This window comes from Flavobacterium sp. HJSW_4, assembly GCF_042436695.1.
Classification (GTDB): domain Bacteria; phylum Bacteroidota; class Bacteroidia; order Flavobacteriales; family Flavobacteriaceae; genus Flavobacterium.
This window is the reverse complement of the sequence record NZ_JBHNPP010000020.1, coordinates 1-100,451: the sequence shown is the minus strand read 5'-3', so window position 1 is coordinate 100,451 and position 100,451 is coordinate 1. Positions and strand designations below refer to the sequence as shown.

At 34.3% G+C, this 100,451-nt stretch carries 88 protein-coding genes; 36 read left to right on the top strand and 52 right to left on the bottom strand.

Annotation, left to right across the window (positions count from 1 at the left end; genetic code table 11):
• On the bottom strand, nucleotides 1-908 hold a 908-nt coding region (locus tag ACE01P_RS17710; RefSeq protein ID WP_379700215.1), incomplete at its 3' end, for a hypothetical protein.
• Nucleotides 909-1,077: 169 nt separating this feature from the next.
• Here ACE01P_RS17710 and ACE01P_RS17705 point away from each other — a divergent pair.
• Nucleotides 1,078-1,632: an NAD(P)-binding domain-containing protein gene (locus ACE01P_RS17705; RefSeq protein WP_379700214.1), complete on the top strand. Its 555-nt coding sequence runs from the start codon at nucleotides 1,078-1,080 to the stop codon at nucleotides 1,630-1,632.
• 108 nt (nucleotides 1,633-1,740) lie between these two features.
• On the opposite strand, the gene ACE01P_RS17700 is transcribed toward ACE01P_RS17705, so the two are convergent.
• Nucleotides 1,741-2,655, bottom strand: coding sequence for a DMT family transporter (locus ACE01P_RS17700; RefSeq protein WP_379700213.1), 915 nt, complete (start codon nucleotides 2,653-2,655; stop codon nucleotides 1,741-1,743).
• Nucleotides 2,656-2,753: 98 nt separating this feature from the next.
• Here ACE01P_RS17700 and ACE01P_RS17695 point away from each other — a divergent pair, with 98 nt between their 5' ends.
• The 3 genes from ACE01P_RS17695 to ACE01P_RS17685 all read left to right on the top strand — a co-directional run bounded on the left by ACE01P_RS17695 (nucleotide 2,754) and on the right by ACE01P_RS17685 (nucleotide 4,769).
• Entirely contained in the window at nucleotides 2,754-3,212 is a 459-nt protein-coding gene (locus ACE01P_RS17695; RefSeq protein ID WP_379700212.1) for an Lrp/AsnC family transcriptional regulator, read from the top strand.
• A 53-nt stretch (nucleotides 3,213-3,265) separates the two neighbouring features.
• Nucleotides 3,266-4,078 carry a helix-turn-helix domain-containing protein gene (locus ACE01P_RS17690; RefSeq protein WP_379700211.1) on the top strand — a complete coding sequence of 271 codons (813 nt, stop codon included), beginning with the start codon at nucleotides 3,266-3,268 and terminating at the stop codon, nucleotides 4,076-4,078.
• Between the two features lie 79 nt (nucleotides 4,079-4,157).
• Entirely contained in the window at nucleotides 4,158-4,769 is a 612-nt protein-coding gene (locus ACE01P_RS17685; protein ID WP_379700210.1) for a DUF417 family protein, read from the top strand.
• A 260-nt stretch (nucleotides 4,770-5,029) separates the two neighbouring features.
• On the opposite strand, the gene ACE01P_RS17680 is transcribed toward ACE01P_RS17685, so the two are convergent.
• Genes ACE01P_RS17680 through ACE01P_RS17660 form a run of 5 tightly spaced genes read right to left on the bottom strand, consistent with a single transcriptional unit; the run spans nucleotide 5,030 to nucleotide 14,142 of the window.
• Entirely contained in the window at nucleotides 5,030-7,453 is a 2,424-nt protein-coding gene (locus ACE01P_RS17680) for an ABC transporter permease (RefSeq protein WP_379700209.1), read from the bottom strand.
• 1 nt (nucleotide 7,454) lies between these two features.
• Nucleotides 7,455-9,866, bottom strand: a complete 2,412-nt coding sequence (locus tag ACE01P_RS17675) for an ABC transporter permease (protein ID WP_379700208.1) — start codon at nucleotides 9,864-9,866, stop codon at nucleotides 7,455-7,457.
• Nucleotide 9,867: 1 nt separating this feature from the next.
• Nucleotides 9,868-12,279, bottom strand: coding sequence for an ABC transporter permease (locus ACE01P_RS17670; RefSeq protein WP_379700207.1), 2,412 nt, complete (start codon nucleotides 12,277-12,279; stop codon nucleotides 9,868-9,870).
• Between the two features lie 3 nt (nucleotides 12,280-12,282).
• Nucleotides 12,283-12,993 (bottom strand): ABC transporter ATP-binding protein, encoded by a 711-nt coding sequence (locus ACE01P_RS17665; RefSeq protein ID WP_379700206.1) that lies wholly within the window; start codon nucleotides 12,991-12,993, stop codon nucleotides 12,283-12,285.
• A gap of 27 nt (nucleotides 12,994-13,020) precedes the next feature.
• The gene (locus ACE01P_RS17660; RefSeq protein ID WP_379700205.1) at nucleotides 13,021-14,142 is read right to left on the bottom strand and encodes a hypothetical protein; all 1,122 of its coding nucleotides are present in this window, start codon (nucleotides 14,140-14,142) and stop codon (nucleotides 13,021-13,023) included.
• Nucleotides 14,143-14,383: 241 nt separating this feature from the next.
• Between ACE01P_RS17660 and ACE01P_RS17655 the strand changes: the two genes are divergently transcribed.
• From ACE01P_RS17655 to ACE01P_RS17640, 4 genes are all read left to right on the top strand, one after another.
• A complete protein-coding gene (locus tag ACE01P_RS17655; protein ID WP_379700204.1) occupies nucleotides 14,384-15,733 on the top strand; it encodes a sigma-54-dependent transcriptional regulator in 1,350 nt (449 codons plus the stop codon).
• A gap of 2 nt (nucleotides 15,734-15,735) precedes the next feature.
• Nucleotides 15,736-17,070, top strand: a complete 1,335-nt coding sequence (locus ACE01P_RS17650; protein WP_379700203.1) for a sensor histidine kinase — start codon at nucleotides 15,736-15,738, stop codon at nucleotides 17,068-17,070.
• A gap of 105 nt (nucleotides 17,071-17,175) precedes the next feature.
• Nucleotides 17,176-17,772, top strand: a complete 597-nt coding sequence (locus ACE01P_RS17645) for a biliverdin-producing heme oxygenase (protein WP_379700202.1) — start codon at nucleotides 17,176-17,178, stop codon at nucleotides 17,770-17,772.
• Between the two features lie 3 nt (nucleotides 17,773-17,775).
• Entirely contained in the window at nucleotides 17,776-20,052 is a 2,277-nt protein-coding gene (locus ACE01P_RS17640; RefSeq protein ID WP_379700201.1) for an ATP-binding protein, read from the top strand.
• A gap of 241 nt (nucleotides 20,053-20,293) precedes the next feature.
• Here the strand turns inward: ACE01P_RS17640 and ACE01P_RS17635 are convergent, their stop codons facing one another.
• A complete protein-coding gene (locus ACE01P_RS17635) occupies nucleotides 20,294-21,181 on the bottom strand; it encodes a DMT family transporter (RefSeq protein WP_379700200.1) in 888 nt (295 codons plus the stop codon).
• 1 nt (nucleotide 21,182) lies between these two features.
• The gene (locus ACE01P_RS17630) at nucleotides 21,183-21,704 is read right to left on the bottom strand and encodes a GNAT family N-acetyltransferase (RefSeq protein ID WP_379700199.1); all 522 of its coding nucleotides are present in this window, start codon (nucleotides 21,702-21,704) and stop codon (nucleotides 21,183-21,185) included.
• A 63-nt stretch (nucleotides 21,705-21,767) separates the two neighbouring features.
• Here ACE01P_RS17630 and ACE01P_RS17625 point away from each other — a divergent pair, with 63 nt between their 5' ends.
• A complete protein-coding gene (locus ACE01P_RS17625; protein WP_379700198.1) occupies nucleotides 21,768-22,631 on the top strand; it encodes a LysR family transcriptional regulator in 864 nt (287 codons plus the stop codon).
• A 3-nt stretch (nucleotides 22,632-22,634) separates the two neighbouring features.
• Here ACE01P_RS17625 and ACE01P_RS17620 read toward each other — a convergent pair whose 3' ends face one another.
• The 3 genes from ACE01P_RS17620 to ACE01P_RS17610 form a co-directional block, all read right to left on the bottom strand.
• On the bottom strand, nucleotides 22,635-23,081 hold the full coding sequence (locus ACE01P_RS17620) for a GNAT family N-acetyltransferase (RefSeq protein ID WP_379700197.1): 447 nt from the start codon (nucleotides 23,079-23,081) through the stop codon (nucleotides 22,635-22,637).
• A gap of 404 nt (nucleotides 23,082-23,485) precedes the next feature.
• Nucleotides 23,486-23,812 carry a multidrug efflux SMR transporter gene (locus ACE01P_RS17615; protein ID WP_026728926.1) on the bottom strand — a complete coding sequence of 109 codons (327 nt, stop codon included), beginning with the start codon at nucleotides 23,810-23,812 and terminating at the stop codon, nucleotides 23,486-23,488.
• A gap of 252 nt (nucleotides 23,813-24,064) precedes the next feature.
• Complete coding sequence (locus tag ACE01P_RS17610; protein ID WP_379700196.1) at nucleotides 24,065-24,625, bottom strand: Crp/Fnr family transcriptional regulator; 561 nt, start codon at nucleotides 24,623-24,625, stop codon at nucleotides 24,065-24,067.
• A gap of 184 nt (nucleotides 24,626-24,809) precedes the next feature.
• Here ACE01P_RS17610 and ACE01P_RS17605 point away from each other — a divergent pair, with 184 nt between their 5' ends.
• The 3 genes from ACE01P_RS17605 (at nucleotide 24,810) to ACE01P_RS17595 (ending at nucleotide 28,444) form a co-directional block, all read left to right on the top strand.
• Nucleotides 24,810-25,874, top strand: a complete 1,065-nt coding sequence (locus ACE01P_RS17605) for a sensor histidine kinase (RefSeq protein ID WP_379700195.1) — start codon at nucleotides 24,810-24,812, stop codon at nucleotides 25,872-25,874.
• Nucleotides 25,871-26,590, top strand: a complete 720-nt coding sequence (locus tag ACE01P_RS17600) for a LytR/AlgR family response regulator transcription factor (protein WP_379700194.1) — start codon at nucleotides 25,871-25,873, stop codon at nucleotides 26,588-26,590. The genes ACE01P_RS17605 and ACE01P_RS17600 overlap by 4 nt, the downstream gene beginning before the upstream one ends.
• A 117-nt stretch (nucleotides 26,591-26,707) precedes the next feature.
• On the top strand, nucleotides 26,708-28,444 hold the full coding sequence (locus tag ACE01P_RS17595; RefSeq protein WP_379700193.1) for a CocE/NonD family hydrolase: 1,737 nt from the start codon (nucleotides 26,708-26,710) through the stop codon (nucleotides 28,442-28,444).
• Nucleotides 28,445-28,544: 100 nt separating this feature from the next.
• On the opposite strand, the gene ACE01P_RS17590 is transcribed toward ACE01P_RS17595, so the two are convergent.
• From ACE01P_RS17590 to ACE01P_RS17575, 4 genes are all read right to left on the bottom strand, one after another.
• A complete protein-coding gene (locus tag ACE01P_RS17590) occupies nucleotides 28,545-30,035 on the bottom strand; it encodes a TolC family protein (RefSeq protein WP_379700192.1) in 1,491 nt (496 codons plus the stop codon).
• Between the two features lie 224 nt (nucleotides 30,036-30,259).
• Entirely contained in the window at nucleotides 30,260-33,376 is a 3,117-nt protein-coding gene (locus tag ACE01P_RS17585; protein WP_379700191.1) for an efflux RND transporter permease subunit, read from the bottom strand.
• A gap of 50 nt (nucleotides 33,377-33,426) precedes the next feature.
• Entirely contained in the window at nucleotides 33,427-34,521 is a 1,095-nt protein-coding gene (locus ACE01P_RS17580) for an efflux RND transporter periplasmic adaptor subunit (protein ID WP_379700190.1), read from the bottom strand.
• A 237-nt stretch (nucleotides 34,522-34,758) separates the two neighbouring features.
• Complete coding sequence (locus ACE01P_RS17575) at nucleotides 34,759-35,118, bottom strand: hypothetical protein (RefSeq protein WP_379700189.1); 360 nt, start codon at nucleotides 35,116-35,118, stop codon at nucleotides 34,759-34,761.
• 242 nt (nucleotides 35,119-35,360) lie between these two features.
• Here ACE01P_RS17575 and ACE01P_RS17570 point away from each other — a divergent pair, with 242 nt between their 5' ends.
• The 3 genes from ACE01P_RS17570 (at nucleotide 35,361) to ACE01P_RS17560 (ending at nucleotide 37,114) form a co-directional block, all read left to right on the top strand.
• Nucleotides 35,361-35,720 (top strand): nuclear transport factor 2 family protein, encoded by a 360-nt coding sequence (locus tag ACE01P_RS17570; protein ID WP_379700188.1) that lies wholly within the window; start codon nucleotides 35,361-35,363, stop codon nucleotides 35,718-35,720.
• A gap of 110 nt (nucleotides 35,721-35,830) precedes the next feature.
• Complete coding sequence (locus tag ACE01P_RS17565) at nucleotides 35,831-36,868, top strand: succinylglutamate desuccinylase/aspartoacylase family protein (RefSeq protein ID WP_379700187.1); 1,038 nt, start codon at nucleotides 35,831-35,833, stop codon at nucleotides 36,866-36,868.
• An 18-nt stretch (nucleotides 36,869-36,886) separates the two neighbouring features.
• Complete coding sequence (locus ACE01P_RS17560; protein WP_379700186.1) at nucleotides 36,887-37,114, top strand: hypothetical protein; 228 nt, start codon at nucleotides 36,887-36,889, stop codon at nucleotides 37,112-37,114.
• A 92-nt stretch (nucleotides 37,115-37,206) separates the two neighbouring features.
• On the opposite strand, the gene pgl is transcribed toward ACE01P_RS17560, so the two are convergent.
• From pgl to gndA, 3 genes are read right to left on the bottom strand one after another with little or no spacing between them, the layout of a single operon-like run.
• The gene (gene pgl / locus ACE01P_RS17555) at nucleotides 37,207-37,923 is read right to left on the bottom strand and encodes a 6-phosphogluconolactonase (protein WP_379700185.1); all 717 of its coding nucleotides are present in this window, start codon (nucleotides 37,921-37,923) and stop codon (nucleotides 37,207-37,209) included.
• Nucleotides 37,907-39,436: a glucose-6-phosphate dehydrogenase gene (gene zwf, locus ACE01P_RS17550; RefSeq protein WP_379700184.1), complete on the bottom strand. Its 1,530-nt coding sequence runs from the start codon at nucleotides 39,434-39,436 to the stop codon at nucleotides 37,907-37,909. Before zwf ends, pgl begins: the two co-directional genes overlap by 17 nt.
• A 30-nt stretch (nucleotides 39,437-39,466) precedes the next feature.
• A complete protein-coding gene (gene gndA / locus ACE01P_RS17545; protein WP_379700183.1) occupies nucleotides 39,467-40,876 on the bottom strand; it encodes an NADP-dependent phosphogluconate dehydrogenase in 1,410 nt (469 codons plus the stop codon).
• A gap of 468 nt (nucleotides 40,877-41,344) precedes the next feature.
• Here gndA and ACE01P_RS17540 point away from each other — a divergent pair, with 468 nt between their 5' ends.
• Complete coding sequence (locus ACE01P_RS17540) at nucleotides 41,345-43,108, top strand: hypothetical protein (RefSeq protein WP_379700182.1); 1,764 nt, start codon at nucleotides 41,345-41,347, stop codon at nucleotides 43,106-43,108.
• A gap of 77 nt (nucleotides 43,109-43,185) precedes the next feature.
• Here ACE01P_RS17540 and ACE01P_RS17535 read toward each other — a convergent pair whose 3' ends face one another.
• Nucleotides 43,186-44,259, bottom strand: coding sequence for a calcium:proton antiporter (locus ACE01P_RS17535; RefSeq protein ID WP_379700181.1), 1,074 nt, complete (start codon nucleotides 44,257-44,259; stop codon nucleotides 43,186-43,188).
• A 143-nt stretch (nucleotides 44,260-44,402) separates the two neighbouring features.
• Nucleotides 44,403-44,738 (bottom strand): winged helix-turn-helix transcriptional regulator, encoded by a 336-nt coding sequence (locus tag ACE01P_RS17530; RefSeq protein ID WP_379700180.1) that lies wholly within the window; start codon nucleotides 44,736-44,738, stop codon nucleotides 44,403-44,405.
• Between the two features lie 321 nt (nucleotides 44,739-45,059).
• Here ACE01P_RS17530 and ACE01P_RS17525 point away from each other — a divergent pair, with 321 nt between their 5' ends.
• Both ACE01P_RS17525 and ACE01P_RS17520 read left to right on the top strand, forming a co-directional pair.
• Nucleotides 45,060-45,803, top strand: a complete 744-nt coding sequence (locus ACE01P_RS17525) for an SDR family oxidoreductase (RefSeq protein WP_379700179.1) — start codon at nucleotides 45,060-45,062, stop codon at nucleotides 45,801-45,803.
• A gap of 400 nt (nucleotides 45,804-46,203) precedes the next feature.
• Entirely contained in the window at nucleotides 46,204-47,172 is a 969-nt protein-coding gene (locus ACE01P_RS17520; RefSeq protein WP_379700178.1) for a LysR substrate-binding domain-containing protein, read from the top strand.
• A gap of 428 nt (nucleotides 47,173-47,600) precedes the next feature.
• Here ACE01P_RS17520 and ACE01P_RS17515 read toward each other — a convergent pair whose 3' ends face one another.
• Together ACE01P_RS17515 and ACE01P_RS17510 are read right to left on the bottom strand one after the other, a co-directional pair.
• Nucleotides 47,601-48,392, bottom strand: coding sequence for an alpha/beta hydrolase (locus ACE01P_RS17515; protein ID WP_379700177.1), 792 nt, complete (start codon nucleotides 48,390-48,392; stop codon nucleotides 47,601-47,603).
• Between the two features lie 210 nt (nucleotides 48,393-48,602).
• Complete coding sequence (locus ACE01P_RS17510) at nucleotides 48,603-49,019, bottom strand: OsmC family protein (protein WP_379700176.1); 417 nt, start codon at nucleotides 49,017-49,019, stop codon at nucleotides 48,603-48,605.
• Between the two features lie 304 nt (nucleotides 49,020-49,323).
• On the opposite strand from ACE01P_RS17510, the gene ACE01P_RS17505 reads away from it, so the two are divergent.
• Nucleotides 49,324-49,464, top strand: coding sequence for a hypothetical protein (locus ACE01P_RS17505; protein ID WP_308854771.1), 141 nt, complete (start codon nucleotides 49,324-49,326; stop codon nucleotides 49,462-49,464).
• 171 nt (nucleotides 49,465-49,635) lie between these two features.
• Here the strand turns inward: ACE01P_RS17505 and ACE01P_RS17500 are convergent, their stop codons facing one another.
• The 5 genes from ACE01P_RS17500 to ACE01P_RS17480 form a co-directional block, all read right to left on the bottom strand.
• Nucleotides 49,636-50,403, bottom strand: a complete 768-nt coding sequence (locus tag ACE01P_RS17500) for a hypothetical protein (protein ID WP_379700175.1) — start codon at nucleotides 50,401-50,403, stop codon at nucleotides 49,636-49,638.
• Nucleotides 50,404-50,410: 7 nt separating this feature from the next.
• Nucleotides 50,411-50,812, bottom strand: a complete 402-nt coding sequence (locus ACE01P_RS17495; RefSeq protein ID WP_379700174.1) for a hypothetical protein — start codon at nucleotides 50,810-50,812, stop codon at nucleotides 50,411-50,413.
• A 422-nt stretch (nucleotides 50,813-51,234) separates the two neighbouring features.
• Nucleotides 51,235-51,885: a hypothetical protein gene (locus tag ACE01P_RS17490; protein WP_379700173.1), complete on the bottom strand. Its 651-nt coding sequence runs from the start codon at nucleotides 51,883-51,885 to the stop codon at nucleotides 51,235-51,237.
• A gap of 304 nt (nucleotides 51,886-52,189) precedes the next feature.
• A complete protein-coding gene (locus ACE01P_RS17485; RefSeq protein WP_379700172.1) occupies nucleotides 52,190-53,245 on the bottom strand; it encodes a hypothetical protein in 1,056 nt (351 codons plus the stop codon).
• Between the two features lie 5 nt (nucleotides 53,246-53,250).
• The gene (locus ACE01P_RS17480; RefSeq protein ID WP_379700171.1) at nucleotides 53,251-55,059 is read right to left on the bottom strand and encodes a type VI secretion system Vgr family protein; all 1,809 of its coding nucleotides are present in this window, start codon (nucleotides 55,057-55,059) and stop codon (nucleotides 53,251-53,253) included.
• A gap of 622 nt (nucleotides 55,060-55,681) precedes the next feature.
• Between ACE01P_RS17480 and ACE01P_RS17475 the strand changes: the two genes are divergently transcribed.
• The 8 genes from ACE01P_RS17475 (at nucleotide 55,682) to ACE01P_RS17440 (ending at nucleotide 65,248) form a co-directional block, all read left to right on the top strand.
• On the top strand, nucleotides 55,682-58,210 hold the full coding sequence (locus tag ACE01P_RS17475; protein WP_379700170.1) for a hypothetical protein: 2,529 nt from the start codon (nucleotides 55,682-55,684) through the stop codon (nucleotides 58,208-58,210).
• A gap of 400 nt (nucleotides 58,211-58,610) precedes the next feature.
• Complete coding sequence (locus ACE01P_RS17470; protein WP_379700169.1) at nucleotides 58,611-59,918, top strand: epoxide hydrolase family protein; 1,308 nt, start codon at nucleotides 58,611-58,613, stop codon at nucleotides 59,916-59,918.
• A 136-nt stretch (nucleotides 59,919-60,054) separates the two neighbouring features.
• Nucleotides 60,055-60,468 carry a cupin domain-containing protein gene (locus tag ACE01P_RS17465; RefSeq protein ID WP_379700168.1) on the top strand — a complete coding sequence of 138 codons (414 nt, stop codon included), beginning with the start codon at nucleotides 60,055-60,057 and terminating at the stop codon, nucleotides 60,466-60,468.
• Nucleotides 60,469-60,821: 353 nt separating this feature from the next.
• Nucleotides 60,822-61,835 (top strand): alpha/beta fold hydrolase, encoded by a 1,014-nt coding sequence (locus ACE01P_RS17460; RefSeq protein ID WP_379700167.1) that lies wholly within the window; start codon nucleotides 60,822-60,824, stop codon nucleotides 61,833-61,835.
• An 80-nt stretch (nucleotides 61,836-61,915) separates the two neighbouring features.
• A complete protein-coding gene (locus ACE01P_RS17455) occupies nucleotides 61,916-62,326 on the top strand; it encodes an organic hydroperoxide resistance protein (RefSeq protein WP_379700166.1) in 411 nt (136 codons plus the stop codon).
• Between the two features lie 89 nt (nucleotides 62,327-62,415).
• Nucleotides 62,416-63,141, top strand: a complete 726-nt coding sequence (locus tag ACE01P_RS17450) for a DUF1223 domain-containing protein (protein ID WP_379700165.1) — start codon at nucleotides 62,416-62,418, stop codon at nucleotides 63,139-63,141.
• Nucleotides 63,142-63,483: 342 nt separating this feature from the next.
• Nucleotides 63,484-64,500: a sensor histidine kinase gene (locus ACE01P_RS17445; RefSeq protein ID WP_379700164.1), complete on the top strand. Its 1,017-nt coding sequence runs from the start codon at nucleotides 63,484-63,486 to the stop codon at nucleotides 64,498-64,500.
• Entirely contained in the window at nucleotides 64,481-65,248 is a 768-nt protein-coding gene (locus tag ACE01P_RS17440) for a LytR/AlgR family response regulator transcription factor (protein WP_379700163.1), read from the top strand. The genes ACE01P_RS17445 and ACE01P_RS17440 overlap by 20 nt, the downstream gene beginning before the upstream one ends.
• A gap of 219 nt (nucleotides 65,249-65,467) precedes the next feature.
• Here the strand turns inward: ACE01P_RS17440 and ACE01P_RS17435 are convergent, their stop codons facing one another.
• From ACE01P_RS17435 to ACE01P_RS17405, 7 genes are all read right to left on the bottom strand, one after another.
• Nucleotides 65,468-65,863, bottom strand: a complete 396-nt coding sequence (locus ACE01P_RS17435) for a DoxX family protein (protein WP_379700162.1) — start codon at nucleotides 65,861-65,863, stop codon at nucleotides 65,468-65,470.
• A 480-nt stretch (nucleotides 65,864-66,343) separates the two neighbouring features.
• Entirely contained in the window at nucleotides 66,344-67,411 is a 1,068-nt protein-coding gene (locus ACE01P_RS17430) for an NAD(P)H-dependent flavin oxidoreductase (protein WP_379700161.1), read from the bottom strand.
• A gap of 5 nt (nucleotides 67,412-67,416) precedes the next feature.
• The gene (locus ACE01P_RS17425) at nucleotides 67,417-67,791 is read right to left on the bottom strand and encodes a nuclear transport factor 2 family protein (RefSeq protein WP_379700160.1); all 375 of its coding nucleotides are present in this window, start codon (nucleotides 67,789-67,791) and stop codon (nucleotides 67,417-67,419) included.
• A 20-nt stretch (nucleotides 67,792-67,811) separates the two neighbouring features.
• Nucleotides 67,812-68,549 (bottom strand): SDR family NAD(P)-dependent oxidoreductase, encoded by a 738-nt coding sequence (locus tag ACE01P_RS17420; RefSeq protein WP_379700159.1) that lies wholly within the window; start codon nucleotides 68,547-68,549, stop codon nucleotides 67,812-67,814.
• Between the two features lie 18 nt (nucleotides 68,550-68,567).
• Nucleotides 68,568-68,786: a 4-oxalocrotonate tautomerase family protein gene (locus tag ACE01P_RS17415; protein WP_379700158.1), complete on the bottom strand. Its 219-nt coding sequence runs from the start codon at nucleotides 68,784-68,786 to the stop codon at nucleotides 68,568-68,570.
• Between the two features lie 12 nt (nucleotides 68,787-68,798).
• The gene (locus tag ACE01P_RS17410) at nucleotides 68,799-69,332 is read right to left on the bottom strand and encodes a YceI family protein (protein ID WP_379700157.1); all 534 of its coding nucleotides are present in this window, start codon (nucleotides 69,330-69,332) and stop codon (nucleotides 68,799-68,801) included.
• Nucleotides 69,333-69,417: 85 nt separating this feature from the next.
• Nucleotides 69,418-70,002 carry a Crp/Fnr family transcriptional regulator gene (locus ACE01P_RS17405; protein WP_379700156.1) on the bottom strand — a complete coding sequence of 195 codons (585 nt, stop codon included), beginning with the start codon at nucleotides 70,000-70,002 and terminating at the stop codon, nucleotides 69,418-69,420.
• A 215-nt stretch (nucleotides 70,003-70,217) separates the two neighbouring features.
• Here ACE01P_RS17405 and ACE01P_RS17400 point away from each other — a divergent pair, with 215 nt between their 5' ends.
• From ACE01P_RS17400 to ACE01P_RS17365, 8 genes are all read left to right on the top strand, one after another.
• Entirely contained in the window at nucleotides 70,218-71,051 is an 834-nt protein-coding gene (locus tag ACE01P_RS17400; protein ID WP_379700155.1) for a universal stress protein, read from the top strand.
• 589 nt (nucleotides 71,052-71,640) lie between these two features.
• A complete protein-coding gene (locus ACE01P_RS17395) occupies nucleotides 71,641-72,687 on the top strand; it encodes a beta-ketoacyl-ACP synthase III (protein ID WP_379700154.1) in 1,047 nt (348 codons plus the stop codon).
• A gap of 39 nt (nucleotides 72,688-72,726) precedes the next feature.
• Nucleotides 72,727-73,821: a sensor histidine kinase gene (locus ACE01P_RS17390; protein WP_379700153.1), complete on the top strand. Its 1,095-nt coding sequence runs from the start codon at nucleotides 72,727-72,729 to the stop codon at nucleotides 73,819-73,821.
• A gap of 5 nt (nucleotides 73,822-73,826) precedes the next feature.
• On the top strand, nucleotides 73,827-74,582 hold the full coding sequence (locus ACE01P_RS17385; RefSeq protein WP_379700152.1) for a LytR/AlgR family response regulator transcription factor: 756 nt from the start codon (nucleotides 73,827-73,829) through the stop codon (nucleotides 74,580-74,582).
• Nucleotides 74,583-75,033: 451 nt separating this feature from the next.
• Nucleotides 75,034-76,167: an efflux RND transporter periplasmic adaptor subunit gene (locus ACE01P_RS17380; RefSeq protein ID WP_379700151.1), complete on the top strand. Its 1,134-nt coding sequence runs from the start codon at nucleotides 75,034-75,036 to the stop codon at nucleotides 76,165-76,167.
• A gap of 27 nt (nucleotides 76,168-76,194) precedes the next feature.
• Entirely contained in the window at nucleotides 76,195-79,350 is a 3,156-nt protein-coding gene (locus tag ACE01P_RS17375; RefSeq protein WP_379700150.1) for an efflux RND transporter permease subunit, read from the top strand.
• A 2-nt stretch (nucleotides 79,351-79,352) separates the two neighbouring features.
• Nucleotides 79,353-80,762 carry an efflux transporter outer membrane subunit gene (locus ACE01P_RS17370; RefSeq protein WP_379700149.1) on the top strand — a complete coding sequence of 470 codons (1,410 nt, stop codon included), beginning with the start codon at nucleotides 79,353-79,355 and terminating at the stop codon, nucleotides 80,760-80,762.
• Nucleotides 80,763-80,833: 71 nt separating this feature from the next.
• Nucleotides 80,834-81,616: a hypothetical protein gene (locus tag ACE01P_RS17365; RefSeq protein ID WP_379700148.1), complete on the top strand. Its 783-nt coding sequence runs from the start codon at nucleotides 80,834-80,836 to the stop codon at nucleotides 81,614-81,616.
• Between the two features lie 5 nt (nucleotides 81,617-81,621).
• On the opposite strand, the gene ACE01P_RS17360 is transcribed toward ACE01P_RS17365, so the two are convergent.
• The 7 genes from ACE01P_RS17360 to ACE01P_RS17330 form a co-directional block, all read right to left on the bottom strand.
• Nucleotides 81,622-84,027, bottom strand: coding sequence for a histidine kinase dimerization/phosphoacceptor domain -containing protein (locus tag ACE01P_RS17360; protein WP_379700147.1), 2,406 nt, complete (start codon nucleotides 84,025-84,027; stop codon nucleotides 81,622-81,624).
• Between the two features lie 175 nt (nucleotides 84,028-84,202).
• Nucleotides 84,203-84,661 (bottom strand): SRPBCC domain-containing protein, encoded by a 459-nt coding sequence (locus ACE01P_RS17355; protein WP_379700146.1) that lies wholly within the window; start codon nucleotides 84,659-84,661, stop codon nucleotides 84,203-84,205.
• 43 nt (nucleotides 84,662-84,704) lie between these two features.
• Nucleotides 84,705-85,859, bottom strand: coding sequence for a DUF4291 domain-containing protein (locus tag ACE01P_RS17350; RefSeq protein WP_379700145.1), 1,155 nt, complete (start codon nucleotides 85,857-85,859; stop codon nucleotides 84,705-84,707).
• 156 nt (nucleotides 85,860-86,015) lie between these two features.
• Nucleotides 86,016-86,813: a PhzF family phenazine biosynthesis protein gene (locus ACE01P_RS17345; RefSeq protein ID WP_379700144.1), complete on the bottom strand. Its 798-nt coding sequence runs from the start codon at nucleotides 86,811-86,813 to the stop codon at nucleotides 86,016-86,018.
• Between the two features lie 126 nt (nucleotides 86,814-86,939).
• Nucleotides 86,940-87,809 carry an HNH endonuclease gene (locus tag ACE01P_RS17340; RefSeq protein ID WP_379700143.1) on the bottom strand — a complete coding sequence of 290 codons (870 nt, stop codon included), beginning with the start codon at nucleotides 87,807-87,809 and terminating at the stop codon, nucleotides 86,940-86,942.
• Between the two features lie 195 nt (nucleotides 87,810-88,004).
• Nucleotides 88,005-88,769, bottom strand: coding sequence for a T9SS type A sorting domain-containing protein (locus ACE01P_RS17335; protein WP_379700142.1), 765 nt, complete (start codon nucleotides 88,767-88,769; stop codon nucleotides 88,005-88,007).
• Between the two features lie 342 nt (nucleotides 88,770-89,111).
• On the bottom strand, nucleotides 89,112-90,050 hold the full coding sequence (locus ACE01P_RS17330) for a ring-cleaving dioxygenase (protein ID WP_379700141.1): 939 nt from the start codon (nucleotides 90,048-90,050) through the stop codon (nucleotides 89,112-89,114).
• A gap of 317 nt (nucleotides 90,051-90,367) precedes the next feature.
• Between ACE01P_RS17330 and ACE01P_RS17325 the strand changes: the two genes are divergently transcribed.
• Nucleotides 90,368-91,942, top strand: a complete 1,575-nt coding sequence (locus tag ACE01P_RS17325) for a sigma-54 interaction domain-containing protein (protein WP_379700140.1) — start codon at nucleotides 90,368-90,370, stop codon at nucleotides 91,940-91,942.
• Between the two features lie 266 nt (nucleotides 91,943-92,208).
• On the opposite strand, the gene ACE01P_RS17320 is transcribed toward ACE01P_RS17325, so the two are convergent.
• From ACE01P_RS17320 to ACE01P_RS17275, 10 genes are all read right to left on the bottom strand, one after another.
• Nucleotides 92,209-92,562 (bottom strand): hypothetical protein, encoded by a 354-nt coding sequence (locus ACE01P_RS17320; RefSeq protein ID WP_379700139.1) that lies wholly within the window; start codon nucleotides 92,560-92,562, stop codon nucleotides 92,209-92,211.
• Nucleotides 92,562-93,182: an alpha/beta hydrolase gene (locus tag ACE01P_RS17315; RefSeq protein WP_379700138.1), complete on the bottom strand. Its 621-nt coding sequence runs from the start codon at nucleotides 93,180-93,182 to the stop codon at nucleotides 92,562-92,564. The genes ACE01P_RS17320 and ACE01P_RS17315 overlap by 1 nt, the downstream gene beginning before the upstream one ends.
• A 54-nt stretch (nucleotides 93,183-93,236) precedes the next feature.
• The gene (locus tag ACE01P_RS17310; protein ID WP_379700137.1) at nucleotides 93,237-93,527 is read right to left on the bottom strand and encodes a GNAT family N-acetyltransferase; all 291 of its coding nucleotides are present in this window, start codon (nucleotides 93,525-93,527) and stop codon (nucleotides 93,237-93,239) included.
• Between the two features lie 73 nt (nucleotides 93,528-93,600).
• Complete coding sequence (locus ACE01P_RS17305; RefSeq protein ID WP_379700136.1) at nucleotides 93,601-94,962, bottom strand: sigma-54-dependent transcriptional regulator; 1,362 nt, start codon at nucleotides 94,960-94,962, stop codon at nucleotides 93,601-93,603.
• A 162-nt stretch (nucleotides 94,963-95,124) separates the two neighbouring features.
• Entirely contained in the window at nucleotides 95,125-95,793 is a 669-nt protein-coding gene (locus ACE01P_RS17300; RefSeq protein ID WP_379700135.1) for a YoaK family protein, read from the bottom strand.
• A gap of 9 nt (nucleotides 95,794-95,802) precedes the next feature.
• Nucleotides 95,803-96,276 (bottom strand): Dps family protein, encoded by a 474-nt coding sequence (locus tag ACE01P_RS17295; RefSeq protein ID WP_379700134.1) that lies wholly within the window; start codon nucleotides 96,274-96,276, stop codon nucleotides 95,803-95,805.
• A gap of 152 nt (nucleotides 96,277-96,428) precedes the next feature.
• Nucleotides 96,429-96,863, bottom strand: coding sequence for a DoxX family protein (locus ACE01P_RS17290; RefSeq protein WP_379700133.1), 435 nt, complete (start codon nucleotides 96,861-96,863; stop codon nucleotides 96,429-96,431).
• A gap of 11 nt (nucleotides 96,864-96,874) precedes the next feature.
• The gene (locus ACE01P_RS17285; protein WP_379700132.1) at nucleotides 96,875-98,761 is read right to left on the bottom strand and encodes an amidohydrolase; all 1,887 of its coding nucleotides are present in this window, start codon (nucleotides 98,759-98,761) and stop codon (nucleotides 96,875-96,877) included.
• 8 nt (nucleotides 98,762-98,769) lie between these two features.
• Entirely contained in the window at nucleotides 98,770-99,504 is a 735-nt protein-coding gene (locus ACE01P_RS17280; protein ID WP_379700131.1) for a M17 family peptidase N-terminal domain-containing protein, read from the bottom strand.
• 118 nt (nucleotides 99,505-99,622) lie between these two features.
• The coding region (locus ACE01P_RS17275; RefSeq protein ID WP_379700130.1) for an alginate export family protein at nucleotides 99,623-100,451 on the bottom strand (829 nt) is incomplete at its 5' end.

Below are 100,451 nucleotides of genomic sequence, written 5' to 3'. Positions count from 1 at the left end.
AAAGAAATAACGCACAAGCCATTTGTGCCACTTCCTAAATAGAGTTTATTATTATTTTGATCATAATAGATCGCGATAATAGTATTGGCTTCTAGTTCTTTATATTCTACAATGAATTCAGCGGTTAATTTTCCATTTAGATTTTTTAGCTTGTATATTTTATTTTTTACGCTAAGAAAAACCTGTCCAGTAGTGATATTCCAATAAAGTTTATGATTAGCATTGAATGCATTCAGTTTTCCAGAAGAGGTGCCTTTTTTTGAAAAACATTGGTAGTTTCCGTCACTAGACAAATAAAAAAGAGTGTTGTCTAAGGCAAAGAAATTAAAGATATTATCGTTTTTAAAAGCAATTTTTGAAATGCTTTTCATTTTAGAATCGCATAATTCTATTTTTTCCGAATCAAGAAAATAGATGTCTCCTGATGACAATCTAATAAAGAAGCGTTCGCGTTTATCAATAGTAAAATTGGAAGGAAGACCATCGTGAAAAAAGAAATGTTTGCCGTTTCGAGTTAAACTATATTTGGGACGATTCTTTTTTAGTATCTGAACTTTTGCATTTTTGATGAAAACAAGTTCTTTTTTGCTTTCGTTAAAACTGGTGAGACTATCCTTTTCAGTGCTTCCAAAAATATCTTTAAAACGATTATGCTCTAAAGTCGTATTTGATGAATTAAAGACTATAAAATTATTTCCGTCAAAGCGAACAATTCCATTTTCGGTCGTCATCCAAATAAAATGATGTTTGTCCTGAATGATGGCGTTTATGCTATTCTGATACAGTTCGTCATTATCCGCAGTGTACCATCTCGCCGTGTAGTTTTCTTGGCAGATGATTTTTGTTGTAGTAAGCAGCAGCAAAAAACAACAATAGCGAAAAGAAACAAAAGCTGTTATTTTGGACATCTAACTCATTTTATACAACACAAACTTAGCAAACATAAATTAGAAATTGCGGTTTGTAGTTTTAAATCTACAAGGCTGTAGGTTTATTGGGACAGCTAAAACAAGTTTTGTAATAGTCAGTACGACTATATTTGTCTTATTAAGGTTAAAGGCAAAGTTTTAAAAAAGTATGAAAATAGGAGTAATCGGTCTGTGTAGTTTTACAATGAATTTTGTAGATCGAGCAGCCCAGGCAGGACACGAAGTATTATTGAGTAATACCCGCGAAAATCGCCAATATAAAGATCTAGCTCTAGCAATGGGAGAGAATGTAAAACTGGTAAGCAGAAATGAAGCAGTAAGTGCAGCTATTTTGATTTTATTTATTCCGCGTGAAGATGTAGCGCTTTTTTTAACCGATCTGCCAGATATGGACGAAAAAATATTGATACATGCCAGTAATCCTATTTTTAGTTTAGAATGCCTTAAACCAAATTCAAAATCATCAAGTGAAATTATAGCTTCTCTTTTGCCAGAAGCTCATGTAATAAAGGTTCTTAATATCGTTAATCCGAGCGTACTTTCATTATTAAATCAAAGACCAAAGGGAAACGAAATATTTTATACAGGTACAGATAAAGAAGCAAAGAATAAAGTAAAGACATTTTTTAAAAGCCTTAACCTTGCTGGAGTAGATTTTGAAGATTTCTGTTTGCCCCCAAGAACGGCTTATTCGATGAATTAACTCGAGTAATTTTGTTACGAAACCAGCTTTGAATATAATCCATTATTCAACCCCCGAAATGTTCCCAGAAAAGCTAACTTTCTGGGACATTTTTTTTAAGGGTGTTTTTTAATCTGTCTTCAAAACAGCTTTTTTTTCAGCGCTTTTACTCAATAAAAAGACTGTGGAGATTATCAATAAACTTCCAATCCAATCGATAATAGAAAAAGGTGTTTTAAGCCAATAAACTGCCAAAACAGTGGCCGCAAGTGGTTCGGCAGATGCTAATAAACTGGCTTTTTGACCTCCAATTATTTTTACGGAATTTAGATAGAATGTAAACGCAATTAAAGTGCCGAATACAATGATTAAAGCAGTGTAAAGAAAGGTAAGCATGTCCCATTGTCCTTCTATTTGCCAAGGAGCTTTTACAAAACTAAAAGCAAAACCACCGCAAAACATTCCCCATCCAATAACTACTGAGGGTTTGTATTTATGGAGCAGTTTAGCAGGTTGTAAGGTATAAACAGCTAAAGCAATTGCCGAACTAAGTCCGAAAAATAAAGCAGTTTCAGAAATAGCCAATTTATTAAAATTTCCATGTGTAACTAGTAATATGGTTCCGGTTACGGCAAGTACGATGGCTAATGTTTCTTTTACTTTTGGCAGTTTTTTAAATTTTAAAGCCAAGAAAATGGCAATAATTATTGGTCCGCAGAATTGCAAAATGGTAGCAGTTGCAGCATTAGAATGTTTTATAGCTGCAAAATAGGTGTATTGTACCGAAAGCATTCCAGCGATGCTAAATACCAATAACTGAAAGGCATCTTTTTTTGATTTCCAGATTTCAAATACTGCTGTTTTTTCATTTAATTTCGAATAAAATAAAAGAATTATTCCTGAAACTAACATTCTTACGGTGATTAGCCATTCTACATTTAGTCCTCTTTCTTGAAATAAGAACTGTCCAAATGTTCCCGAAATTCCCCAAAATATAGCCGCTATAATGGCTAAAAGAAATCCCTTAAATATTGATTTACTCATTCTTGTGTTATTTGTTAATTTATAAAGTGCAAAATTGCATCATTATTGAAGGTTATTTTACTTAAATTTGAGGGTAAATTTGCAATTTTGTTTCATTTATGGATAGTTTTGATAGACAAATACTAGAAATTCTTCAAAAAAATAATTTAACTCCACAACGAGATATTGGAGAAATAATAGGATTATCTCCCGCCGCGGTACAGCGCAGAATAAAAAGAATGCGTGAAGAAGGAATTATCAAACATGATATTTCAATTTTAGAAAGGGAAGCTCTAGGAAATCCTGTAACTTTAATAGTGGAAGTATTTCTAGAAAGCGAACAAATCGATCTTATTGATGAAACCAAAAAGTCTTTCGTATCTTGTTCTGCAGTGCAGCAGTGCTATTATGTAACGGGAGAATCTGATTTTGTTTTAATAATTGTAGCAAAATCAATGGCAGAATATGAAAAGCTTACCAGAGAATTGTTTTTTGCCAATAAAAATGTCAAAAGATTCAGAACTGTAGTCGCAATGGGAGTTGAAAAATTGGGTTTAAATATTCCGATTACATTATAGTTTACATCTTTTTAAATCTGCGTGAAACAAAAAACAATCTGTACTTTAGTACTATGAAAATCCAGCTGAAACAATCTTCTTTTCTTGAAAAGGAAATCAACGAACCGTATTATAACATTTTGATGTTTGATGGAGAAGCTGTTTTTTCTGTTGATTTAACCGATTACGAATGCAAAGGAAAATGTCTTTTGTTTTTAACGCCGTATCAATTGTTGCAATGGAAGAGTTCTTCAGCGCCTTTCATTAACATTTTAAGCTTTCACGGAGATTTTTATTGCATCGAATATCATAAAAAAGAAGTCGCTTGCAACGGAATTTTATTCAATGATATTTACAGTGAACCTTTTGTAATTGTTTCTGATTTTATTTACGAAGAAATTGCAAGCATTATTGAAAGAATGAAAAGGGTAGAAGACTCTGAACTCGATTATGATAATTCGATTCTAAAATCGTATCTGCAAGTTGTTTTGGCATTAAGCAGCAAAGAAAAACAGCTCAAAATGTCACCGCAGATTCAGGAATCTATTGGGAATGCAGATATCTTGAAGTTTCAACATTTGCTTGATAATCATTTTCTAGAAGCTAAAGAAGTCGCTTTTTATGCTTCTAAATACAATTTGAGTGTCAATACTTTCAGTAAAAGAATCAAAAAACATTTCGGAAAATCGCCTTCACAATTGATTCAAGATCGCATTGTTTTGGAAGCGAAGAAACTATTGCATTTAACTACGAAAACCATAAAAGAAATTGCAGACGATCTTAATTTTGAAGACGAATTTTATTTCAGCCGTTATTTCAAGAAAAGCGTTGGTATTTCGCCTAAAGAATTTAGAAAAGAAGTCGGTATTTCTATCGTGGCAAAATAGTCCATGAAAACTCCTTTACGTCCATTTTTATCCATGTAGCTGTAAAGTAATTTTGGCGTGTATTTAAAACATAATCAAAATGGAAAAATTACTAAGATTTGTAGCTGGTGGACAAAACAATTTTATTCACTTTTTAAGAATTGCCATATTCGTTGTAATGGCTTGGATTGGCGGATTAAAAGCCTTTAAATATGAAGCTGACGGAATTGTTCCGCTTGTCGCGAATAGTCCGTTTATGAGTTTCTTTTATAAAGATGCCAATAAAGAAGTTGTAAATGACGAAGGAAAAACGGTGAAAGCCTACACACTTCATAAAAACCTTGAAGGTAAAACTGTTGAGAAAAACATCAAATGGCACGAGGAAAACCGAACTTATATTTTCTCTTACGGATTAGGAACTGTTATTGTGACAATTGGTTTACTGGTTCTTTTGGGAATCTGGTTTCCTAAATTTGGTTTTGTCGGCGGACTTCTAACGTTCGGAATGGCGTTTGTAACTTTATCGTTTTTAATCACAACACCAGAAGTTTACGTTCCGAATTTGGGAGGAGATTTTCCAACACCAGAATTTGGTTTTCCGTATCTTTCTGTTGGAGGTCGTTTGGTTCTAAAAGACATTATTATGATGAGCGGCGGATTGATTGTAGCTTCAGATAATGCAAAGAAAATTTTAGAAAAATTTTATGGTTAATTAAAAGCTTAAAAATTAATCTCGCAAAGTCGCAAGGGCGCATTTTTTTTCTCTCGCAGATTTGGCAGATCTAACAGATTTTTTATTTCTATCATAAAATCTGCATTATCTGCTAAATCTGCGAGAGAAATAAAATATAGATTTATTAGGGAAATCAACACAGAATCTTTGCGGTAAAAAAACGCAACGAGAAGCAAAGAAATACAAAAAGCTGTGCAAGGTTTTAAATTCGCACAGCTTTTCTACTAAACATAAACTGATTATTCGTATTTCAAATATTTTAAAACATCTGCTTTTGTTGCTTGATACGCTTTCGCTAAAACAATAATTAAAGTAAGAATCAATAAAAAAACAAAAGAAATGAAGAAAGGCAAAACAGGAATTTCTATTCTAAAAGCAAAATTATTCAGCCATTTCTGCAGTAAAATATAAGCTGGAACAATCGTGATTATAAAACCTATTATGCAATACAAAACATATTGTTTGGACAATTCTTTTAGCAGCACATTGGTATCTGCGCCTAATGTTTTTCGAATGGCAATTTCTTTCATTCTACGCTGAATCGAATACGAAGCCAAAGCAAATAATCCAAACAAAGCGATAAGGATTACGACGACATTTAGCAATGAAAATAGATTCTTTTGCTTGACATAAGATTCATAAGTTCTAGCATATTCTTTATCGGCAAAATCGTATTGAAAAGGATATTCTGTATCAACTTTTGCTTTCCAAAATTTTTCGATTGCAGCAATAGAACTTTGAATTTGATCTGCTTTTAGTTTTACGTAAATGCGATTCATTTCACTGGCCATATCCAGCGATTTTATATGATAAAAAGTAACTGGCGGAACATCAACTTCTGGGCTCAAAAGATTAAAATCTTTAACCACGCCAATGATTCTCATTTTTTGATTTCCAATTTTAATTTCTTTTCCAATCGGATCTTTCATTTGCATTAAACTCAATGATTTTTCATTCACTAAAACCGAATTGATAGTGTCTGAAGCCATGTTTGGACTAAGATTTCTTCCTTTTATTACTTTTATATTCAACAGATTCAACATGTCATAATCAAGTCCGATGGCTTTTTGTTTGAAAAGTACATCTTGATACCAAATTGGCCATTGCGAATCGTCAGCTCCATCAAAAGAAAGCAAGCCAGTTGAAACTTTTTCAACGCCTTTAATTTTTGAAAGTTCCTGTTTTATAGTATTGTATCTTTCAAAAATGTTCTTTCCAGCATTTTCTCCTTGATAATACGAAGACGGCAGATTTAATGAAATTGCCATAACCTGATCGCCTTTAAAACCAAGATCTTTATTGTTTAAATATTTAATTTGCTGATAAACAATTACAGAGCCAATTATGAAAAATGAAGCAATGGCAAATTGAACAATCAGCATTCCGTTTCTAATCCAGACACCACTTTTGCTTCGCGAAAAATTGCCTCTTAATACTTTTAAAGTTTCAAAATTAGCAACATATAGAGCAGGAAATATTCCAGCAAAGACAATGGTTATGATAAAAACGAGTATTAATTGAAGATAAAATTGGCTTTCGACTATTCTTAGATTTTTCTCTAAAAAAGAATTATAAAAAGGAAGTGCAATTTCTACAATCATTAAGGCTAATAAAACCGAAAAGGCAGTCATCAAAAAAGTTTCAAAAATAAATTGCCAAACAATCTGCTTTTTGGATGCGCCCAAAACTTTGCGAACACCAACTTCTTTGGCTCTTTTAATCGAATTTGCAGTTGCCAAATTAATGTAATTGACAATGGACAAAATAAGAATCAAAACCGATAAGCAAGCCATAATGACCAAAAACTGATAATTTCCTCTGCCTTCAGGATAACCGTCGGTTACAGAATGCAATCTTGCTGACGAAAGCGGTTCCATCAAAACCTTAAAACTTCCCATTTTCTTAACCATTTCTTCAGGTGTAAAACCTGCTTGTTGGGCAGTTCTTACAATAATCTCATCATAAAATACTTTATCAAGCATTTTTCTAGTTGATTCTGCTTTTGATGGATCTTTTAGTTTTACTAATACTTTTAAAACAAAAAGCCCAGGGTTTTTAACAGGATCTGCCAAGTCTTTCATGTGGTTGATGACGATGTTAGGCGCAATTGACGAATTTCCCGGAATGCGATAAACGCCAGAAATCGTGAACATAGCATCCAAACATTTGATTTGTTTTCCCACAGGATTTTTATTCCCAAAAAAGCGTTGGGCAAGTTTTTCAGAAATGGCGATACTGTTTTCGTCTTTTATAGCCGATTTGGGATTTCCATAAATAAATTCAAAAGGAAAAAGAGAGAAGAAATCTTTTTCGGCATTTACGATTTTGTCTACAAATTCCTTTTGCCCATTATAAATCACTTTGTCTTTTTGATACCATTCATCTGCGTAAACAACAGTTTCTACGTTGGGATCATTTTGTAAATGCGGTTTTAAACGTACAGGATTATTTGCTGTTACAGGCATATCGCTTAATTGTGCCAATACCTGATAAACACGGTCTTTTTCTGGATTCCAAGCGTTGTAGCTGTGTTCGTCGTTCCAATATAAGAGCGCGAAAATCAAACCTGAAATTCCAATTGATAACCCGAGAATATTAAGAGCAGTAAAAAGTTTACTGTGTTTTATTTGATAGATAAATATATTGATCCAGTTTTTTAGCATCTTATTCGTATTTTAAATAACGTAAAACATCCACTTTGGTTACCTGATAGGCTTTTGCTAAAACAATCGTCAGCGTTAAAAATAACAGCGAAACAAAAGCCAAAAGAAAGGGTAGAGGCGGGATATCAATTCTAAAAGCAAAATTTTCAAGCCATTTCTGCAATAAGAAATACGCAGGGACAGTTGCGATTAAAAAACCAATTACACAGAAAAGCACGTATTGTTTAGACAATTCTTTTAGTAAAATTGTGGTATCTGCACCAAGCGTTTTTCTAATGGCGATTTCACGCAATCTTCTTTCCATAGAAAAAGAAGCTAGAGAAAACAATCCGAAAACGGCAATTAAGATTACGATAATGTTCAGTAAGGCAAATAAATCCCTCTGATTCTCATATTTCTTGTACGTTCTCGCATAGTTTTTATCTACAAAATTGTATTCGAAAGGATATTCAAAATCTACTTTTTTGATCCATAATTTGTTGATCTCTGCAATGGTTTCTTGCATATTATCTGGCGAGACTTTTACGAAAATATGACGGATATCGTCTTTTACTCCGTTGATTTTAGTAACATAAAAAAATATCATTGGCGAAATACGACTTTCCATTCCGAAGTAATTAAAATCATTTACGATTCCGACTATTTTTACTTTTTCGTCTCTCCAGACCAATGTTTTATTTAGAATGTCTTTCTCTGGAATTAGTTTTGCCGCAGTTTCATTTACTAAAATATTAGAAATAGTGTCAGATGAAAAAGCTAGGTTTAATTTTCGTCCTTTCAATAGTTTCACATCTAGGATATCGAGCATTTCAAAGTCCATTCCCATTTCTTGAATCATAAATGAAGTATTGCTTTTATAGCTCGCAGTTGACCATGAATTTTCTTGAGACCCCATGGCAAACAAAGCGGTAGAAACGGCTTCTACGCCTTTTATTTTACTTATCTCTTGTCGCGCTTTTTTGTAACGTTCATATTGTTTTTCATTCTTTTTTGCTTTAAAAGTAATGTCTAAAACCTGGCTTCCTTTAAAGCCTAAATCTTTCTCAGCCATGAAGTTGACCTGTTTGTAAACAATAAAAGATCCGATAATGAAAAAAGCGGCCACGGCAAATTGTAAAACCAGCATCCCATTACGGAGCCAAATCCCTTTTTTGCTTCTTGAAAAATTTCCTTTTAGAACTTTTAAAGCTTCAAAATTAGAAACATAAATTGCTGGCAGAACTCCAGAAACAATAATGACTAATAACGTAATCAGAATCAGTTGAATATAAAATTGAGATCCAATTAAAACTAGGTCTTTATCCAAAAAAGAATTGTAAACAGGAAGTGAAATCTCGACAATCACTAATGCTAAAAGAACAGAAAAAAGAGTAGTTATTGCGGTTTCAAATAAAAACTGCGCTACGATTTGTCCTTTTCTGGCTCCAGTAATTTTTCTAACGCCAATTTCTTTGGCTCTTTTTATCGCATTTGCTGTCGCGAGATTGACATAATTTACAATCGAAAGCAATAAAATCAAGATTGACAATCCCATTAAAATAAGGAGGTACTGTAGTTTTCCACCTTCTTCTGGAAAAGGATTGCTTCCTTTGTACATACGTGCTTCAGGCATCGGAAGCAGACTTGATTTTACGGGTTCTCCGTATTTTTTTATAAATGCTGCAACGGTTAAACCTTCTTGTTTTGCATATACTTTGGTGCAATTGTCTAAGAAAAGTTTATTAATAGTTTGTACGATTCTAGAAGTTGCCTTCGGATTTTTAATCTTAAGAATAAGTCCGTAATGATAACCCCATTCATTTTTTGTTCTTTTTAAATCATCTTCAATTATGGTTGTAACAGCACTTGGCATGACAGACGTTTTTTGAGAAATTTTGTACACGCCTCGAACCGTAAAAAGCTGTCCTTCGTATTTTACGAGTTTTTCTAACGGATTTTCATTTCCAAATAAGCGTTTTGCAGTCTCTTCAGATAAAGCGATACTATTCCTGTCTTGAAGCGCTGTTTTGGCATTTCCGTAAACGAATTGAAAAGGGAAAAAAGAGAAAAAATTGGCTTGAGCGGTAAAGATTTTACTGATCATTTCTTTTTTTCCGTTATACGAAATTACATCTCTCGCATATTCGGCATAGAAATAACAATAACTATCCAAATCTGGTGAAACAGCTTTTAACAAAGGGCCTGTCGTAGCAGGGTTTGTTGACCATATATTGTTGTTGCCAATGTCATTCATAACAGAATAAATCTGTCCTTTTTCAGGATTCCATTGGTCGTATGAATGCTCATCGTTCCAAAAGAGAATAGCAAAAATTAAAGTTGCCATTCCGATGGATAATCCTAAAATGTTCAGAATCGAAAACAGTTTATTGTTTTTGATCTGATATATAAATGTGTTAATATAATTTTTAAGCATTTTACTCGTATTTTAAATATTTTAAAACATCAACTTTTGTTACTTGATACGCTTTTGCTAAAACTATTGTCAGCGTTAGAAAAAGCAATGAAACAAAAGCAAGAATAAAGGGTAGAAGCGTAATATCTATTCGGAAAGGAAAATTTTCTAGCCATTTTTGCAATAGCAAATAAGCAGGTACAATTCCGATTAAGAAACCAATGATACAGAAGATTACATATTGTTTAGACAGTTCTTTCAGTAACATATTGGTTTCAGCACCAAGCGTTTTTCTTATTGCAATTTCTTTTAATCTTCTTTCCATAGAAAAAGAAGCTAAGGCAAATAAGCCGAAAACTGCAATTAGAATCACCACAACATTCAATAGAGCAAATAAGTTTCTTTGATCTTCGTACTTTTTAAATGTTTTTGCGAAGTTTTTATCCAAGAAAGTATATTCAAAAGGATATTCTGAATCTACGTTTTTAGACCAAAAAGTTTTTAGTGCCGATATAGTTTGCAGCATATCTTTAGAAGAAACTTTCACAGAAATCGTTTCAATGCTATTCTGCGTCCATTTTTGAGTATTGATATGAAAGAAAATCATCGGACTAATTTCTGTATCAAGGCCATAATAATGAAAATCTTTTACGACTCCCACGACTTTGTATTTTTCTCCTTGCCAGTCAATTATTTTATCTAAAGGATTTTTTTCGTTCATTTTTTTGGCTGCGACTTCATTTAATAAAACATTAGAAATCGTATCAGAAGCCAGTTTTTCAGAAAGAAAACGTCCTTTAACTAATTTAACGCCCAACATTTCCAACATTCCGAAATCTGAACCCAATTGTTGAATGATAACTTCAGGAATATTTTTATAATGCAAACCGCCTCTCGAAGACCAATTTTCACCAATAGCGAAGGCTCCAGCTGAAACTGATTCAACACCTTGAATTTTCTTTATTTCCTGTTTTAAGCTTTCATATCGCGCAAATTGCTCTTTGTCCTTTTGTGCTCTAAAAGTGATATTTAATATTTGAGATCCGTTAAAACCCAAGTCTTTTTCAACCATAAATTGAACTTGCTGATAGACTATAAACGAGCCAATAATAAAGAAAACTGCGATAGCAAATTGTATAACCAGCATACTGTTTCTAAGCCATATACCGCTTTTGCTGTGCGAAAAATTTCCTTTTAAAACGCTCAAAACTTCAAAATTTGAAATATAAACGGCAGGAAAAACACCACTCACAATAACGACAAGAATAAAAATTAAAATAAGCTGTATGAAAAACTGAGATCCCGCAAGAACTAACTCTTTGCTCAAAAGCTGATTATAAAATGGCAAAGAAACTTCAACAATTACAAGTGCTAGCAACAAAGCAAATAGCATAGTTAGAGTGGTTTCAAACACAAATTGAAGCACAATCTGTCTTTTAGTTGCGCCAATAATTTTTCTCACACCAACTTCTTTTGCGCGTTTTATGGCATTAGCTGTAGCTAAATTGATGTAATTTACAATCGACAGCAATAAAATTACAATTGATAATCCCATCAAGATTCGTAAAAACTGAAGATTTCCTGTTCCTTCCGGAAAGGGATAACTGCCTTTGATAAGTCTAGAATTTTCAAAAGGAATTACGATTGTTTTCAAAGGTTCGCCGTATGTTTTAATAAACAATTCTAGTGTCATGCCTTCATTTCTAGCTTGTCTTTTATAGTTTTTTTCTATAAAAATTTCATCTAGAGCTTTTTTTACTAGCGGCGCATCACTTTTTTTCTTCAATTTTAGAACTAAACCATAATTGAAACCCCAATGATCCTTATGTTTTTCAAGACTTTCTTCAATGCTATTGGTAATAGCATCTGGCATGACAACCGATTTTCCTGGTATCTTATAAACACCGCGAACTACATACGTTTTGTCATCATATTTTACCTGTTTTCCGATTGGATTTTCATTCTTAAAAAATCTAAAAGCCGTTTCTTCAGAAAATACAATGCTTTGAGGTTCTTGAAGCACAGTATTTGGATTTCCATATTTGAATTCATACGGAAAAAAAGAGAAGAAACTTTTTTGCGCAGAAAAGATCTTATCTACAATTTCTGTTTTTCCATTAAATTGAATGGCCTCTTTTGAGTAATAGTCCCTGAAATAACAATAGTTTTCTACGTATGGAGTAGAAGATTTAAGAAGTGGCGCTGTAATGGCAGAATTGGTAGCAAAAATATTTCCCTTTCCAACATCATTCATCACGATAAAAGTTTTATCCTTTTCAGGATTCCATTTGTCGTATGAGTATTCATCATTCCAGTACAGCGTTGCAAAGATTAAACCCGCAATTCCTATACTCAAACCAAGAATATTCAGAGCTGTAAAAAGCTTGTTATGCTTCAATTGATAAATAAATATATTAAGCCAATTTTGAAGCATAAACTAGTTTTTAGCAGTTACTAAAACATCTACATTTCTATGATTTGCTTTTTCTGAAAGGATTACACCATCTTTCATGAAAATAGTTTTTTGCGAAAAAGAAGCATCATAATCAGAGTGCGTAACCATCAAAATTGTCGATCCGCTAGCGTGAAGATCGGTTAGTAATTCCATTACCTCGTTTCCGTTTCTACTGTCAAGATTTCCAGTTGGCTCATCGGCCAAAATAATTTTCGGATTATTGATTAAAGCTCTCGCTACGGCCACACGTTGCTGCTGTCCGCCTGAAAGCTGTTGCGGAAAATGTTTTAACCTATGGGCGATTCCCAAGATTTTTGCCATATCATTTACGCGAGACTTTCTTTCTGCAGAAGGAACATTGTTGTAAATCAAAGGCAATTCGATATTATCAAAAACCGATAATTCATCAATTAAATTGAAATTCTGGAAGATGAATCCGATGTTTTCTTTTCTGGCTTGCGATTTTTGTTTTTCCTTCAAGCCAACCATTTCCTGACCAAGTAGATCATAGCTTCCGCTAGAAGCGCTGTCTAAAAGTCCGATGATGTTTAATAAAGTCGATTTTCCGCTTCCAGACGGCCCCATAATCGATACGAAATCGCCTTGATTGATGGTTAACGAAATTTCGCTTAATGCTTTAGTTTCTAATTCTTCAGTTCTAAATACTTTTGAAAGTTTTGTAATGGTAATCATAATTGACTGTTTTAATTTTTGATTGATTTATTGTTTAATTTTTTTTAATTGCATTCTGATTGTGTCTTTATACAATACCATATTCCACTGCATAGAATTGCTGTCGAAATTATTAATTTGAACAGGAATTGTATCGGGATTTTGCAAGTTTCTTTCATATGAAATTACTTTAAAGGTATTTTTTGCGTCATCAAATCTATATTTCATATAAATTGAGGCGCTATCGACGTACATATTCGGATTTGGACAGAAGAAAATTTTCTCTCTTTCTTCGATATAAATAGTTTTCCACGCTGAACTATCTTTTTCCCATGCTTTTTCAGGAATTATTTTGCCATTTTTAGAAAGGCTTTCAACTTTCCATTTTCCAAAATATTTTTTAGAAAGCTGTACTTGATTACTGTAATAAAGCACAAATAAACAAGGAATTAAAATGCAAAAAACACGGGCTACGAAACGCAAAGCTTTATTTTTTACAACCGAAGAAGTTATTTTAACAGAAGTAAACAAAGCAATGATGTCTTTTTTATACTGAAATAATAAATAAGCCAAACCAAGCATAATTATTATTGAGGTAAAACATGTAATTGGGCCAATATTATAAAATAGATTAATCAGTAAAATATTGAACATTACTGGCATTAGCAATACTAATCCGAGTAAAATAGATCGTTTAAATAGTAATGCAAAACCTCCAGAAATTTGCAATATGGCAACTATAATTGAAAGTCTATAAGAGTATCCATAATATTTCCAAGTAAGTTCCTGACCAGTTAGAGTGCTTACCAAAGAATCATTTATATGGTAAGAAAAAGAAAAATTGACATCTATAATCTTTTCAAAACCAAAAATGCAAACATGAAAAGCAAGCCAAAAGCGCAATAATGAAATGAGTGTATTCTTGTATTTTTCAGAGTTTATGCTATTGCTTTTTTCTTTATAATTCCAATAGAAAGAAAAAACAATTGAAAACAAAATCGCTAATAATAAACTCAACATTCCAGCGGCATTTATAAACTTGGTAAGATTGTATGGGAGAATAGGTAATATCACAAAAAGTAAAGCGTTGACTCCGCCCACGATTGTGAGGAAACTTAAATAAAATTTTGATAGCCAGTTAGATTGGATTGTTGATTGATAGGGAGTCATAAATGATAATGGTTTTAGTTGGTTTATTTTTTAGGATTTAAAATTTTCACAATGTGTAATCGCTATTTATTTTGCTATTTTTACTTCCGAAAGCTGTTAATTATTAATGATTTACAAGTTCTAATGTGATTTTCGTGCCAATAAATTAAACCTTGCAATTGCCTTATTTTTAAGGATTTGTTTTTCGAAATAAAATTGAATTGTCCATTAATGGACACCTTTCGTCCAAAACCGAACAAAAATGAAAAAGACCAACGCTTCTATTTTAATCATCGACGATCAGGAAGACATACTTTTTGCGTCAAAAGTCTATCTGAAAAAGTATTTCGAGAACATTTTTACTTTAAATAATCCGAAAAATATTGTCGAATTATTAGCAAAAAATACCATCGATGTTGTTTTGTTAGATATGAATTACAGATTAGGATTTGAAGATGGGAGAGAAGGTTTGTACTTATTGAAAGAAATAAAAACGCTTTCGCCAAAAACAGTTGTGATTTTAATGACGGCTTTTGGAAAAGTAGAAACCGCTGTTGAAGGATTAAAATCGGGTGCTTTTGATTATATATTAAAACCTTGGGAAAATAAAAAGCTTTTAGAATCGGTGAAACAAGCTGTAGATAAAGCACGAAAAGAACAGAAGAAAAATAAAGAAGTTGAGATAAAAGAGGAATTTTTTGTTGGTACTTCTGAAATTATAAAAAAAGCTTATTCATTAGCAGATAAAGTGGCAAAAACAGATGCTAATGTTTTGATTTTAGGAGAAAATGGAACAGGAAAATTCGTTCTCGCTCATCATATTCATTCGCAATCAGAAAGAAAAAATCAACCTTTTATTGCGGTCGATTTGGGTTCTTTAAATTCAAATATTTTCGAAAGTGAATTATTCGGTTATGCAAAAGGTGCTTTTACAGATGCTAAAACAGATACGCCTGGACGTTTTGAAATGGCGCAAAACGGAACAATTTTCTTAGACGAAATAGGAAATGTACCACTTCATTTACAATCAAAATTGCTTCAAGTTATTCAAACCAAAACAATAACACGATTAGGGGAAACAAAAGCAAGACCTTTGAACGTTCGTATTATTACCGCAACCAATTTAAACTTAAAACTAGAAGTTGCAGACAAAAACTTCCGTGAAGACTTGTATTATCGTATAAATACGATGGAAATTATTTTGCCTCCGCTAAGAGAAAGACACGAAGATAAGATTCCGCTTGCGGAATATCTTTTGGATAAAATGATTGAAAAATACGGAAGAGACGAAATTGCGTTTGATAAAAAAGTTTTAGAGCAAATTGAAAAACACGCTTGGAACGGAAACATTCGAGAAATGGAAAATAAGATAGAACGCGCCGTTATTCTTTGCGAAAACAACACAATCACAGTTTCTGATTTGGATTTAGAAATGATAACGCCTTACGAAGAAAATCCAGATGATATTCAGCTTTCTTCGGTTGAAAAAGCTACGGTTGAGAAAGCGCTTCTTAAAAACAATAATAATATCAGTAAAACGGCCGAAGAGTTGGGCTTGTCAAGAGGCGCGCTTTATAGACGTTTGGAGAAGTTTAATATCAATATCGGCTAATTATGTTGAAGACTTTACAAACTTACAAACTCATTTTCCTGCGATTGATTTTTATCGTCATCGGAATCGAATTGTCGCTTTATTTTTTTAAAATCGGTTTACTTTTTACTGGAATATTCGGACTTTGCATGGTTTTTCTGCTTGGTCGCGAAATGTATTTTTATGTTCGAAATCTGGTTTTGGTTTACAATAAAACCATTTCTTCAATTTTACAGAATGATTTCAGTTCTGATTTTTCAAAACATAAATTCAATAGCAGTTACAACGATTTGTTCAATTTGTATGAAACGCTGAAAAACAAACAAAATGAGCAAGTTACGAGAGATATTATTTATCGTTCAATTCTAAATAATATTGAATCGGGCGTCATTATTTTGCAGAAGCAAGAAGCAGATTGGAGCATTTTTTTAATGAATGATTATTTTTCGAATCATTTTAATGTTTCTAAGGTTTCGAAATGGAAATATCTTAAAAATCAGTTGCCGGCTTTATGTGAGATTATTGAAGAAGATGATTTTCATGAAATTAAAACTTCAATCGAAATCAGTATCAACGAACAAAGCAGACAAACTTTTGTTTTACAGGCATCAAGAACCGAAATTTTTGAACAGGATTATTTCATCGTTTTACTAGATTCGATTCAGAATGTAGTCGAGAAAAAAGAAAAAGATGCTTGGATTAATTTGATGAAAGTGATTTCACATGAATTGCTGAATTCTATAACGCCAATTCGTTCCATCTGCCAGAATCTGGAAGATTTAGTTGAGCAAGATTCGCTTTCGTCAGAAGATTTAGAAGACATCAAACACAGCGTTCAAACGATGTTGAGACGAAGCGACCATTTGCAGAAATTTGTTGAAGGTTATCGAAAACTTGCAATGCTGCCTTCTCCAAAAAAAGAAAAAGTAGAATTACAGCATTTAATTGAAAACTGTATTCAAATTATGAATCCGTTATTCAAGAAAAATAATATTGAAGTCCGTAATTTAGTTACCCAAAATTATTGGATAAACGTCGATTCTCAGCAGACAGAACAAGTGTTGATCAATTTATTGACAAACTCAATTAATGCATTAGAAAACAAAGATTCGAAGCAAATTTCGATTTCGGCGGAAGCCAAAAATAACCGCGTTTTTATTCGAGTTATAGACAACGGAAAAGGAATCGAAAAAGAAATTGAAGACAAAATTTTTCTTCCTTTTTACACCACCAGAACCGAAGGCGCAGGAATTGGTTTGACTTTATCTAAAAACATTATAGAAGCACACGGCGGTTATATTTCGCATAGAAACGAAAATAATCAAACTGTTTTTGAGATTTCTTTGATTGAAAATTGATAGGTTTTTTTTAAAATAAGATTTTAAAAACTGTTATGTATTTTTTTTTAAATTTGTGAGAGAGCAGTTTTAAAATGACTCTCGTAAACATACAAAAAGTAACATATGAGTAGTAATACAACATCTTCAATAGCTTCTAATTTTCTTTCTGATTTAAAAACGCAAACTTCTGATTCTCATAAGAAATTAGAAGAACTTCCAGTTTCAATGTCGATTATGTCGCCAGAAATGAAGGTCGAAGATTATACGTATTATCTAAGTTTAATGCACGATGTTCACAACGATACGGAGGGACTTATTTTTCCGTTTTTTTCTAATTTAATTGATGATTTAGAACAAAGAAGAAAGAAACATCTTATAGAGAATGATCTTTTATTTTTAAATTCTAGTAAAACAAATACAGAAAAGGTTTTTCAAACTGAAGGAATTTCTCCTGCTTTTGCATTAGGAATTTTATATGTGGTGGAAGGTTCAACACTTGGCGGAAGGTTTATTTTGAAAAATGTTTCGAAAGTATTACAACTTTCTGAGGAGAAAGGCGTTTCTTATTTCAATGGTTATGGAGAAAAAACAGGAAGTTTTTGGAAATCTTTTCTAGCTTTTCTATCAGAATATGAGCAGGAACACAATTGTGGAGAGGAAATTATAGAAGGAGCTGTATTTGCTTTTGACAGCATTTACAAGCATTTTGACCGAAAGTAAAAAATGAAAATTAAAGATATAGTTAATCGTGAGATAGTTAATTTAACCAATTGCGAACACGAACCCATACATATTCCTGGTAAAATACAACCTCATGGTTTTCTATTAGGTATTACGACTGGCTGGAAAATAGATTTTTGTACAGAAAATATTGCTGTATATTTTGACTTGACTCATACTCAAGTATTAGGAAAAGATTTTGCAGCTGTTTTTGGTTCAATTGCCCAAGAAGAAATATTGGCATATATAAAAGGGGATGAAATTCAAGATGCTTTTCCTCTTGAAATAGAAATACTTGGAAAATTATTTCAAATTAATATTCATAAAAGCGGTGCTGTTTATGTTTTAGAAGCTGAGTTGCTATTTCCTGATAGAGAAAAATTGGCTGATGCTTACAAACAAACTATTCAGTTTGTGAGCCAAATGAACAGAACCAAATCACTAAAAGATTTATGTGCTCTTGTTGCGCAAGGAACGCGTGAAATAACGGGTTACGATCGTGTAATGATTTACCGTTTTGATGAGCAGTACAATGGAGAAGTATTTGCAGAAGATTGCAGAGAAGATTTAGAACCTTTTCTAGGATTACATTACCCACATACGGATATTCCTGCTCAGGCCCGCGAATTATACATCAGAAATCAGCTTAGATTGATTGTTGATATTAATTACGAACCAGTTCCAATTTATACGGTTGATGATAAAGAAGGAAAAAATCTGGATTTAAGTCTTTCTATTCTAAGAAGTACATCACCAATTCACGTAGAATATTTAAAAAATATTGGAGTAGGAGCAACGTTAACCATTTCTCTAATTCATCACGATAAATTATGGGGATTAATTGCCTGTCATCATTATTCGGAAAAAAATATTTCTCCTGAAATTAGATTGGCAGCAAAACTTCAAGGACAGTTTATTACTTCTCAAATAGATATTAGACAGTCTAATGACGAATATATTAATGCGCAGAAAACTATTTTGGCATTAGAACAATTAACAGCGCTCGAACTTTCTATTGTAAAAGAATCTTTAGAAAAAATTATTGAAGCGCCACAATTATTGGAAATTGCTAATGCTTCTGGCGTTTCTATAGTTTCTAGAGATAAAATCTATAAAAAAGGATTAACTCCGTCTGAGGAAGACATTTTAAGTCTTGTTGAAAAAATTACCAGCAACAATGTAACTGAAATTTTTTCAACGAATAAAATCACAGACCATTTTCCTGAATTTGCTGAAAATTCTAATTTCGCTGGAATCATCTATCATTCATTGGGTATTGATGGTCATATAATTTGGTATAGACCTGAAACAATTTCAGAGATTAACTGGGGCGGGGATCCAGAGAAAAGTATTATTAAGGATGCTAATGGACTGCATCCTAGAAATTCTTTCGATATCTGGAAACAGATTGTAAAACATCAGAGTATTCCTTGGAAACAGTATGAAATTAATGCTGCAGCTCAATATGCCCACACTTTACATAATCAGCTAATTTTGATTATGCTTAGTGAAGAAGAAGAAAAATATCGCAGTCAAAGCGAAATATTAAAAGAAACCAATTCAGAGTTAGAAAATATCAACTGGATTAGTACACACGATTTACAGGAACCATTGCGCAAAATTCAGCTGATTACTTCAAAAATGCTGACGGAACTCGATGTTATTTCTACAGAATCTATTTCGAATTCGTTACAACGTGTTTCTAAATCTGCTAATAGAATGAGTGGTTTGCTAGAAGATATTTTGAAATATACTCGAATAAAAAACACAAGAGATAAATTACAAGAAGTAGATTTAAATAAAATTTTGAAGTCTACTATTAAAGAAATGCACGAAAGCATTAAAGAAAGTGGCGCTGTAATTGAGAATGAAAACCTTCCGGAAGTTCATGCTATTGGATTTTTAATGCGTCAGTTGTTTATTAATATTCTTCAGAATTCCATAAAATATGCTTCGGCAGAAAGACAACCGAAGATTGTAATAACGGCTTCTCAAGAGCCAGTTTTAATACATGACAAATACAAAGTATACTGCCACTGGGTTCGTTTTTCTGATAACGGAATTGGTTTTGAGCAACAGTATGCCGAATCTATTTTTAAAGTTTTTACAAGACTTCATACACAAGAACATTATACCGGTTCTGGAGTAGGTTTGGCACTTTGTAAAAAAATTATGCAGGCTGTAGGAGGAGATATTCGCGCCGAAGGAAAACCTAACGAAGGTACCGATATCATTATCTATTTTCCTTGTGATCCTTCAGATATACTTTTGCCTATTTAAAAGACTAAAAAACTCAGAAACATTGTGAAACTTTGTCAAAGTTTCAAACTTTGACAAAGCTTACAACAAATATTTAAACATAGCCCAAAGGTTCAACTTTGGGATTAGAGATTGCGATTAGATCTATGTTATTTTCAATAAAGTGAAACGCCTTTACACATTCAACAATCTATGTTTCTATGTGTTTAAAAAATCAGCATAATCAGCTCAAATCTTATTAAATCTACATGAAAAAATCAACTTAATTTTTTCGAACAAAAAGTTTTAACCTATTACTTTTAAAATTCACTTCAGAGATAATAGTCGCAGAAAAAATCAAAGTTCCGCCCAAAAGTAAGCGCCACGAAAGATTTTCTCCCAAAATAAAGAAAGCTCCAATGGCACCAAAAACAGGCTCGAACAAATAAATAACCGCTACACGTTCTGCTGATAAATAACGTTGTGAAATGTTGGAAACCGTGTACATAAAAGCTGTAGAAAACAAAGCGCAGTAAACAGCACCCAACCAAAATGTGTCGTCTTTTGGAAACCAAACAGCTTGCGAATCAGTAAGCGCAATACAAAAAGTAAATAAAGCGCAAAATGCAAACATCGGTACAATCGAGTACAAAAGATTTTTGGCTGCCGAATGTTTTTCGACAGAAATCAAATAAACGGCAAAAGCAAATGCGCCAGAGATTGTAAATAAATCGCCGACGTTTATGGTAAATTTGTCTGTTATCGCAATAATAAATAATCCCGTTAAAGCAGTCAGAGCCGCAATCCAAATTTTCAAAGGCGTATTGGTTCTGTAGATCGCTAATTTCAGCATCGGAATAATAATTACTGTCAATCCTGCAATGAAAGAACATTGCGAAGCATCGGTATATTTGAGCGCCGTAGTCTGTAATTGAATACCTAAAAACATAGGAACAGCAAGTATAAAACCCGTTTTAATCGCTTCTCGATTAATATCTTTAACGTATTTCCAGAAAACAATACTCAATACAAATACAGCCAAAAGGAAACGATAAAATAAGAAAATGTTGAGCGAAAAATTTCCAATTGCCATTTTGGTAACCGAATAAGAAACGCCCCAAAATGCAGTGCCCAGAATTAGTAAAAACAATAAAAGCTGTCTTCTTTCCATTTTAAATCAATACTTTTTTCATCATTAAATCAGTTTGTTCGTCGTCGCCTAATCTGAAAATATGTGTGTCAAATTGCACGAAACCATTTTTGGTGTAGAAACTTACCGCTCTGAAATTCTCTTCCCAAACGCCCAGCCACATATAAGTTGCTTTTAGTTCTTCGGCAGTTTTTTCAGCTTGAGCGTATAAGGCTTGCGCGACTTTTTTGCCATGAAATTCTTTTGCTACATAAATACGTTCTACTTCTAAAGCGTTTAAATCTTCTTTTTCTGTTTGAGCTTCAGCTGTATTCAATTTTAGATAACCAACGACTTTTTCGTCTAAAACGGCTAAATAAAAGTAAGACGAAGGATTGTTTAATTCAGAAGTCAGTTTTGCTGTTGCGAAGCTTTCATCCAGATATTTTTTCATGTTTTCTTCGCTGTTTACATCAGCAAAGGTTTCAGAAAAAGTTTGTCTTCCAATTGCTTGCAGTTTTAAAACATCATCTGCTGTTGCTTTGATTATTTCTAGAGTATTCATTTTTTATTTCTTTAATGCGTTAAAAGCTATTTTTTATTCTTGATAAATGCGTAAATTGCATCAATGGATTTACAGCAGATTAAATATTTTTTGGCCTTAGCCCGCGAACTTCATTTCTGGAACACTGCCGGAAAAATGAATATTACACAATCAGCATTGAGCCGTCAGATTCAGTCTTTAGAGAATCAGCTTGGCGTACAGCTGTTTGAACGTAATAAACGCAATGTCAAACTTACAGCAGCTGGCCAATTCTTAAAAGAAAAATGGGAGGTAGAATTGAGTAAATTAGAATTTATTCATCAATCTGCCCGCCAGATTCAGTTAGGGGAGAGCGGTACGATTACCATTTCTCATCCCGATTCTATTTCGGCTTCTATGATGCCCGAAATTTTATCTCGTATTTCTGATGCTTTTCCAAAACTTAAAGTCAAACTGGTTCAGGTTTTGTATGAGAATCAGCAGGATTTCCTTCGCAATTATAAAATCGATTTGGCGATTACGAGAGATATCAATAATGCTAAAGATATTCAGTCTCAAAAAATCTATACCGATCATTTAGCGATCGTCGTTCCCGAAAATCATCCTTATAAAACTCCCGAAGATCTGACCAAAGAAACGCTTGGTTCTCAAAAGTTTATATTGCCAACCAACGATGAAGGAAGCAGTTACAGCGATCTTATTCGAAGGTTATTCAATTCTTTAGAAAATGCTCCAGAAGTTTATCTTCATTCTGAATTTGGTTCTTCAATTATTGCTTTGGTTCGAAAAGGACTCGGAATCGCGATTTTACCTGATTCTTATGTTTTTCATGAAATTCCAGGAATTCGATTTATCAAATTGCCTTTAGAAACCGATTTGTACATCAATTGGAGAACCGAAGATCATAATCCTGTGTTGTCCAATGTTTTGAAATTGATTATTCCGTAAATCTTATGCGCGAAGCATTTGGATATGCGGAATTCCATCTTCATCGTAAACTTCGCCTTGCTCCACAAATCCAAGCGATTGGTAAAATTTAGATAAATGATACTGCGCACTGATTCTGATTGGCGCTTTCCCAAACTTTTCTTCGCAGCCCACTATTGAAGCTTCCATCAATTTTCTTCCTAAACCTAGTCCGCGATGTGATAATGCAATTGCAACTCTTCCGATCGAAATTTCATTATAAGAAACTCCAGAAGGAAGCAAACGCGTTACGCCTGCCAATTGGTTATCAACGAAATACAATAAATGAAAACCTTTCTGGTCTTTATTGTCTAAGTCGAGATACGGGCAGTTTTGTTCGACTACAAAAACGTCACATCTCAAACGAAGCATATCGTATAATTCGTGATTGGTTAATTCGTCAAAAGATTTAATGGAATGGCTGAATGTCATTTTAATTTTAGGCTTTAATTTTTGACAAAGATAAAGCAGAGAATAATGTGGTAAAATGCTATTTTTTTATCATGTGATGCTGAAAATGCATTAATTGTTTTTTGGAATATCAAATTTGAAATTGTAAATTCCAAAACGCAAATTTTGACAAAGTTATGCCAACAGTTTGTCATTTCGAGGAACGAGAAATCTTCGCAAGTAGCTCCGCCCAGAATATTGCCAATCTTTGTCGAGTTTCTTGCGAAGATTTCTCGTTCCTCGAAATGACAAGATTGTGGTTAGTTTAAACAAAAAAACTTTGTCAAAGTTTCAAACTTTGACAAAGTTGAGTGTAACAATTTTAAAAGTTTCAAGTTAAGTTGAGTAACGTGAAACTTGAAACCTGAAACAAAAAAAGTATATTTTTAATGCGAAACCGCTTTTAAACCTACAATAGAACCAACCAAAGTTGCTAAGAAAAATAATCTCCAGAAAGCTGCAGGTTCTTTAAAAACAAATATTCCTACCAATACAGTTCCAACTGCTCCAATTCCTGTCCAAACGGCATAAGCAGTTCCTAGCGGTAGCGTTTCAGTAGCTTTCATTAACAATAGCATACTTACTGTTAAAGAGATGAAGAATCCAATATACCAATAGTACATTTCGGTTCCTGTTGTTGCTTTTGCTTTTCCAAGACATGAGGCGAAGGCTACTTCAAATAAGCCTGCAATGATTAAAATAATCCAGTTCATATAATTAAATTTTGAGGTGCAAAGTTCCTTCATGAAATGCAGAAAAAATTTAACAAATGATAAAAAATGAAGTTATTTTAGCCACTATAATTTAAACACATAGAAACATAGATTTTCTTGTTGTCGCTAAGATTACAAAAAAAGCAAGCTTTAACACATAGCTATATGTACTGAAATTAGTGAAACGCCTTTTGTACATTCCAATAAACTATGTTTCTATGTGTTAAAAATAATTTCGGTTGCTGAGTTATTTTATTTTAACTCTGCACGAATTCTGCTTAAACTGACTTGCGTGATTCCTAAATAAGAAGCAATATGTCCTAATTGTACTCTTTGAAGCAATACAGGATGATCTTTCATTAATTCTAAATATCTTTCAGAGGCATTTTTGAATTGTTTGGAAATCAGTCGTTCTTCGGTTTTGATTAATTCTTTTTCTGCAAATTTTCTTCCCCAATTGGCAATATGAACGTCTTCGCTGAAAAGCTTTCTCAAGTTTTCTGTTTTGAGTTCGTACAATTCGCAATCTTCCAGAAGTTCTATAGTTTCGTAACCAGGTAAATCTTCGACATAACTTTTCATTGAAATTACGGTTTCGCCTTCTTTTCCAAACCAAAAAGTCACTTCATTGTCTCGTTCTACATACGCTCGTACCAATCCTTTTTTTATAAAATAAATATTCGATTCTATTTTGTTGGCTTTAAGTAAAATATGTCCTTTCGGGAAAGCAATTTCGGAGACATTATTTTGCAACGCCAATTTTGACTGTTCAGGAAGCTGGTATATATTATCTAGAATATTAGAAATATCCATTTTTAGCTTTTTTAAATTTGGAATAAAGATACTAGTTGTAGCATTGAACAGAAAATTTCAGTTAGAATTATTGTATTTTACTTTTCATATTTCATTCATCCTCTAAAATTTTTCTTTCATGTACATTTATTTGTTCGTTCCCTATTAGACAAATATCTTTACTATAGCATTAATAATTTTTATATTGAAAATAATTAAAAAAAGAATATCGATCTATTGGAAAATCCAGTTAATAGGATGGATTACTGCTTCTTTATATTGGGGATTTGTAGCTTTTATAAGTGGCCCTTTTATTTGGAAAATGGGTTTAGCCGATTTTATATTGGATGTTTCGATTGGAATTGGATTAACTCATTTATACCGGAATTTTGCTTTAAGTAAGGGATGGAATAAATTCAACTTAAAAAAGCTAATTCCAAGATTATTTTGTGGCGTTTTAGTGCTTTCGATTTTCTATATGTTTTTGATTGCTGGTAAGTTATATCTGATTCGGATGTTTGTTCTGGGAGAGAATTCAGTTTCATTTTGGGTGTTTTTCAAATCGGTTCAATTGCAGCTTTTTATAACTGGAACCAGATTAATGTCGATTTGGATTTTAGCATACCATCTTTATCATTATTCAAGACAGGAAATTCAAATAGTAAAAGAAAATGCGCAATTATCAATTACAGTTAAAGAAGCTCAATTACAAAGCCTTAGCGCACAACTTAATCCGCATTTCTTTTTTAATTCTTTAAATAATATCAAATATTTGGTTTTGGAGAATCCGAAGTCTGCACGAAGAGCAATTGATCTTTTGTCAGAACTGCTTCGAAATTCGTTAGATAATACAAAAGGACAGTTTATAACTTTAGAGGAAGAATTTAATCTTGTTAAGGATTATCTGGAGTTGGAAAAAATACGATTTGAAGAGCGTTTAGAAGTGAAAATTGAAACTAATGTTAATTTATCTAGTCATTTCATTCTTCCTTTTAGCATTCAACTATTAGTTGAAAATGCCATTAAACACGGAATTGAAAAAAGAAAAAATGGCGGATTTATAAATGTAAAAGCCGAATTGATTCAGGATTTTATAAAAATTACTGTTCAGAATTCGGGGAAATTAAATACAGAAGTTCAAAGCTCAGGAATTGGACTAACGAATCTCAAAAAGAGATTATTGCTGCAATATAACACTGAAGCTACTTTTGATATAAAAGAATTAGGAAATGAAACGGTTTTAGCAACTATTTTACTGCCAGCAAAATGAAAAAAATAAAAGTTATTATCGTGGATGACGAGCGCTCGGCAAGAGAAGAACTAAAAAGAGCATTGCTAGAATATGAAGATTTTATTGTGATTGGCGAAGCCGAAAATGCAGACGACGCAAAAGACTTGATTGAAACAAAATTACCAGACCTAATTTTTTTAGATATTCAAATGCCAGAACAATCGGGTTTTGATTTATTAGAAACATTAAGTTATGTGCCAGATGTGATTTTTGTTACGGCCTACGATCAGTATGCAGTTCAGGCATTTGAGGTTAATGCTTTAGATTATTTGATGAAACCAATTCGAGAAGAGCGATTTTCTAAAGCAATTGAAAAAATACGAAATGCTAATGAGACAAAAGTTGCTACAAATAATTCGATTAATCAAGATCGAAAAATCTTTATTAAAGACGGTGAAAAACGATTCTTTATCCGATTAGATGAAATTTATTTAATAGAATCGCTTGAAAATTATACCCGATTATTTTTTAAAGATAAAAAAGCAATGCAAAGACGTTCTTTGCGCCAATGGGAGGAAATTCTGGACGAAAATACTTTTTTCAGAATAAACAGAATAGAAATAGTAAATGTTAAATACATTGAAGAGATAAATACAACTGTAGGAGGCTGGCTGGAAATAAAACTCAAAACTGGTCAATTACTGAAGGTCTCCAAACGTCAATCCGTTAAATTTAAAAACAGTAACGGAATTTAAAATACTCTTTTTTTAATAATAAATCTGTTAAAGGCATTGAAAATGCAGTTGATTATTTGCGTTTTTATATGTTCTGGAGGCTTCTGTTTTTTATAATTAATGAAATAAATCAATCCTATGAAATCAGTTTTAAGCGTTGCATTATTTATTTTAATGCTAACTAATGTCTTTTGTCAGCAAACAAAATTGACAGTATCAGAGCATTTAAAAAGTGCTTACGATGTTCAGGACAGCGTTATGATTAAGACACGAGACGGAGCTTCGATTTCAGCTATTATAGTACGAAAAAAAGGTGTTTCTGTTCCAAAACCAGTGCTATTTCAATTCACAATTTACGTTTCTCCTAATGATCTTAAATCTTTAGAAAAAGCAGCTGATAATGATTACGTTGGAGTGATTGCTTATTCCAGAGGCAAGCGATTTAGTCCTGATGAAATTTTTCCGTATGAAAACGATAGTAATGATGCATACGATGTTATAGACTGGATTAGCAAACAAAACTGGTGCAACGGAAGTATTGGAATGTACGGCGGAAGTTATAATGGTTTTACGCAATGGGCAGCATGTAAAAAAATGCATCCAGCTTTAAAAACGATTGTTCCTTATGTTGCAAATAGGCCTGGAATGGGATTGCCAATGGAAAATAATGTATTTATAAATCCGAATTACGAATGGTCTTTTTATGTTGCGAACAACAAATATTTAGATACCATTGTAGGAAATGATAGGCAGCGTTTTAGAAAAATGCAATTTAGATGGTGGGAAACAGGAGTTGCTTATTCTAAAATGGACAGCATTGACAACAGTCCAAATCGACTTTTTCAGCGTTGGATAAAACATCCTTCATTTGATGAATATTGGCAGAAAATGGCGCCTTATAAAAAGGACTTTGCTCAGATCAATATTCCGATTTTGGTAATTGACGGCTATTATAACGATTCGCAAAATTCGAGTTTATATTATTTGAGAGAACTTCAGAAATATAACCCTAAAAATAGACCTTATTTAATCATTGGTCCGTACAGTCATTTTGGAGCACAAAGAAAAGGAGCGGCAGTATTGAATGGCTATAAAGTAGATGAAAACGCACTAATTAATACTCCAGAAATCACGTATCAATGGTTTGATTATATTTTAAAAAACGGCCCAAAACCAGAAATTTTAAAGGATCAAATTAATTATCAGGTTATGGGAGCGAATGAGTGGAGGAGCGCGCCATCAATTGAAAAAATGAGCAATGGCTATTTGAAATTTTATCTTTCGGATGCAAAATCACAGAAATTTTACACTTTGAGTTCAGAAAAACCGACAAAGAAAAATTATTTGTCGCAGGAAGTTGATTTTGCAGACAGATCAATCAGTAACAATGATTATTATCCGGATCCCATTATAAGAAAAGAAATTGATACGAGTAACGGATTTACTTTTATTAGTGAACCTTTTAAAGAACCTTTGCTGGTTAACGGTTCTTTTTTAGGAGAAATAAAACTGAGCATTAGTAAAAAAGATTTGGATGTTGGAGTGACTTTGTACGAAGTTATGCCAGACGGATCGTATTTTCATTTGGCTTATTTTATAGGTCGAGCCAGTTATGCAAAAGATAGTACGAAGAGAAATTTATTGAAACCGAATAAAATGGAATCGTTTAGTTTTTATAATACCCATTTGGTCAGTAAGCAATTGCAAATGGGAAGCCGTTTGCTGATTACATTAAATGTGAATAAAAATGCCTTTTCTGAGTTGAATTATGGAACAGGAAATGAGGTTAGCAAGGAAACAATTGAGGATGCAAACGAGCCTTTAAAAATAAAATGGTACAATGACAGTTTTGTGAAAATTCCGATTTGGAAATAATTTTGGTAAAAAAAAATCCCATTTCAATTTGAAATGGGATATAAAACAGCCTCTGCGATGAGCTATTATAAACAGAAGCAATTTTTGACCAACATATAAACTAATTTATTCCTCCGCCTAAAGCTTTGTAAAGCAATACTTGTGAGTTTGCATTTCGAAGTTGAATGTCGACAAAATCCAGTTCGGCCTGCAATTTGTTTTTTTGTGCATTGATGATTTCCAGATAATTAGCATAACCGCTCAAATACAAATCGTTTGAGACATTTACGGCAATTTCTAAGTGATCAATTTCATTTAATTTATATTTTAAAACATCTTCAAAAGCTTGATTTCTATGCAATAAAGCACTTAACTCGTTGAAAGCCGTTGTAACTGTATTTTGATATTGAAGAAAAGAAATTTCTTGTCTTCTATTCGAAACATAAAATTCCTGTTTAATTTGACCTTTATTGAAAACTGGAGCTGTCAAACCGCCTAATATTTGCCAAGCGAAAGAACCAGCATCAAAGAAAGTATTGAACGAAAACGAATTGAAACCTGCATATCCGCCCAAGTTTACAGTCGGGAAAAAAGCCGCACGAGCCGATTTCGCATCTGCATTACTTGCTAATAATTCAAAGTAAGCCTCAGATACATCTGGTCTTTTGTGAATGATAGAATCCACGCTTATTTTTTGATTTAAAACCTCTAAATGTCCAGATAAGAAATCGTTGCTTCTGTCGATTTTTCCGCCGTATTCTCCCAAAAGAGTCAATAAAGCTTTTTCGGTTTGATCGATGCTTAATTTTAATTCTGATGCTTCGGCGTGAATGTTATTGTTTTGTGCATTAAACTGTTGTACAGCCAATTCTGTAGCTTTTCCAACCGATCTTTGTGCCGAAACAATATCAAGCGCTCTTTCCTGCGTTTTTAAGTTGTCATCATAAATTAGGGCTTGTTTGTCTAAAGCGATAAGCTTGAAATACAAGTCAGCAACATCTCCTAAAAGGCGTGTTTGCAACAAACGCATTCCTTGCTGAGAAGCAAAAAATCGTTGCTGAGCCGCTTTTTTACGATTGCTTAATTTGCCCCAAATATCAGCTTCCCAAGAAACTTTGGCTCCTAAAAATAAATTAGGCGTAAGATCTTCGTTGATTCTTTGTTTTTCGTTAATATTTTGAGAAAAATTGGTATCAAAGTTACCAACCCCGTCCATTGTATATTTTCCGTAATGCGTTCCAGAAGCATCTGCCACAAGATCTAAAGAGGGAAGAAGTGCTAGTTTAGCCACTTTTAAATGCGAATTGGCAATTAAAATTCTCTCCTGCATAATTAAATAATCAGGATTTTTGGTGATGGCTTTTTTTAGTAATTCCTCTAATTTGGGATCTTTAAAAAACGTTTCTGTTTTTAACGGAATAAATGGTTCAGTCTCAGTTGAAGCTTCTTTTTTCTGCGTATCAAAATTGTCTGGAAGCTTTGCAGCGTCTAGTTTACTACTGACTTTTGGTGCAGAACAAGCTGTTATAAGTAAAACTCCAGTTATTGCAACGGCGCTTTTAGTTGTCCTTATCACATCAGTATTTTTATATTGATTTAATATCTCTTTCATTGTTTAATTTTATTTGTTCAATCCGTTATGTAAATTTTTATTCTAACACATAGAAACATAGGTTTTTCTTTTTCGAAAAGGGAATGGAAAGAAACTAGTTTCTAACACATAGGCATAACTTAATGTTTTGGTGATTACCATTTAGCTATGTTTATTTAAGCTAAGTGAAACGCCTTTCAACGCATTCCAAATCCTATGATTCTATGTGTTTAAAAAATTACGTATTAAGATTTGCTCATTCGTTTTTCCAATTTCGCAAACAGTATATAAAGTCCAGGAATAATTAAAAGACCAAATACAGTTCCGATTAACATTCCACCCGCAGCCGCAGTTCCGATAGAACGGTTACCAATTGCACCCGCACCAGAAGCGATACACAACGGAATCAATCCTGAAATAAAGGCAAAAGAAGTCATCAAAATAGGACGGAAACGAAGTCTGGCTCCTTCAATCGCAGCTTCGACAATATCGCGTCCGAGTTTGTTTTGCGCCATAGCGAATTCGACAATCAGAATGGCGTTCTTGGCGAGCAGACCAATCAGCATGACGAGGGCTACTTGGGCATAAATGTTATTGTCTAGTCCGACCATTACAAGTGCGATGTAAGAACCGAAAACTCCAACAGGCAAACTCAATAATACTGGGAACGGAAGCAATAAACTTTCGTATTGAGCAGCCAATAATAAGTATACGAAAAGTATACAAAGCCCAAAAATGTAGATTGTTTGGTTACCCGAAAGAATCTCTTCACGTGTCATACCAGACCATTCTAATTCAAAACGGCTAGGCAATTTTTCTGCAGCAATTCTTTCCACGGCTGCAATCGCATCTCCAGAACTGTAACCTTCAGCTGGTTCACCGTTAATCATAGCCGACATATACATATTGTAACGCGTTAAAACCTCTGGACCATAAACTCTTTCTAATTTGATGAAAGTAGAAAACGGAACCATTTCGCCTGCGTCATTCTTCAAATACATATCCAAAATGCTTTCTGGATTTTGACGGAACTGCGGACTCGCCTGAACCATAACTTTATACATTTGAGAGAAACGGATAAAATTGGTTGCATAAAAAGAACCTAACATCGTCTGTAAAGTGCTCATGGCATTGTCTACAGAAATTCCTTTTTTGGCAGCTAAATCGTAATCAATATGAATTAAATATTGAGGGAAAGTAGCATCAAAACTCGAGAATGAGTTCTGAATTTCTGGCGAAGCATTCAATTCTTTGATAAACTCTTTGGTTACTTTATCGGTATTCGTAATACTTCCTCCAGATTTGTCTAACAAACGAAGCTCGAAACCACTCGTATTACCAAAACCAGGAACGGTTGGCGGAGCGAAAATCTCGATCTGCGCGTCGGTAATGTTTTTTGTTTTTTCTGTAAGTTCGGCCATAAATTCGGTAACCGAAATATCGCGTTCACTCCAGTCTTTCAAGTTGATCATTCCCATACCGTAAGAAGCTCCAGCGATTTCAGTAACAATACTGTACCCTGCAAGAGTCGTAACGTTGTCAACACCTTGAATTCCTTTTGCGATTTTGGTTACTTCGTCCAACGCTTTTTCAGTACGTTCTACTGTTGCTCCTTGAGGAGTTGTAACGCTCACGTAAACCATACCTTGATCTTCCGTAGGGATAAATCCTGATGCTAAAAATCTTGTTGTTCCCCAAGTTAAAATACAAAACAGCACTAATAAACCAACTGTAACCGTGTTACGGTCAGCGAATTTCACTAATACTTTGATGTATTTTGAAGTAATATTATCAAACCAATTGTTGAATCTTTGGAAGAAACGATCTAAAAGCGATTTTTTCTCTTTATTAGGATCGTGTGCTTTCAGCATAATAGCACAAAGGGCAGGAGTAAGTGTAAGGGCATTAATACCCGAAATCACGATACTAATTGCCATTGTTAATGAGAACTGTCTGTAGAAAACTCCAACGGGACCGCTCAAGAAAGCAACTGGAATAAACACCGCAGCCATTACAATTGTAATCGCGATAACGGCACCTGTAATTTCTTTCATGGCGCTAATAGTAGCGTCCATTGGCGACATGTGTTCTTCGGTGATTTTTACGTGGACCGCTTCGACAACGACAATCGCGTTATCAACCACAATTCCGATCGAAAGTACTAAAGCGAAAAGTGTCAATAAGTTGATCGAGAATCCCATCATCGACATAAAAGTAAATGCACCAATAAGTGCGACAGGAACTGCCAGAACAGGAATTAAAGTAGATCTCCAATCTTGAAGGAAAAGGAAAACTACAAATGCCACTAAAATAAAGGCTTCAACCAATGTTCTCAATACTTCATGAATAGAAGCATCAAGGAAACGAGATACGTCATACGCAATGTTGAATTCCATTCCTGGAGGGAAAGAAGACACTTTCAACTCTGCCATTTTTTCTTTTACGCTCGCGATAACTTCAGAAGCGTTCGAACCTGGACGTTGTTTCAACATGATTGATGCAGAAGGTTTTCCGTCGGTTTTAGAAACCATTCCGTAACTCATTGCACCAAATTCAATTTTCGAAATGTCTTTTAATCTTAAAATTGTTCCGTCTGGATTGGCTCTTAACGGAATTTCTTCGTATTGTTTTGGTTCAAAGAATTTTCCGCCATACTTAATTACATATTGCAGCTGATTATTCATTTGTCCTGAACCTTCACCAACTTTACCCGGCGCAGCAGAAATGTTTTGTTTTTGAAGTGAAGCAATCACTTCATTCGCAGAAATATTATACGAAAGCATCTTTTCTGGATCTAGCCAGACACGCATCGAATATTCTTTTTGTCCCATGATTTCGGCACGTCCGACACCATCAATACGTTTTAATTCTTGAAGAATGTTAATATCCGTAAAGTTGAAGATAAACTGCTCATCCTGAGTTTTGTCGGTACTTGTAATGTTCAAGTACATCAACATACTATTAACCTCTTTTTCGGTCGTAACTCCGGCACGAATTACCTCTTCTGGAAGCTCATCTAGAATTGTGGTAACCCTGTTTTGCACGTTTACGGCAGCCAAATCGGGATCGGTTCCTACTTCAAAGAAAACCTGAATTAAAGTCAAACCATCATTTGAAGTTACGGTTGACATATAAGTCATCCCTGGAACTCCATTTATGGCTCTTTCTAACGGAAGAGCGACGGCATTGGCGGAAACCTCTGCATTTGCTCCTGTATATTTTGCTGTAACGGTTACAGACGGTGGTACAATATCTGGGAATTGGGTAATGGGAAGCTGAAACAACGCCAGCAATCCCAGAAGGACTATCATAACCGAGATGATTAATGACAATATTTTCCTTCTGATAAATAACTCTATCATTTTAAATTTTTTAGATAAATAATTAAATAACTGTTTTACAGGTCGATAACCTACATTTGTTTCATGTTGATTTTATCGCCGTCTCTCAATGATTGCGTACCTTCTTGTACAATTAGGTCGTCGCTTTTTAGACCATCGTTCAAGATATAAACATCATCTAGAGTCGTTTCAATTGTAACATTCGTCATTTTAACTACTCCATCTTTGTTCACGCGGAAAACGTATTGCTTGTCCTGAATAGAAAAAACTGCTTTCTGCGGAATTAAAATTGCATTGGTTTTTGGCTCTGAAATAATCAATTTTCCAGAAGTTCCGTGTTTGATAAATCCTTGTGGATTGTGAAATTTTGCTTTGTATTGAATAGAACCTGTCTGTCTGTCGATTTCTCCGTCAGCGGTTCTTAATTCTCCTTTTTGATCATAAACTTGTCCGTTTGGCAATACCAATTTAATGTCGCCTTGGGTGTTTAAAGTTTTGTCTTCCATCATTTGGAAATACGTGTTCTCTGGAATTGAGAAGTACGCGTAAACATCGTCTAGTTGAGAAACTGTTGTCAATAATGAACCGTTTTCTACTAAACTTCCTTCTTTGAACGGAATACGGTCAATCGTTCCGTCAAATGGCGCGCGGATTGTCGTGAAACTAATTTGTTGGTCAATTGCTTTTTTCTCTGCAACTGCGTGAGCTACTTTCGCGGAAGCGGCTTCATATTTCGCTTTAGATAATTCTAATTCTTTGTCTGCAATTACTTTTTTATTGAAAAGCGTTTGTGCTTGTTCCAACTCAACAGTTGCGATTCTTAAATCGGCTTTTGAACTTTTGTAAACAGCTTCTGCTTTTAAAAGTTGAATCTGAAGTTCAACATCGCTTATTTTGAAAAGGATTTGTCCTTTTTTTACTTTTTGACCTTCGCTAACGTATACTTTGTCTAATAAACCAGGAATACGAACGTGAATTTCTACATTATTTTTAGCATGTACATCGGCAACAAATTTGCTCGAAACTATAGTGTCTTTTACAGTAACCTTATAAACAGGAAATGTTTTAACGTTATTTGAATCTTTTTTTGATTTATCTCCGCACGAGACTAAAACGAATAAAGCCAAGGTGCATAAAAGAAATGGATTTTTATAAATGCTCATCATTAGGTTTAAATTTTTGAATAAATAGATGTTCTCCCTTGATAGTGAAATATCGGGAGTTATGAATTTGGATTTTGTTTTCGATAACAATCGAAACAGAAAATAATAATGGATTTGGATGCTTCTCTGTTAGAAAAGTACCGTTTTAGGAATGTTTTTATAGCAATAACGGCTCAATTACGTATGCAAATGAGGAATTATTCCAGAAACTGGAATATAAAAACGTCAAAAATTTAAAGCCTAGAAAAGTTGGTATAAATGTAGATGAGGATGTCTTTCGATGTGGTATATTGAAGCTATACCGTATATTAAAGTTTCTTTTGCGAGTTTGAAATTGACTAAATTGCTAAAATACGGAGCTTTGATCGTACTTTGTTCCAAAGTAGTCGCTCTGCATTTCATTTTCTTTTTGAGCTTGTAATGAACTTCTAGATTTTTAGAAGAAGAAAAGTCAGTAGAAAAAATCTGCGTATCGTCTGCCGCAACACTATCTAAGGTAATACAACTACTGATGTTATACATCGGCGTGTACGTTTCGGTGCCTCTGAAAAAGCAAAGCAGCGAAAGTAAAACGACATATATGAACTTAACCGGTTTCATTTACAGTACAGTAGATTATAAAATTTATTCCTTAGAAAAAGAGAGTTAATTATTGTTTAAAGTGCGCCAAATATAGTAATTTGAAAAGTAAGGTTTCTTAAATTTTTTCTAAAAACTGTGAAAATTAAAAATTTGATAATATTTGAAGTTGGTTTTTAAGGTTTTAATATTTATTCGGATTTGTGCTAAAAAGTTATTATTTCTGTTCTACTTTTATAGAACTAATTAAAAAACAATCAAATATGTCAAATCAATTAGAACACGTAATAGAAAAAGCGTATAATGCTTTTAACGAAAGAAATATAGATAATTGTTTATCTACAATGCAAAATAATGTACAATGGTCAAAAGCTTGGGAAGGCGGTTATATTAGCGGTCACGACGAAATCCGTGAATATTGGACAAGACAATGGACAGAAATTAATCCGAAAGTGTTGCCGGTTGGTTTTGACGAAAGAGAAAATGGAAGTTTAGAAGTAAAAGTCCACCAAAATGTGAAAGATCTTCAAGGTAATTTGATGTTTGACGGATTGGTAAAACATGTTTATACTTTTCAAGACGGCTTGATTAAAACGATGGATATCGAGTTAATTGAGAATTAAAAAGGAAATCCTAAACGACTATTTAGCCCAAACTATTTAACTTTTTTATCTTTGCGTTATAAGAATACAAGGAAACAAAACGTTGTTTCCTATAATAAAAAGAATACCACGTGAATTATTTAAAGCTTTTCGGAACAAAATTAATGCTAATTCTAACCGTAATGGGTTATGGACAAAATCTAGAAAAATCAATAAAAGAAAATATCGGAAAAAGAACGGATACTTTAGTTCATTTTAAAACCGACTCGCCTTACAATTATATGCCTGTAACGATATTTTCAGGCAAAGAAAAAGGTCCAGTTTTTACCATTATTGCAGGAATTCACGGTTACGAATATCCTCCGATTGTAGCAGTTCAGGAATTAATAAAAGAAATAGATCCAAATAAGTTAAAAGGAACTTTGATTATTGTTCCAATTGCAAATGTCGGTTCGTTTTACAAAAGAACACCATTTGTAAATCCATCCGATCATAAAAATTTGAATAATGCTTTTCCAGGTTCAGAAACAGGAACTATTACAGAACAAATTGCTAATTATATTTCAAAGCAGATTATTCCACAGTCAGATGTTTTTTTAGATATTCATGGAGGCGATGCCAACGAAGATTTACTGCCGTTTGTTTGTTATTACAACAATACATCAGAAGAAAAGAAAACAGAATTAAGCGCTAAACTTTCAGAGATTTCAGGAATCAATCATATTGTTTCTTATCCGTACACGATCACCAAAACCGAACCTGCAAAATATGCTTTCAAACAAGCTTCACAAAACGGGAAAACGGCTTTAAGTATCGAAGCAGGAAAATTAGGAAATGTGCAGACAGAATCGGTTCATTTGATTAAAAAAGCAGTTTATAATATGCTCAATTACATGGAAATGTATAGTAACGGATCTGCTCCAGAGAAAAATCCTTCAGCGGTTTATTTAAACAATCAGGAATATGTAAAAGCAGAAGTTGCTGGAATTTTTCAAAGCAATTTAAAAAGTGGCGATTACATTAAAAAAGGCGACAAAATCGGATTTGTTTCTAATGAATTTGGAAAGGTTTTAGCTGAAATTAAATCGCCAGCAACTGGAGTTATTTTGTATAAAATTGGAACGCCGCCTGTGAATAAAGGGGAGACGGTTTTTTGTATTGGCTTTTAAGCTATTTTTAGAGAAAAAATGGGAGAATTAATATTTGTTTGCTTGTTTATGATTGCAGTTGGTTCTCTTGTTTATATCAAGAAATATAAAAATAATGGAAAACCAGAAGCTGGAATAAAAAGAGAGAATCTTTTGGATTATTATAAAGATTACAGCAATTTGAAGTTATATTGGACTTCTATATCATTTATTGTTTTAGGAGTCATTTTTCTACTGACAATTTTAATATTAGAATTGGTGTTTTAATTAATCTGCTAAATCTGCGAGAGAAGAAAAATAAAAAAGGTTTATACTGAAAAGTATAAACCTTAATTTTTTATAGTTGTAAAACCAATTTCTTAGTTTGTTCCAGCAGCAGCTTTATCAACCAAAAACAATAATTCACCAGAAACTGGTTTAATCAATTGCATCGGATATAATGTAGGATTATATTCTCCAGTTGTAACTTCTTTCAAAGCGTGCGTTTTCTTTTCTCCGAAAGCCACAACGACGATTTTTTCTGCTTTATTGATTAATGGTGCAGTAAGAGTAATGCGATACATTTTTTGCGGAGCTAAATAATAAGCGTCAACCCATTTTGTTTGCTCTTCTAAAACAGCTTCGCCCGGAAAAAGAGAAGCCGTGTGTCCGTCATCTCCCATACCTAATAAAATCAGGTCAAATTTTCCTTCTTCGCCTAAAGCAGTTCTAACTGATTGCTCGTAAGATGTAGCATATTCTTCAGGAGTTACGCCGTCTTTGTACATCTCGAAGATATTCTCTTGCGGAATAGCAACGTGGCTCAATAATGTTGAATAAGACATTTTAGCATTACTCAAATCATCATTTAACGGAACCCATCTTTCGTCACCCCAAAAAATATAAACTTTGCTCCAGTCTATTTTGTTTTTGTAAGCATCAGAAGCTAATAATTTGTAAATTCCTGCAGGAGAAGACCCTCCTGTAAGAACAGCTGTAAATTTGCCTTTTGCAGCAATAGCTTTTTCTGCAGAAGCGACAAAAAGGTCTGCAGCTGTAGCATTAATTTCTTCTGTATTATTATAAATCTGTATCATTTAAAACTTCTTCTTTTGTTTGTGTATTCGGAATCCATTTGTGGCCTTGGCGCGCTAACAATTCGTCGGCTTCTTCAGGTCCCCAGCTTCCTGCTTTGTAATTTGGGAAATTCTTCGGAGCAGTTGTTTTCCAAACTTGCTGAATGGTTTCAATTGCGTCCCAAGCTTCTTCTACCTGATCCCAACGCATAAATAGAGTAGGATCTCCTAATAAGGCATCTGCAATCAATGTTTCATATGCTTCTGGCGACATTGTAGAGCAAGCAAAATAATCAAAAACCATTTCAGCAGGTCTTAAAGACATAGATAAACCTGGTTTTTTGGTCATAAATTGCAACTTAATGTCCATTGAAGGCTGGATATTGATAATCAGTCTGTTTGGTGTCATGCCTTCTTTGCCATAAGAGAATGAAGAATGTGGCACTGGTTTAAACTGAATAATGATTGAAGATTGTTTTTCTTCCATTCTTTTTCCTGAACGCAAATAGAACGGAATTCCTTGCCATCTCCAGTTGTCCAAATAGATTTTCATTGCCACATACGTTTCTGTAAGAGAATCGGGAGCAATACCTTTATCTTGACGGTAACCTGGAACAGGAACACCTTTTATTTCTCCAGCATCGTATTGACCTCTTACAATATAATGATCCACTTCTTCTGGTTTAATTCTGCGAATCGATTTTAAAACATCTGCTTTACGATTACGAATGTCATCAGCGTTTAAAGAAGCAGGCGCTTCCATAGCTGTCATACATAAAATTTGAAGCAAGTGGTTCTGAATCATATCTTTCAATGCTCCAACACCTTCGTAGAATCCGCCTCGTTCTTCAACGCCGACTTCTTCTGCAACGGTAATTTGCACGAAATCAATAAAATTACGACTCCATAAAGGCTCAAACATTGAATTTCCAAAACGGAAAGCCAAAATATTCTGAACGGTTTCTTTTCCTAAATAATGATCGATTCTGTAAATCTGCTCTTCTTTGAAAGTTTGCGAAAGCATTTCATTCAATTCAATTGCAGAAGCTTTATCGTAACCAAAAGGTTTTTCGATAATAATACGATCTTGTTTCGGATTTGCAGCCAATCCAATTTTCTTGATATTGCTCGAAATTGTCGAAATGAAAGAAGGCGTAATCGAAAGATAGAAAAGGCGATTAGCACGTTCGCCAAAAGCCAAATCAAAATTGTTAATTTTCTCGTTCAATCCGATATATGATTCTTCTTTGTCAATGTCAAGACTGTGGTAAGTAATGTGCGAAAGAAACTTTTCTGTTTCTGGGTCATTAGTTCCTTTTCTTCTTGAAAAAAGATCTAAATTCTCCGCTACATAAGCGCGAAAATCTTCATCGGTTTTTTCAGCTCTACCAAGAGCAATAATCTGAAACTTTTCAGACATACGTCCGTCAAGGTACAGATTTTGAAAAGCGGGGAAGAGCTTTCTTTTCGCTAGATCCCCAGTTCCTCCAAAAATTACTATAATTGTTGGATTCTTTAGTTTATTTTTAGTCATTGTGTGGTGTAGTTGTGTTGCTTTAATTGTTTACTCAGCCCATTGAGTATGAAAAACGCCTTCTTTATCGATACGCTCGTAAGTATGCGCTCCAAAATAATCACGTTGTGCCTGAATTAAATTGGTCGGAAGATTTGCAGAACGATAAGCATCAAAATACGCTAACGAGTTCATTAATCCTGAAACTGGTAATCCTTTTTGAACTGCAAACTGAATAACCGCTCTCATTCCTGATTGGTTGTCTACTAATTTTGAAGCGATTCCGCCATCTAAAAGCAAGTTTGGCAAATCTGTTTTTGCAACATACGCTTTTCTGAAATCTTCTAAAATGGTAGCACGAATGATACATCCGCCACGCCAAATTTTAGCAACTGTTTCTAGATTTAATCCGTAGTTGTATTCTTTAGAAGCCGTGTGAAGTTGTGCCAAACCTTGAGCGTAAGTCACAACGATAGAAAAGAACAAAGCCGATTTTAAAGAAGCAATAGCTTCACTTTGAGAAACATTTGTTTCACCAGCATTCCAAACTAAATGTTTAGCAGCTTCAATTCTTTCAGGTTTTGTTTTAGACATATCACGCATGTTAACCGCTGCGTCGATTGTCGGAACTGGAACTTGTAAATCCATAGCGTTTTGCGAAGTCCATTTCCCTGTACCTTTAGATCTTGCCCAATCCGAGATTTTGTTGATTAATTGCGTTCCGTCTTCATCTTTTTGTTTTAAGATGTTTCCAGTAATTTCAATCAAATACGATCTTAAATCGTCAGTTTGGTTCCATTCAGCAAAAGTTTTCTGAATCGTTTCATCATCCAAGTTATAACCTCTTTTCATTAAGTCATAAATCTCAGAAATCAACTGCATGATTCCGTATTCAATTCCGTTGTGTACCATTTTTACGTAGTTTCCAGCAGAACCGTTTCCTAAATATTCTACACAAGGCTCTCCGTCAACTTTTGCTGCAATTGCTTCAAAAATAGGACGAAGTCTTTCGTATGCTTTTTGATCTCCACCTGGCATCATAGCAGGACCAAAACGAGCCCCTTTTTCACCACCAGAAATTCCCATTCCAAAGAAGTGGATTCCTTTTTCAGATAATTCTAAAAATCTTCTGTCAGTATCTGTAAAATAAGTGTTTCCACCGTCGATGATGATATCTCCTTTATCTAAATGAGGAAGTAAACTAGCAATTGCGCTGTCAACTGGTTTTCCCGCAGGAACCAATAACATGATCGCTCTTGGCTGTTGAATAAGTTCTACAAAATGCTTTACATCTGTAGTCGCTTCGATTGTATGATCAGGAGCAGCTTCTTGTTGAAGAGAGTTGACTTTTTCGGTATCTAAGTCTAAACCTGCAGCCGCGAAGTTGTGGCTAGCGATATTTAAAAGTAGGTTACGGCCCATTACACCAAGTCCTACAATTCCAAAATCAAATTTGTTCATAGTTTTCAATTAACTAAATTATTAGAAAGCTGTTTTTTGCATAAAAAAGCACGAAAAAGCACTGTAATGTTTTTTAGTTCAATGTTTTGCAGAAAAACAATGGTTATTTTAATTTTTTTACATTCAAAATGCAGACCGCTAAGTTAGGCAAAAATGCTGAAAAAGGAGGTGTAAAATAGTTCACTTTTGGTCTTTATTGTGATACTTTTTATGTGTAAAAAATACGCTTATTATAATTATTTCTAACCATTTACGCTACTAAAACGTTGTAATACTGATATTGCGAATTATGAGTGTCAATAATATATTGTTCGTGAACATAAAAGGGAAAAAAATCTAAAAATGTTTATTGAAAATATAGTATTTCAGGTAATTTTGGAAATGCAATCTTTAGTTTGTTAAAATTTGAATTTTAATAAAGAGTAATGATAAAAATCGAATAATTATAGTAGAGTAATTCCCTTTTATATGCCCAGTAATACGAAGTTTATTTTTGCAACCATTTTATTGATGCTTATTTCGAGTGTCTTTTTTAAAGTAAATGCACAATCACTATTAGAAAACGAAATCTCAGTTCATACAGACAAGAAACCATTAGGCAGTGTTTTGGACTTAGTGGAAGAAAAAGGAAATTTTAGATTTGCTTATTATGGTAAACTGGCGATAAAAGATAGTGTCGTTAGCATTCATGGCGATAATACTACCATAAAAGGAGCTTTAGATCAATTATTAGGTTCTAAATACGAATACAAAGAATCGCCAGGATATATTATTGTTCGTTATGCTCCTTTAGAATTGGCTCTCGTATTAGAAAGAAACACTGTTATGAGCGACGGACAGCAAATTGTAAGCGGTTATATTGTAGATACAAAAACAAACAATCGCGTCGAAAATGTGAGTGTTTTAGAGAAAAATGCACTAGTATCTACCTTAACCAATAGAGAAGGTTATTTTGAACTTCGATTAAAAAATGCACCTCAAGCCATAGAACTTACAGCAGTTAAGGAAAATTATAAAACAGTGACGACGGTATTTCTTTCTGAAATTAAAATTCAGATGGGAGACAAAAAAAATAAAACCGATTATATTGATGGAGATTTCTCTGCAATTGAAAGATCAGGAATTGGTCGTTTCTTTATTTCTTCTAAACAAAAAATACAAGCGCTCAATTTAGGAGGATTTATTTCTAAAGTTCCCTTGCAAGCTTCTTTAATTCCGAGTATCAGTACGCGAGGAATGCTGAACACTCAAATAGTCAATAATTTTTCGCTAAATATATTAGGAGGTTATAATGCTGGAGTTCGCGGATTAGAAATGGCTGGACTTTACAACATCAATCGTATGAATGTTGATGCGCTTCAAATGGCCGGAATATTTAATACTGTCGGAGGATCTGTAAACGGAGTTCAGTTAGCCGGAATTTATAATAATGTTTTTGGTAATTTAAGAGGATTACAGGTAAGCGGAATTCATAATAGTGTAAAAGGTTCGCAAGTCGGTTTACAGATGGGCGGTATTTACAACAACGTTTATAAAGATTCAAAAGGAGTTCAAGTTGCAGGAATTGGTAATACCGTAAAAGGTTCTCAAAACGGATTGCAGTTTTCTGGAATTTACAATATAGGAAGAGACACAGTGCGTGGCGCTCAAATTACAGGACTTTTTAATTATGCCAAAGAATTAAACGGAGTCCAATTTGGATTAGTAAACATTACCGATTCGCCGTCTGGTTACAGTTTTGGTTTGTTGAACTTTAAAAAAGGCGGTTACAAGAAAATCAGTATTACAAGTAACGAAATCTCAGATATCAATCTTTCTGTAAAAACAGGAGATCATAAAATGTACACCATTTTGATGGCAGGAAGAAGCGATCGAAACGATGAAGAAAAGCTTTTTTCTTTCGGAATTGGATTAGGAAAGAACATTCCGTTAGGAAAACGTTTTACTTTTAATCCCGAATTCAGCACGCAATATCTTTATTTAGGAAATTGGGATGTCTATAATTCTTTGTCTAAATTCGATTCTTCTTTTTCTTTTCAATTATGTAAAGGCGTAGCCCTTTCTGCGGGACCTTCTTTTAATTTGTATTGGTCTGAAAAACAAGATCAAAATGGCAATGCAAACACTTCAACATTTGTTCAAGATCGTACTAAACGCTATAGAGTAATTAGCAATAATAGCAAAGATATTTTAGGATGGATAGGATGGAGTTTTGGATTGACATTGTTTTAAAACTATGTGTTAGAAACTAGTTTCTTTCTTAGTCCTCTAAAGTAAAAAAAATCTGTTTCTATGTGTTTAAAAATATTTTAAGGATAAATCATCAAAAACATAAAAGCAAACAAATTCACCAAAAGAACCACACCATAAACGATATTAGATTTGCCTTTGCTTAAAGAAAGCATTACCGTAAAAACAGATAAAGCCAATAAAACAATAGACTTAATATCAAGGCCTAAAACAATTGGCATATTCATGACAATACAAACCGCTGCCACACTCGGAATCGTTAATCCAATACTGGCAAGAGCAGAACCTAAAGCCAAATTTAAACTCGTTTGCAATCTATTTTTTCTAGCTGCAATAATCGCTGCAATCGCTTCTGGCAGTAAAATAATAATCGCGATGATAACCCCAACAAGAGATTTCGGAAGATTGTAACCAATAATAATCGTTTCAATAGTCGGCGACAGCGTTTTAGCCAATAAAACCACAATTCCTAAACTAACCAATAGAAAAATAAGACTCGTATAAAATGTTTTATTATTGATTTCTATGGGATGAATTTTAGCTTCTTCATCAGTTCCATTCGTTAGAAAATATTGGCGGTAGCCTTTAGTTTGAGCAAATAAAAACGAACCGTAAATAACCAAACAAGCAATGGAAGCAAAAATAAGTTGTGGTGTTGAATAATACGAACCGTGAACACTTTCGGTAAAAGTAGGAAAAACCAGAGTAAATACAATAATAGAAATCAGCGAAACTAAACCAATTGTTACCGAAGAAGTCGAAAAATTCTGTTCATAATGTTTGATGCTTCCAATAAGAAGACACAAACCTATAATTCCGTTCAAGATCAGCATCGTTGCTGCATAAACGGTATCTCTGGCCAAAGAGGCCGCTTCTGAACCTTCAGAAAGCATTAATGAAACAATGATAGAAACTTCAATAACAGTGATTGAAATCGCCAAAATAATCGTTCCGTAAGGTTCTCCAACACGTTCCGCAATAATTTCCGAATGATGCACAGCTGACATCACACTTAGAATGAGCAGAATACTCGCAACAATTTGAAAAATAGTACTGTTTTCTATCAGTCCGCTAAATAGAAGCGCCCAAGATAGAATCGGAATTATGATGGTCCATTGTAGTAATTGTTTCATTTTTTGTAGTTTTTAAAAATTATAGCAATAGCCGATAGGGCCAACAGAACCGGCTTTAGTTTGTAATATACGGTTTTTATAGCTAAAAATCTTCTGAAAACTACATTTTTAAGGACTTTTTAAGGTTTGAATAGTCGCTTTTTTTATGAATTTCTAATGATTTCTTTTCGATGCGATTTTCCCCATCTGATCATTTCTTCAATCACAGGAGCAAAAGACTTGCAATACGGTGTCGATTCATATTTGACCTGAATTTCGGCATCGCGATCTTCGGTTCTTTTGATGAGCATGTTGATTTCCATTTCTTTGAGTTCTCTCGAAAGCATGCGAGTTGTGATTCCAGGAATACTGCGTTCTATTTCCCTAAAGCGATGATTTCCGTTACAAATAGAATTGATAATCGGCAAACGCCATTTTCCTCCCAAAACATGTAAGGTGTCCTGAAGTGCTTGTACTTCTTCTTTCTGGTTTCTTTCCATTGTATTTAATTTTTTTTCCGCCACGACTCGACCGAAGGAACAGACGAAGTAATTCACGAATTATTTTTTTAATCAGAGCTTTTCCGCCCCGAATTGACTAGTCGCGAATTACACTGATTAAATATAAATCAACCAGTATAATTCGTGTAATTAGCCAATATTTTCCGCATAGATTATGAAAAATAAATTCGTGATTTCGTGGCTAATAATTTTTCCCATCGCAACGGATAGAATTTAGTTTGGTATACTCCGTGATACTGGTTACAAAGTTATACCAATTTGGAATTAAATTTGCTAAATAATTTTTAAATAATTGAAAAAATGGAAAATCTAAAAAATAAAACAGCCGTTATAACAGGCGGAAATAGCGGAATCGGATATGCAACAGCGAAACAGCTAAAAGAGCAAGGCGCCAATGTGATTATTACAGGAAGAAGAAAAGAAGCGATAGAAAAAGCAGCTTTAGAATTGGGCGTTACGGCAATCACAGCAGATCAATCGAGTGTTTCAGATATCGAAAAACTAGCAGCTCAAGTAAAAGCCGATTTCGGTTCGGTTGATATTTTGTTTATCAATGCAGGAATTGCAGGTTTGGGAACAATTGAACAAACTACAGAAGAGCTATTTGATAGTATTATGAATGTGAATTTGAAAGGTGCTTTTTTCACTTTAAGCAAATTTACACCGATTTTGAAAAATGGTGCTTCGGTAGTATTTCTTTCTTCTAATACAGCGAGTATGCCAGGTCCAGGATCTTCGGTTTATTCGGCAAGTAAAACGGCTTTGAATTCCATAATGAAATCGGCAGCATTAGAATTAGCGCCAAGAAAAATCAGAGTGAATTCGGTGAGTCCGGGCCCAACTGAAACTGAGGTTATGAAAAAAGTAGGTTTAGACGAAACTACCGTAAAAGGCATTATGGATGTCGTCGTAGAAAAAGTGCCGCTAAAACAAATGGGAAGGGCAGAAGATGTTGCTAAAATGGTGTCGTATCTAAGTAGTGATGCTGCAGTATTTATGACTGGATCTGATGTTATTATGGATGGAGGAATGGTTTTAGCTTAAGATTCTGAGTTGCTAAGGTGCTAAGGGACTAAGTTTTTTTCCTAGTGCTGAAAAAAAACTTAATAAAAACAAAAGCGATCTGATTAGGATCGCTTTTTTGATTTCAAATAAGTTTATTTTGAAAAAACATCATTTAAGAATGATAAACACAATATGCTCCAAAAACTACTCCATCTGCATTTACTTCATTCTGTCACGCTGTTCATAAATATGTACGATAAGTTGGATGCTTTGGATTTTATTTTTTATGAAAAAGATGATAATTATTTTGATTCTAAATAATTTAGGTTGGCGAGCACTCTGTAAAAGTTTCAAACTTTGACAAAGTTTTCCCAAAAAACTAAAAATTAAAAAGAGCAACTCAGTACCTTAGCATCTCAGTATCTTAGAAACTATAAAAATGACTATTCAGCAGTTAAAATATATTGTTGCCTTAGACGAAGAACGCCATTTTGCAAGAGCTGCCGAAGTTTGTATGGTAACGCAGCCCGGATTGACTATTCAGTTAAAAAATCTGGAAGAAGAAATCGGAATTAAGATTTTTGATCGAAATAAAGTGCCTTTGACGCCAACCGTTTTAGGAATCGAAATTATCAATAAAGCCAAAAAGATACTTCGTGAAGTCGACGAAATTCGTGATTTTGTAATCAACGAAAAAAATCTGCTAGAAGGGGAGTTGAAGCTTGGAATTATTTCCACTTTATCGCCTTATCTGATTCCGTTATTTATTCAGGCCATGAAAGAAGCGGCGCCAAAAGTGCATTTTATTATTAAAGAAGGTTACACCGGACATTTAATGAAGGATTTAGAAACGGGTGCAATTGACGTTGCCATTATGGCGACACCAACCGGAAACCCGAATTTAATTGAACATGTTGTTTTTAAAGAACCATTTGTAGCCTATTTAAATCAGGGGCATCCTATGGCGAATGATGAATTTTACGAAATGCAGCCTGGCGACAAAACCGAATTATTATTGTTGCATCATGAATATTGCTACAACGCACAATTGCTAGACATTTGCGGACTCAAAACATCCGATAAAATAAAAGAACAATTTACTTACGATATCAATTCAATTGAAACCTTAAAAAATTTAGTTCGCGCCCATTTAGGATTTGCGATTATTCCGAAACTTTCGACCATAAACGAATCAGGCGGACTTTTTAAGCCTTTTAAAGAACCTGTTCCCGTAAGAGAAATAAGCCTAGTAGTTTCCGATTCTTTCTCCAAGAAATTATTGCTCGAAAAAATGAACGAAGCCATCTGGAACTGCCTTCCCGAATCACTCAAAAAAGATTTCACCTATAAAAAAATCCGCTGGAACGATTCGCCTTATTTTATAAAAGCTATTAGTAAGCTTTCTTAAAATTCCAATACGGAATAAATCTCAATATTAAAATTCCAAATTCCAATTACTGTATAGCTTGGAATTTGGAATTTTTTGTTTGAAATATTTCCCCACAGTTTGTCATTTCGAGGGACGAGAAATCTCCGCAAGTAACTCCGCACAGTTTATTATGCAAGTAGCTCCGTATAGAATGTCGCCAATCTTTGTAGAGCTACTCGCGAAGATTTCTCCTTCGTCGAAATGACAATATTGGGGGAAGTTTGGAATTTCATACAGAGTTTTGTCCTCCTGAGCGAAGTCGAAGGATACGCAAGAAACTCTACAAAGAATGTCGCCAATCTTTGTAGAGCTACTAGTGTGATTTCTCGTTCCTCGAAATGACAAGAAAACTTGGAATTTGGACCCGAGCGATAGCGAACAGGCGAAGCAATTTAAGAAATTGGAATTTAATTTTTAGATGCATCGATTATCACACTCGCCACTTTCTCAGGCTGAGAAATAAACACCACATGACTTCCTTTAATTTCAGTGATTTTGGTGTTAGAACGTTTGTACATTGCACGTTCGATATCAGGATTGATGCTTTTATCTTCAGTTGCTACGATTCCGTACGAAGGTTTAGTTCTCCAAGCCGCGTTAGTTATTTTTGTTAAAAAACCTTGAGCATGAAAAGCACCTTGCGAAGCATACATAAAATCGGCTTGTTCTTTGCTCAAATCTCCTGCAAAACCAGCGTGGAATTTAGCTTTGTCATAATAAGCAATCCCTTTTTCATCTGGAGGCAATACACCATTTTCTGGAGCTGGAGGAGCAGTTTGCAACCATTGAACAGAATTTTCGCCATTATCAGGTTGTAAAGCCGCAACATAAACCAAAGCCGCTACTTTCGGGTGATTTCCAGCTTCTGTAATTACAGTTCCGCCCCAAGAATGTCCCACCAAAATTGTTGGCCCGTCTTGTTTGTCTAAAGCTAAGTTAGTAGCTTGAACATCATCCTCCAAAGAACTCAACGGATTCTGAACGATTGTTACATTATAGCCTTTTTTAGTCAAAACCTTGTATAAACCCTGCCATCCAGAACCATCTGCAAATGCACCGTGAACCAATACGACATTTTTAATTTGTGGAGCTGCTGCTTTTTGGGCGTTTACGTTTACTGACGCCAATAAGAAGCTAAAGATCAATGCTGCGAATGCTAGAGAGCGATTCAATTTTTGTTTTATATTTAAAGTTTTCATGATTATAAATTTTAGATTTTAGTCCCGAAGCTTCGGGATTGATTTTAGATTTTTTGTAATTAAAGTCCAATTTCCCACAATCTTGTCATTCCGAGGAACGAGGAATCTTCGTAAGTAGCTCGACAAAGATTTGGTAATATTCTTTGCGGAGTTTCTAGTGCGTCCTTCGACTTCGTTCAGGAGGACAAAGCTTTGGGATTTGGAATTTATTTATAGTAAAGTAATTGAAAGAGTAATCTCCGTATTCAATAACTTAGAAATTGGACAAATTTCTTTTGCTTTTTGAGCTGTTTGCTGAAATTCTTCTGCAGAAATTCCAGGTACTTTTCCGGTAAGTTCTAGTTGAATTAAAGTAATAGTTCCGTCTTCAAAAGTTACTTTAGCGGTTGTGTCTAAATCTTCTGGAACGAAACCAGCTTCAGACAATAAAAAGCTTAATTGCATTGTAAAACAGCCAGAATGTGCCGCTGCGATTAATTCCTCAGGATTGGTTCCAACACCTTGCTCAAAACGAGTTTTGAATGATAATTGGGTATTGTCTAAAGTTGTGCTTTGTGTACTAATGGTTCCTTTTCCTTCCATTCCTGTACCTTTCCAGTTTGCGTTTGCTCTTCTTGTAAATTTCATGATTTCTATTTTTTAAATTATTTTTTAAGATGTTCAAATCATTTCTTTGATTTTGATGAGACAAAGGTATAGGGAAGGTGTTTATTAATCAAATTAATAATTTTAAGTAGTTATAAAATTTATTTATAACTATTGATTGAGATAGGTGTGGGATAAATTAAGGATGAATTCAACAGAGAAAAAATTTTAAACTGTAGTTATGGTTTTCCGTAATTAAGTCTTGAATTTATTAATGTTATTTGTTTTAAGATTAGTTGATTAAATCTCTAGTCTCGTTATAAATGTTTAATTTAAAAATACATTAATGGAAACAATTGAAGCAATTAAGCCTGGTCCAAAACCAAAAAAGGAAGATGGAACATTAGATGAAAGAAGACGTGTTACACCTGACAAAAAGAAAGATTATCCGCCTTTAAAGGAGCATGATCATAAGCCAAAGGATTAATTCAAAAAAGAAAGAGACAGTTTAAGCCGTCTCTTTAACAATTAGATCTATTAATTTTCAAAGAATCTTGTCTCCAGCGAGGGGTGAGCGTCTCGCCTGTGAATTCAATTTAGATAATGATTATCAAATATCATGAGCTTGACGTTAGCGGCAGCTGGGGGCTAAACTCCCTTATATTTTTATTAATTTAACGGGAACTTTTTTTGAATAAATAATTCCGTCAAACAGAACATATCCATTTTCTTTGATTTCCTTTTTTTGATCGTCGGTTATTTTTGATTTTGTAAATATGGAATCATTTTTTAAAGAAATTGAACCCATATTTGGTTTTAGTTTATCTACCTTTGAAAACCATCTTTTATAATTGCGATAGGGTAAATTGATTATTGAAGTGAAATATTTTGTTTCTCCCGGATGCATAACAAAACTATTTAATGTCTCATCAGGAAAATCAACTCGTTTTAAGGCGTATTTCCGTTCAAGTTTATTATGTTTCATAAAATTGTCTATCAGATATTCTTCTTTTTGCATTTCAAAGCCCGTCATAGTGCCACAAAATATTTCTGGTCTTGTGGTACAACCTTCTAAAATGGAATCGTTTTTATACAAACTAAAATCTAATGAATTTAATGGCGAAAAGTCTTTTTTTCCTATAGCTTCACGATACAGATCTCTTTCTAATGTCCCAATTGAATTCTCATTAAACATTATGAAATATTTTTTATCAGAATTGTTAGTTAATTTATAGTGAAGTATGTTTTTTGACAAACTATCATACTTTTTGTTTGGTTGATAGCGAGTTTCTATATAATCAAAGCTCTTTAAATCATCTACACAAATAATTTTGCTTGTTAACAATTCTAGTTTTAAATCTTTTTGTTTTTTAGAACAAGAAAAAAAACTAATGATCATTATGCTTAAATAAATTATTTTTTTCATTAAAATTTTAATTAACAGATTTATACAATCGATTTACAACATAATAAATTATAAATAACTCAAGAACAAAATAACTTAAAATTGTTGTAATTGCTGAAAAATCAAACGATTTTGGATCATTAAATAAATCATATTCAAAAAAAGCAACACAACAAAATTGAAATATACAATGCAAACATAATAAGGAAAGATATATGTATTTAAGATTGGTCGTAACCGCTCTTTCTATTATGGCTAATATAAAAATTGTAAAACAAACAATTACAACAACTGCCATTTCTAATGCTAATAATATAAGATTACCAGATGTATTTTCTGGTGTATAAGAATCCAAATAGCTAAATAATCCCCTAAATATAAAGAATTGATTAAAAAATGCTAAAAAAATAAAACATATAATTTTTTTCATTGGAATTCTTTAGGGTGATATGTTTTTCTAATAATATAAAAAGGCAAAGCTACCTCAAAGGAAAAATAAACCACAATATTATTGAATCTTTTATAATTGGTAAATGGTTTATGTTAGGTGATTTAGTTTGAATGTAATTTAATTATGGAGTTAATATAAGCTAAAAGAATGACTAGGATTTTGGAATATTTAGCTGTAAATTCTTTTGCTTTTTTAGATTTTTGAAGATAGTTTGTCATCCATACAGAATCGCCAGAAGCAATTATTCTAGTTGAGCTACTATAATAAAAGGGTATATACTTCTTTTTTTCTTCTTTTTTGCAATTTCCACCGCTGACGCGAGCGTCTCGCTCGTGCACTCAATTTAGACAATCCAAAATATCACAAGCGAGACACTCGCGCAAGTAGAGGAGCGAATTAATTTATTTCAAAGCAATAATCTCAGAAATTTCCTTTTGATCTAAAAATATTTTTTTAGAATTGAGTACTTTATAAACAATTCTTTTAATCTCATATTTTGTTTCTTTTCCCAACCCGACTTGGAGAGCTGAAATCTTTGAATTGTAACTATTTTTACTTGTATTAAAAGACTCTTCACTATTTAGAATTAATCTGCTTTCATTATTTCTGCTAATACGATATTTAAAAGTTTTATCTTTTGAAATAATTAATTTTTTTTCTAAAGATTGATCATCTTCGGCTGATTTTTTTAATACGTAATTTAAAATACCTTTCTTGTTATATGAAAATTTTATATTCCATTTGTCTAAACAATCTGTCGCTTGTGATCTGTACGATTCCATATAAGCTTTGATCAGCTTAAAATCTCTATGCTTATATTTTTCATTTGAGGATATAAACTTTAAATCTTCAAGGTTATAATCCTCTAAGAAATCTTCCAAAAGGTCTATAAGGTCCTTAATATTGAGATTTTGGTTAACACTTTTATAAAGATATTTGTAATAAACTCCATTCAGATAAAAAATATCGTTATCATTTATTGAAATTGATTTTTCCTGAGTATTAAAATTTAGCCTAATTTTATTTACGTAACTATTTCTTTTAAAACTCAATAACAAAGTGTCTTTTCTTTTTGCGAGAGAGCATACAGAAGGCTTTTTTTTGTATTTATTTCGGATCCATAAAAGTCATAATAAACTATTGTATCTTTCTTAAAGTTGTATGTATAAATTAAATGATTTGTATTGATTTCTTGTTTTGTATTGATTCTTTCATCATTTACATATTCACCCTCATCAATAATTTTGTTAAGAATATAGACTGTAGCGTAAAATTTTGATGATTGTGCCAAGACATTCAGATTAGACATTAACAGTATAAATGATATAAAGTAAATTCTTGAAATCTTTTTCATAATTAAATTTTTATCTTTTTCCAAAAAATGGTATACCCAGCTACACGAGTTGCTTCTAGTCCAAAAGTTTTTTTATTTGCATTTGAATAATAGAAATCCCCTGTAGTCCAATATTTTTCTTTTGAGAAATCGGCATTTGGTAAGTCGTAAATTGCTTTATCTTTCTTTTTTATTACTTTGTGCGTGTGTGTGCCATTTTCAGTTTTCGTCGTATCGTGGACTGAGTTATAACTTATTGTATTCCCTCGTCTGTTAGTTACTTTTTCAACAAAAGTGTCATATAAGGTTTCATTAATTTTTATGTAATCATATTCGTCAAATTTATTATGACCGTATTTAGTTTTGCTGTCGGGTTTTAAATCACTATCTATACCCCAAGCCAAAAAATCTTCACCATCCCATTGCGTAGCACCATCTGTAGGATCTTCTTTTTCTTCATTTGTATTTCTTAAAATGGCATCTATAACTCCCGCTCTTGAATATAACGAATTAGTATCATTTACTGAGATCTTCATCTCAACTTTAAACTTAGCTTCAACGCTAGAATATCCAGAATTTAGTAATTGTAACATTGTTTTTTTAATCCTTTTGGCTTCATTATAATTGGTATGTGCAATATATAAATACTCATCATTTTCAGATGATAAGCCTTCATGCTTTACAATATTGCATATTTTTTGAAAATCTGAATGTACTATGTTTTCATCATTTTCTTTCAATATTTTGGTATTATTATAAGTCATAAAATCATTACCATCTTTGTCCTTCTGGATCGATTTTCCATCGCAAACATAGACATCCTCCACGCTTCCATCATTTTCAGGCTCATTTATTTTCCCTTCAAAAGTACCGTCTTTATTATAAAAATGGCCGTTTACATTTACAATACGGTCATCTTTCATAAAAGTAGGTTTTATTGGTTCGCCGTAAGTATGTATTGGTGCATTTTCATTAATATACTGACCAGCGTTAAAAACAATATTTCCTTCGGAATAGATATAATGGTCACCACGTGTATTTTTGGTGATTGTTCCCTCAACAATTCTTATTCTACTCATATCTTTTAGTTTTGTCTAGTTTGTTCACCACTATTGTTTTGTATTCCATTTTGTGCATTTTTGTTTATGCTTTTTTCGCTATTATTAGTAAATCCCTCTTTTCCGCTTTCATGCCTTTCCTTTTCAGTTGTCGACTCTAAGTCTCCTTTAATATGTTCAGAATATTTTCCTTCAATGACGGCATTAAAATCGCCAGTGACGCCAAGCTCTTTAATTCCGCCTATTTTTTCAGTGTGATTTAAACCAACCGTATCATTTTTACTTACGATAACATTAGTTGTCATATTTTCTTCGACATTTATGACAAAATTTTTGCAGTTGATTGTAAAAGTTTCTGGCACATTCAGAGTAGTGCTTTTAGTCTGTTCGTCCATGTGCAACTCATTTCCGCTTGGGTCAGAAAGCCAGATGCCAATTTTTTCCACAAATTTCAATAACTGGCCAAAACGAAGCTTCCAGCCTTTGATGCTGTTTTTCTCGTCAAAAAACTCAGGCATTTCTTTTCCGTTGTAATAGGCGCCGGATACGTATGGGCAGTCGGCATTGCCGCCTTCGAAGCTTATCTGCACTTCTTCTCCGATTTCTGGCCTGAAATAAAGCCCTTTTCCTGAGCCTGCATAATGCTGCACCACGCGCATCCAGCCACTTTTGCATTCCCATCCGCTCCAGAAGAACTCCACTTTAATGCGCCCCATTTTTTTGGGATCGTTATTGTCAATTACTTTTGCAGGCTGACTTTCGGCAGAAGCAAATGCATTTGCGTCTGTGTAGTGCGGCGCTGCAACATCCGCGGGAATGGCTTTGAATATGCAGGTGTAATTTCCATTCACTTCTGAGCGGTGTGTAATTTCAACAGCGAGCAAATGGTGCTCTACGTTTTTGTTTTCAATGTAAAAAGTCTGTCCCAATCCTAAAGGCAGGTAGGAGGTACCACTGTAGAATATGCTGTTGGCATCGCGTCCAGCGGTCTGCATTTTCACCATTTCATCGATTTCTTCTTTATTTTGGGCGTCGCCAGTGTATGCGCCGTTTTCGAGTCCTGGCCTTACAATATAAGGCTGCTTGAAAACGGCAAGTGAAGCAAAACGGTCTTGGCTCCCTTCTGTGGTTTTTTCGGCACCGTTTCTTATGCCAGAAGCACTGCCATAGTCATAGCCGCTGAATGAAGCTTTATGCGAAACCAGATTAGCTTCAATGCTGAAATTATGCAAAGATGATTCGTTTATAAGCTTTATCTCGGTGTTTTTAATTTTGCCAAACTGCATACGCATTCCGTCAAAATAAAACCATTGTGCATAACGGGCAGAAAGGCGTTTGAGGAAATTGAAGCTTGTTTCGTTGTATTGGGTTTTGAATTTGAATTCTTTTGTATAGGTTGGTACAATTGCTTCTCTTTGATAAAATTCTCCCGAATTTTCTTCAGCTAAAATCTCAATACCAATTTGTTGGAGGTTTTTCTCATGAAAGATTCTCGATTTCGGCATATCATCAATAGCAATGGTATGGCTTGTTCCTGTTACGTGCAGTCCGGCGGGACTTCCGTTAAGATCGATTGAGCCCAATTTTGTAATTCTGCCTTTAGACATCAGTCGGATACCTTTTACCTTAAAAGTGAAAATCACCTCGCTGCCCATATAGTTGCTGAACGCTTTTTCCTGATCTTGTGGCGCAATGATTGGTTTTCCGGTGTATTGCCAAAAGAAGGAGAAATAATGATGGTCTGCCATTTTTTGGGAGAGCTCCAAATTATAGTAAATGACGTTTTGGCTAAAGCCTTCTATGGTGATATGAACCTGTTCTGAAAATTTTGACATTTTTTAAGAATTAGAAAAGATGATGGTTGGTTAATTTTTTACTGTTTAATTGATGTATGTTGGAAAATTTATGTGGTATGTTTTACGATTAGCTTGATGCAATAGTTATGTTATCCTAAGTTCACATTGGAAAAAGGATAATACGGGTTTTAAGTATGTTTTTGGATATATTGCTTGTTTAAGTGCAATTCATATAGAATAGTATGTAAATGTAGGTAGAGAAAAAAAACAGGAAGTGTTCCTAGAGGTCAAAAAACTATCAAAATAAGGTTTTATTAAAATTGATTTCTGAAAATCTTCTTATGAAAACGAAAACCCTAGCCCTGATAGAAGTGGAAATCCTTTTGTGGTGGGGTTCACCACAAAAGATTGCAACGGATAGCAGGAAATAGCTTCTAATAAAAATCCTCACTTCAAACTTTACTTTATAAAGACAGATTTAAAAATTTTAGGTACTAAAAGAATAAAGATTTCTACACTATTTGGTTTCAAATTACAATCTGAAACAAAGTAACGTGCTGATTTTTAGTTTTTTTTATTTGGTGAATTTAATTTTATGGAAAGAATTTTATAAGACGACCAGAAGAATAAATTTTTAATGAATAATCTAACTTTTAAATTTATGAAAAATGCTTTTCTACTAATTGCAGTTTGTCTGAGTTCCATTTTGTTCTCCTGCAAAAAAGATAAAGATCAATTGAATACAGAAACGGAAAAGTCTGATACAACCAACACCGGATTAATTGCTGATAATGGTTGGCCACGCGAAGCAGAGAAAAACGGTACAAAACTGGTTTATTATCAGCCTCAGGTAGACGATTGGAAGGATTTTAAAGAACTTACGGCGCGTGTGGCTTTTTCGCTGACTCCAAAAGACGGAAAACAGGTTTTGGGTGTGGCTTCTTTAAAAGCAGAAACATTGGTAGACAAAGACAATCGGAATGCTTTTATTAAAAATCTTCAGGTAACGGATATAAGATTTCCCGCTCTGGACGAAAAGAAAGTTCCTGAAATGAAAAAACTGTTTGAGGAAACAATGCCTCAAAGCGGAGAACCGATTTCGGTAGATCGTATTTTGGCAGATTTAAGTCAAACTAATAATCCACCGAAAGGAATTGTGGCTAAAAATGATGCGCCTACGATTTTTTATAGCACGAATCCAGCAATTTTACTGATTGTGCAGGGAGAACCGGTTTTGGTACCTATAGATAAATCGGATATGCAATTTGTGGTGAATACAAATTGGGATGTGTTTTATGATAAAGCAGGTAAAGATTATTATCTCTTGGTTGATAATATTTGGCTGACTTCTAAAGATATTCCGGGTAAATGGACGAAAACGACCAAATTGCCTGCGAGTTTAAATAATCTGCCTTCGGGACAGAATTATGATGAAGTTAAAAAAATGATTCCGCCACCGTCTTCGGGAGCGGCTCCAGAGGTTTTCTACAGTAATAAACCTGCTGAATTGATTGCAGTAAATGGAAGTCCGAAATTCGTTAAAATTGATGGAACTAAATTAATGTACATTGACAACACAGAAAATGATGTTTTTGCCAATGAAGGTGATGGTCAGTATTATGTATTATTATCTGGGCGATGGTTTAAATCGAAAGAATTAACAGGGCCTTGGTCGTATGCAGGAAATAATTTGCCTGCTGATTTTACTAAGATTCCGAAAGATTCTCCACGTGCGAATGTATTGTCGTCTGTGCCTGGAACTCAGGAAGCGAAAGATGCTGTGATGTTGGCTCAAGTTCCGACAACTGCTGTTTTGAAAAAATCGGATGCAGAAGCAAAAGTAAAAGTAGCTTATGATGGCGGAACGGCTCAATTTAAACCTATTGATGGAACAAAAATGCAATATGCGAGCAATACGCAAGAGAAAATTATAAAAGTAGGCGATTTGTATTATTTATGTTTTCAGGCGGTTTGGTTTATGTCGACAAGTCCAAACGGACCTTGGAAAACAGCCGATTCTGTTCCGAAAGAAATTTATATGATTCCGCCAAGTTCACCTGTATATAATGTGACGTATGTGACGCAAACTACAACCGATACAACAGTAGAAAGCAGTTCTACGGCGGGTTATTTGGGTGCGTTTATTATTGGAGCAACGTTTGGCGCTATCTTGACGTATGGCACAGGTTGGTATTATCCGCCTTATGTGTATTATGGCGGAATGTATCCAATTTATCGTCCGTGGCCTTATGCGTATGGAGGAGGAGCAGTTTACAATCCGTGGACTGGTGGTTATGCCGCAGGAAGACGCGTTTACGGACCTTATGGCGCTGCGGGAACTTCGGCTTGGTACAATCCTGCAACAGGAAGATACGGACGTTCTGCAAGTGTGCAAGGTTGGTACGGTGGTCGCACGGCAGCAAGTACTTATAATCCGTGGACGGGAAATTACGCCAGAACCAATCAAGGACATAACGCGTATGCACAATGGGGACATTCGGCTGCGACAAATGGAAATCAGTGGGCGCAGACTGGACATATTACTACAAGACGTGGATCGGCAGTTGCTTATCAAACCTCAGGTGGAAAAGAAGGTGTAATTACACATCGTAGAGGTGGAGGAACAACTGTTCATACGAATAATAATAATCTTTACGCAGGTCACGATGGACACGTATATAAAAGAGACGCCAACGGAAATTGGAGTCATTACAATAACGGAAACGGTGGCTGGACACAAGCAGGAACTTTGGGTTCGTCCAAAAAATCAGGTAATGCGATTCAGAGAAATAAACCTAATAAAGAACTTGGCGCTAATGGGGCAGGAGAGAGAATTCAACGCGACAACCCAAATCAAGGACTTGGAGCGAACGGAGCAGGAGAAAGAATTCAGCGTGATAACCTGCCAAAAGCAAACCAAAACCTAAGAGGTGAAACCAGAATTGGTGACGGGGGAATGCAGCGCGATAATTTCCCTAAAGCAGATCAAACTCTAGGGCAACCGAATAAACCGCTTGGAGAAGCAGGTCATCCTGATATTACAAACGATCTTGATCGTTCTGCTTTTTCAAGAGATCGAGGAGAAACGCAAACACGTAATTTCCAAAACTTCCAAAGAGAAGGAGGAGCAGGCCGTTTAGGCGGTGGCGGCGGATTTAGAGGTGGCGGAGGCTTTAGGGGAAGAAGGTAAAAATTCTAAAGAATAAAAGTTAGTTATAATTCAAAAATCAGGAATGGTAGAAATACTGTGCCTGATTTTTTTTGCCTAAAGTTATTTAACCGCAAAGGACGCAAAGGTTTACGTAAAGTACGCAAGGCTTTTTTAATCTTGCAAAGTCGCAAGGATGCAAAGTTTTATTCCCCAGCTTTGCGTTCTTTGCGTTTTTACAAAGTCCTAATAGGTAAAAATCCTGCGTGCTTTGCGGTAAAAAACATCCAGCATTTCACATCTCAAATTCCACAACGTACAGCCTGTCCGTTTCACCCTGAAGATTGTCCGTTTCACCTATTTTCTCATTTCGTAAGAAGGGTTATCGAAATACTTTTGACAAAGAAATTAACGAATAACACTAATTTAAAAATCAGAAAAAATGAAAACACTTCAGAGAAACAGACATTCATTCATACAAACAATTGCAGCGGGAACTTTTATGTTATTGGCATCAGCTTCTTTCGCACAAAACAAAGACAAACAAACTAAAAATGATGCGAGTTTAATTCGCCCTTATCATATCAGCGTTTCGCAGGAAGCGATTACAGATCTTCGCAATCGAATCAATGCGACAAGATGGCCAGATCAAGAAACGGTTAGCGATCAATCACAAGGAGTAAAACTAAATCAGATTCAAGGTTTGGTAAAATATTGGGGAACGGATTATGATTGGCATAAAGCCGAAGACAAACTAAACGCTCTTCCTCAATTTGTAACAAACATCGACGGATTGGATATTCAATTTGTACATGTAAAATCGAAACATAAAAATGCAATGCCGCTGATTATTACGCACGGTTGGCCAGGTTCGGTTTTTGAACTTTTGAAAGTAGTTGGGCCGCTTACAGATCCGACTTCGTATGGAGGAAAAGCAGAAGATGCTTTTGATTTAGTAATTCCGTCTATGCCAGGTTACGGTTTTTCTGAAAAACCAAAAGGAACAGGTTGGGGACCAGAGAAAATTGGAAACGCTTGGGATGTTTTAATGAAACGTTTAGGATATAAAAATTACGTTTCGCAAGGTGGCGATTGGGGTTCTGTAGTTGCAGATGCCATGGCGCGCCAAGCTCCAGATGGTTTGTTAGGAATTCACGTGAACATGCCTGCGACTGTTCCTGCTGATGTGGCAAAAGCTTTAAAAGATGGAGATCCAGCTCCTGTAGGATTATCTGTTAAGGAAAAAGCAGCTTTTAATTCGCTAAACAAATTATATACAAAAGGTGGTGGTTATGCCGGAATGATGGTAACTCGTCCGCAAACTTTAGGTTACGGATTGACAGATTCTCCTGTTGGATTGGCTTCATTTTTCTTGGATAAATTCAACGAATGGACATTCAGCGGAGGAAATGCCGAAAAATCACTTACGAAAGACGAAATGTTAGATGATATTTCATTGTATTGGTTAACGAATACAGCTAATTCTTCGGCTCAATTGTATTGGGAAAATAACAATAACAACTTTAATGCTTTCGAACAAAAAACAGCTGATATTAAAATTCCAGTAGCGATTACGGTATTCCCAGGTGAGATTTATCAAGCGCCAAAAAGTTGGGCTGAAAAAGCGTACAAAAACTTGTCTTACTATAATGAGGTAAACAAAGGCGGACATTTCGCTTCATGGGAAGAGCCACAGATTTTCACTATCGAACTTCGTGATGCTTTCAGAAGTTTAAGAGGGAAACATTAATAAAGAATATAGAACATAGATAAAAGAAAAAAGATAAAAGTTGTTTCACGCAGATTTAAATTAAAAAATCTGCTAGATCAGCTCAAATCTTTTTGAAATCTGCGTGAAATAATTAAAACATAAAAAATAAAAAATCATGGAAACGAAAAAACAAAAAGCATGGGTTGTAATCGCAATTATTATTTTAGGAATCATTGCCTTTCTAGTTCCGAATCAGCTTGCAGCACAAACAGGAGTAAAACGTACCGATTTGCAAAGACACGATCTTAGTACTCCGGGAAAAGAAATGGTTCAAGCGAGAATCGATTTTGCAGCACATTCAGCATTTGGAAACCACTATCACCCAGGAGAAGAAGTGATTTACGTAATAGAAGGCACTTTAGAATATCAAGTTGAAGGGGAAAAACCTATAACGCTAAAAGCAGGAGAAGTACTTTTTATTCCAGCAGGCGTAGTGCATTCAGCAAAAAATAATACCAATGCCAATGCAGCAGAACTGGCAACTTATATAGTAGAAAAAGGAAAACCAATCTTGACGTTGAAGAAATAGTTTCAAGTTTAATGTTTCAGGTTGCATGTTGAAATGCGTATGGGGTTTAACTGCAATCCCGATAGCTATCGGGAGCAAGGTTTTTTACCTATAGGACTTTGTAAAAACGCAAAGAGCGTAAAGCTAGGCGAAATAAAACTTTGCGTCCTTGCGACTTTGCGAGATTAAAAAAACTTGCGAACCTTACGTAAACCTTAGCGTGCTTTGCGGTTAAATTATCACAATGTAAAGCCTGTCCACTTCAACCCCAACTTTGTCCACTTCACCTTTTTTTACCTTTTAAAACAACCATTGTCGAGATACCTTTGACGAAGAAATTAACTGATAATCAAAATAATAAAAAACAAATAATTATGAAAACGATCTTAAAAATTACAAACAACATCGCAACTAAAATAGTTTTAATCGCAATTCTTTTTATGAATGCAAATTTAACTCAAGCACAAACTTCAACACAAAAAGCGATCGAAGTAAGCAGTTCATTAGGAACTTTAAAACAAATCAACGCAGGTTTATTAAACGTAGGTTACACAGAAGCAGGACCTGCAAACGGAACTCCAGTAATCTTGCTTCACGGATGGCCTTATGACATTCACAGTTACAACGAAGTGGTTCCGCTTTTAGTAGCAAAAGGATATCACGTTTTTACGCCTTATTTAAGAGGATTCGGAACAACAACTTTTCTTTCTAAAGATACATTCAGAAACGGTCAGCAAGCAGCTTTAGCAAGTGATATTATTGCTTTTATGGATGCACTTAAAATTGACAAAGCTGTAATTGGCGGTTTCGATTGGGGAGCGAGAACAGCAGTTGTAGTTTCAGCACTTTGGCCAGAACGCGTAAAAGGATTGGTTTCTGTAAGCGGTTACTTGGTAGTGAATTTAGAGGCAAATTTAAAACCGCTTCCTCCAACAGCTGAATTAGGATGGTGGTACCAATATTATTTCGCAACCGAAAGAGGAAAACAAGGTTACACACAAAATACTTACGATTTCAATAAATTAATCTGGAAAATTGCTTCTCCGCTATGGAATTTCGACAAAGCAACTTACGATCAAACTGCTCAATCTTTTGACAACCCAGATCACGTAGCAATTGTAATTCACAACTACAGATGGAGACAATCTCTAGAAGCAGGAGAATCTAAATACGATGCTTTAGAAAAACGTCTTTCAGCAAAACCAGAAATTAAAGTTCCAACGATTACAATAGGAAGTGATTTTGACGGCGCTTTCGCGGATGGGAAAGCTTACGCAAACAAATTCACAGGAAAATACGAACACAGAATTTTAAAAGGAATCGGACACAACGTTCCGCAAGAAGATCCAAAAGCATTTGCACAAGCGATAATTGATGTTTCTAAATAAATATCAATGTCAATGAAAATATCAAAAAATATCAAATTTTAAAATAATCTAAAATCAACAATTTAAAATCTAAAATTATCATGAGCACAAAAGTTTTATACACAGGAAAAACACATACAACAGGCGGTAGAGAAGGAGCTTCTCAAAGTTCAGACGAACAATTAAATATCAAATTAAGCGCACCAGGATCTTCACGTCCGGGAACAAATCCAGAGCAGTTATTTGCTGCAGGATGGTCGGCTTGTTTTATTGGAGCTTTAGGAATTGCGGCTTCAAAACAAGGAATCAAACTTCCTGCTGATACTGCAGTAGATGCTGAGGTTGATTTATGTGTAACGGAAGGAGAATATTCGCTTCAAGCAAGATTAAACATCAGCCTTCCAGGATTGGACACTGAAACTGCAGAAGCTTTGGCAGCACAAGCGCACCAGACTTGTCCGTATTCTAAAGCAACAAGAGGAAATATTTATGTTGAACTCAATATCCTTTAACAATTAGAAGTTATGAATTATGAGTTATAAGTTTTGATAAATTCAAGACGAACTCATAATTCATAGCTCCTAATTTATAATTTAAAAAAATGAAAATATTAGTAGCTTTTACAATGCTGTTTTTCCTTAGTGCAAGCAGCATTTTTAGTCAAAACTCAGATAAAAAAGGTTTTGCACTTTTAGAATTGTATACTTCAGAAGGTTGTTCAAGTTGTCCGCCAGCTGATGAATTGCTTGGAAAGATTCAGAATGAATATCAAGATAAAAATGTTTATGTATTGGCTTATCACGTGGATTATTGGGACAAGCAAGGTTGGAAAGACATTTTTAGCAATGCCAGTTATACACAAAGACAATACGATTATGCGCAATTTTTGGGAAAAGAACCAATCTACACTCCGCAAGTAATCATTAACGGAAAATCAGATTATATCGGTTCTCAAGAAACCAGTTTAAGAAACGGAATAAAATCAGCTCTTTCTAAACCTTCTGCAGTCGATTTGTCTCTAGATACAAAACAGCAAAATGATAAATTGACGTTGAATTACAGTATTAACGGTGCTTTTAAAAACAGTCATTTGTTAGTTGCAGTAGTTCAGAAATCGGCTAAAAGCAATGTGAAAAGAGGAGAGAATGCACACCGCGTTTTATCGCATTTTCAAATTGTACAGCGTTTGCAAACCATAGATTTGAAAACAGCAAAAGGAAGTTCAATAATTACTCTGCCTAAGAATTTTAATTCACAAGACTTTGAAGTAGTTGGATTTGTTCAAGATATGAAATCGGGTGCTATTCTGGGAGTGAAACGTGCTTAAGTTTTTGTTTCGTACAGATTATTTATTTAAACACATAGAAACATAGATTGCTTTGCGGTTAAAGGCGTTTCACTTTTGCATAAAAGCACATAGCTGCTGTCTTAAGCTTTGTCAAAGTTTCAAACTTTGACAAAGCTTTTACGCAGTCTGACTATGTGTTAAAAACTAGTTTTTTTCTTTTATTTCATTTATAGTAGAATAAAGAAATCTATGTTTCTATGTGTTTGAAAAAAAATAAAAAATCTGCTCAATCTGCATAATCTGCGAGAGCAAAATCTAATTTAATTTTTTAAAAATAAACCTATCTTTGGCAGAGCAAGATCAAAAAAACAAACCTAAATTATGGAAAAAGTTAAACGCTTTCAGGTTTCTCAGAAAGTCATTTGGGGAAGTTCTATCGCACTGGCGATTATGGCTTCGATACCTAAATTATTTGATGCCGATACTACACCTGGTGATCTTATCATAAATTCTTCGATTACACTATTGTTCTCCCTTTTTATATGGTATTACAATATTTATAGCTTACCCAAATTTTCTTCGCATCGCGCAAATAAAAGTCTGTTTAACTGGAAACTTTTGTTGAGTGTCGTAATGGGAATTTTGTTGATGGTAATTCTGGTAATTGCGCATCAAGAACTTTTTCAGGTGTCAAAAATGGACGCGCCGATTATGTTCGAACTTCGTGGTGTTTTGATCAATCTTATTGTTTATATGTTTTTGCATTTGCTTTTTCAAAATTATCAAACGCAACAAATGGGAGTAGAATTGGAGCGTACAAAAGCAGTAAATCTAGGTGCTCAATACGAATTATTGAAACAACAAGTTAATCCGCATTTTCTTTTTAATAGCTTGAATACACTGAAATCGATGGTTGATATGCAAGATCCGCAGAGTTCTGATTTTATTCTTAAACTTTCAGATTTTTATCGTTTTACATTAGAAAGCCGAAAAATGGATTTGATTCCGCTAAGCGAAGAACTTCAGATTTTAGATTCGTATGTTTATTTATTGAAGGCACGTTTTGAAGACGGATTTGTTTTAGAAAATAAAGTAGATCAAAAACAATACGATTGCGCAATTCCGCCTTTTAGCTTGCAATTGCTGATCGAAAACTGTATCAAACACAATGTTGTTTCTTTAGATAAGCCTTTGATTATTAAACTCTACACCGAAAATGAGTTTTTAGTAATTGAAAATAAAATTCAGCTCAAAAGAGGAGCAGTGTCTACTGGTGTTGGCTTGGATAATATCAACCAGCGTTTTATGCACCTGATTCACAAAGAAATTGAAATTGATAAAGACGAAACCACTTTTAAAGTAAAAATACCATTGAATTATGAATATCATAATAATTGAAGATGAAGTAAAAACGGCTAAAGCACTTGGCCAGCTTATTCTGAGCATCAGACCTGATGTTCAGATTTTGTCGTATATACAAAGCATTGATGGAGCGGTTGATTATCTTATGGAAAATGATCAGCCTGATCTTATTTTTATGGATATTCAGCTAGCAGACGGACAATGTTTCGAGATTTTTAAGAATGTTGAGGTGGTATCGCCCGTGATTTTCTGTACTGCTTTTGACGATTATGCCATCGATGCCTTCAAGTCAAACGGAATTGATTATGTTCTAAAACCTTTTTCAAGAGACAGCATTTCGCAAGCTTTGAAGAAAGCGGGAGAATTGAAAAACTTCTTCCAACGAAATAAAAAAGCGATGCCAGATTTCGAACTTTTATTAACGAGAAATGGTGAAAACAAAGGGAAAAGCAGTTTTTTGGTTTTCAAAAACAACAAATATCAAACGGTTTTAACGGAGAATATTGCGTTTTTTTTCATTAAAAACGAAACGCCAACGATTATGACTTTGGATAAAAATGAATATCCGTTAACGCAGTCTTTAGACGAAATTCATAAGCTTTTATCGCCAATTCAGTTTTTTAGAGTCAACCGACAATACTTGGTTAATTTTGCAGCGGTAAGAGAAGCAGAGCATTATTTTTCGCGTAAAATAATCGTAAAATTAAGTGTTCCGACAGAAGAAAAATTATTGGTCGGAAAAGAAAAAGCAACCGCGTTTTTAAGCTGGTTAGAAAATAGATAAAACCAATTAATTTATCGTTTTCTGAGATAAACTAATTGGCTTGATTTTTATAGTCCTGGAAACATAAAACAGCTTATAAAAAACAAAGCTGAAAGTATAAAACAGAGAATTAAAACGATCTTTTTCATGATAATTATTTATTAAAGAAAGATTAAATAGAAAATAATAAAATGCCTAATATTCAAGTATTAGGCATTTTTATTTTGATGTAATTTTGTTTTAATTGATTTCTGATGGAGCGTAAGTTGCTGTGTATAATTTTCTATACATTGCATACGTTACGCTTACCATTACGAAGGCGATTATAGCATCTGTTGCAGCGCCAAAACCTAAGACAGCGATTTTTGAAAAGAAAGCAAAAATGATGTCGAAAAATACTCCTGCGAAAACCCATTCTTTCAATCGTAATAATTTGTTCGGAATTAAAAGTGTAATGACACCGGCTAATTTAAAAACGCCAAGGATATAAATAAAATGCCCTGGATACCCCAATTGTTGAGTGATTCCCCAAACCAATGGATTGTTTGTTAATTCGAAGAAACCGCTTGCGCCAAACCATAAAGAAGTTAATACTGCGCCTGTCCAATAGATAATTTTTGTTGTTTTTGAGTTCATGATTTTGATATTTAAAGTTATTTAACGGTACAAATGTGCGCCGAAAGCCTTAAAAACGAAATCGAAAATATGGTGAAGCGGACAAACTTCGGGGTGAACTGGACAGTCTTTGAGTTGTGTTTTTTTATCGCAATCCCGATAGCTATCAGGAGCAAAGGTTTTTCTCTGGATTATGTTTTAAGTTCGCAAAGCTTTATAAACGAAACGATGTGAAATTCGTGGCTAAAAAAAAATCTCTCGCAGATCTCGCAGATTCGGCAGATTTCTTTTCTAATTATCTGCTCAATCTGCCAAATCTGCGAGAGAAAAACTTTAAATCTTTTCTAGCAAAACAATTCCAAATTCGCGAAGTCGCGAAGAATTTAAAAACTCTGCGACTTTGTGACTTTGCGAGAAATTGGCATCATTCTAATTCACAAAGCTTTGCGAACTTAAAACATAATCCAGAGAAAAAACTTTGCGTGCTTTGCGGTTAAAAAACTACAACAATTCAGCTGTTTCAGAAATTAAAGCCTGCATCAATTCTCCAGCTTTATGGTGTTTTAAATTACTAGTGTTTTGTCCCGACCAAAAACTAATCATATCGGTTCTTCCTTGAGCGAGTGCAGCGACTTTTAAAGGTGCAATTAATTTGGTTTGAAGCGGAAAAGGAAGCACTTCGGTCTCAAAAGGAACAGCATCAGAGATTTTGTTGCTGATCATTCGGCCCATTCTTCCTGTAAGCGATTTTGAAACCGTAGTTGGAACATTCGGATTCTTAAAAAGCATTTCTTTATGAACAGGAGCAGCACCAGATTCATCTGTAACCATAAAAGCCGTTCCCAATTGTACAGCATCAGCACCTAAAGCCATAGCAGCAGCGATTCCTTTTGCATCTATAATTCCGCCAGCGGCAATAATTGGCGTTTTAGTTTTTGCTTTTAATTGCTGAACTAAAGTGAATAATCCTGTAAAAGATTCTTGTGCTGGTTTAAGAAAAGAAGGTCTGTGTCCGCCAGCTTCAAATCCTGCAGCGATAATGGCATCAACTTCGGCATCTTCTAGAGCAAGCGCTTCTTCTAATGTTGTGGCAGCGCCAATGGTTTTTATTCCGAGTTTACGGCTTTCTTGAAGGATTTCTTTTGATGGAATTCCGAAAATGAAACTGAAAACAGCGGGTTTAAGTTCGAACAAAACTTCAACTTGTTTTTCAAATTTCGAAGGAATATTAGAAGACAAATCGGGAAGTGGAATCCCTAATTCATCGAAATACGGTTTAAAATTCTGTTTTATCTTTTCCAGTTTTTCTGGAGGATAATTTAGAAGACTTTTGTCAACATCATTAACCCATAAATTGATATTATAAGGTTTAGAAGTGGCAAGTTTAATTTCTTTTCCAGCTTCTCGAATTTCTTCTGGAGTAAGGGTATAAGCACCGTAACTGCCCAATCCGCCGGCATTGCTTACAGAAGCCAAAAGAGCGGCAGTTGAAAAACCACCGCCCATCGGACCTTGTAAAATTGGATACTCAATACCTAGTAATTGTGTTATTTTGGTTGAATTCCACATTGTATTTATTTTACGTTTGTTAGTAATTTATTCACAATAACCCATTTTCCGTCAACAATGACAAGGCTTAGCTGATCATAGTAATTGTACTCAAATATTGGAACCTGAACTTTCGCGACAGCGGTATTATTGATGATTTCTAAAGATAAGATTTTCATCTTGAATTCTTCTCCAAAGTCGTATGGACTTTTACGATTTTTTACACCTTCAAGATATTGATCAATAGTTTTAAAATAAGGTGCACCGTTAATATCTCCTGATACAACCGCCTGCGGATGAAAAGCACTTTTCAATAAAGCAACATCACCGTTATAAATTCCGTTAAAATAATTCATGAGTACAGCTGTAATTAAAGCCGCATTTGTGCCAAAATTTTCCATGATTTAAAGTTTTGAAGTTATCAAATGCTGTGTCCAGCAACGTGACCGCCATCTAAATTAATGATTTCGCCCGTTACAAAATTACTTTCAGCCAAATAAAGAGCTAATTGTGCGACATCGCTAGTTTCTCCGATACGTTTCAAAAGATGCAAACCGGCCAAACTATCTGCGTTATCTACACCCGTTTTAGCTTGAAGCGGACTTCTGATAATCCCTGGAGCAATCGCATTTACACGAATATTGTTTTTCCCGAATTCAGCGGCAAGCTGTCTCGTAAAGGCATGAACGCCGCCTTTGCTTGAAATAGGAGCAGTGGCAGGAAATCCGTCAATGGCGTGATCTACCAAAACAGTTCCGATATTAATGATTGATCCTTCACCTTGCTGTAGCATTTGTTTTACTGCTGCTTGGCTTGTAAAATATGTTCCTTTTAAATTAATGTTTAAAAAACGATCTAAGTCTTCTTCTTCAACATCTAAGAAAGATTGTGGCTGAAAAATTCCTGCATTGTTTATTAATACGTCGATACTTCCAAAACGTTCCAAAGCAGTTTGCACTAATTGTTTTCCTGTTGCAATACGGCTTACATCACCGTGAACCATCGCCAATTGGCTATCATGTCCAAGCTCTTTAAAAGTAGTTTCAAGATTCTGTAAATTCGCAGAATTGATCACTACATTGTAGCCTTTTTCTAAAAATAATTGAGCTATTGATTTACCGATGCCTGTTGAGGCACCGGTTACTATAATTGTTTTCATTTGTTTTCTGATTTTAAATTATTTCTTTTGGGCTGTAATGCCTTTTTCGCGCAATACAGAAACCTGTTCTCCTGCAAATCCCCAATCGTCTAATTCTATTTCTTGAATCACGATGTGTGTAAGGCTTGGATCTTTGTCTAAAACATCTGTTATTAATTGTGTAATGCCAGATATGAGCTGCTGTTTTTGTTCTCTTGTAACGCCTTCACGAGTTACTTCAATTTTTACGTATGGCATGATTTCTAGGTATTAAGCAAGTTTTGCTGTTAGGTTTACATCCAATTCAAATTCGTTGTAAATCAAAGTGTCTCCAAGATTGGTGAAGAAATTTCCAGAACGGAATTTCATATCATATTTGGTGCGGTCAATAATGATTTTGCCTGAAGCTTTCAAGTCGCTTTCGTTTCTTTTTACTTCTAAATTAAAACCAGTTGGATGCGTAATGCCTTTGATAGTAAGATTTCCTTCGATGAAATAATCTGAAGAAGATTGTTTAGAAACAACTTTAATGTCTAAAGAAGCCGTTTTGAATTTGTCGATAGAAAAGAAATCATCAGAAGCCAAATGTCCTGCAAACTGCTGATTTGTTGCGGGATCGGTAACGTCAAGAATTACGATAGAAGTAGTGTCGATAACGACATTTCCACCAGTAAGTTCGTCATTAGAAAAAGTAAAATTACCTTCTTCAATATTAATTGTTCCATTGTGTTGTCCAGTAACTTTTTTTCCTATCCAGTTTACTTGACTTTCAGTATTCGAAATTTTAAAATTTTTAGTTTCCATTTTTTTGTGTTTTAAATTGTTATTAATTTATAGTACAAAGTAATGGCGACATTCAAAATTGATTACGTGATGTAGATCACATTCGTCAATGCGGTTTAGAAGCGTTGTATAATCGGCTTAAAGTTTCTCTGGAAACGCCAAGATAAGCAGCGATTAAATGTTTTGGAACAGTGTTGTATAGGGCAGGATAGAGCGAAAGCAATTCTTCGTATCTCGTTTTGGTGTCATTATTCATAAAAGAAAGCAACCTTTTTTGAGAAGCGACATAACCGCGATTGGTTCTCCATCTGAAAAAATGTTCTACTTCGTGTATTTCACGACAAATTTTCTCTCGATCCTGATTGGAAAGCGATAGAATTTCAACATCCGAAACGCAATCTACATTAATAGTAGCTTTTGTTTTGTTGTAAAGTGCTGCATAATCAGAAGCCCACCAAGTTGGCATGGCAAATTGCAGAATGTACATTTTTACTTCGTCGTTCACATAAAAAGATTTTAAACAACCCGAAATAACAAAATACTCTTTGCCAACATCCTGGCCTTCACTAATAATGGTTTGCCCTTTCTTAAAAGTTTCTGTTTTAAAATGCGAAAAGAAATAATCAAACTGTTCGTCCGTTAAGGAAACAATTTTAGAAACATGTTCTTTTAAAAGATTTTTGGCATCCATCGCAGCAGTTTTAATAGCAGTAAAAGTAATAAATATTGAAACGGTTAGAGCCGATTATTTTCTGATGGTTTTTAAAGTAAGAAACAAAAAAGGAAAGCTTGTTTTTTCAGAAATGAAATTTTACGGTTGAGTCGTTAAAAATGATTATTCGGTTATATAAAAAAATATTGAAGCCTTTATTTGAGCAATTTTGCTGGAAAGCTTAATTATATATTATGAATTCACCTCTTACTATAATCGCCGCAACAAATTTTTCAGCCATCGCCACTAATGCTGTTAATTATGCAGCCGGACTTGCAAAAGCTACGGGCGCAAAATTGGTTTTATTTAATTCATTTTCATTGAGTGTGCATAGTGCAAACTCGCATATCACTGCAGATGCCATGCAGAAACAAATTGAAAAAGCAATTTCGAGACTAGAAAATTTAGCCACAGAAATTGCCGATTCGTTTAAAATTGAAACATCAGCAATTTGTACTTATTCTTTCTTGGAAGATGAACTTCCGAAAATTATTAAAGAAACAAATGCAGACGTTGTGGTAATGGGAATGGCAGAACGTTCTTTTGAACAAGAATTACTTGGAAATTCAACCACAACAGCAATCAAAAATCTTCAAATTCCAGTTTTAGCAGTTCCTGAAAATGCACGTTTCATAAACATTAAAAAAGTATTATACGCTTGCGACAGTTTGAGTTTTTCGGCTATTAAAAGATTCAGCTGGATTAAAAATGCTTTGGGAGATTTTGGAGCAGAAATCGAGTTTTTCAGCGTAGACGAAAAATTAGACGATTTAAAAGAAGAACAGCACAGAGTTTTAATGAATTCGAATATTGAAAAAGAATTTGAAGACGTAAAATATCTATATAAAACCGTAAGATCGAATGCGGTTATTAACGAAATTAAGAAGGAAATTAAGAATTATGAGGCTGATTTGCTGATAATGGTGCCTCAAAAATACGGTTTTTGGGATTCTTTGGTTCACAGAAGCAAAACTAGGATTCTTGCAGCAGGACTTGAAATCCCATTATTGTCGTTTCCGAATTATTAAAGATTGATTTGATTTAAAAATAATGATATAAAAATTACAAGGTTTTTTTGAAGAAATTTTATCAAAATAAATTTTAACAGATTTTTTTTGATTTTAGGGATTCTATAATTTTTAGTGCTGGTTGTCTAATATCAAAATTATATTTTAACATTTCAGTCAGTTTTGTTAATTATTCTTAATTGTCTGCTAGTTTCAGATTTTTTTAAATTAATTTTGTAGCACTCTAAAAACTTAAATGCAAATAGGTTTTTTTATCAGTATGGCAACAGCTATAATTGGGGATTATCTACAAACTGAAACAGCATTGTATGATTTTAAAAATAAAATAAATTAAAGATTGTATACCAAGTAATACCGAGAGAACACTTGGTGTATATTTTTAATTTATTTTGATTGGATTTTGTATAGTGTTTTTGGTTTGTTCAGGTTTTTAAAACAATATTTCTCAGAAAAGTTATTGTTATCAGATTTAATCGGCTTTTAAGGAATACAATTAGGTTTCCTAAATCAGTTTTAAACGCTGTAAAAAGAAGGGAAAAGTAGTAAGCATTGGGTTCTAAGAGTACAAAGCTTAAAAAAACAAAAAACAATGAGCGCAGTAATTACAGCTATAGGTGGTTTCGTACCATCATCAATTCTGACCAATAAAAAGATTTCAGAAACAGTTGATACATCGGAGGAATGGATCATAAAAAGAACTGGAATTAGAGAACGTAGAATCGCAGACGACGACACAGCAACATCTGATCTTGCCGCAGCAGCGATCGAAAATCTTTTCGAAAATTATAATGTAGATCGCAATGAGATTGAGGCTTTGCTTGTGGCAACAGCAACTCCAGATCACATTTTAGCACCAACAGCAAGTATTGTTTGCGACAAAAGCGGACTTACAAATGCTTTTGGAATTGACATGAATGCAGCTTGCAGCGGATTTTTATATGCGTTAGAAATGGGTGCAAACATGATCGAAAGCGGACGTTATAAGAAATTAATCATCGTTGGAGCAGATAAAATGAGCTCTATCGTAGATTATGAAGACCGTAATACTTGTATTCTTTTCGGAGATGGAGCAGGAGCAGTTTTGTTAGAAAAGTCTGAATCTGAGTACGGTTTAATGAAAACGATTTTGAAAACAGACGGAAGCGGAGTTTCTTCTTTGGCTGTACCAGCTGGAGGTTCTAGAAATCCAACTTCTATGCAGAGTCTTTTACACAGAACGCATTATTTAAAACAAGACGGAGCTTTTGTATTTAAAAGAGCCGTTGCAGCAATGAGCCAAGTTTCTCAAGATGCTTTGGTGAAAAATGATTTAGAAGCAACTCAAATTGACTGGGTTGTGCCACATCAAGCTAATTTGAGAATTATTAATGCCGTGGGCGAAAGCTTAAATATTGATTCAGATAAAGTTAAAGTGAATATTGATCGTTACGGAAATACAACATCTGCAACAGTTCCGTTGTGTTTATGGGATTTCAAAGACGATTTTAAAGAAGGACAAAATGTATTGATCACTACTTTTGGAGCAGGATTTTCTTGGGGCGCAACGTGCTTGAAATGGGGCGTTATGCGTGAGAAAAATCCAGTTGCTACTATAAAAGCAGACAACAAAGAAGAAGGTATTCTTGTTGAACACTAATAAGATAGGATTTTTCAATTTTTACAGTTGAGGGAATAAATGGGTAGAAAGAACCAAAATAAAAAAACAGGCAAGAATTTTTTCTATAAATATTACAGGGTTATAGTAATTCCAGCCGTTTTTTTGGTTTATCTTTCTTCGTATTATTTTCTAAATCCGTACCGAAATTTTGAAGAGGAAGGTTTGCTCGACTTAGATCAGACCTTCGATATCTTCATTATTTTGCTTTACTGCGCCATCCTTACAGAACTGACTTTGTTTGTTGGCCGAAAATTAAATTACTACATCAGTTGGGAACAAAATCCCGCTTTTAGAGCGATAGCACAATTTATTTGTCTTATAGCAGGAAATATACTTTTAAACTACTTTTTTTCTTGCCTTTGGGATTATTTATATCCTTGTACAGCTTTAGAAGAAAATGATTTAGTTACGATTTGGCAATCTAAAATTATGGCGGCGATTATTTCGCTTTTCATAAGTGCCATTCATACGGGAATATTTCTTTTGAACAGATGGCGTTTAAATGCTATAGAAACAGCTGAATTAAAGATAAAAGCATCAGAACTTCAAGAAGCGGTAACACGTTCAAAATTGGAGTCTCTTAAAATGCAGTTAGATCCGCATTTTGTATTTAATAATTTCAGCACCTTGACAGAGCTGATTTATGACGATCAGAAAGAAGCGGCTTCGTTCTTAGAAAATATAACGAGAGTATATCGTTATATGATCTCCAATTCAAATAAAGATACCATTACAGTAAAAGAGGAAATCGAATTCCTGAATGCTTATTTTTATTTATTGAAGAAAAGATTGGGCGAAAAAATCGATTTGCAAATTGAGGTTGATGCTGTTTCGCTGGCACTTCATTTACCGCCTTTAACGTTGCAGTTATTGGTAGAAAATGCTGTAAAACATAATATGGCAACTTTAGCCAATCCGCTTACAATTACTGTTTTCTCTGATTCTGGAGATATCATTGTTCGAAATAACTTGCAGCGAACGGCTGGAAAAAGCTTGGTTTCAACTGGAATCGGAAATAAAAACATTGAATTTCGTTATAAAATTTTATCTGAAAGAATGCCAACTTTTAGCGAATCAAACGGCTATTATGAAGTGCGTCTGCCATTAATTTAAGAGTTATGAAAATTTTAATTGTAGAAGATGAAAGTATTAACGCCAGCAGACTAAAAAGGCTGTTGGAAGAGCTAGAACCTAATTGTGAAATTTTAGGCATTATTGACACGGTTGTGGATACTGTGGCATGGCTAAAATCAAATCCATGTCCAGATTTAATCACAATGGATATCCGTTTAGCCGACGGATTGAGTTTTGCTATTTTTGATGAAATCAATATCACTTGTCCTGTAATTTTCACCACAGCGTATGACGAATATGCGATTCGTGCTTTTAAGGTAAACAGCATCGATTATTTGATGAAACCAATTCAAAAAAATGAGTTGGAATTTGCCTTAACAAAATTCAAATCCCTAAATAAAAACGAATCTAGCGTAACCAATATCGCAGGAATTTTAAAAGAACTGATTGAAAAACCAGTTTTCAGAATGCGTTTTTTAGTCACGTATCGCGACGGTTACAAAAGCGTAGACGTTTCAGATATTGACTTTATATATTCGGAATTTAAAACCAGCAATTTGTTTCTTAAATCTGGTGTAATTATCTCTATTCCGCAAACTATGGAAGAACTGGAACAAGAATTAGATCCGAATCTTTTTTTTCGTGCCAATCGCCAGTTTTTCATTCGTGCAGAAAGCATCAAATCTATTGCGAACTACTTCAACGCAAAACTAAAAATCCAACTTAAACTAGATCCCGAACGCGAGGTGATCATTAGTAGAGAAAAAACACCTTTCTTTAAGCAGTGGATGGATAGATAAATTTAAGTTGCTAAGGTTCTGAGATGCTGAGATTCTAAGTTTTTTTTTCTTGCCGCAAAGTCACTAAGGTGCTAAGTTTTTTTTTCGCCACGAATTCACGAATTTCTTTGCTATGAAAACGTAAATATGCGAAGTTTTTTTTGCCACAAATTCCACAAATTTTCGCTAATTTTTTTACTGTGTTTACTTGCATTTTTGTCCTTTCGACGAAGGAGAAATAAAAATTCGAGAAATTATCTCGCCAGTATTTCACACAAGAATTTAATTAGAGAAAATTCGTGAATTCGTGGCAGAAAAAAACTTAGCATCTTAGCCACTCAGAAGCTTTAAAAAACCATCCGTTTCAGTATCAAAAAATGTCGTTTGGGTAACTTTCTTCCCTAAAAAAGCTGTTTTCCGCTGTTATTTTGCGCCCAAATTTGAGGTAATTCATTTAAAAATGAAAAGTAAAATGACAAAACAGTTTTTTAAAAATAATAAAGCAATTGGCAGAATTGCAATTTTATTGATAACCATTTCTCTTGCTTCATGCGGGAAAAGCGGAGATGCACAAATGGCTCCTCCAAAGCCAGAAGTTGACTTTCTTCAGACCAATTCGGCTACAGGAGAAGTAGAAAAGAAATATCCAGGAACAGTCGAAGGTGCTGTAAATGTTGATATAAAAGCACAAGTTTCAGGCTATCTTGAAGCAATTTATGTTAAAGAAGGAGATTATGTAAACAAAGGACAATCTCTTTTTAAAATTAAAGGTGACGTTTACGCTGAGCAAGTAAACAACAGCCGTGCAGCTTATAAAAGCGCTTTAGCAAATCAGGCAAATGCGAAACTGGAAGTCGAGAAAATCAAACCTTTGGTTGAAGGAAAAGTTTTTTCAGACATGCAGTTAAAAACAGCACAAGCCAATTACGAAGCAGCGACTGCACAAGTAGCACAGGCTAAAGCCGCTTTAGGATCGTCTCAGATTAATGCCGATTTCTCTTTGATTAAAGCTCCTGTAAGCGGCTATATTAGCCGTATTCCAAACCGAGTTGGAAATTTAGTAACGCCAACAGATGCTGTTCCATTAACGGTTTTATCTGAAATCAACAATGTATTCGTTTATTTTTCATTGACAGAAGCCGATTATTTAGCTTTTTCTAAAGATGCTAAAAACAATCAGACCGTAAGTTTAATTATGGCTGATGATAGCGAATACGATCAAAAAGGAAAACTGGAAGTTGCGAGTGGAAATATCGATCGTGCAACAGGAACAATTGCATTAAAAGCCATTTTCCCAAATCCGAAAAAGCAATTGCGTGCAGGAGGTTCTGCGAGAATTGTGTTGAACAAAAGCTTATCATCTGTGATTACAGTCCCAATGGCAAGCGTAAAAGACATTCAAGATAAATTCTTTGTTTTCATTCTAAAAGACGGTAACAAAGTAGCTATGGTTCCAATCGAAATTGCCGGAAGTGCCGGAGTAGATTATTTCGTAAAATCTGGATTAAAAGCTGGGGATAAAGTAGCATTGAATTCTATCGATGTGCTTTATGACGGAATGGAAGTCGTTCCAAAAATCGCTGCTAAAAACGCAAGCAGTAAATAATTTTTCATTTAATAAAATAACATTTCCATGTTAAAGAAAATAATAGACAGGCCAGTATTGGCCACAGTTATCTCTATTGTACTGGTTATACTGGGGATTATAGGTCTTACGAGATTATCTGTAACGCGATTCCCAGATATTTCGCCACCAACCGTTATGGTAAGCGGTTCTTATCCAGGAGGAAACAGTGAAACCGTTATTCGTTCGGTAGTAACGCCTCTAGAAGAGCAGATTAACGGAGTTGAGAACATGCAGTATATCAAATCGACTGCAAGTAATGACGGATCTTTCTCTATCAGTGTAATTTTTAAACAAGGAGTAGATCCAGATCAGGCTGCGGTAAACGTTCAAAATAGAGTACAGCAAGCAACTCCAAAATTGCCTCAAGAAGTTATCCGAATGGGATTAACGACTTCGAAACAGCAAAATAGTATGATTGTTATTTTCAACTTGTATACAGATGATAATAGCAAATACGATGAATTGTTCTTGCAGAATTACGCGAATATCAACTTAGTGCCTCAAATGAAACGTGTTCCAGGAGTTGGACAAGTTCAGATTTTCGGACAGAAAGATTATTCGATGCGCGTTTGGTTAGATCCGCGTAAAATGGCAAATGCAGGTTTAGTGCCTTCAGATGTTACGCAAGCCATTGCAGAGCAAAGTTTAGAATCGGCTCCAGGTAAATTGGGGGAAGAATCTAAAGCAGCTTTAGAATATGTAATTCGTTATAAAGGAAAAAAGAACAAGCCAGAACAGTATGAAAATATTGTGGTTAAAAATATTGGCAGCAATGTTTTAAGATTGAAAGATGTTGCGCGAGTTGAATTTGGTTCTATTTCGTACAGTGGTGATAACAAATCGAATAGTAAAAATGCCGTTACAATGGCAATTTTACAAACTTCGGGTTCAAATGCTAATGACATCGAAATCGGAATTAATAAAGAAGTAGAACGTTTGTCTAAATCTTTCCCTCCAGGTATTAAATACGTAAACGTAATGAGTACCAAAGAAAGATTGGACGAAGCAACAGGTCAGGTAAAATCGACTTTGTTTGAAGCGTTTATTCTGGTGTTTATCGTGGTGTTTATTTTCCTTCAAGACATTCGCTCGACGATTATTCCAGCTATTGCAGTGCCTGTGGCGATTGTAGGAACATTTTTCTTCCTTCTAGTTTTCGGATTTACGATTAACATCTTAACGCTTTTCGCCTTGGTATTAGCGATCGGAATTGTGGTCGATGATGCGATTGTCGTAGTCGAAGCCGTTCACAGTAAAATGGAAGAAGACGAAGAAATTTCGGCTAAAGATGCAACTCACGGAGCGATGGCAGAAATCACAGGAGCTGTAATTTCGATTACTTTGGTAATGTCGGCGGTATTTATTCCGATTGGATTCATGACGGGATCTTCGGGGATTTTCTACAAACAATTTGCTTATACATTGGCCATTGCGATTATCATTTCTGCTGTAAATGCCTTGACGCTAACACCTGCATTATGTGCGCTTTTGCTAAAGAATCACGGTGCGAAACATGGTGATCATGAACATAAAACGAGTTTTAAAGACCGTTTTTTCGTCGGATTTAATTCAAGTTTCGACAATTTAACGGGGAGATATATTAAAGGAGTTCGTTTTTTAATTGGAAAAAAATGGATTGCTGCTGGTTTAGTAACTGGAATTACGGCAATTGCGGTTTACATGATGATGTCAACTCCAAAAAGTTTCGTTCCTCTAGAAGATGACGGTTTCATGGTGTACAGTTTATCTATGCCTCCAGGAACAGCGTTGGATCGTACAACTGCAGTGGTGGAGAGAATGGAGAAAATATTAGAAACAGAAAAAGCTATTGATGTTAATACGAGTATTACAGGATTTAACATTTTGAGTAATAGTGCCAGTACAGCTTACGGTTTAGGGTTTATTAAATTAAAACCTAAAAAAGAAAGAGGTGAAGTTAAGGATATTGATGAAATTTTGAATAGCGTTACAGCCAAATTATCGACAATTAAAGAAGGTCAGGTTATGGTTTTCAGAATGCCTCCAGTTGAAGGATTTGGGGTAACAAGTGGTGCTGAGATTGTGTTGCAGGATAGAATGGCAAGAGATCCAGAAACTTTAAAAAAGATGTCTGATAAAGTGATTGCTCAAATTATGCAGCAGCCAGGTGTTCAATACGCTTACACGACTTTTAGAGCCGATTATCCGCAGTTGGAATTGGAAGTTGATGAAGACAAAGCACGTCAAATGGGAGTGAATATCAAGGAACTTTTAGGAAATATCCAGACGTATTTTGCAGGAGATCAATCTTCAGATTTTACCCGATTTGGTAAGTTTTACAGAGTGAATGTAAAAGCTGATGGTATTTTTAGAATGGATGAAGATGCATTTAATGAAATTTTCGTGAGAAATGCTGATATGCAAATGGTTCCAGTTAAATCTATCGTGAAATTCCACAAAGTTTACGGTCCAGAATCGGTGAATCGATATAACCTTTATAATTCGGTAAATATTACTGCGATGGCTTTGCCAGGTTATAGTAACGGACAAATTATGGGTAATCTAGAGCAAGTTTTAGATAAACTTCCATCTGATTACAGTTACGAATGGACAGGTTTAAGTTTGGAAGAAAAAGCAGGAGGTAGTCAAACCGTTGCCATTTTTGGATTGTGTTTATTGTTTGTATTCTTCTTATTGGCAGCACAATACGAAAGTTATTTATTGCCACTTGCGGTATTGCTTTCTATCCCAACAGGAATTTTAGGAGCTTTCGCCGGAATCAAAGCAGTTGGTTTAGATAACAATATTTATGTTCAGGTTGGATTAATCATGCTGGTCGGACTTCTCGCGAAAAACGCCATTTTGATTGTAGAATTTGCTCTACAAAGACGTTTGGCAGGATTAACGATAATAGATGCCGCAATTGAAGGATCAAGATCAAGGTTACGACCAATTATCATGACTTCGTTAGCTTTTATTGTAGGTATGATTCCGTTGATGTTTGCTTCTGGAGGAACTGCAGTTGGAAACCGATCAATTAGTGTCAGCGCCGCAGTAGGAATGTTTAGCGGTGTTATTCTAGGAATTTTTGTGATTCCGTTGCTTTTCATTGTATTCCAATATTTACAGGAAAAAGTATCAAGGAAAAAAATCGCAACTCAAGTTCAAACGATAAAAGAATAAGAATGAAAACACTATATAAAATCGGAATGGTTTTACTTACCGGAGCGGTCATGACATCGTGCGTGGTAGGAAAAAAATATTCTCGTACAGATTTACAAGCTCCAGAAAAATTCCGCGAAGAAGTCGCGGTTACTGGAGACACGGTTTTGCTTCCGTGGAAAAACTATTACAAAGATCCTTTATTGGTTGCTTTGATTGAAAAAGCTTTAGTCAAAAATAATGAAGTGATCATTGCTATGAAAAGCATGGAACAGCTCGACCTCAGTTATAAACAAGCCAAATTATCGTTATTACCCACACTAGATTTCGATGCTGGAGCGAGCCGTTCTTACCCTTCTAAAAATTCCCTAAACGGATCTTTAAGCCAACAATTTATTGGTAAAGATTACATGGATGATTACAGTGCGAATCTGCGTCTTTCTTGGGAAGTTGATATTTGGGGAAAAGCAGCCATGCAGAAAAGAGACGCTAAAGCAACTTATTTTGCTCAAAAAGAGAATGTTTCAGCCTTAAAAACTCGAATTATTGTTCAAGTGGCGCAAGCTTATTATAATCTTTTAGGTTTAGACGAACAGCTGAAAATTGCAGAGAAAAACATCGAATTGAGCACTAATACTTTGAGCATGATGGAATTGCAATACAAATCAGGTTCAATTAGTTCGTTAGCAGTAAATCAGACTGAGGCTCAGAAGAAAACGGCTGAATTGTTAGTGCCTTTAGCGAAAGCGAATATTGCGGTTCAAGAAAATGCTTTGCAGATTTTATGCGGAGAATATCCAGACAAGATCGAAAGAGCAGGAAATATCGACGCGGCAGAAGTTTCGGTACTTTTTCCATCAGGAATTCCTGCCTCACTTTTAAGCAGAAGACCAGATGTAAAAGCTAGTGAATATGCGGTTATGTCTGCTAACGCTAAAACTGGATTGGCAAAAGCTACGATGTATCCGACGTTAAGTTTGAGTCCGTCAATTGGAGTAAATTCTTTTGAATTTGAAAACTGGTTCGATTTTCCAGGTTCGGTTACTAAAACAATCGCAGCCAATTTAGCACAGCCAATTTTTAGAAAAAAAGCATTGCGAACAGCTTATGAAGTGGCGGTTTTAGAACAAGAAAAAGCAGTTGTACAATTCAAACAATCTTTCATAACTGCAGTTGGCGAAGTTAACGATGCTATGTCAAGATTAAAATATGCTGACGAACGTATCATTTTAGCAAAAGATAAAGCGGAATCGTTAGACAAAGCGACTTCAGATGCTGGTTTGCTTTACAAAAGCGGAATGGCAAATTATCTTGAAGTAATTGCAGCTCAGAACAGTTCGCTTCAAAACGAATTGGATCTGGTAACAATAAAACTCGAAAAACTGAATGCAGCAATTAACCTGTACCGTGCTTTAGGAGGCGGAGTAGAGTAGTACTTAATTTTTTTAATTCACCATTTCTGTAAGCAATTATGGAGATGGTGAATTTTCTTTTGAATTGATTTATGGACAAAATTACTTTTACCCGATCAGAACTTTATACTTTGGTTTGGAAATTTCCAATTCCGCAGATTGCAAAACATTATGAAGTTTCTAGTATGGGAATTAAAAACGCTTGCGAAAAAATGAATATTCCGCTTCCAAAAAGCAGATATTGGATTGGACCAGCCTATAAGAGGAATAATGTTCCCCAGTTGCCACCTGATTTTAAAGGAAATAATGAGATTGCCATTTTGAAAAAAACGTACGAAATGCAACTTAGAGTTCCTTCAAAATCTACGCCTTTATTGGATTTGGCGCAAAGTATAAAAAACGATGTTCAGGCTCCGTTGACCATTAGCGATAAGCTGGAAAATCCGCTTGAGATTATTTTGGCAACAAAGCAATATTGGGAAAATAAAATTTTAAATAAAGATATTCAGCCAGATGTGCTTGAGATTCTTAATCTAAATGTTTCTGAAGAAAGCAGAAATCGAGCTTTGCTGTTTATGAATACTTTTATCAAACTAATTCAATATCGCGGACATGAATTTAGAAAAGGTCTTGACGGTTTGGAAACTATTGTTTTTAAAAACGAAAATGAAATAAAAATCGATTTGAGAGAAGCACAGAAAAGAGTAACCAAAAGCGGTTTAAGAGAAACTTCTGGTTACATTTTTACTGGTGATTTTATTTTTAGAATTTCAAGAGGATCCAATAAAAGAGAGTGGCGCGACGGAAAGATTTCTTTAGAAAATAATTTAGCATTAATTATGGCGAAAATAGAATTAATGGCCGCCGAAGACTAGTTTTTTTATCTAAAATCCTTTTTGAAAACTAATTGAAAACTAAGACCATTTTCATTTTTAATGGCTAAATTTCCTTCAAGCGTATTGCTTAAACCATTTATAAGCGTCATTCCGAACGAATTACTGTTTTGCAATTCTTCGATATCGGTTATTCCAATTCCATTGTCAGAAACCTCGAGCATATAGCAATTTTCGCTTACTTCAGATAAAGAAAGGCGAATGATGCAATTTGAATTTTCCTTAAAAGCGTATTTTATCGAATTGGTTATGATTTCGTTAGTAATTAATCCGACGGCAATTGCTTGAGAAATATCCAATTCTATTGAAGCAATTTTGACTTCAAAATGAATGTGTTCTGCATTGAAAGATTCTTTTAAATATTCGACCAATTCATTGCAATAATCAGGCATATTAATCATCGAAACATTATCTTCCTGATACAATCTCTGATGAATCAGCGACATAGCATAAATTCTGTTTTGACTATTTTTAATGGTAGAAATAGCCAAATCATCTTTCAAATAAGAAGATTGCGAGTTCAAAAGACTAATTACAGTTTGAAGATTGTTTTTTACACGATGGTGAATTTCCTTCAAAAGCCATTCTTTTTCTTCAACCAAACGTTCCAATTTTACATTTTTAAGCTTAATTTCTTTTTCTTTTAATTGCAATCGGCTAGTGCTTCGTTGTTTAATTTTAGCTCTGTTGTATAATAAAATAATGATAATCAGCAATAAAAATAAACTGCTTACAGAAATGATGTTTAAAAGTTTTGATGAATGCAATTCACGTTTCTGAAGATCGGTTTGCTGCTTTAAAGATTTTATATTCTGTACTTTAGCACTAGTTTCAAACCTGAATTTCAAATTTTCATAATCACGATTTTTACTAATGTTATCCATCGAATCCTGAATTCGATTATAAATCTCCATATGCTTCATGGCAGAAAGATAATTTCCGTTTAGCGAATCAATTTTAGATAAAGCAAGTTCTAAATTGTGACGGCTGTAACCTTCTGTACTACTAGCTTTTGAGATAATTCGATCTGTAATTTCTTTTGCTTTTTGTGGTTTATTAATTTTGACATAAAACAAAGCCATGATCGAGTAGCAGTCTGCAATATCTTTGATTGTTTCTGCTGAATTTAATCTTTCTGCAAAAAATTCAAGTTTTTTATAACTGGCTTCGGCTTCTTTCAATTTTCCTAACTCTTCATAACAGCGCGCCTTAAGCTGATTTAGAATCATATTGTCCAAATCGTTTTTTGGCGGATATTTTTTAGAGTTGTTTTCCAGATATTTTAAAGCTTCAGAGTATTTCGAATTATCCATTAATGCGCGTAAAGCGCCAAAAAAACTTTTATACCAAGTTCCAGCATTAAGTTCCCTCTGATTGTACTCAATTCCCTTCTGATAATATTTAATAGCCTCGTTATAATAGCCTGTGCTGTTGTAAACGTTGCCGAGACGTATGTAAAAGCTGTCTGCAAAAGCATAATCTTTCGTTTTCTCCATCGAACTAACGCTTTCCAAGGCATAATAAAGAGCATCTTTATAATTGTTGTGGAATAATTCGATATACGAAATGGTCGTTTCTGTATACTGTGTGTATAGAAAACCATTTTTTTTCTGAAGATTAAGGCTTGTAAATAATTCTTCTTTCGCCAATTTCATTTTGCCAGTCCAAAAATGAACTGGAATTATTTTCATGTAGGTTTCGATCTCTTTTTCTTTGTTCCCTAATTTTTTATAGATAGCCAAAGCTTCGACAAGAATAACCGCTTTTTCCTTATTGCTGTCGGGCATAAATGTGCCTTGATTGTCAATAGCTTCGGCTAGTATTTTTTCATTTTCTGTTTTTCTTGCTGCACTAACCAGTTGCGAAAAAATAGTGCTACTCAACTGCGGTTTATCTGCTTGGTAATAGTATTTTCCAAGAAGGTATTTAGATTGAAAATACCATTTTTGAATTTTGGATTTTTCTGCCAGTTTTTGAGCTTTATTAATATACAAAAGCGCATTTTTGAGATCGTCTTTTTTAGCACCAGCTTTAAAAAGATAAAAACTTGCAATTTGCAACGACAACTTAATTTGGTCAACTATACTTAATCTCGGCAATAGTAATTCTGCTCCGCGAACGTAATTATTGGTAATTAAATTATTTCCTGGGAAGTTAGATCCGTCATTAAAACCTTCGTCGTTGGCAAGCGTGTACGGAAGTTTGTGCGATTTGCAAGCCAAAATCATTGCACTATCGATGTCTATAGATCCTTGGTTAACATTTCGAAGATAAATAGCCACGTTATGCAGCATCAATCTATCTTTCTGAAGCTTAAGTTTATCTGTTTCATTTTGGCAAAAAGAGGGTGTGGTAAAGAAAGTTAGTAAAAGTAAGAAAATTACTTTTTTCATGTTTAGGAGTGTTTGGAAGCGTAAAACTAAGAGTTTTAAAAGTGTTTAGAAAACATTTTTAGGCATATTTTTTTGCTTCAAAAAAAGAATTATGTGATGAAATGATTATAAAAAAAGCTACCTAAAATTTAAGCAGCTTTTTTAAAATGTTATGTTTGAGAATCAGCATCAGTTTTTACTGCTCTGAAATTTCTTTTAATTTGTCCATCGCTTTTGGGTACGTAGTGTTGAAATAATCCAAATATTCATCAATAGTATCCATTTCTACGGTTACAGTTGTAACGCCGTTCTTTTCCTCGAAAGTATAATTTTCATGTCCGCCGGCCCATTTTTCAACTTGTTCGCCTGTGGTTACTTCAGTATCTCCATCCAAAAAACCGTAATGACGAATGGAAACAAAATTAGCAGGTTTGTTTTCTGCAATTTCCGAAACCATTCCGGCTTTTTTACCGTTTTCATCTGTTCCAACAAAACGGATTTTGCTTCCTTTCTCCCAACTGCCTTCATAAGTAGAAGTAGGGTTGAAAGTTGCTACCCAATATTCATAAGTGGCTTTGTCCTTTAAGCCCAGCATCGTTTCATATACTTTTTGAGCAGATGCATTTATTTCTTTTTTAAATTGTAATTTTTGCATGGCTTCTTTGTTTTTATATGCTTAAAATTACATATTATTTTGATCAAAAATACCAAAAAGCTCTACTATGGATTTGTTTATAAACATATTCTTCATCAAAAGATTCAATAAAATAGTCGGCCGTTTCGAGTCCAAAGCCTTCAATATTTTCCTCCAGAAATTCTTTATTCGCTGCTATATACTCTTTTGTTGGTTGAAGACCCAATGGATAAAAAATCATTTCACCGTCAAATCCACACCAAGTGTCAAAATCCACCATTTTAGCTTCCAAAATTAAATGAAGATCTATTACATCTTTATTTTTGCTAGCAAAGTAACTAAACATTAAAAGATCTTCGCACATACAATAAAACGCTCCAAGTTCATCATCTCTTCTGTAAGCGATAGCAGTTTTTAATAGATATCTTGATAGTTCGGCATTTTTGTAATTTTTCACATAACCAACAAATTCATCTCTTTCAGGTTGGTCACTGTCAATTAATAACTTCTCAAAATTTGTTTGGTCGATTGTTTTTTTATTATTGAATTCTGAAATTAGTTCTTCTAGAAATGGTGTGCGAAATACTTCAGGAATTGAAAATTTCTTTTTTAAAGCGCTGTTGACTTCAATTATAGATTCATTCATTACATAAAACCATTCGTTTCCGCTATCAATTTTCGTTTTTTGTTCTTTTACAAAAGCGGTAATATCTTGGATTGATTTTATGTACTCGTTATTAAACTTTTGTAACGCCTCATTTTTAATTCCGATTTGAACAGCTCTACGTTTTAGTTTTTCTCCTTTGACATTGTGATCAGGATCCCACTGAATCCTTACATCGCTATTGCTTAGATTATCTCGCCATGTTGATTCATCTCCGTATGATTTGTCGTAACTTGTCAAAACACCATTAGTTAGAAGTTCTTCGAAACCTTCAAAAGTCATTTCAATAGCCAAAATACGACTTTGATTGCTATCTTTTTTTGCCCAATCACTTCTGTACATCATCCACAAAAAGTTCGGTTTTATCCAAGTCATTCTATCGAAGCTGTAATCAGGTCCTCCGAATTTTTGATTTTTTATCGCATAATCTGCAATGCTATCATTGAATGCCTGATATACAAAAATATTGGCACCATTTTTTTGTCCTAGTATAAAATTTCCTTCTTGCGGAAGTCCTTTCTCATATCTGTGATGTTGAATTGTCTTTAGGTTCATTTTTATTACGGTTATTATAAATGCATATCAAGTTCCTTAAAAGCTTTAATTTCTGAATAATTTATGGGCACGGATTGCAAATCTGAGCTATCGGGACGAGATATTTTATCTTTCATGAGCGTCCCGCTCAGGCCAGCGTGGTGTCGATTGCCATATTTACAAAATAAATTGGCCTTCTAAAACTGTTACTGCTTCGCCAAAAATACAAACTCTGTCTTGCAATAACTCTGTACTCATAATTCCTTTCCTTAATGAAGATTGGAAAGCATTCATTTTTGTCTTGTTCAATTTTATTGCCCAATACTTTGTCAAGAATGTTTGAACGCCTCCTGTTACAGGGTCTTCATTAGTTCCTGCCCAAGGCCAAAAATATCTATAATGAAAATCAAACCTATCACTGTCTGAAATAGATGTTACTAAAACACCGTTTATTCCTGTGTATGAATTTATTAATGCTGAGAAATCAGGTTTCAAATTTGCTAAATCAGAAGCACTTTTTATTTCAAGCAAAATTATCTTATTATTTGGGCTGTATCTCTTATCCACAATTTCAGAAATCCCAAGTGCGTCTAACATTTGTTTTGGTACCTCAATTTCTTCAGTGTCATAAACAGGAAATTGCATTTTTATTTTAGTATCTACTTTTTCAATAAGTAGTTCAACGTTGTTACAGTTGACAAATTTTATTTTGTCAACTGAAGTTGTGTCGAAAATAATTTTTGATGAAGCTAATGTAGCATGTCCACACAAAGGAATTTCAATCTTTGGAGTAAAAAATCTTATGCTATAAGTATTGTCTGTGATTTGTTTTACAAATGCAGTTTCAGAAAAACCAATTTCTGTTGCAATTTTTTGCATCGTCTCAACTTCTAAATCTGTATCAGGGAGGCAAACTGCTGCAGGATTTCCTTTAAATTTTTCTTTTGTGAAAGAGTCAACGTAGTATGTTTTCATTTTTTGAAACTTTTATGAGTTTAGAGCTGTGTCAAAATAGCATATGACGTTCTGGGCTTGCCGAGGAAAACCCTACTAGCTCAAAACGCCTGTTGGCAGTAGTTTTTAGTTTGGATACTAATTATTCTAAAAAACAGATTCATTTATATTTTCATTGATTGATTCATAGTTATTTGAATTTTCACTTAGAACTATTCTTGCAGTAATGAAGTTCAGTATATTCAGATGACACATGATTTTATTGTTTTTAATTAAAAACTGATACGAATTGTATCGTTTTATGTCTTTCCAATTAAAACCGTCTATTTCAATAGATGTAGGCCTATCTATAATTAGTTTTCCAGATATTATTTCTTCAATAGCATTTCTGATAGCAATAGAAGTAGGATCATTAAGATATTTTTCTTTAAAATGATAATAACCTAATTCATACGTTATTTTTAATAATTCTGGAATTAAGTAAATTAAAGCTTTATCATCATTTTCTTGGTTTATTATGATATTTATGTAGTTAAGTTTAGGATGTGGAATAGATGTTGTGTTTTTTCTTAAATCTTCAATAGTAAATGGGGGTTGATTGCTTTTGGCTATTTTTTTGTTAATGGTTTTTAACATTCCTTCCATATTATCTGAATCACACACTATTTGTAGTGATTTTTCAGTCTCAATAGTAGTTTTTTGTATTATTTCAAATTTCGAATACTTTCCAGATTTTTCAAATATTAACTTACCTTTTATGCCTTCAAAAGCAGAATTTGAGAGTGAATTAAAAGGATTAATTATACCATTTTTTCCTTTGATTTTTAAAAGAAACCTTACGATTTTAATGTATTCATTATTCGTTAACTCGCTGTCAATTATAGCCCCCATTTTACTGTTGCATAATTTACAACAATCATAAATTTTTAAATTACCACCTATAGCTTCAGGAAATATATGTTCTTCATTGAACTCATTGATTTCTTTTTCTTTAAAGCAAATAATACACTTCTTCATTTTTTAGTGAACGATATTTTAACGTAGGTTATTTTTTTGTTTTGGTTGATTACTGCCAACGTTCTGGCACTACCGCGGGTTTGGGACTAAATTAAGCTCATTCTTCGGATTTGCCAAATCATCCCAAGTACAAAATTATGCTTTCCATTAAGTCTAAAACCCTATCTCGCCAAACGGCTGTTATCTGCAGTCTCTTTAGTTCTTAGTAAACTTTGAGCTCAAATTTCCAATTTTGTATATATAGATTCCCTGTGGTAACTTCTCAACATTGAGAGAAATTATGTTTTCAGAATTATTAAAACTTTTAGTAGTAATCATTTTTCCATTTGTGTCATAAACTTCTATATTATTGGCTCCATTATCTGGATTTTCAATATTCAAAATGTTATTTGTCGGAATTGGATATGCAGAAAGTTTATTTTTTGATTTAATTTCTTTTAGTGCCAATGATGAACTATTAAGATTGTAAATCTCAGTTGAGTTTGTAGATGTATTATAGAGTCTTAATTTGTTTTTATTACTAGTGTTATCATGATAAACGTAAAAATCAAATTCATCTGTAAAAGCATAACTATCTCCAAAATCTTTTACAATTATCCCATCTTCATTAAAAATGACAATTCTGTAAGAATTATTGTCGCCGAAAGCAACAACAATTTCTAATAGGTCATCTGTATTGAAAATATTTTTTGAAAGAAAATTACAGTCTGAATATGAGCGTATTGTCATTGAGTTGTATCCTGATGGAATTGTTGGGGTAAATTGTTTTTTTAGAGTGTGGTCAGAATTGTAAATCTTAATAGGTTTAACTGGTGAGTTCCAACAAACGGTATAATAAAAAGTTTCTGATGCATTGGAATAAGATTGAATTTCTTCGTTTGCATAGTTTTTCTCAAGAGTAATTTGACCGAAAGTGAAGTTTGTAGCAATAATTGCAATAAAAAGTAATAATTTTTTCATAATGATTTTAATTTTGTCTATTTACTTTACTTTTAAATTAATGAGATAAAAGGAAAAGATTGTTAATTGGGGTTTATATTTGTTAATTTTGATTCACTGAATATCTGTTTATTGGTAAGATTGGAGATAACTTGTATATACTCGCTACAAAGTAGCGACAATACATCCGAAAACAGGTGAATTGTCGCTATTTAATAATTTGCAAGTAAATATAAGAAGTTTTACTACAAATCAAAATCCATTCAATTCCCCAAAACAAAAAAAGCCATCCCAATTAAGGAACAGCTTTTTTCAAAAAATAGTTGTGTGTTATTCGGGATTAAACCCAGTTTAGCATTTGAATTAGTTTATTTTAACCAAATGTTTTTCAATAGCTTCTCTTTGAGACTCATATTGAGCTGGAAGTTTCAAGTTTTGACCTAATTCTTCTAAGCTTTCATCTACAGTAAATCCAGGATTATCTGTTGCAATTTCAAACAAAACTCCTCCTGGTTCTCTGAAATATAGAGAGTGGAAATACTGTCTGTCAATTTGCGGTGTAATTTGCAATCCGTATTCTTCGATTTTTTCTCTGAATTTCATTAAGATTTCATCGTTCTGTACACGGAAAGCTACGTGGTGAACAGTTCCGTTAGCATTTAAACCTCTTTTTTCTTCAGGTAATTCTACTAAGTCAACAATTGCAGCATTTTCTACAGCGTCTGTTGCATAACGGTAACGGTTTACATCCTGATCGATCAATTTGTAACCAAAAATATCAGTTAAGATTGCGGCAGTTGCTTTAATGCTGTTTAAAGTCAAAGTAATGTTATGAAAACCTTTTGTAGCTACATCAGCTTTCACTTCGTCAGTTTCCCAAGCTTTTCTGTTATCGTCTGTTTTAGATTCGATTAACTCTAGTTTTAATCCGTCTGGATCTAAAAAAGTCAAATATTTTTCACCAAATTTTTCAGATGGTTTATTGTAAATTACATTGTACTGCTCGAAACGTTTTTGCCAGAAATCTAAGCTTCCTTTTGGAACAGAATAACCAATTTCAGTTGCCATTCCAGAACCTTTTCTTCCTTGCTGAATTCCAGCTCCCCAAGGGAAGAAAGTCAAAATAGTTCCTGCGCTTCCTACTTCATCACCAAAGTAAAAGTGGTAAGTTCCTGGATCATCAAAGTTCACTGTTTTTTTGATGAATCTTAATCCTAAAACTTTTGAATAAAAGTCAAAATTGCGTTTAGCGTCTCCTGCAATTGCAGTAATATGGTGTAAGCCTAAAATTTTATTTTCCATGGTATTTGTTATTTTAAATTGTTGTTTGATTTTTCTTTTACAAATTTACGGCGGTTATGCTTCTGCATCGATTAACCTAGATTAAGAAATAAAAACGCGCTGTTTTTTGAAAACATCTTACACTAACCAAATAACATTCCGATTTGAAAAAGGCTTTGAGAACAAGGCTTTTGAAGAAAAACTAAATTTCAGGTGATACGATATATCGTAATTTTATGATTTTAAAATGGCATATTTAGACAATCTATACTTGTTTACTAAATGTGAATCCTTATTTTTACGCTGTCACCGCCAAAATACCACAACAACTACCGTTTATGCAAAAGCCTACAGATAAAACTGCGATCACAATAAACCGATTGCAGGAAAGAGAAAAAGAACAAATGCTCATTATGTCTATCTGTACGGCACTTTCTAAGGTTTTAAACAAAAAGGAATTAGGCACTTTCATCAACGGAATATTAAAAGATAACTTCCAATTTGATGATTTTATTCTAGCTTCTTCTAATGAAAGCAAAGAAGAATATTTCATCTTTCATTCAATAGATATAAATTCAAATTCAAGAAATTATGCTATAAACGATGGCTTTTTTGATGAATGTATTAATTCTGCCGATATTGTTTCTTTTGATTTATCAAATTCAAAGAACCCAGATTACATTCAGAATATTTATAAAAAAGGTTTTAAAAATGCATTCGGAATTAGTCTTCCTTATATAAAAGGAAATCGAAATGTGCTTTTTCTTTTCTTCAAAAATGCCAAAACTTTCAGCAGAGAATCGAATCGTATTTTGAGAGGAATTACGATGCAGCTCTCTATTGCGCTTAGAAATATTATGTTGACAGAACAAAATGAAAGTATCCTTGCCGAATTGGAATTATTGAAGAGGAATATTTCAGGAAAAAAGAAAGAAAAAAACAGTCACAAGAATGAAGGTTTTCATGGAATTATAGGATCAAGCGCTGCTATGAAAGAAGTTTACGAATTGATTTCGCAAGTGGCAACTTCAAATTCGACTGTTTTAATTTTAGGCGAAACAGGAACAGGCAAAGAACTAGTGGCAAGTGCCATTCATGATTTATCTGAGGTTTCAAATCAAAAAATGATTAAGGTCAATTGTGCTTCGATTCCTGAAAATTTGATCGAAAGCGAATTATTCGGACATGAGAAAGGTGCTTTTACAGGAGCGACAGAACAAAGAATCGGTAAGTTTGAACAAGCCGAAAATAGTACCATTTTTTTAGATGAAATAGGAGAGCTGCCTTTAGAATTACAAGGGAAATTGCTTCGTGTTTTGCAAGAAAAAGAAATTGAAAGAGTTGGCGGAAACAAAAGCATAAAAGTGAATGCTAGAGTGATAGCTGCAACCAATAAAATACTTGAAAAAGAAGTTTATGGCGAGCGCTTTAGAAACGATTTATATTTCCGATTGAATGTTTACCCCATCAAGCTTCCTACTTTGCGCGACCGTAAAGAAGATATTCCTGTTTTGGGACATTTTTTCTTAGAAAAACATGCTGCAAAAATGGGCAGAAATGTAAAACGTTTTTCTAAAAAAGTCCTCAACAGCATGATGGCTAATGCATGGCCAGGAAATGTACGCGAACTAGAAAATATGGTAGAAAGAAGCATTTTGTTTGCGAAAGACGAAAAGATCAAAGAAATGATTTTTCCTGAAGTTGTAATTGCTAGTTCAGACGCTTTAGTAAATGATTTTTATACCAAAACCCTTCAAGAAGTAGAGAAGGAGCACATTCTAAAAGTCATAAAAAAGTGCAACGGACGAATTTCTGGCCCCCAAGGCGCGGCGGTTTTACTCGGTTTGCCTTCTACAACATTGACTTCTAGAATGCGTAAACTAGGAATTAAAAAAGAACATTTTTTAGATTGATGTTTTTTGAAAACGTGAAACTTTGACAAAGTTCTCGCAAAGAATTATTAAATTTAAACACATAGAAACATAGTTTTGGCTTGTGTGAAAAGGCGTTTCACTTGCAATATTTCACATAGAGCTATGTGTTAGAAACTAGTTTCTTTTTGTAGCCTTTTCAAGATTAAAAAAATCTATGTTTCTATGTGTTTTAAAAAAAATCAACTTTGTCAAACTTTCAAACTTTGACAAAGTACAGCAGAAACTTGAAACTTGAAACGAAGTCTTTAAACCAACTTTATAAAAATAGATTTTCGAAGTTTAGGCTCAAGATTCTTGGTTTTATGTCCTTTTCCCGTAGTATCTTCTACCAGTAAAATTGAACCAGTTGGAAATGTTCTTTTTTCTCCTAATGAAGTTTCGATTTCTACTACTCCTTCCAGCAAAACAATGTATTGGCGATCGGGAGCGTTATGAAAATCGTAATCGTACGAAGGACTAACTTCTCTAAAAACGATCGATTTAACAGGTTCATCATCCGATAAAAATCCAATATCGCCATTGTTTTTCAACGGAACTTCAAAATCTTCAAAATGACTTTCTCCGTTGGCATCACTGTAAACACGAGTAATCGCAATCATTATTTTTTATTGAAAATTAAGGCGTTGGCACAATCTACTTCATCTTGACTGATGGTATGCCCCATATTTGGGTAGATTTTTTTAGTAACATCAGCACCCATTTTTTCCATAAGCGTTTCAGTTTCATTGACTCTTTCAACAGGAACGTGAAAATCTGGATCGCTTGTTCCGATAAAAACTGGTGTATTTTCGAAGTTTCCTGAATAATGATCTTCATAAACTTTATCACCAATTAATCCGCCTGTAAAGGCTACGACTCCGCCATATTTTGCTGCATTTCTGGTAGTGAATTCCAAAGCAAGGCAAGCACCTTGAGAGAATCCTAAGAAATAGATGTTTTCTTTTTCGATTCCGTTTTGCTGAATCGCTACAACAACTTGATGGATCGCATCTAATGATTTTGAAAAAGAAGGTTCATTTTCGTTTAAAGGAGCTAAAAACGAATACGGATACCAAGTTCTGTTTTCTGCCTGAGGCGCAACCAATGCAAAATCATCAACTTTAAGATGTTTAGCAATTGAAAGAATATCATGAGCGCTAGCACCTCGTCCGTGAATCATGACCAAGGCTTTTTTAGCTTCGTTTAAAGGAATACCGTCTGTTAAAATATCTGTATTCATGTTGTTTTGGTTTTAAATTAGTAGCACAATTTTGACAATATTCTTTTTAAAGAATTACTTCTTCCAAATATCTTCGTATTCGTCTGGATGTCTTTTAAATTGTGCGTGAACATAAGGACAAAGCGGTAAAACTTTCAAGTTATTGGCACGAACGTAAGAAACCATTTCTTCTAAAAGTTTCTTAGCATAACCTTTTCCTTCTGCTTCAGGCTCAACTCCTGTATGGTAAACTGTTAATAAATCGGGTTTGATGCTTACCGTCATTTCACCTTGTTTTTTATCGTCTACATAAAGGTTGAAAGCACCGTGTTTTTTTTCGTCTAATTCTAGTTTTATTGTTTCCATATTTTTTTATTTTATGGTTTGTTTTATATAAGCAAAGTTAGCGAAGCCTGGACTTAAGACAACTTAATGTAGATTAATTATATCCTTGTTTTATACCTAATTTTTTCATTTTTGAATACAAAGTCTGCGGTTGCAATTTCAAAAGTTCGGCGGCTCCGCCAGCACCAGAAACTTTACCATTACAGATTTGAAGCGCATTCATAATATGTTCTTTTTCCATTTCTTCCATCGATTTTAGTTTACCCGTTCCGATTTCTAAGGAGACAGTAGGAGTAATGGAAGGTAGGTCAAATTTTTCAATTTCGTTTGTTTTGGTGAGAAGCACATTTCTTTCTATCAAATGTTCTAATTCACGCACATTTCCTGGCCAATTGTAATTTTTTAATTGTTCTAATGCTGTTGCACTTATTCTGTTTACATTTCTTTTAGAACTTGCGGCGTATTTTTTTAGAAAATAATTAGCCAATACTTCAATATCTTCTTTGCGCTCTCTTAAAGAAGGCAATTCTATAGGAAATACATTTAATCTATAATATAAATCCAATCTAAAGCGTCCTTCTGCAACTTCTTTTTCCAACGATTTGTTTGTAGCGGCTACAATACGAACATTAATTTTAATGGTTTTATTGCTTCCAAGACGCTGAATTTCCTTTTCCTGAAGAACACGTAATAATTTTACTTGAGAATCGAGCGGTAACTCGCCAATTTCATCCAAAAAAATAGTTCCATTATTGGCTTGCTCAAATTTACCGATTCTTAATGCATTAGCTCCTGTAAAAGCTCCTTTTTCATGTCCGAAAAGTTCAGATTCTATTAGAGAGTGTGGTAAAGCTGCACAGTTTACAACCACAATCGGATTTAATTTGTTTGATGAAAGTTCGTGTATGGCGTTTGCTGCTCTTTCTTTTCCTGTTCCGCTTTCGCCCAAAATCAAAACAGAAGTTTCGGCAGGTGCTACAATTTTTATTTTTTCAATCGCTTCTTTTAAAAGAGAACTTTGACCAATGATCCCTTCAATTTCTTGATTTTTAGGATCAATTTGATTTACTGCCAAATCTTCTTTTTCTTGATTAAATCGATATCTGGCAATATCAAGCATTACAGTAAGATCTTTTTCTCTAAAAGGTTTTACCGTAAAGCCATACGGATGCGTAGCTTTTACAGCTTCAAGTGTACTTTGGTTGGTATTTGCCGAAATATACAGAAAAGGCAGATTCATTTCGCGTAGTTCCCAAGCCAAATCAATTCCAGTTAGATTGCCTTTTAAAATGATATCTAACAAAATCCAATCAGGTTTTTTTTCCTCGATTAGTTTTCTTGCCTGAACCACAGAGGCAGCAATACCAACAACTTGATACCCCACTTTTTGCAGTATGATTTTTAAATCATTTGCAACTATAAATTCATCTTCAACAATTAGTAGTTTCTCCTTCATTACATTATTTGTATAATCTCAAGAATAGCCAAGAATTTGGAGCTTTTTGGAAATTTCTTTTGGATGGATTTTGGCACTCTTTTTTGAAGAAAAGAGCGCTAAAATCAATTTTTAAAGATACTATATTATCAGAAATCTGCAATCTGAAAATTGGCGTTTTGCTTAGTTATTTCGGTGGTATAAGTAGCAAATAATCATTGCTGCTCCTGGCAGAATTAAAGTTCCTAATCCGAAAAACTTTCCTGCAATTGCTCCTAGAAAACATCCAACAAGAAATCCGATTAAGGTAACAAGCTGTTTTTTAAAACTTAAAAATACTTCTGCATCTTTAAGTCCGTTTTTTAATAGGTTTCCTAAATCAAGAGAAGCTTGAGTTACATTCCCAGTCATCATAGTTGTTGGGCCGTGCGTTTCTTTCGCGTAAAGCTTTCCAAAAGCATTCTGAAGTCCCATTGCAAAAACTGTTGCCATCGCAACGGTGTACATTGTCCATTCTTCGAAGTTTTGCAAATAGCCAAAAACATACGATGCAATTCCGCATAAAAGCAAAATTAGGCCTTCCCAAAATAAAATAGTGTAACGATTGGTTGCTTTAAGCGCGATTCTTCCTCCTGTAATTACGGCAATAATAAAAATAGGGAAAGTAAGCAGTTTTACCCAAGCATGAAGGTCTGAACCTTTTACAATCTGATAGGCAAAAACGATAAAGTTACCCGTTACGTGCGCCGAAAATATCGAATCGGCAGCGACAAAAGTTACGGTATCGCAATACCCTGCTATAATGGTTAAAAGCAGGGTTACGTACCAAATATTTTTTTGTTGAATTTCCATAATTTGTTTTTATTTCAAATGTGCGCGAAGCATCCACGCCATTTTTTCATGATTTTCTACAAGACCTGTGATAAAATCGCTCGTTCCAGCGTCTTGCCATTCACTAGCAATAGGGTTAATATTTTCTCTAAGATAAATAATAATGCTTTCGTGATCAAGAAGCAATTCTTTCATAAAACCATTGCTATCATTACTTTCTTTTAATTCTTCTGTAAGATGCGTCAATGCTAAAAAGTCTTTTAAAGTTGCTGGCGTATAGTGTCCTAAAGATCTGATTCTTTCTGCAACTGTATCTACAATTTCGTCAATTGCATCGTATTGCTGCTCGAAAAAGATATGTTTGTTGTAAAAATCTGGACCTTCAACGTTCCAGTGTGCTCTTTTTGTTTTGGTATAAAGTACGAATTCGTCTGCAAGAACTTTAGTTAATACATCAACAACTTTTGAGATGTTTTCTTGTTTAATTCCGATGTTTGTTTTCATTTTTAAATTAGGTTTGATGAATAATATTTTATGTTAATTATGAATTAATTTAAACACATAGAAACATAGATTTTCTTTACTTAAAAAAAGGAAAAAGAAAGAAACTAGTTTCTAACACATAGCTTTGTGCAAAGATTTTTTTTGTGTTTAAATTAATTATTTAATAATGCTAGTAGATAATTATCTAGTGAATAAGTTCCTGCACCAAGCGCGAGAAGCAATAACAATGACAGCGTGTACATGTACGGAACGTCGCGAACTTCAAGCGAATCATTTTTATGAACTACGAAATAGCCAATTGCAGTTACGCCAATTGTAGGTAGTACCGCAAGACGTGTTCCGAGTCCGAAAATGATAAAAAATGGAATTATGGTATCTGAAAATGTTGCAACTAAACCGTTTAGTTTTTCGGGTAAATGCAACGGATTCGGAACGTGTTCTTTTTCTCCATTTTGAACTCTAAATTTTTTCATTCCGTGTACTCTGAAAAGTTCAATTGCAAGCAACACTCTAAATGCTAAAAGCGCAGCGTTATTAAATGAATTCCCTAAATCGGAATGCAATATTTGTTTTATAATTTCGATCATTTCTTTAAAATTTAGAAAGCAAAGCAAGAACAGCCTAAAGCGCCCCAGAATGCATTGTAATTGTTTACCGGAACATTGCTCATTCTCGCAGCATCGTGATTGTGCAAGTGAACATCGCAACTTCCGCTACAGCTGTGAATCTGCGAAGTAAGTTTTGGTTTTGCATCTGCTTTTGCATTTTTTTCAATCGCACTTTGCAAACCGCTTCTTACTGGATATCCGTTGTAAATATTCGTTGGCGACCAATCTGGCAAAATCGGAATATGAGGCGGTGAGAACGAAGAAAAATCTCCATTAGCATACACAATTTTTCCGTCTACAATTGTCAAATCGGCTTCGATTTTTTTGATGTCTTCGTCGTCAATTGTGAAATAATCGCGATCTAAAACCACTAAATCAGCAAACATTCCAACTTTAATATCTCCTTTTTTAGTTTGTTCTTGCGAAAACCAAGCGCTTCCTCTGGTGTACAATTCCAAAGCCGTTTGTCTGTTCAATCTCGTTTCGTTGTACAATTGTAATCCTCCAACTGTTTTCCCAACCGTCATCCAATACATTGAAACCCACGGATTGTAACTGCTCACACGTGTAGCGTCTGAACCCGCACCAACAGGAACTTCCATTTCAATCATCTTTTTGATTGGCGGAGTGTTTTCTGCTGCTTTTGCTCCATAACGATCTGTGAAATATTCACCTTGATACGCCATTCTGCTTTGAACTGCGATTCCGCCTCCAAGAGCTTTTACACGTTCGATGTTTCTTTCGTCAATCGTTTCAGCGTGATCAAAAATCCAAGGAAGTCCGTTGAAAGGAACGTCTTGATTGATTTTTTCGAAAACATTCAAAAATCTGGTAATACTTTCGTTGTAAGTTGCATGTAATCTAAATGGCCAACGATTTTCTACCAATAGACGAACTACTTTTTCTAATTCAGCTTCCATGTTTTCAGGAAGATCTGGTCTTGGCTGAAGGAAATCTTCAAAATCGGCTGCAGAGAAAACCAACATTTCGCCAGCTCCATTATGGCGGTACATATCGTCGCCCTGATATAATTTTACTGTATCAATCCAGTCGTTAAAATCTTCAAATTCGTGTTTTGGTTTTTGAGTGAAAAGATTGTACGCGATTCTTACGGTCAATTGTTTCTTTTCGTTCAATTCATTAACCACTTTATAATCGTCTGGAAAATTCTGAAATCCACCACCAGCATCAATCACACTTGTGATTCCGAAACGGTTCAATTCTTTCATAAAATGGCGAGTAGAATTGATTTGATGCTCATAAGAAAGCGTTGGACCTTTAGCTAAAGTCGAATACAAAATCATGGCATTTGGAGTCGCTATAATAAGTCCGGTTGGTTCTCCGTTAGAATCGCGTTCGATTTGTCCTCCCGGAGGCGCAGGCGTATTTTTATTGTAACCAACCGCTCTCAAAGCTGCTCTGTTCATAATTGCTCTGTCGTACAAATGCAAAATAAAAACAGGAGTATCTGGTGCAATCGCATTGATTTCTTCTAAAGTGGGCATTCTGCGTTCAGCAAACTGAAACTCTGACCAACCGCCCACAACACGAACCCATTGCGGATTTGGAGTGCGATCTACTTGTTCTTTTAACATTCGAAGTGCATCTGCCAAAGAAGGAACGCCGTCCCAACGTAATTCTAAATTATAGTTTAACCCTCCACGGATTAAGTGAATGTGAGAATCGTTGATTCCAGGAACGACTCTTTTATTCTGAAGATCAATTATTTTGGTTTCCTCAGAAGCAAAAGACATGATGTCACTATCATTTCCAACTGCAATAAATTTTCCGTCTTTAATGGCAACTGCTGTAACGTTTGGAGTTTCGGCATTGAAACTATGAATTTTACCGTTGAATAAAATTAAATCTGCTTTCATAATTCAATTTATTTAGCGTTCAACTTTGTAATTGCTTCTTTGATTCCTTCTCCAGCAACTGTATAAAAAGCAGGACCTGCCAATAAAATTACTTTGTTTAAAGGTTTGTAGTTTGCTAATTTTTTATCTTTCAAATAAGCCTGAGTTCTGTAAGCTTCAAAAGAACCTAAAACCACATTTTCTGCCACAAGAGCTGTTGGAGAATCGATTCCGGCATCTTTAATATCACTTGCAAAAGAGAAGTTAGAAACGCCCAAACGTAAAGCCTCACGCATGGCAGTGCTTCCGACACTTTTCATTAAATCTGGTGTAAATTTATTGCGATCTCCCAATCCGATTAATAATAATTGTTTGGCAGCTAAAGTTCCTTTTGCTGGCGTTATCAATAAAGTTTCAAGTGAATGACCAGTAAATTTTCCGCTTTTGCGTAATTCTGTAATGATTCCTTTTAAAGCATCGTCTAAATGCACCATTCCGTTTAAGTTTGCTGGAAGGGCAGGAGGGTTGAAGATATCACCTTCTGTATATTCAAAAACGCAGGCAACTTGTAAGTCAGCTTCTGCTGCAGATGGTCCCTGAACCAATCCGTTTACTGCAATTCCGTCTACTTTCCCCCAAGTTACCGTAGAACCGATTGAAGCTGTTTGAGCAAAAGCGTTGTTACTAAGAGCGCCTGCAAATGTTATAATTAAAAGAAATAGATGCGAAAATCTGAATCTGTATGTTGAAGTGTTTGTTTTCATTGTTAAGGGTTTAGTGAAATTTTTTTTAAACACATAGAGACATAGATTTTTTTACTTAAAAAAGAAAAAAGAAAGAAAGCGATGTCTCTATGTGTTTTAAATTATATTAATTGTTTGTTTAAAATTTGAATCCAAGTCTGGCGTTAAAGAAAACCCCATCTTTTGAGTTCGGAATAATGTCATTGATAAAAGCACCTGTTTTGAAATACTGAATACCGCTGACAACCGAAATATATTTGTTTACACTATAAGTAAAATTGGCGAGATAGGCAGTTCCAATATATCTTTCGTCAGAATCGCTTCCGCGAAGGTTTAGGATTCCGCTTGGTCTATAAACTCCGTCTTCTGTTGAGAATCTCCAGTTCAAAACCACATCGACCTGCATCTTTAGCTGTGGCAATAAATCCATCGTTGCGTAAGGATGAATATCGATAAGGTTTACTGGCCCAACTTGCGGACTAAAACCAAAATATCCTCCTTTTGGATACAGCGGATTAAATGTCTGAAGATTTCCGTTGCCTTGATTTTTATCTCCCGAGATATAATCGTTTCTAAGATTGATGGTTGGTTTAAATTTTACATTTTCAAACATATACCCAAGATCAACAGATCCTGTCCAGGCATTGATATTTCCAGAACCAAAAGTTCCAAATTGATATGCTGCTTCAAGGTTGTAAATAAAACCGCCGCCGTATTTCCATAATCTAGAACCTATTGTGTGCCTTCTTTCAGGAGCAATTCCTTCTTCAAAAATAGATTGGTCTCTTCTGAACCCGAGATAATACAGATCGAGATTTCCTGCTTTTGGGAAAATTATTTTAGAATACGCTCCCCAAAGATTAAGCTGTTTGGACATTTTATTATCGAAAACTCCTGTGTGAACCGTGTCAGCCATCATGGCAAAGGCATCAATTGATACTCTTTCAGAAGAATACATTATTTTTCCA

Excerpts from the sequence above, each read along its gene's own strand:
- ACE01P_RS17705 (WP_379700214.1), top strand. The coding sequence starts at position 1,078 with ATGAAAATAGGAGTAATCGGTCTGTGTAGTTTTACAATGAATTTTGTA.
- ACE01P_RS17700 (WP_379700213.1), bottom strand. The coding sequence starts at position 2,655 with ATGAGTAAATCAATATTTAAGGGATTTCTTTTAGCCATTATAGCGGCT.
- ACE01P_RS17695 (WP_379700212.1), top strand. The coding sequence starts at position 2,754 with ATGGATAGTTTTGATAGACAAATACTAGAAATTCTTCAAAAAAATAAT.
- ACE01P_RS17690 (WP_379700211.1), top strand. The coding sequence starts at position 3,266 with ATGAAAATCCAGCTGAAACAATCTTCTTTTCTTGAAAAGGAAATCAAC.
- ACE01P_RS17685 (WP_379700210.1), top strand. The coding sequence starts at position 4,158 with ATGGAAAAATTACTAAGATTTGTAGCTGGTGGACAAAACAATTTTATT.
- ACE01P_RS17680 (WP_379700209.1), bottom strand. The coding sequence starts at position 7,453 with ATGCTAAAAAACTGGATCAATATATTTATCTATCAAATAAAACACAGT.
- ACE01P_RS17675 (WP_379700208.1), bottom strand. The coding sequence starts at position 9,866 with ATGCTTAAAAATTATATTAACACATTTATATATCAGATCAAAAACAAT.
- ACE01P_RS17670 (WP_379700207.1), bottom strand. The coding sequence starts at position 12,279 with ATGCTTCAAAATTGGCTTAATATATTTATTTATCAATTGAAGCATAAC.
- ACE01P_RS17665 (WP_379700206.1), bottom strand. The coding sequence starts at position 12,993 with ATGATTACCATTACAAAACTTTCAAAAGTATTTAGAACTGAAGAATTA.
- ACE01P_RS17660 (WP_379700205.1), bottom strand. The coding sequence starts at position 14,142 with ATGACTCCCTATCAATCAACAATCCAATCTAACTGGCTATCAAAATTT.
- ACE01P_RS17655 (WP_379700204.1), top strand. The coding sequence starts at position 14,384 with ATGAAAAAGACCAACGCTTCTATTTTAATCATCGACGATCAGGAAGAC.
- ACE01P_RS17650 (WP_379700203.1), top strand. The coding sequence starts at position 15,736 with ATGTTGAAGACTTTACAAACTTACAAACTCATTTTCCTGCGATTGATT.
- ACE01P_RS17645 (WP_379700202.1), top strand. The coding sequence starts at position 17,176 with ATGAGTAGTAATACAACATCTTCAATAGCTTCTAATTTTCTTTCTGAT.
- ACE01P_RS17640 (WP_379700201.1), top strand. The coding sequence starts at position 17,776 with ATGAAAATTAAAGATATAGTTAATCGTGAGATAGTTAATTTAACCAAT.
- ACE01P_RS17635 (WP_379700200.1), bottom strand. The coding sequence starts at position 21,181 with ATGGAAAGAAGACAGCTTTTATTGTTTTTACTAATTCTGGGCACTGCA.
- ACE01P_RS17630 (WP_379700199.1), bottom strand. The coding sequence starts at position 21,704 with ATGAATACTCTAGAAATAATCAAAGCAACAGCAGATGATGTTTTAAAA.
- ACE01P_RS17625 (WP_379700198.1), top strand. The coding sequence starts at position 21,768 with ATGGATTTACAGCAGATTAAATATTTTTTGGCCTTAGCCCGCGAACTT.
- ACE01P_RS17620 (WP_379700197.1), bottom strand. The coding sequence starts at position 23,081 with ATGACATTCAGCCATTCCATTAAATCTTTTGACGAATTAACCAATCAC.
- ACE01P_RS17615 (WP_026728926.1), bottom strand. The coding sequence starts at position 23,812 with ATGAACTGGATTATTTTAATCATTGCAGGCTTATTTGAAGTAGCCTTC.
- ACE01P_RS17610 (WP_379700196.1), bottom strand. The coding sequence starts at position 24,625 with ATGGATATTTCTAATATTCTAGATAATATATACCAGCTTCCTGAACAG.
- ACE01P_RS17600 (WP_379700194.1), top strand. The coding sequence starts at position 25,871 with ATGAAAAAAATAAAAGTTATTATCGTGGATGACGAGCGCTCGGCAAGA.
- ACE01P_RS17595 (WP_379700193.1), top strand. The coding sequence starts at position 26,708 with ATGAAATCAGTTTTAAGCGTTGCATTATTTATTTTAATGCTAACTAAT.
- ACE01P_RS17590 (WP_379700192.1), bottom strand. The coding sequence starts at position 30,035 with ATGAAAGAGATATTAAATCAATATAAAAATACTGATGTGATAAGGACA.
- ACE01P_RS17585 (WP_379700191.1), bottom strand. The coding sequence starts at position 33,376 with ATGATAGAGTTATTTATCAGAAGGAAAATATTGTCATTAATCATCTCG.
- ACE01P_RS17580 (WP_379700190.1), bottom strand. The coding sequence starts at position 34,521 with ATGATGAGCATTTATAAAAATCCATTTCTTTTATGCACCTTGGCTTTA.
- ACE01P_RS17575 (WP_379700189.1), bottom strand. The coding sequence starts at position 35,118 with ATGAAACCGGTTAAGTTCATATATGTCGTTTTACTTTCGCTGCTTTGC.
- ACE01P_RS17570 (WP_379700188.1), top strand. The coding sequence starts at position 35,361 with ATGTCAAATCAATTAGAACACGTAATAGAAAAAGCGTATAATGCTTTT.
- ACE01P_RS17560 (WP_379700186.1), top strand. The coding sequence starts at position 36,887 with ATGGGAGAATTAATATTTGTTTGCTTGTTTATGATTGCAGTTGGTTCT.
- pgl (WP_379700185.1), bottom strand. The coding sequence starts at position 37,923 with ATGATACAGATTTATAATAATACAGAAGAAATTAATGCTACAGCTGCA.
- zwf (WP_379700184.1), bottom strand. The coding sequence starts at position 39,436 with ATGACTAAAAATAAACTAAAGAATCCAACAATTATAGTAATTTTTGGA.
- gndA (WP_379700183.1), bottom strand. The coding sequence starts at position 40,876 with ATGAACAAATTTGATTTTGGAATTGTAGGACTTGGTGTAATGGGCCGT.
- ACE01P_RS17540 (WP_379700182.1), top strand. The coding sequence starts at position 41,345 with ATGCCCAGTAATACGAAGTTTATTTTTGCAACCATTTTATTGATGCTT.
- ACE01P_RS17535 (WP_379700181.1), bottom strand. The coding sequence starts at position 44,259 with ATGAAACAATTACTACAATGGACCATCATAATTCCGATTCTATCTTGG.
- ACE01P_RS17530 (WP_379700180.1), bottom strand. The coding sequence starts at position 44,738 with ATGGAAAGAAACCAGAAAGAAGAAGTACAAGCACTTCAGGACACCTTA.
- ACE01P_RS17525 (WP_379700179.1), top strand. The coding sequence starts at position 45,060 with ATGGAAAATCTAAAAAATAAAACAGCCGTTATAACAGGCGGAAATAGC.
- ACE01P_RS17520 (WP_379700178.1), top strand. The coding sequence starts at position 46,204 with ATGACTATTCAGCAGTTAAAATATATTGTTGCCTTAGACGAAGAACGC.
- ACE01P_RS17515 (WP_379700177.1), bottom strand. The coding sequence starts at position 48,392 with ATGAAAACTTTAAATATAAAACAAAAATTGAATCGCTCTCTAGCATTC.
- ACE01P_RS17510 (WP_379700176.1), bottom strand. The coding sequence starts at position 49,019 with ATGAAATTTACAAGAAGAGCAAACGCAAACTGGAAAGGTACAGGAATG.
- ACE01P_RS17505 (WP_308854771.1), top strand. The coding sequence starts at position 49,324 with ATGGAAACAATTGAAGCAATTAAGCCTGGTCCAAAACCAAAAAAGGAA.
- ACE01P_RS17500 (WP_379700175.1), bottom strand. The coding sequence starts at position 50,403 with ATGAAAAAAATAATTTATTTAAGCATAATGATCATTAGTTTTTTTTCT.
- ACE01P_RS17495 (WP_379700174.1), bottom strand. The coding sequence starts at position 50,812 with ATGAAAAAAATTATATGTTTTATTTTTTTAGCATTTTTTAATCAATTC.
- ACE01P_RS17485 (WP_379700172.1), bottom strand. The coding sequence starts at position 53,245 with ATGAGTAGAATAAGAATTGTTGAGGGAACAATCACCAAAAATACACGT.
- ACE01P_RS17480 (WP_379700171.1), bottom strand. The coding sequence starts at position 55,059 with ATGTCAAAATTTTCAGAACAGGTTCATATCACCATAGAAGGCTTTAGC.
- ACE01P_RS17475 (WP_379700170.1), top strand. The coding sequence starts at position 55,682 with ATGAAAAATGCTTTTCTACTAATTGCAGTTTGTCTGAGTTCCATTTTG.
- ACE01P_RS17470 (WP_379700169.1), top strand. The coding sequence starts at position 58,611 with ATGAAAACACTTCAGAGAAACAGACATTCATTCATACAAACAATTGCA.
- ACE01P_RS17465 (WP_379700168.1), top strand. The coding sequence starts at position 60,055 with ATGGAAACGAAAAAACAAAAAGCATGGGTTGTAATCGCAATTATTATT.
- ACE01P_RS17460 (WP_379700167.1), top strand. The coding sequence starts at position 60,822 with ATGAAAACGATCTTAAAAATTACAAACAACATCGCAACTAAAATAGTT.
- ACE01P_RS17455 (WP_379700166.1), top strand. The coding sequence starts at position 61,916 with ATGAGCACAAAAGTTTTATACACAGGAAAAACACATACAACAGGCGGT.
- ACE01P_RS17450 (WP_379700165.1), top strand. The coding sequence starts at position 62,416 with ATGAAAATATTAGTAGCTTTTACAATGCTGTTTTTCCTTAGTGCAAGC.
- ACE01P_RS17445 (WP_379700164.1), top strand. The coding sequence starts at position 63,484 with ATGGAAAAAGTTAAACGCTTTCAGGTTTCTCAGAAAGTCATTTGGGGA.
- ACE01P_RS17440 (WP_379700163.1), top strand. The coding sequence starts at position 64,481 with ATGAATATCATAATAATTGAAGATGAAGTAAAAACGGCTAAAGCACTT.
- ACE01P_RS17435 (WP_379700162.1), bottom strand. The coding sequence starts at position 65,863 with ATGAACTCAAAAACAACAAAAATTATCTATTGGACAGGCGCAGTATTA.
- ACE01P_RS17430 (WP_379700161.1), bottom strand. The coding sequence starts at position 67,411 with ATGTGGAATTCAACCAAAATAACACAATTACTAGGTATTGAGTATCCA.
- ACE01P_RS17425 (WP_379700160.1), bottom strand. The coding sequence starts at position 67,791 with ATGGAAAATTTTGGCACAAATGCGGCTTTAATTACAGCTGTACTCATG.
- ACE01P_RS17420 (WP_379700159.1), bottom strand. The coding sequence starts at position 68,549 with ATGAAAACAATTATAGTAACCGGTGCCTCAACAGGCATCGGTAAATCA.
- ACE01P_RS17415 (WP_379700158.1), bottom strand. The coding sequence starts at position 68,786 with ATGCCATACGTAAAAATTGAAGTAACTCGTGAAGGCGTTACAAGAGAA.
- ACE01P_RS17410 (WP_379700157.1), bottom strand. The coding sequence starts at position 69,332 with ATGGAAACTAAAAATTTTAAAATTTCGAATACTGAAAGTCAAGTAAAC.
- ACE01P_RS17405 (WP_379700156.1), bottom strand. The coding sequence starts at position 70,002 with ATGGATGCCAAAAATCTTTTAAAAGAACATGTTTCTAAAATTGTTTCC.
- ACE01P_RS17400 (WP_379700155.1), top strand. The coding sequence starts at position 70,218 with ATGAATTCACCTCTTACTATAATCGCCGCAACAAATTTTTCAGCCATC.
- ACE01P_RS17395 (WP_379700154.1), top strand. The coding sequence starts at position 71,641 with ATGAGCGCAGTAATTACAGCTATAGGTGGTTTCGTACCATCATCAATT.
- ACE01P_RS17390 (WP_379700153.1), top strand. The coding sequence starts at position 72,727 with ATGGGTAGAAAGAACCAAAATAAAAAAACAGGCAAGAATTTTTTCTAT.
- ACE01P_RS17385 (WP_379700152.1), top strand. The coding sequence starts at position 73,827 with ATGAAAATTTTAATTGTAGAAGATGAAAGTATTAACGCCAGCAGACTA.
- ACE01P_RS17380 (WP_379700151.1), top strand. The coding sequence starts at position 75,034 with ATGACAAAACAGTTTTTTAAAAATAATAAAGCAATTGGCAGAATTGCA.
- ACE01P_RS17375 (WP_379700150.1), top strand. The coding sequence starts at position 76,195 with ATGTTAAAGAAAATAATAGACAGGCCAGTATTGGCCACAGTTATCTCT.
- ACE01P_RS17370 (WP_379700149.1), top strand. The coding sequence starts at position 79,353 with ATGAAAACACTATATAAAATCGGAATGGTTTTACTTACCGGAGCGGTC.
- ACE01P_RS17365 (WP_379700148.1), top strand. The coding sequence starts at position 80,834 with ATGGACAAAATTACTTTTACCCGATCAGAACTTTATACTTTGGTTTGG.
- ACE01P_RS17360 (WP_379700147.1), bottom strand. The coding sequence starts at position 84,027 with ATGAAAAAAGTAATTTTCTTACTTTTACTAACTTTCTTTACCACACCC.
- ACE01P_RS17355 (WP_379700146.1), bottom strand. The coding sequence starts at position 84,661 with ATGCAAAAATTACAATTTAAAAAAGAAATAAATGCATCTGCTCAAAAA.
- ACE01P_RS17350 (WP_379700145.1), bottom strand. The coding sequence starts at position 85,859 with ATGAACCTAAAGACAATTCAACATCACAGATATGAGAAAGGACTTCCG.
- ACE01P_RS17345 (WP_379700144.1), bottom strand. The coding sequence starts at position 86,813 with ATGAAAACATACTACGTTGACTCTTTCACAAAAGAAAAATTTAAAGGA.
- ACE01P_RS17340 (WP_379700143.1), bottom strand. The coding sequence starts at position 87,809 with ATGAAGAAGTGTATTATTTGCTTTAAAGAAAAAGAAATCAATGAGTTC.
- ACE01P_RS17335 (WP_379700142.1), bottom strand. The coding sequence starts at position 88,769 with ATGAAAAAATTATTACTTTTTATTGCAATTATTGCTACAAACTTCACT.
- ACE01P_RS17330 (WP_379700141.1), bottom strand. The coding sequence starts at position 90,050 with ATGGAAAATAAAATTTTAGGCTTACACCATATTACTGCAATTGCAGGA.
- ACE01P_RS17325 (WP_379700140.1), top strand. The coding sequence starts at position 90,368 with ATGCAAAAGCCTACAGATAAAACTGCGATCACAATAAACCGATTGCAG.
- ACE01P_RS17320 (WP_379700139.1), bottom strand. The coding sequence starts at position 92,562 with ATGATTGCGATTACTCGTGTTTACAGTGATGCCAACGGAGAAAGTCAT.
- ACE01P_RS17315 (WP_379700138.1), bottom strand. The coding sequence starts at position 93,182 with ATGAATACAGATATTTTAACAGACGGTATTCCTTTAAACGAAGCTAAA.
- ACE01P_RS17310 (WP_379700137.1), bottom strand. The coding sequence starts at position 93,527 with ATGGAAACAATAAAACTAGAATTAGACGAAAAAAAACACGGTGCTTTC.
- ACE01P_RS17305 (WP_379700136.1), bottom strand. The coding sequence starts at position 94,962 with ATGAAGGAGAAACTACTAATTGTTGAAGATGAATTTATAGTTGCAAAT.
- ACE01P_RS17300 (WP_379700135.1), bottom strand. The coding sequence starts at position 95,793 with ATGGAAATTCAACAAAAAAATATTTGGTACGTAACCCTGCTTTTAACC.
- ACE01P_RS17295 (WP_379700134.1), bottom strand. The coding sequence starts at position 96,276 with ATGAAAACAAACATCGGAATTAAACAAGAAAACATCTCAAAAGTTGTT.
- ACE01P_RS17290 (WP_379700133.1), bottom strand. The coding sequence starts at position 96,863 with ATGATCGAAATTATAAAACAAATATTGCATTCCGATTTAGGGAATTCA.
- ACE01P_RS17285 (WP_379700132.1), bottom strand. The coding sequence starts at position 98,761 with ATGAAAGCAGATTTAATTTTATTCAACGGTAAAATTCATAGTTTCAAT.
- ACE01P_RS17280 (WP_379700131.1), bottom strand. The coding sequence starts at position 99,504 with ATGAAAACAAACACTTCAACATACAGATTCAGATTTTCGCATCTATTT.